The sequence below is a fragment of the Methylocystis sp. genome, assembly GCF_051062815.1.
GTDB lineage: Bacteria > Pseudomonadota > Alphaproteobacteria > Rhizobiales > Beijerinckiaceae > Methylocystis.
Genome location: NZ_JBPFDU010000082.1, coordinates 1 through 100,589, shown reverse-complemented (window position 1 = coordinate 100,589; position 100,589 = coordinate 1). Strand labels below are relative to the sequence as shown.

94 protein-coding genes are annotated in these 100,589 nt (G+C 62.5%); 45 read left to right on the top strand and 49 right to left on the bottom strand.

Features of this window, described 5'->3' with window-relative positions:
• The 3 genes from ACR65W_RS17955 to ACR65W_RS17945 all read right to left on the bottom strand — a co-directional run.
• A partial coding sequence (locus ACR65W_RS17955; RefSeq protein ID WP_434502979.1) for an HPF/RaiA family ribosome-associated protein occupies positions 1 to 527 on the bottom strand: 527 nt, incomplete at its 3' end.
• Positions 528 to 853: 326 nt separating this feature from the next.
• Positions 854 to 2,107, bottom strand: coding sequence for a diguanylate cyclase domain-containing protein (locus ACR65W_RS17950; protein ID WP_434502977.1), 1,254 nt, complete (start codon positions 2,105 to 2,107; stop codon positions 854 to 856).
• A 1,008-nt stretch (positions 2,108 to 3,115) separates the two neighbouring features.
• Positions 3,116 to 5,137: a methyl-accepting chemotaxis protein gene (locus ACR65W_RS17945; RefSeq protein WP_434502975.1), complete on the bottom strand. Its 2,022-nt coding sequence runs from the start codon at positions 5,135 to 5,137 to the stop codon at positions 3,116 to 3,118.
• A gap of 213 nt (positions 5,138 to 5,350) precedes the next feature.
• Between ACR65W_RS17945 and ovoA the strand changes: the two genes are divergently transcribed.
• Together ovoA and ACR65W_RS17935 are read left to right on the top strand one after the other, a co-directional pair.
• Positions 5,351 to 7,450: a 5-histidylcysteine sulfoxide synthase gene (ovoA, locus tag ACR65W_RS17940; RefSeq protein ID WP_434502973.1), complete on the top strand. Its 2,100-nt coding sequence runs from the start codon at positions 5,351 to 5,353 to the stop codon at positions 7,448 to 7,450.
• The gene (locus ACR65W_RS17935; protein ID WP_434502971.1) at positions 7,447 to 8,607 is read left to right on the top strand and encodes a MalY/PatB family protein; all 1,161 of its coding nucleotides are present in this window, start codon (positions 7,447 to 7,449) and stop codon (positions 8,605 to 8,607) included. Before ovoA ends, ACR65W_RS17935 begins: the two co-directional genes overlap by 4 nt.
• A gap of 6 nt (positions 8,608 to 8,613) precedes the next feature.
• Here the strand turns inward: ACR65W_RS17935 and ACR65W_RS17930 are convergent, their stop codons facing one another.
• The 5 genes from ACR65W_RS17930 to ACR65W_RS17910 all read right to left on the bottom strand — a co-directional run bounded on the left by ACR65W_RS17930 (position 8,614) and on the right by ACR65W_RS17910 (position 11,877).
• The gene (locus tag ACR65W_RS17930; protein WP_434502969.1) at positions 8,614 to 9,135 is read right to left on the bottom strand and encodes a peroxiredoxin; all 522 of its coding nucleotides are present in this window, start codon (positions 9,133 to 9,135) and stop codon (positions 8,614 to 8,616) included.
• Positions 9,136 to 9,192: 57 nt separating this feature from the next.
• Positions 9,193 to 9,786 carry a hypothetical protein gene (locus tag ACR65W_RS17925; RefSeq protein ID WP_434502967.1) on the bottom strand — a complete coding sequence of 198 codons (594 nt, stop codon included), beginning with the start codon at positions 9,784 to 9,786 and terminating at the stop codon, positions 9,193 to 9,195.
• Positions 9,787 to 9,882: 96 nt separating this feature from the next.
• Entirely contained in the window at positions 9,883 to 10,281 is a 399-nt protein-coding gene (locus ACR65W_RS17920) for a GFA family protein (RefSeq protein ID WP_434502965.1), read from the bottom strand.
• Positions 10,282 to 10,315: 34 nt separating this feature from the next.
• Positions 10,316 to 10,855 carry a heme NO-binding domain-containing protein gene (locus tag ACR65W_RS17915; RefSeq protein ID WP_434502963.1) on the bottom strand — a complete coding sequence of 180 codons (540 nt, stop codon included), beginning with the start codon at positions 10,853 to 10,855 and terminating at the stop codon, positions 10,316 to 10,318.
• Positions 10,856 to 11,418: 563 nt separating this feature from the next.
• Positions 11,419 to 11,877 carry an SRPBCC family protein gene (locus ACR65W_RS17910; RefSeq protein ID WP_434502961.1) on the bottom strand — a complete coding sequence of 153 codons (459 nt, stop codon included), beginning with the start codon at positions 11,875 to 11,877 and terminating at the stop codon, positions 11,419 to 11,421.
• Positions 11,878 to 12,128: 251 nt separating this feature from the next.
• On the opposite strand from ACR65W_RS17910, the gene ACR65W_RS17905 reads away from it, so the two are divergent.
• From ACR65W_RS17905 to ACR65W_RS17880, 6 genes are all read left to right on the top strand, one after another.
• Positions 12,129 to 13,118: a serine/threonine protein kinase gene (locus ACR65W_RS17905; RefSeq protein ID WP_434502959.1), complete on the top strand. Its 990-nt coding sequence runs from the start codon at positions 12,129 to 12,131 to the stop codon at positions 13,116 to 13,118.
• A gap of 25 nt (positions 13,119 to 13,143) precedes the next feature.
• On the top strand, positions 13,144 to 13,431 hold the full coding sequence (locus ACR65W_RS17900; protein WP_434502957.1) for a helix-hairpin-helix domain-containing protein: 288 nt from the start codon (positions 13,144 to 13,146) through the stop codon (positions 13,429 to 13,431).
• Between the two features lie 26 nt (positions 13,432 to 13,457).
• Positions 13,458 to 13,883, top strand: coding sequence for a GNAT family N-acetyltransferase (locus ACR65W_RS17895; RefSeq protein ID WP_434502955.1), 426 nt, complete (start codon positions 13,458 to 13,460; stop codon positions 13,881 to 13,883).
• The gene (locus ACR65W_RS17890) at positions 13,880 to 14,422 is read left to right on the top strand and encodes a DinB family protein (RefSeq protein ID WP_434502953.1); all 543 of its coding nucleotides are present in this window, start codon (positions 13,880 to 13,882) and stop codon (positions 14,420 to 14,422) included. The genes ACR65W_RS17895 and ACR65W_RS17890 overlap by 4 nt, the downstream gene beginning before the upstream one ends.
• Positions 14,423 to 14,436: 14 nt before the next feature.
• Complete coding sequence (locus tag ACR65W_RS17885) at positions 14,437 to 15,132, top strand: SDR family oxidoreductase (protein WP_434502951.1); 696 nt, start codon at positions 14,437 to 14,439, stop codon at positions 15,130 to 15,132.
• A 359-nt stretch (positions 15,133 to 15,491) separates the two neighbouring features.
• Positions 15,492 to 16,565, top strand: a complete 1,074-nt coding sequence (locus ACR65W_RS17880) for a cytochrome D1 domain-containing protein (RefSeq protein WP_434502949.1) — start codon at positions 15,492 to 15,494, stop codon at positions 16,563 to 16,565.
• Between the two features lie 123 nt (positions 16,566 to 16,688).
• Here ACR65W_RS17880 and ACR65W_RS17875 read toward each other — a convergent pair whose 3' ends face one another.
• Both ACR65W_RS17875 and ACR65W_RS17870 read right to left on the bottom strand, forming a co-directional pair.
• Positions 16,689 to 16,895 carry a DUF6494 family protein gene (locus ACR65W_RS17875; protein WP_434502947.1) on the bottom strand — a complete coding sequence of 69 codons (207 nt, stop codon included), beginning with the start codon at positions 16,893 to 16,895 and terminating at the stop codon, positions 16,689 to 16,691.
• 60 nt (positions 16,896 to 16,955) lie between these two features.
• Positions 16,956 to 17,561, bottom strand: a complete 606-nt coding sequence (locus ACR65W_RS17870; RefSeq protein ID WP_434502945.1) for a Yip1 family protein — start codon at positions 17,559 to 17,561, stop codon at positions 16,956 to 16,958.
• Between the two features lie 200 nt (positions 17,562 to 17,761).
• On the opposite strand from ACR65W_RS17870, the gene ACR65W_RS17865 reads away from it, so the two are divergent.
• The 11 genes from ACR65W_RS17865 to ACR65W_RS17815 all read left to right on the top strand — a co-directional run bounded on the left by ACR65W_RS17865 (position 17,762) and on the right by ACR65W_RS17815 (position 27,182).
• A complete protein-coding gene (locus tag ACR65W_RS17865; protein WP_434502943.1) occupies positions 17,762 to 18,244 on the top strand; it encodes a DUF2244 domain-containing protein in 483 nt (160 codons plus the stop codon).
• Positions 18,245 to 18,256: 12 nt separating this feature from the next.
• On the top strand, positions 18,257 to 19,447 hold the full coding sequence (gene coxB / locus ACR65W_RS17860; protein WP_434502941.1) for a cytochrome c oxidase subunit II: 1,191 nt from the start codon (positions 18,257 to 18,259) through the stop codon (positions 19,445 to 19,447).
• Between the two features lie 11 nt (positions 19,448 to 19,458).
• Positions 19,459 to 21,066, top strand: a complete 1,608-nt coding sequence (gene ctaD / locus ACR65W_RS17855) for a cytochrome c oxidase subunit I (RefSeq protein WP_434502983.1) — start codon at positions 19,459 to 19,461, stop codon at positions 21,064 to 21,066.
• 113 nt (positions 21,067 to 21,179) lie between these two features.
• Entirely contained in the window at positions 21,180 to 22,112 is a 933-nt protein-coding gene (locus ACR65W_RS17850) for a heme o synthase (protein WP_434500655.1), read from the top strand.
• A gap of 24 nt (positions 22,113 to 22,136) precedes the next feature.
• Complete coding sequence (locus ACR65W_RS17845; RefSeq protein WP_434496048.1) at positions 22,137 to 22,334, top strand: CoxF; 198 nt, start codon at positions 22,137 to 22,139, stop codon at positions 22,332 to 22,334.
• A 2-nt stretch (positions 22,335 to 22,336) separates the two neighbouring features.
• Positions 22,337 to 22,930: a cytochrome c oxidase assembly protein gene (locus ACR65W_RS17840; RefSeq protein ID WP_175093564.1), complete on the top strand. Its 594-nt coding sequence runs from the start codon at positions 22,337 to 22,339 to the stop codon at positions 22,928 to 22,930.
• Between the two features lie 58 nt (positions 22,931 to 22,988).
• Positions 22,989 to 23,879 (top strand): cytochrome c oxidase subunit 3, encoded by an 891-nt coding sequence (locus ACR65W_RS17835; protein ID WP_434502939.1) that lies wholly within the window; start codon positions 22,989 to 22,991, stop codon positions 23,877 to 23,879.
• A gap of 71 nt (positions 23,880 to 23,950) precedes the next feature.
• Complete coding sequence (locus ACR65W_RS17830; protein ID WP_434496046.1) at positions 23,951 to 24,328, top strand: DUF983 domain-containing protein; 378 nt, start codon at positions 23,951 to 23,953, stop codon at positions 24,326 to 24,328.
• Positions 24,325 to 25,062, top strand: a complete 738-nt coding sequence (locus ACR65W_RS17825) for an SURF1 family protein (RefSeq protein WP_434498888.1) — start codon at positions 24,325 to 24,327, stop codon at positions 25,060 to 25,062. The genes ACR65W_RS17830 and ACR65W_RS17825 overlap by 4 nt, the downstream gene beginning before the upstream one ends.
• Positions 25,063 to 25,151: 89 nt before the next feature.
• Positions 25,152 to 26,558, top strand: coding sequence for a threonine synthase (gene thrC / locus ACR65W_RS17820; RefSeq protein WP_434498887.1), 1,407 nt, complete (start codon positions 25,152 to 25,154; stop codon positions 26,556 to 26,558).
• 21 nt (positions 26,559 to 26,579) lie between these two features.
• Positions 26,580 to 27,182, top strand: coding sequence for a GNAT family N-acetyltransferase (locus ACR65W_RS17815; RefSeq protein ID WP_434496043.1), 603 nt, complete (start codon positions 26,580 to 26,582; stop codon positions 27,180 to 27,182).
• A gap of 118 nt (positions 27,183 to 27,300) precedes the next feature.
• Here the strand turns inward: ACR65W_RS17815 and rph are convergent, their stop codons facing one another.
• Positions 27,301 to 28,014, bottom strand: a complete 714-nt coding sequence (gene rph, locus ACR65W_RS17810) for a ribonuclease PH (protein ID WP_434498886.1) — start codon at positions 28,012 to 28,014, stop codon at positions 27,301 to 27,303.
• A gap of 158 nt (positions 28,015 to 28,172) precedes the next feature.
• On the opposite strand from rph, the gene ACR65W_RS17805 reads away from it, so the two are divergent.
• A complete protein-coding gene (locus ACR65W_RS17805) occupies positions 28,173 to 30,272 on the top strand; it encodes an elongation factor G (RefSeq protein ID WP_434498885.1) in 2,100 nt (699 codons plus the stop codon).
• A 5-nt stretch (positions 30,273 to 30,277) separates the two neighbouring features.
• Here the strand turns inward: ACR65W_RS17805 and ACR65W_RS17800 are convergent, their stop codons facing one another.
• Entirely contained in the window at positions 30,278 to 31,582 is a 1,305-nt protein-coding gene (locus tag ACR65W_RS17800) for a 4Fe-4S ferredoxin (RefSeq protein WP_434498884.1), read from the bottom strand.
• A 46-nt stretch (positions 31,583 to 31,628) separates the two neighbouring features.
• On the bottom strand, positions 31,629 to 32,081 hold the full coding sequence (locus tag ACR65W_RS17795; protein ID WP_434498883.1) for a MarR family winged helix-turn-helix transcriptional regulator: 453 nt from the start codon (positions 32,079 to 32,081) through the stop codon (positions 31,629 to 31,631).
• 136 nt (positions 32,082 to 32,217) lie between these two features.
• Here ACR65W_RS17795 and ACR65W_RS17790 point away from each other — a divergent pair, with 136 nt between their 5' ends.
• Entirely contained in the window at positions 32,218 to 32,427 is a 210-nt protein-coding gene (locus ACR65W_RS17790; protein ID WP_434498882.1) for a hypothetical protein, read from the top strand.
• A 71-nt stretch (positions 32,428 to 32,498) separates the two neighbouring features.
• The gene (locus tag ACR65W_RS17785; RefSeq protein ID WP_434498881.1) at positions 32,499 to 33,398 is read left to right on the top strand and encodes a pirin family protein; all 900 of its coding nucleotides are present in this window, start codon (positions 32,499 to 32,501) and stop codon (positions 33,396 to 33,398) included.
• 37 nt (positions 33,399 to 33,435) lie between these two features.
• On the opposite strand, the gene ACR65W_RS17780 is transcribed toward ACR65W_RS17785, so the two are convergent.
• From ACR65W_RS17780 to ACR65W_RS17765, 4 genes are all read right to left on the bottom strand, one after another.
• A complete protein-coding gene (locus ACR65W_RS17780; protein WP_434498880.1) occupies positions 33,436 to 34,041 on the bottom strand; it encodes a L,D-transpeptidase in 606 nt (201 codons plus the stop codon).
• A 13-nt stretch (positions 34,042 to 34,054) separates the two neighbouring features.
• Entirely contained in the window at positions 34,055 to 35,200 is a 1,146-nt protein-coding gene (locus ACR65W_RS17775) for a lysylphosphatidylglycerol synthase transmembrane domain-containing protein (RefSeq protein ID WP_434498879.1), read from the bottom strand.
• Positions 35,201 to 35,299: 99 nt separating this feature from the next.
• Positions 35,300 to 36,025, bottom strand: a complete 726-nt coding sequence (gene phbB / locus ACR65W_RS17770; protein WP_434498877.1) for an acetoacetyl-CoA reductase — start codon at positions 36,023 to 36,025, stop codon at positions 35,300 to 35,302.
• A 116-nt stretch (positions 36,026 to 36,141) separates the two neighbouring features.
• Complete coding sequence (locus tag ACR65W_RS17765) at positions 36,142 to 37,314, bottom strand: acetyl-CoA C-acetyltransferase (protein WP_434496034.1); 1,173 nt, start codon at positions 37,312 to 37,314, stop codon at positions 36,142 to 36,144.
• 244 nt (positions 37,315 to 37,558) lie between these two features.
• Between ACR65W_RS17765 and phaR the strand changes: the two genes are divergently transcribed.
• Both phaR and ACR65W_RS17755 read left to right on the top strand, forming a co-directional pair.
• A complete protein-coding gene (gene phaR / locus ACR65W_RS17760; RefSeq protein ID WP_434498876.1) occupies positions 37,559 to 38,191 on the top strand; it encodes a polyhydroxyalkanoate synthesis repressor PhaR in 633 nt (210 codons plus the stop codon).
• A 521-nt stretch (positions 38,192 to 38,712) separates the two neighbouring features.
• Entirely contained in the window at positions 38,713 to 40,335 is a 1,623-nt protein-coding gene (locus ACR65W_RS17755) for a glucan biosynthesis protein (RefSeq protein ID WP_434502937.1), read from the top strand.
• 87 nt (positions 40,336 to 40,422) lie between these two features.
• On the opposite strand, the gene ychF is transcribed toward ACR65W_RS17755, so the two are convergent.
• Together ychF and ACR65W_RS17745 are read right to left on the bottom strand one after the other, a co-directional pair.
• Positions 40,423 to 41,520, bottom strand: coding sequence for a redox-regulated ATPase YchF (ychF, locus tag ACR65W_RS17750; RefSeq protein WP_434498874.1), 1,098 nt, complete (start codon positions 41,518 to 41,520; stop codon positions 40,423 to 40,425).
• A 122-nt stretch (positions 41,521 to 41,642) separates the two neighbouring features.
• Complete coding sequence (locus ACR65W_RS17745; protein ID WP_434498873.1) at positions 41,643 to 43,451, bottom strand: di-heme-cytochrome C peroxidase; 1,809 nt, start codon at positions 43,449 to 43,451, stop codon at positions 41,643 to 41,645.
• Positions 43,452 to 43,566: 115 nt separating this feature from the next.
• On the opposite strand from ACR65W_RS17745, the gene ACR65W_RS17740 reads away from it, so the two are divergent.
• Positions 43,567 to 44,946, top strand: coding sequence for a L,D-transpeptidase family protein (locus tag ACR65W_RS17740; RefSeq protein WP_434498872.1), 1,380 nt, complete (start codon positions 43,567 to 43,569; stop codon positions 44,944 to 44,946).
• Positions 44,947 to 44,953: 7 nt separating this feature from the next.
• Here ACR65W_RS17740 and ACR65W_RS17735 read toward each other — a convergent pair whose 3' ends face one another.
• The 9 genes from ACR65W_RS17735 to ACR65W_RS17695 form a co-directional block, all read right to left on the bottom strand.
• Positions 44,954 to 45,394 (bottom strand): GNAT family N-acetyltransferase, encoded by a 441-nt coding sequence (locus ACR65W_RS17735; protein WP_434498871.1) that lies wholly within the window; start codon positions 45,392 to 45,394, stop codon positions 44,954 to 44,956.
• Complete coding sequence (locus ACR65W_RS17730) at positions 45,391 to 46,188, bottom strand: ABC transporter permease (protein ID WP_434498870.1); 798 nt, start codon at positions 46,186 to 46,188, stop codon at positions 45,391 to 45,393. Before ACR65W_RS17730 ends, ACR65W_RS17735 begins: the two co-directional genes overlap by 4 nt.
• Positions 46,185 to 46,985, bottom strand: coding sequence for an ABC transporter ATP-binding protein (locus ACR65W_RS17725; RefSeq protein WP_434498869.1), 801 nt, complete (start codon positions 46,983 to 46,985; stop codon positions 46,185 to 46,187). The genes ACR65W_RS17730 and ACR65W_RS17725 overlap by 4 nt, the downstream gene beginning before the upstream one ends.
• Complete coding sequence (locus tag ACR65W_RS17720) at positions 46,982 to 47,968, bottom strand: ABC transporter substrate-binding protein (protein ID WP_434498868.1); 987 nt, start codon at positions 47,966 to 47,968, stop codon at positions 46,982 to 46,984. The genes ACR65W_RS17725 and ACR65W_RS17720 overlap by 4 nt, the downstream gene beginning before the upstream one ends.
• Before the next feature lie 50 nt (positions 47,969 to 48,018).
• The gene (locus ACR65W_RS17715) at positions 48,019 to 49,353 is read right to left on the bottom strand and encodes a TldD/PmbA family protein (RefSeq protein WP_434498867.1); all 1,335 of its coding nucleotides are present in this window, start codon (positions 49,351 to 49,353) and stop codon (positions 48,019 to 48,021) included.
• A gap of 3 nt (positions 49,354 to 49,356) precedes the next feature.
• Positions 49,357 to 50,889, bottom strand: coding sequence for a TldD/PmbA family protein (locus ACR65W_RS17710; protein WP_434498866.1), 1,533 nt, complete (start codon positions 50,887 to 50,889; stop codon positions 49,357 to 49,359).
• Positions 50,890 to 50,949: 60 nt separating this feature from the next.
• Entirely contained in the window at positions 50,950 to 51,639 is a 690-nt protein-coding gene (locus tag ACR65W_RS17705; RefSeq protein ID WP_434498865.1) for an RluA family pseudouridine synthase, read from the bottom strand.
• 35 nt (positions 51,640 to 51,674) lie between these two features.
• The gene (locus tag ACR65W_RS17700; protein ID WP_434498864.1) at positions 51,675 to 52,442 is read right to left on the bottom strand and encodes an SGNH/GDSL hydrolase family protein; all 768 of its coding nucleotides are present in this window, start codon (positions 52,440 to 52,442) and stop codon (positions 51,675 to 51,677) included.
• A 93-nt stretch (positions 52,443 to 52,535) separates the two neighbouring features.
• Positions 52,536 to 53,579: an acyltransferase family protein gene (locus tag ACR65W_RS17695; RefSeq protein ID WP_434498863.1), complete on the bottom strand. Its 1,044-nt coding sequence runs from the start codon at positions 53,577 to 53,579 to the stop codon at positions 52,536 to 52,538.
• Between the two features lie 274 nt (positions 53,580 to 53,853).
• Here ACR65W_RS17695 and ACR65W_RS17690 point away from each other — a divergent pair, with 274 nt between their 5' ends.
• Positions 53,854 to 54,654 carry an enoyl-CoA hydratase gene (locus ACR65W_RS17690; RefSeq protein ID WP_434498862.1) on the top strand — a complete coding sequence of 267 codons (801 nt, stop codon included), beginning with the start codon at positions 53,854 to 53,856 and terminating at the stop codon, positions 54,652 to 54,654.
• A gap of 42 nt (positions 54,655 to 54,696) precedes the next feature.
• On the opposite strand, the gene ACR65W_RS17685 is transcribed toward ACR65W_RS17690, so the two are convergent.
• The gene (locus ACR65W_RS17685; protein ID WP_434498861.1) at positions 54,697 to 56,403 is read right to left on the bottom strand and encodes a hypothetical protein; all 1,707 of its coding nucleotides are present in this window, start codon (positions 56,401 to 56,403) and stop codon (positions 54,697 to 54,699) included.
• A gap of 139 nt (positions 56,404 to 56,542) precedes the next feature.
• Between ACR65W_RS17685 and ACR65W_RS17680 the strand changes: the two genes are divergently transcribed.
• Positions 56,543 to 57,079 (top strand): SixA phosphatase family protein, encoded by a 537-nt coding sequence (locus ACR65W_RS17680; protein WP_434498860.1) that lies wholly within the window; start codon positions 56,543 to 56,545, stop codon positions 57,077 to 57,079.
• Positions 57,080 to 57,220: 141 nt separating this feature from the next.
• On the top strand, positions 57,221 to 58,282 hold the full coding sequence (locus ACR65W_RS17675; protein WP_434498859.1) for a hypothetical protein: 1,062 nt from the start codon (positions 57,221 to 57,223) through the stop codon (positions 58,280 to 58,282).
• Positions 58,283 to 58,323: 41 nt separating this feature from the next.
• On the opposite strand, the gene ACR65W_RS17670 is transcribed toward ACR65W_RS17675, so the two are convergent.
• Both ACR65W_RS17670 and ACR65W_RS17665 read right to left on the bottom strand, forming a co-directional pair.
• A complete protein-coding gene (locus ACR65W_RS17670) occupies positions 58,324 to 59,142 on the bottom strand; it encodes a hypothetical protein (RefSeq protein WP_434498858.1) in 819 nt (272 codons plus the stop codon).
• A gap of 73 nt (positions 59,143 to 59,215) precedes the next feature.
• Positions 59,216 to 59,548 (bottom strand): DUF6477 family protein, encoded by a 333-nt coding sequence (locus ACR65W_RS17665; RefSeq protein WP_434498857.1) that lies wholly within the window; start codon positions 59,546 to 59,548, stop codon positions 59,216 to 59,218.
• Positions 59,549 to 60,563: 1,015 nt separating this feature from the next.
• On the opposite strand from ACR65W_RS17665, the gene ACR65W_RS17660 reads away from it, so the two are divergent.
• The 3 genes from ACR65W_RS17660 (at position 60,564) to ACR65W_RS17650 (ending at position 62,941) form a co-directional block, all read left to right on the top strand.
• Entirely contained in the window at positions 60,564 to 61,112 is a 549-nt protein-coding gene (locus tag ACR65W_RS17660) for a type II toxin-antitoxin system PemK/MazF family toxin (RefSeq protein ID WP_434498856.1), read from the top strand.
• Between the two features lie 636 nt (positions 61,113 to 61,748).
• Entirely contained in the window at positions 61,749 to 62,093 is a 345-nt protein-coding gene (locus ACR65W_RS17655; protein ID WP_434498855.1) for a helix-turn-helix domain-containing protein, read from the top strand.
• Positions 62,090 to 62,941, top strand: a complete 852-nt coding sequence (locus ACR65W_RS17650) for a DUF6456 domain-containing protein (RefSeq protein ID WP_434498854.1) — start codon at positions 62,090 to 62,092, stop codon at positions 62,939 to 62,941. Before ACR65W_RS17655 ends, ACR65W_RS17650 begins: the two co-directional genes overlap by 4 nt.
• Positions 62,942 to 63,152: 211 nt before the next feature.
• Here ACR65W_RS17650 and ACR65W_RS17645 read toward each other — a convergent pair whose 3' ends face one another.
• Complete coding sequence (locus ACR65W_RS17645) at positions 63,153 to 63,575, bottom strand: SufE family protein (protein WP_434502935.1); 423 nt, start codon at positions 63,573 to 63,575, stop codon at positions 63,153 to 63,155.
• 136 nt (positions 63,576 to 63,711) lie between these two features.
• Between ACR65W_RS17645 and ACR65W_RS17640 the strand changes: the two genes are divergently transcribed.
• The 9 genes from ACR65W_RS17640 (at position 63,712) to ACR65W_RS17600 (ending at position 74,850) form a co-directional block, all read left to right on the top strand.
• On the top strand, positions 63,712 to 64,308 hold the full coding sequence (locus ACR65W_RS17640; RefSeq protein WP_018407545.1) for a LemA family protein: 597 nt from the start codon (positions 63,712 to 63,714) through the stop codon (positions 64,306 to 64,308).
• Between the two features lie 3 nt (positions 64,309 to 64,311).
• Positions 64,312 to 65,151 (top strand): serine O-acetyltransferase, encoded by an 840-nt coding sequence (gene cysE / locus ACR65W_RS17635; protein ID WP_434502981.1) that lies wholly within the window; start codon positions 64,312 to 64,314, stop codon positions 65,149 to 65,151.
• Positions 65,152 to 65,400: 249 nt separating this feature from the next.
• The gene (gene gshB, locus ACR65W_RS17630) at positions 65,401 to 66,378 is read left to right on the top strand and encodes a glutathione synthase (RefSeq protein ID WP_434500232.1); all 978 of its coding nucleotides are present in this window, start codon (positions 65,401 to 65,403) and stop codon (positions 66,376 to 66,378) included.
• Positions 66,375 to 69,185, top strand: a complete 2,811-nt coding sequence (locus ACR65W_RS17625) for a [protein-PII] uridylyltransferase (RefSeq protein ID WP_434500233.1) — start codon at positions 66,375 to 66,377, stop codon at positions 69,183 to 69,185. Before gshB ends, ACR65W_RS17625 begins: the two co-directional genes overlap by 4 nt.
• Positions 69,186 to 69,243: 58 nt before the next feature.
• Positions 69,244 to 69,840 (top strand): nucleotide exchange factor GrpE, encoded by a 597-nt coding sequence (gene grpE, locus ACR65W_RS17620; protein WP_434500234.1) that lies wholly within the window; start codon positions 69,244 to 69,246, stop codon positions 69,838 to 69,840.
• A gap of 16 nt (positions 69,841 to 69,856) precedes the next feature.
• Positions 69,857 to 70,861 (top strand): magnesium/cobalt transporter CorA, encoded by a 1,005-nt coding sequence (corA, locus tag ACR65W_RS17615; RefSeq protein ID WP_434500235.1) that lies wholly within the window; start codon positions 69,857 to 69,859, stop codon positions 70,859 to 70,861.
• Between the two features lie 216 nt (positions 70,862 to 71,077).
• The gene (locus ACR65W_RS17610) at positions 71,078 to 72,595 is read left to right on the top strand and encodes a Do family serine endopeptidase (RefSeq protein WP_434500236.1); all 1,518 of its coding nucleotides are present in this window, start codon (positions 71,078 to 71,080) and stop codon (positions 72,593 to 72,595) included.
• 175 nt (positions 72,596 to 72,770) lie between these two features.
• The gene (locus ACR65W_RS17605; protein ID WP_014892581.1) at positions 72,771 to 73,454 is read left to right on the top strand and encodes a response regulator transcription factor; all 684 of its coding nucleotides are present in this window, start codon (positions 72,771 to 72,773) and stop codon (positions 73,452 to 73,454) included.
• Positions 73,438 to 74,850 carry a sensor histidine kinase gene (locus ACR65W_RS17600; protein ID WP_434500237.1) on the top strand — a complete coding sequence of 471 codons (1,413 nt, stop codon included), beginning with the start codon at positions 73,438 to 73,440 and terminating at the stop codon, positions 74,848 to 74,850. Before ACR65W_RS17605 ends, ACR65W_RS17600 begins: the two co-directional genes overlap by 17 nt.
• On the opposite strand, the gene ACR65W_RS17595 is transcribed toward ACR65W_RS17600, so the two are convergent.
• From ACR65W_RS17595 to wrbA, 15 genes are all read right to left on the bottom strand, one after another.
• Positions 74,742 to 76,733: a response regulator gene (locus tag ACR65W_RS17595; RefSeq protein WP_434502933.1), complete on the bottom strand. Its 1,992-nt coding sequence runs from the start codon at positions 76,731 to 76,733 to the stop codon at positions 74,742 to 74,744. The genes ACR65W_RS17600 and ACR65W_RS17595 overlap by 109 nt on opposite strands.
• Before the next feature lie 33 nt (positions 76,734 to 76,766).
• Entirely contained in the window at positions 76,767 to 77,867 is a 1,101-nt protein-coding gene (gene cheB / locus ACR65W_RS17590) for a chemotaxis-specific protein-glutamate methyltransferase CheB (protein ID WP_434502931.1), read from the bottom strand.
• Between the two features lie 54 nt (positions 77,868 to 77,921).
• A complete protein-coding gene (locus ACR65W_RS17585) occupies positions 77,922 to 80,102 on the bottom strand; it encodes a hybrid sensor histidine kinase/response regulator (RefSeq protein WP_434502929.1) in 2,181 nt (726 codons plus the stop codon).
• An 8-nt stretch (positions 80,103 to 80,110) separates the two neighbouring features.
• The gene (locus ACR65W_RS17580) at positions 80,111 to 81,748 is read right to left on the bottom strand and encodes a methyl-accepting chemotaxis protein (protein WP_434502926.1); all 1,638 of its coding nucleotides are present in this window, start codon (positions 81,746 to 81,748) and stop codon (positions 80,111 to 80,113) included.
• Between the two features lie 14 nt (positions 81,749 to 81,762).
• The gene (locus tag ACR65W_RS17575; protein WP_434502924.1) at positions 81,763 to 83,631 is read right to left on the bottom strand and encodes a methyl-accepting chemotaxis protein; all 1,869 of its coding nucleotides are present in this window, start codon (positions 83,629 to 83,631) and stop codon (positions 81,763 to 81,765) included.
• A 15-nt stretch (positions 83,632 to 83,646) separates the two neighbouring features.
• Positions 83,647 to 85,095: a methyl-accepting chemotaxis protein gene (locus tag ACR65W_RS17570; RefSeq protein ID WP_434502922.1), complete on the bottom strand. Its 1,449-nt coding sequence runs from the start codon at positions 85,093 to 85,095 to the stop codon at positions 83,647 to 83,649.
• 31 nt (positions 85,096 to 85,126) lie between these two features.
• Complete coding sequence (locus ACR65W_RS17565) at positions 85,127 to 86,896, bottom strand: methyl-accepting chemotaxis protein (RefSeq protein ID WP_434502920.1); 1,770 nt, start codon at positions 86,894 to 86,896, stop codon at positions 85,127 to 85,129.
• Between the two features lie 28 nt (positions 86,897 to 86,924).
• Positions 86,925 to 87,461, bottom strand: a complete 537-nt coding sequence (locus tag ACR65W_RS17560) for a YfiR family protein (protein WP_434502918.1) — start codon at positions 87,459 to 87,461, stop codon at positions 86,925 to 86,927.
• Positions 87,449 to 89,317 carry a TonB-dependent receptor plug domain-containing protein gene (locus ACR65W_RS17555; RefSeq protein ID WP_434502916.1) on the bottom strand — a complete coding sequence of 623 codons (1,869 nt, stop codon included), beginning with the start codon at positions 89,315 to 89,317 and terminating at the stop codon, positions 87,449 to 87,451. The genes ACR65W_RS17560 and ACR65W_RS17555 overlap by 13 nt, the downstream gene beginning before the upstream one ends.
• 149 nt (positions 89,318 to 89,466) lie before the next feature.
• Entirely contained in the window at positions 89,467 to 90,057 is a 591-nt protein-coding gene (locus ACR65W_RS17550) for a chemotaxis protein CheW (RefSeq protein WP_434502914.1), read from the bottom strand.
• Positions 90,054 to 91,424 carry a CheR family methyltransferase gene (locus ACR65W_RS17545; RefSeq protein ID WP_434502912.1) on the bottom strand — a complete coding sequence of 457 codons (1,371 nt, stop codon included), beginning with the start codon at positions 91,422 to 91,424 and terminating at the stop codon, positions 90,054 to 90,056. Before ACR65W_RS17545 ends, ACR65W_RS17550 begins: the two co-directional genes overlap by 4 nt.
• Before the next feature lies 1 nt (position 91,425).
• Positions 91,426 to 91,872 carry a chemotaxis protein CheW gene (locus tag ACR65W_RS17540; RefSeq protein WP_434502910.1) on the bottom strand — a complete coding sequence of 149 codons (447 nt, stop codon included), beginning with the start codon at positions 91,870 to 91,872 and terminating at the stop codon, positions 91,426 to 91,428.
• A gap of 372 nt (positions 91,873 to 92,244) precedes the next feature.
• Entirely contained in the window at positions 92,245 to 92,586 is a 342-nt protein-coding gene (locus ACR65W_RS17535) for a DUF2069 domain-containing protein (protein WP_434502909.1), read from the bottom strand.
• Positions 92,583 to 93,281, bottom strand: a complete 699-nt coding sequence (locus ACR65W_RS17530) for a HugZ family protein (RefSeq protein ID WP_434502907.1) — start codon at positions 93,279 to 93,281, stop codon at positions 92,583 to 92,585. Before ACR65W_RS17530 ends, ACR65W_RS17535 begins: the two co-directional genes overlap by 4 nt.
• A gap of 124 nt (positions 93,282 to 93,405) precedes the next feature.
• Positions 93,406 to 93,999 (bottom strand): NAD(P)H:quinone oxidoreductase, encoded by a 594-nt coding sequence (gene wrbA, locus ACR65W_RS17525; protein ID WP_434502905.1) that lies wholly within the window; start codon positions 93,997 to 93,999, stop codon positions 93,406 to 93,408.
• Positions 94,000 to 94,083: 84 nt separating this feature from the next.
• On the opposite strand from wrbA, the gene ACR65W_RS17520 reads away from it, so the two are divergent.
• Entirely contained in the window at positions 94,084 to 94,392 is a 309-nt protein-coding gene (locus ACR65W_RS17520; RefSeq protein WP_434502903.1) for a hypothetical protein, read from the top strand.
• A 133-nt stretch (positions 94,393 to 94,525) separates the two neighbouring features.
• Here the strand turns inward: ACR65W_RS17520 and sugE are convergent, their stop codons facing one another.
• The gene (gene sugE, locus ACR65W_RS17515; RefSeq protein ID WP_434502901.1) at positions 94,526 to 94,846 is read right to left on the bottom strand and encodes a quaternary ammonium compound efflux SMR transporter SugE; all 321 of its coding nucleotides are present in this window, start codon (positions 94,844 to 94,846) and stop codon (positions 94,526 to 94,528) included.
• A gap of 87 nt (positions 94,847 to 94,933) precedes the next feature.
• Positions 94,934 to 96,304 (bottom strand): adenylosuccinate lyase, encoded by a 1,371-nt coding sequence (purB, locus tag ACR65W_RS17510; protein ID WP_434502899.1) that lies wholly within the window; start codon positions 96,302 to 96,304, stop codon positions 94,934 to 94,936.
• A gap of 129 nt (positions 96,305 to 96,433) precedes the next feature.
• Between purB and ACR65W_RS17505 the strand changes: the two genes are divergently transcribed.
• From ACR65W_RS17505 to ACR65W_RS17490, 4 genes are all read left to right on the top strand, one after another.
• Entirely contained in the window at positions 96,434 to 96,679 is a 246-nt protein-coding gene (locus ACR65W_RS17505; RefSeq protein ID WP_434502897.1) for a hypothetical protein, read from the top strand.
• A 180-nt stretch (positions 96,680 to 96,859) separates the two neighbouring features.
• Positions 96,860 to 99,418, top strand: coding sequence for a bifunctional aconitate hydratase 2/2-methylisocitrate dehydratase (acnB, locus tag ACR65W_RS17500; protein ID WP_434502895.1), 2,559 nt, complete (start codon positions 96,860 to 96,862; stop codon positions 99,416 to 99,418).
• Positions 99,419 to 99,868: 450 nt separating this feature from the next.
• Positions 99,869 to 100,303: a hypothetical protein gene (locus tag ACR65W_RS17495; protein WP_434502893.1), complete on the top strand. Its 435-nt coding sequence runs from the start codon at positions 99,869 to 99,871 to the stop codon at positions 100,301 to 100,303.
• A 2-nt stretch (positions 100,304 to 100,305) separates the two neighbouring features.
• A partial coding sequence (locus ACR65W_RS17490) for a pseudouridine synthase (RefSeq protein WP_434502891.1) occupies positions 100,306 to 100,589 on the top strand: 284 nt, incomplete at its 3' end.

Sequence of the window (100,589 nt, the reverse complement as noted above, 5' to 3'; positions counted from 1 at the left end):
CCGACACTGACGCGCTTGGCCTGCGGCCCTTCGTTGCCGATGTCGTCGACGAATTTGACCTCATCGCCCGCCTTCAGTTTATCGAAGCTGGGACTGGCGACGCTGTCGCTATGAAAGTAACGCTCGTTGCCGTCCGGCCCGGCGATGAAACCGAATCCCTCCTTCTGCGAAATCCGGGTTACATGCCCGACGTGTTCCGGCGAATGCGCCTTGGTCTCGCGCCGCATCCGGCGCACATAATTCTCAAGCTGGCGCTTGGCGGCATCGAATGCGTCGCGCAGCGCCACGTACGGGTCTTCATGATGATCGCGGGTGACGACCAGCTCATTGCCCGGCACACCCATATCGATGCGGACATTGAATTGGTTGCCCTGCTGGCGATGACGGTGCGGCACCTCCACGACCACGCGACACGAAACAAGACGCCCGAAGAAGGCGTCCAGTTTTTGCACTTTTTCGCGAATGTAGGTTTCGAGAGCATGGGAATGGGGCATGTCGCGGACGGTGATTTGTAACGGGATTTGCATATGAGGCCTCCAGAAATAAACGAAGGAACAACACATGTGTGATCAAAAGTTTTCGACAAGGTTCGGCACTGAGGGACAAACAATGCATGCCTGTCCGGGATGTTTTACCTCCGCAAAACTTCTGGCGCATTTGCGCATCTGATAAAACACCCCCTGCAGGCCGCATAGACGATCCCAGCAGGCTTTTTACAAGAAAATCGCAAGGGGAAAAATGTCGCCCATTAGCAACAGTCTCAGCAAGTACATGGCCTGTTGTTAGTGTCGAGAAGTATTAAGAGCCTATTTCACTTGCTGCTGATTTCATGTTCACACGGCAGCAATGCCACTCACCGGAAAAGCCTGTAAGTATTCTTCCCGCTCTTCTTGGCGACATACATCGCCTCGTCGGCCTTCCTCAGCAAGGCTTCGTGGTCGGCGGCGTCATCGGGGTGGACGGCGATGCCAACGCTGCCGCCGATCCGGCAGTCCCGGCCTTTGAGGTTGAATTTTTCGGAGAGCGTATCGATGATTTTCTGCGCGACGGCGGCGGCGTTTTCGTGGCTGCCGATGTCGTTGAGGACGAAGGTGAATTCGTCCCCGCCCATGCGCGCCGCGACGTCCGAGTCTCGAATAACGGTCTTCAGCCGAGCGGCGACTTCCTTCAGCAGTTGGTCGCCGGCCTCGTGCCCGAGGGCGTCGTTGACCTGCTTGAATCCGTCGAGGTCGAGGAACAGGACGGCGGTTTTGTGCTGCCGGCGTTTCGCCAGCCGTATCGCCTGTTCGAGCTGATCGATGAACAGGCTACGGTTGGGCAGCCCGGTGAGGTAGTCATGGTGCGCCATGTGCTTGATCTTGCGCTCGACCAGCTTGCGCTCCGTGACGTCGCGCACGATGGCGACGAAAAAGCGTTGTTCCTTGATTTCCATTTCCGAGGCGGAGAGTTCCATGGGGAATTGCTCGCCGTTCTTGCGGGTGGCGACGACCTCCTGCCCGCGGATGCCGACCGAGCCGCGCTGGCCGGATTGAAGATAGCGCTGTATCTCTTCCCGGTATTGCTTTTGCGTGTCAGAAGACAACAATATTGACACGGGCTTGCCGATCATTTCGTCCTGCGCGTATCCGAAAATTTCCTCGGCGGCGGGGTTGAAGCCCTGGATCTCGCCGGACTCGCTGATGGTGAGGATGCCGTCCATCGCATGGTGAATGATGGCGTTCAACTGGTTCTGGCTGTTTTCCAGCTCGACCTTGATGCGCTTCAGGTTGGTGACGATCTGCCAGAACAGCTTGGCTTCCGGGCCGCTGGTGACTTTCTTGTTGCCGAAGGCGCGGCTGACTTCTTCGGCAATGGCGTCGTCGTGCGTCAGGTTGTAGACGATGAAGTCGGGATACTCCTGACAAAGCGGCACCGCCTGGCTAACGTGGGAATAGACCGGGATGCCCATGCGCTTCGCCAGCAGGATGCCGGGCGCGGCGTCGGAGGGGTCGACAATACCGAGCACTTCGACGTGCTCGTCCTCGATGAACATTTCCAGCAGCGCGGCGCCGCCTCTTCCCGCGCCGAGAATCAGAACCGGATAGCCATGAATTTTTCGTGCCGCCATGCTTTGTACCCTAGCGTAAGTGTGTCAAAGCGAATGCACATCAAGCGCCTGTTTCAGCAAGTTGCATCCATCGCGCCGCAAGACTGCGGGATGTAGACGAAGGCGCAGGCCGCGCGGTGCAGCCATTCTCCACAAGCAGACCGCAGCCGCAATGCGCCCGCACCTTGCGGCCCTCTGCAGCACAGGCGTCGAGCCTTGCTTCCATCTGCGCCCAGGCTCAACGCGGGGGATAAAACCCGCTGAAACAGGTTCTTAGAAGTATAGCGTATCGAAATGATCCCGACCTCGCTCTATAGCACGCGCACGCCGTTTACGACGCGAAAACTGCCTTGCCGTATTTACGACAACCGCCACGCTTAAACATTCACGTTAAAAATCATAAGGCTACAGATATTGCCTGCTGGCGCGCGGCTTGCAGGTGCGAGGCTGACAATTCCATTCGAGCGACCATCATGGCACCCAGCCGTATGCGTGCGAACGGCTGGCCGGATGCCGCGATTACGTGTCAGGAATTTTTACAAAGCAACGGCCTGGAAACCGTTATTAATTCCACAACCATATGTTTATATGGAATATATTTCCACATGGCATAGTCCTTGCACATCACCATTATCCAATGATGATCGTGATCACGAGCAAAACTGCTTCGATTCAACTTTCGCCATGGACTTGGGTTGGAGGACGCGCTGTGGAAATTTTATATTTAGCAGCCGGACTGCTTATCTATCTAATTTTGATGACATTAATTACAAAAATATTTGGACAAGACAATATCAATCCAGATCGAAGAAGTACGGATAGGCGGCAGAACACCGAAGATCGACGAAAACTCCAACGCCATGCCGGGGGCAGATCTCGGCGCGTGAAGGAGAGGCGTTCTTTTTATCACAACATGCCTGCATAAGACCGACTCGGCCGAAAGACCACTCGAGATACCTTGTTGACCCCAACCCAATAAAAACGGCCCGCGGAAGCGGGCCGTTTTTATTGGTTCATCCTCGATCGACGTTACAGCTTGAAGCGCCGCAATTCCTGCTCCAGCCGCTCGGCTTCCATTTTCAGCTGCCTGGCGGCATCGGCCGACATATTCACGGCCGCGGCATTTTCTTCCGCCATCTGGGCGATTCTTTCGACGTTGCGCGCGATTTCGTTGCTGGCGGAGCTCTGCTCGCGTGTCGCGAAAGCGATTTCGCTCACCGTCAGCGTCACATCCTGCGCGCCCTGGTTGATCCGCTCCATCGCCGCCCCCGCACGGTTGGCCAGTTCCACCCCGGTGTTCACCTGCACGCGGCCGCTTTCCATGCCGGCGACGGCCGCCGTGGTTTCGGCGCGGATCTTGTCCACCATTTCGCCGATCTGGATGGTGGCCTGGGTCGTCCGTTCCGCGAGTTTGCGTACTTCGTCGGCCACCACCGCGAAGCCGCGCCCGGTTTCGCCGGCGCGCGCCGCTTCGATAGCGGCATTCAGCGCCAACAGGTTGGTTTGGTCGGCGATCGATTTGATCTCGCCGAGCACCTCGGAAATCTGGGTCGAGCTGTCGCCGAGCGAGCCGACGGTGACCGCGGATTCCTGGACCGACTGAGCGATCTTGCGCATCTCGCTGACCGCGGCCTGGACGACTTCCAGGCCGTCCGCGGACAGGGTGCGCGCAGCTCCCGCGACTTCGTCGGCGTGGCGCGAATTGTCCGCGACCTGGGCAATGCTGACCGTCACCTCCTCCACCGCGGCCGCCATCGAGGCGGCGGCGTTGCTTTGCTCCTGCGAGCCCTTGGCGACTTGTTCGGACGCCACCGACAGGTCCGCCGCCGAGTGCGACATCTTCCGCACCGCCTGCGCGACGTTCTCGATGAGCTGGCCCAGTTGGTCCGCCATGCCGTTGAAGCTTTCGGCCACGTGCACGAGCTCATCCTGGACCTTCAGCTTGACGCGGCCGGTGAGGTCGCCCGCGGCAAAACGCGCGGTGATCGCGCGCAGGTCGCTGATGGCGCCGTGCATGGAAATATAGGTGCCGACGAACAAATAGGCGCCCACCGCCAGCAGCAGCAGGGTCAAGCCGACGATCAGCAGCCGGTGCCGATGCGCTTCTACTGCGCGCTGCTGCAGCAGGCTATCGAATTTAGCCGCCACCGCATCGTACAGTGTCAGGGATGCCGCGAGCGCCTTGGTGGTGGCGGCGAAATTTTCCGCCGGCGCCAGCGTGATCTGCTCCGCCAGGATCAATTCGCGATTGACCATGGCATCGACCTTGCGGATTTCCTGCAAGGTCTCGTCGCCGACCTGCTGCAACGCCTCCCGCAACGCCGGATTGGCATCGAAGCCGCGCTTCAGATTGCTCTCGGTCTCTCGCAGCAGGCTCTGCAGAGTGCCGGAGCGCATCGACAGTTTGACGCGCTCCTCGAGTTCGATGGTCTTGCGCGCGGCGACCAGCGTGCCCATGCCGCGGGTTTGGGCGAGCGTCTCTTCCAGCGGCAACAGGTTGGTCACCAGCAGCGTCTTGAGGTAATAGCTGTCTGCCGCCGGGTCGAGGGTCAGCCCCGATTTATCCGCCACAGTGACCATCAGCGCCATCAGGTCGTTGACCACCGCGGTATGGCCGCCGAAACTCGCGGCGGGCGTCATCCCTTTCCAGCCATCCAGTTGCTGCCATTTTTTCTGTAATTCGCCGAATTCGGCGTCGACATTGAAGCTCGCGCCATGCAGCTTCTGCTGCGCCGCGGCGGCGGCCAGCGCCTTGTTGATTTCGGCTTCACTCGCCTCCAGCTTCGGCGCGAACGACAGATCGCCGCCGAGATAGCCATTCGCCATGCCGCGATGCTGCTGCACATGCTCCACCACCTTGCGCAGCGAAACAATGTATTCCAGGCCGTCCCGCTCGGTTTCCGCCATCCGGATCTCATGATTGATGGTGGTCAGTATCTGCGTCAGCATAAAGCCGATGGGGATCGCAAACACCAGGCCGATCAGTATGAATTTGCCGGGATAATTGAAACGGCTGATCAACGCGGTGGCAGGTGCAAAGAAAGATTTCATAAAACCTCTAATCAACTATGATATTTATCGATCTGGCAAACTAAACATTTTCCGTCCAGTCTTTACTACTGAAATGAAATGCGCCGGCCGCATACTACTCGAGCAGCACAGGTCATACCCGTATTTTAAGCCAGCAGTCGAGAAATATGATCATACTGATTTGTATTTATCATTGACAAACATCAAGCGCGCTCAAATATTTTCCCAGTCCCGATGAACAATACCTTCATGCGCCCCCCTTTGCTGATCGGCAACGATGCCGAACTCAAGCGCCGGGAAATCCGCGCCTATTTCCATGCCACCTGCGACCGCTACGAGTCGCTGTTCGAAACGCTGGCCAGCGACGAAGCCTATTACCGCAAGCCGATCGCGCTGCGGCATCCGCTGATTTTCTACCTCGGGCATACCGCGACCTTCTTCATCAACAAGCTGCTGCTCGCCGGGTTGGTCACGCGGCGCATCCAGCCCGAGTTCGAGTCCATGTTCGCGATCGGCGTCGACGAAATGCGCTGGGACGATCTCGACGAGACAAATTACGCCTGGCCGAGCGTCGCGGCGGTGCGCACCTACCGGGCCGAGATGCGGCGCGTGGTCGATGCCGTCATCGCCAACACGCCGCTGACGTTGCCGATCGGCTGGGAACACCCCTGGTGGACTATCCTGATGGGCATCGAACACGAGCGCATCCATCTCGAGACTTCATCCGTGCTGATCCGCCAGCACGCGCTGCAGTACGTGCAGCCGCACCCGGCGTGGCAACCTTGCCGCACAAGCGGCGAGGCTCCCGGGAACGACCTGGTCGACATCCCGGCCGGTAGCGTCCGGCTCGGCAAAGGCTTGGACGACGCGACCTACGGCTGGGACAACGAATACGGCCGCCATGAAGCGGAAATCCCGCCGTTCCAGGCGAGCCGCTACCTGGTCAGCAACCGGGAATACCTGGAGTTCGTCGCCGCCGGCGGCTACGGCAACGACGACTGCTGGGAAGAAGAAGGCCGCGACTGGAAAAACTACACCCGCGCTGAGCATCCGACCTTCTGGCTGCGCGACGGCGACGCCTGGAAATTCCGCCTGATGACGGAAGAAGTCGCGATGCCGTGGGACTGGCCGGTGGAAGTGAACTATCACGAGGCCAAGGCGTTCTGTAATTGGAAGCAAGCCGCAACCGGCTTGCCGGTCAGGCTGCCCACCGAGGACGAGTGGTACCGCCTGTATGACATGACCGCCCTGGACGAAGTGCCGCACGCCAACCTGCACCTCGACCATTACGCCTCGTCCTGCCCGGTAACCGAATTTCGTCACGGCGATTTGTACGACGTGGTCGGCAATGTCTGGCAATGGACCGAGACGCCGATTTACCCGTTCGACGGCTTTGCCGTACACCCGCTCTACGACGATTTCACCACGCCGACGTTCGACGGCCGCCACAACCTGATGAAGGGCGGCGCGTGGATTTCCTGCGGCAACGAAGCGCTGAAAAGCGCGCGCTACGCTTTCCGCCGCCACTTCTTCCAGCATGCCGGGTTCCGCTACGTGGTTGCCGACACCGCAGTGCCGGCCAGCACGCCGGCTTCGCACTACGAAACCGACAAGCTGCTGTCGGAATACGCGGAATTCCATTACGGCGACACCTATTACGGTGTGCCAAACTTCTCCCGCGCCTTGAGCGAGATCGCCATTGCCGCGATGCGCGACCAACCCGCGCGAACCGCGCTGGACCTCGGTTGCGCCGCCGGACGTGCAACCTTCGAACTGGCACGGCATTTCGAGCACGTCACCGGCATCGATTTCTCCGCCCGCTTCATCGGGTTGGGGGTGCAGATGGTGCAGCAGGGCGTGCTGCGCTACACCCTGGCCGACGAAGGCGAACTGGTGTTCTACAAGGAGCGCTGTCTTGCCAACCTCGGCCTCGACGACGTGCGCGGCAAGGTCGAATTCTTCCAGGGCGACGCCTGCAACCTGAAGCCGCATTTTTCCGGCTACGACCTGATCCTGGCCGCCAACCTGATCGACCGCCTGTACAGCCCGCGCAAATTCCTCGCCACCGTGCACAAACGGCTCAACCCCGGCGGCATGTTGCTGATCGCCTCGCCCTACACCTGGCTGGAAGAGCACACCCCGCGCAAGGAATGGATCGGCGGCTTCAAAGAGGCGGGCGAGAACCTGAGCACGCTGGACGGGCTGAAAGCCATCCTGGGCGAGCATTTCCGGCTGGTGCAGGAGCCGCAGGAAGTGCCGTTCGTGATCCGCGAAACCCGGCGCAAATTCCAGCACACGCTGTCGGAAGTCACGCTCTGGGAAAAAATCCGTTGAGCTTCGATTTCGACCGCGAGATTTCGCGCGCCGGCACGGCATCGCTCAAATACGACGGCCGGGAGGCCTATTTTGGCACCGACGACGTGCTGCCCATGTGGGTGGCCGACATGGACTTCGCTGCGCCGGAGGCCGTCACCCGCGCGCTGCTGGAACGCGCCGCGCACCCGATCTACGGCTACACGCTGCAGCCCGACAGCCTGTACGACGCACTGATCGACTGGATGAAAAAACGCCACCACTGGCCAATCGAGCGCGAATGGATCGTGCTCACGCCCGGCGTGGTGCCTTCGCTCAATGCAGTGGTGATGGCGCTGACCGAGCCGAATGAAGGCGTGCTGGTGCAGCCGCCGGTGTATTTCCCGTTCTTTTCCGCGGCCACCAAGACCGGGCGGCGCCAGGTGCTGAATCCGCTGCAGCTGGACGATGGCCGCTACCGCATCGACTATGATCACCTCGAACAATGCGCCCGCGACGCCCGCCTGCTGCTGCTCTGCTCGCCGCACAACCCGGTCGGCCGCGTGTGGGAGCCGGACGAGCTGGCGCAGGTGCTGGAGATCGCCCGCCGTCATCGCCTCACCATCCTCTCGGACGAAATTCACGCCGACCTGATCTACCCCGAATACCGCCACCAAGCGCTGGCGACGCTGACCGACGACCCGGCCGACATCGTCACCGCGGTCGCCCCCAGCAAGACCTTCAACATCCCCGGCCTCGGCCTTTCCGCGCTGATCGTGCCGGACCCGGAACGCCGCGCCTCGATCCGCAAGGTGCTGGACATGGTCCACATGAGCGCCGCCAACCCGTTCAGCATTACCGCCTTCGAAGCCGCCTATCGCGAAGGCGAGCCCTGGCTGGAAAGCCTGCTGGTTTATCTGCAGCAAACCCGCGACGCAGCGGCAAGCTACATCGACCGCGAGTTGCCGCAAATCAGGCTGATCCAGCCCGAGGGCACCTACCTGCTATGGCTGGATTGCCGCGCACTGGGCATGAACGACGACGCATTGATACATTTCATGACTCATCAGGCCAAGTTGGGCCTGTCGCCCGGCATTGCCTTCGGCAAGAACGGCCAGGGGTTCATGCGGATGAATATCGGGGCGCCGCGGAAAGTGGTCATGGAGGCGCTGGAGCGCCTCAAAAAAGCGCTTCAGTAGCGGGGGTCAACCATGGTGCCGCAACCATGCCAACACCTCCTCCGCGCTCTGGTCCGGCGGGAAGACCGGATAAAACACCTGCTCGATCACGCCATCCTGAATGATCAAGGTCAGCCGCTTGTACAGCTCCATGCCGGCGACGGTGAAGGTCGGCAACCGCAACAGCACCTTGAGCCTTAATGTCGGGTCGCTCAGCAGTTGAAATGGCAAATGCAGCCGATCGCGCGCTTCCAGCTGGTAATCGGTCGGCTGGGCGCTTAACCCAAAGACTTCCGTGTTCAGGGTCTCCAATTCGCCATAGTGGTCCCGAAAACTGCATGACTGCGGCGTGCAGCCACGCGCGCCGGGAATGCCATCCCAGCCGTCCGGCAACGGCACGTCCGGGCGGCCCGTCATCGGATAAATGTAGATCACCCAGCGCCCACGCAGCCCGGCGAGGTTGACGCCGGCCCCATCCGTGCCAGGAAGATCGATATCCGGCAAACGCAAACCCGTGAGATGCGCTGCCGCGCCATCGTCAACGGGCACGGGCAAATCCCCGGGTAGCTGGAAGAGGCTAGTGCTCATGCGCCCCTGGCCGCACTGTCAAGCTGTGGATGTAGAGCATTTGTGCTGAATCATTTTGTGGAAAGCGTAGAACGACGCGTCGCACAGAACAGCCAACGCAAAATAGATGGTCAAACTGTACGCGCCAAGAATCTCGAGACCTAGCGCCAAGTAGAGAAAGACAAAGCCGAGGTCTACGCCCACCTCCAGCTTTTTCAAGCATGTCCATTTTTTTGGGTTGAGCGTGGTCACCTCCGCCAGCTCCCAAACCACGGCACTGAATTTGGTAATCAATAGCCAGAAGACTGGCTGGCTAAGCCACGACCAACCCTCCTTGAACAGAACACCCTCTTCCGCGAGAGCAAGGCGCATTGCAACGTAGAGACAAACAACAATAACCGAATCCGCGAGGAATTTCAGTGGCGTGTATGGTTGCTCTTTTTTAAGGACAATGGTGTAAGTCCAGTCCATCACGTAGTGAAAGATTAGGGCAAGGACAATCAGGCTGGTCGTCAGGTCAAAGAATCCCGGGGTCTTGAACAGCTTCTCCGCGGCGACATAGGACATATTGCCGAGGAACGCCGGATAGAACAGACTGCCAATCACCACCTGCAATTGAGTTGGTGCGCTCATTCGCTTCTCCTTCGTGGTATGTGCAGTGAAGCCTAGCGATAAAGCCAGGGGCGCGCTTTAGCGCGCCCCGCTCGATGGACGGATTGGGCCCGATGCTCATAGGTGGCTAAAGAATGCCGGTGCGCTTTGCCTGTCATGCAGTCCGTCAACATAGGTGATCGGGACTTTTGAAAGCTCCTCGTCGGTGACATCGGTGAGACACCCGAGATTGACGCCATACATTTTGCCGATGGGCGTTTCATTGCCGACGCCAAAGCAGCGCACGCCGCAGTGCTTGCAGAAGTAGTGATGGTTGTTCCTGGTGTTGAACAAATACTGCGTCAGCTCGGACTCGCCAGTAAGCAAACGGAAGTTTTCGGGCTTGGCTACCGCCGGCCAGAAGCGCGTGCGCCGGCAGATGGAGCAGTTGCACCGGAATGAGCTTTGCGTGAGGTCAAGGTCGGCCTCGAACGTGACAGCACCGCAATGACAACTGCCGTGATAGGTTTTCAGCATCCTCGGTTCTCCGCAATATCTGAGAGCGGGCTTTTTAAGTTACGCTAATGTGCAATTGGCATGCCGCGTCTCCCCGCAGCATGCAGGTAGGCTCGGTGATGGTGGCCTGCTCTCCGTAATGCCTGGCGATCCCCTTGATGATCCCCTTCGCCAGGGGACACATCTTCCGGGATGATATGTAGGTTACAACCACCTCGTGCGACCCGGACCAGCGGCACTTCAGCTCCGGCGGATTGGTATTCGTCCCCGCCTGGCGAAGCACCTCATGGATGGCCTCCTCCGTGTTGGCGATCACGTCGAGGGTCTTCCAGCCTGGTCTGATGAGCGTTGAGACCATGTTGATCAGATCCGGCACCATTAATTCGCCCAGGGCCTCCAGGATGACGGGAATGGAATCTCCCGTCCTGGCCGATACGGCGGAGAGGAGCGCCATCACCTCTTGGTCCGGGTAATCAACCACAGGCACATACACCCGGGGCGGAACTTCAGCCAACCGTACGATCTCCGGCCACGCTTGCTTCCCCAGTCCGGTCTCGACGAACTTCCGAATTTCCAAAGGGATGATACCGTTCATGGGGCCTCCGTTACCTTACGACGGTTCTTGTCGTTGCGGATCGTTGCACTAGAGAACCCCTGAACAAGTCCGAAGCCGTCATTCCGGCGAAAGCCGGAATCCAGTATTTCAAGCATCTGGACACCGGCTTTCGCCGGTGTGACGGACTTGTTCAGGGCTTCCTAGCCACCAGTCTTTCCGGCTGCACGAGCAGGCATGGGTCGAGCGAGGTCGTCATTCCGGGCTTGGCTAACGTTGATTCGGAAATACAATATCACGATTATGTTCGGGGCGGCGCCTTGCCAGGACTGGAAACCCTTGGCGCCATGATTTTCGCTCGTGATCGTTTTGAGGAAGCGTTGCTGTGGCGTAACGGATCGAATGCTGGATGCCTTGCGCATCGAGATAGTTAGGAGCTCGCGCGGTTTGGTCGCGAACAATTTGAAATGCAGAGAGAAGTGCCGCCAGTTTGGGTCGGGCGCATGAAAGCCGGATGAGCGAGTGAGGCTTTCTGCACCGCCACAACCCAAACTGGCGCTGCACGCACCGGAGGCTGGGCGCATGGCCCCCGGCGGGTTTTCCGATCAAGACGGACGGCGGATCGTGCCTCGCCAGGCGCCGGTTTCCTCGCCGCGCGATTCGAGAAAATCCTTGAAGCGTTCGAGATCGCCCTCGACGCGCTGGGACAGCAGACCGACCGTATCGCCGGCATTTTCCAGGATGCTTTCCGGGTCGTAATCCATTTGCACCATCACGCGCGTAGCGCCGTCATCCAGCTTGTGGAAACTCACCACACCGGCAGTCGGCGTACCCTCCACGCTACGCCAGGCGATGCGCTGGTCGGGAATCTGTTCGGTGATTTCGGCATCCCATTCCATCTCCTTGCCGCCGATTTCTGCGCACCAGTGCAGGTGCGAATCATCGAGCTGCGTGACCTCCGTGACTCCTTCCATGAAGGCGGGGAAATCTTCAAACTGGGTCCACTGGTTGTATACGGAACTGACGGGGGCGTTGATATCGATCGACTTTTGTACGGTAGACATGATGTTCTCCAATGCAAGGTTCGCGAAAATGAAGGCAACGATAGATCCAATAGCCACCGGACAATTCTAGGTCGCTCGATGTGCGTTTAACGTCGGATTTGTCTGATTTGCCTGTAGGTGCGCGGCGGAATTAACAATGGCTGCGGCATGGAAGAAACCCTCACGTTGGAGATTGCGCCTGACCGACCTGCCCGGGGCGTTATGCCCTGATTAGCAGGAATACCGACACGGTCTGCCTGTAAAATGCGGGCATGACCGACCAACTCACCCCGTTTTCCGCGCTGACGCCCGATTTCATCCTGGATGCGCTGGAAAGCGTAGACGTACGCGGGGATGGCCGCCTGCTGGCGCTCAACAGCTACGAAAACCGCGTTTACCAGATCGGCATCGAAGACCAGCCGCCGCTGATCGCGAAGTTCTATCGCCCGGCGCGCTGGAGCGATGCGGCGATCCTGGAAGAGCACACCTTCGTGCAAACGCTGGCCGAGGCGGAGATTCCTGTGGTGCCGGCCCTGTCGCTGGCCGGCAAGGGGACACTGCATGCCTACGACGGCTTCCGTTTCGCGCTGTTCGAGCGCCATGGCGGCCGCGCGCCGGAGCTGGGCGACCCGGACACGCTGGAATGGATGGGACGCTTCATCGGGCGCATTCATGCGATCGGCGCGCTGGCGGATTTCCGCGCACGGCCGGCGCTGGATATCGCCAGCTTCGGCGAGGAGCCGCGCGATTTCCTGCTGTCGCACGGGTTCATCCCGCCAGATATCGAAGCGGCCTACCGCAGCGTGGTGGAACAGGCGCTGGATGGCGTACGCCGCTGTTTCGACCGCGCCGGCGACGTGCGCCGGCTGCGTCTGCATGGCGACTGCCATCCGGGCAATGTGCTGTGGACGGAAGACGGCCCGCATTTCGTCGATTTCGACGACAGTCGCATGGGGCCGGCGATCCAGGATTTATGGATGCTGCTGTCGGGCGAACGGCGCGAGATGACGCGGCAACTCGCCGACCTGCTGGCCGGTTACGAGGATTTTTACGATTTCGACCCGCGCGAACTGCACCTGGTCGAGGCGCTGCGCACCCTGCGCCTGATCCATTACGCCGGCTGGCTCGCCCGTCGCTGGGACGACCCGGCTTTCCCCAAGGCTTTCCCGTGGTTCAACACCCAGCATTACTGGCAGAACCGCATCCTGGAACTGCGCGAGCAGATTGCATTGATGGACGAGCCGCCGCTGTGGCAGGGATGATGCGGGCCTCGGTATACTATTGCCAATGAATCCGTATAAAGTCGACCGAGCCAACGTCACCCGCCTGGAAGACCTGCCCAACATCGGCCAGGCGATGGCCGCCGATTTGCGCCTGATCGGCATCCAAACACCGGAGCAGCTGGTCGGCCGCGATGCGCTGGACCTGTACGACGCGCTATGCATGGAAACCGGCATGCGGCACGACCCGTGCGTGATTGACGTCTTCATGTCGGTTACCAGTTTCATGAACGGCGGGCCGGCGCTGCCGTGGTGGTCGTTCACCGCGGAACGCAAGCGCCTGTTCCAACCCTGATTCCAACCCCTGCTCCAGGAGACCCCGTGGACATCCGCATCGCCGCCACCGAGGCCGAGATCAAGGCCTGTTATCCCGCCATCCACGAATTGCGGCCGCACCTTGCCGAAGACGACTTCGTCGCGCAGGTGCAGCGCCAGATGCAACGCCACGGCTATGTGCTGGTCTATATGGCGGTGCAGGATCGCGTTGTCGCGGCGGCCGGTTATCGCGTCGCGGAACTCCTCGCCTGGGGCAAGACGTTCTACCTGGACGACCTGGTCACCCTGGGTTCGGCGCGCCAGCACGGCTACGGCGGCAAGCTGCTCGACTGGCTGATCGAAAAGGCGCGGGAGCTCGGCTGCCAGCAGTTCCATCTCGATTCCGGCGTGCAGCGGCACGATGCGCACCGCCTTTACCTGAACAGGAAACTGCAAATCACTTCGCATCATTTTGCCAAGGTATTGTCATGAGCGATTGCAAGCACATTGTGTTGATGGCGTCGTATAACGCCTGGATGAACGACAAGGTGTATGAGGCCGCCGGCCGCTTGAACCATGCAGAAATCACCCGCAACCGCGGGGCGTTTTTCGGTTCCATCCTCGGCACGCTCAATCATATCGCCGTGGCCGACACCATCTGGCTGCGCCGGTTTGCCGCGCATCCGTCTGGATTCGCAGCGCTTACCGGCGTCCGCGATGTGCCAGCGCCGCCATCGCTGGATACGCCGCTGTTCGCGGAACTGGCCGGACTCGCCGCCTACCGGAAAACGCTGGACGGCATTATCCAGGCATGGGCGTCAGAACTCGCGGAAGACGACCTGTCGCGCATCCTGTCCTATACCAGCATGAAAGGCATTGCGGCGCAAAAACGCCTGGCCGGCGTCATCATGCATTTTTTCAATCACCAGACCCATCACCGCGGCCAGGTCACGACATTGCTGCTGCAGGCCGGCGAGGATGTCGGCGTGACCGACCTGATCGCGCTGATCCCGGACGAAGTCCTTATCTGAATTTGGAGCGAACCATGCCTACCCTATTGATCACCGGTGCCAATCGCGGCCTCGGACTCGAATTCGTCAAACAATATGCGGCAGCCGGCTGGCGTGTGCTGGCCTGCTGCCGTATGCCGGCCACCGCCGAAAACTTGCAGGCGCTGAGCGATGCCTCGCAGGGCCGGGTGACGCTGCACGCGCTGGACGTGGCGGACTTGTCCGACATCGACGCGCTGGCGCAGCAACTGCACGGCACGCCCATCGACCTCCTCATCAATAACGCGGGCATCTACCCGGATCGGCACAGCGGCTTCGGCCAGACCGATTACGACGCCTGGGTGCTGGCTTTCCTCGTCAACACCATGGCACCGATGAAAATGGCGGAAGCGTTCGTTGGCAACCTCGACCTCGGCCAGGGCAAAACCATCGCCACCGTCAGCAGCAAGATGGGCAGCCTGGACGACAACACCAGCGGCGACGCCTACCTGTACCGCTCCAGCAAGGCGGCGGTGAATATGGTGGTCAAAAGCCTGTCGCTCGATCTGGCGCCGCGCGGCATCCGTGCGGTGGTACTGCATCCGGGCTGGGTGCAGACCGACATGGGCGGGCCAAATGCGCTGATCTCGGGCGAGACAAGTATCGCCGGCATGCGCAAGGTGCTCGACCGGCTGACCGCCGAGGATTCCGGCCGCTTCATCGGCTTCGACGGAACCGAAATACCCTGGTGACCGATGGCCACTGAACCCGACGATCCATGCAGGACATGCGGCGCCTGCAACAATGTGCGGGCAGGAATAGAGTCTTGAAAATTGCTGCGTCGGGAGTCTGCGGCGTTGCGCCCGACGGTAGCGCAGGCGGGGACGCCTGCGCTACGGGGATGCGCCTCCATCCGCGCCCAACCCAGCGCTGGGATGAAGCTTACTGAAACAGGTGCTTGGCTTGCGCAAGGCTGGTTTCTGGTCCAGAATCCTCCGCGCCCTCGGGAACCTTTATCCTCGTATGTTTCTCAATACCATTACACATGAGGCCGGGACAGGAAGCGCTCATGGTCTGTGGCAAACCCTTCATCAACACGGAGATTATCTGCATGAAACATCCGCACAATAAATACAACTTATCTGCCGCACTGCTGCTCACGCTGGGCCTTGGCACCGCATCCTGCACGCAGGCCGGCAACAAGGGCGTCGCCTATATTTCCAACCAGGATGGCGGCGTCACCGTGATCGACCTCGCCACCATGGAAACCAAGGGCGCCATCGATATCGGCGCCAAGGGGCCGCGCGGCATCGGCGTGACGGCGGACGGCAAGTGGCTGGTGACGGCCAACCGCGACGACGGCAATATCTCCGTGATCGACACCGCCACCGGCAAGGTGGCGAAGCACATTCCCATCGGCAAGAATCCTGAATTCGTGCGCGTGCTGGGCGACAAGGTCTACATCTCCTACGAACCGAGCTCCAAGGGCGGACCGCCGCCGAAGCCGGGTGCCGCTCCGGTAGAGGACGACGACGATGACGAGCCCGAGGTTCCGGCCAAGATTTCCGTGGTCGACCTCAAGCAGGGCAAGGTCGTGCAGGAGATCGTCGGCGGACCGGAAACCGAAGGCATCGAGTTTTCCAAGGACGGCAAGAAGCTGGTGATCACCAACGAGGCGGACAACACCATCACCGTGCACGACATCCAGTCGGGCAAGCTGCTGAAGACGATCCACACCTCCAAATACGGCGACCGTCCGCGCGGCATCAAGGTTTCGCCGGACGGCACGTTCTATGTTTCCACGCTGGAATACGGCAACAAATTCCTCGTGCTGGACAAGGATTTCAATCCGGTGAGAACCGTGAATACCGGCAAAACGCCGTACGGTATTTCGTTCGATCCTGAAGGCAAGCACATCTACGTTGCCGCTTCCAAGGAGAAAACCCTGGAAGTCTATGACGCGAAGTCCTTCAAGAAGGTCAAGAGCGTGACCACCGGCGAGCGGTGCTGGCACTTCACCTTCACGCCCGACAACGCCAACGTGCTGCTCGCCTGCGGCCGCTCGGATGAAGTCCTGGTGATCGACCGGAAAAAGCTGGAAGTCACCAAGCGCATCGGCGACAAGGAAATGCCCTGGGGCATCGTCACCTATCCGAAGTCTGTCGGCTCGCTGGATAAGCCCTGATCGTCAACCCCGGCCTGTTACAAGGCCGGACGTGTAGCGCAGGCGCCTCGCCTGCATTTCCTCCCAAAGCACATGGGCTGATGCAGGCGAGAACGCCTGCGCTACATCCTATTGCCGGAAGCTTCACTCCAAGCTAATTTCTCCATCAAACCCGACCTCCAGGTTGACCTGGCCCATGGTCAGTGTCATTTTCACCGGTATTTTCTCGTTGCCCGTGAGTTGCCCGCTGGATAATGCCTTCGCGACCGCCTGCTCGATTTCATGCTGGGAACGCACGCCCACCATCTTGAGATACTTGCGGATGCTCATGTTGAAATTGTCGTCTATCATTGCGATTCCTTTCCCCCGTCGCCGCGCAACGGAATCCGGACGTTATAACCGCCGCATCGTTCAGCTCAAAAGCGGCATCGCGTACTGCAAATTCTGCACACTGCTCCAAACGACCAGGGTCGACACCATCAGGAACCCCATCGCCACCGTGCCGGCAATCAGGACCGCGCCGAACACCAGGATGGCATGTCCTCTTTCCTTCATCCTGAACACGACCGGAATGCCGTAATAGATCAGTCCTGCCGCCGCCATCAGCGCGAGCGTGACGACCGCGAGGTTGACCAGCACGCTGGGCACGAGCAGAAAGATCGGCGCCAGCCATAACGGAGTAGGCGCCACCGCGGCGAGGATGAAAGCCTCGCGAAAGGACGGATGGACTTCGCCCAGTTCGCCCAACTGCCGGATCAGGACGCCCATGATCGGCACCGCCGCCATCTCGACCAGGAAGAAAATCACCGCAATCAGCAGCAGCTTCGAGGACGCCATCATCGGGAAAAACTGGCCGCCGTATTTGCCTCCGGCAAGGTAGAGCATCAAGGGCGGGATCAGGGAAAAAGGAATGACATGCAACAGGTACAGCTGGGGGATCGATGGTTTGGTGTGGACCAGACGGCTCCAGCCGTGCGCGGGCGCAGCAAACAGCCAGAACAGATTAAGCGGATTCATGGTAACCCTCCTCTCCTCAAGGCTTGACACTCGAGAGTAGTCTACTATTTAAGTAGGGTTTGTACAGGGGTTTTTGTGGCGCTTGCACCCGAATAAATATCATACTAGTATGGTCAAGTATTACGAATTTTGCAGTAAGCACGAAGGGGTGTGACACTCATACTGGCAAGGGTCATTTGCCATAGAAAGTGAGGCACGACATGGTCGATGTCTGCGGTTCGACATCATCGGTGCATTACTCCATCACTGCCAGGCCAAATTGTTCCTTGTCCCCGGCCGGTACCCTGTGTGCCTTTTTCATCATCACCTTCGTCACTCTGACCATCGCCTCCGGTTTTACCCTGCTCGGCGCCTGGCCGGTTCTTCCCTTTGCCGGCATCGAACTCCTCATCCTCTGGCTCTGCTTCCGCCATATCTGGCGTCATGTCCATGACTACGAACGCCTGACCATAGACGACCACAAGGTCATCGTCGAAAAGCACGATCCCAAATGCGACAGCCATATAGAACTGAATGGTTATTGGGCGCAGGTGGTCATGGAATACATGCCGGATGGCGAATGCCGGCGGCTGGCCTTGCGTTCGCACGGCAAGGAAATCGAGTTCGGACGACTACTCAACAGCGAAGAACGACTCAATCTCGGGCGACAACTGCAATCGCGCCTGGGCCACTCCCAGACATGAAAGGATAACGACATGCTCTGCAAAATCCGATCAGCTCTACAAACAATAACGATCAGCCTTTTCGCCACCTCGGCATATGCAGAATTCAATCTCAATCTCCAGCCCCCGGTAACCCCCCTCGCCACGGAAATTTACGATTTGCACACCCTGATACTGCTGGTGTGCCTGGTAATTTTCATTGTGGTATTCGGCGCCATGTTCTATGCGCTGTACAAGCACCGTAAATCGGTCGGACACCAGGCAGCGCAGTTCCATCACAACACTCGGCTGGAAATCGTCTGGACCATCATTCCGTTCTTCATCCTGGTGGGCATGGCCTACCCCACCACCAAAACCGTGCTGCGCATGAAAACCGTCGAAAACACCGACATGAGCATCAAGGTCACCGGCCGGCAGTGGCTGTGGGAATACGAATACATGGACCAGGGCGTGAAATACGTCAGCAATCTGGCCACTCCGCGCGACCAGATCGACAACAAGGCGGCAAAGACCACGCACTACCTGCTGGAAGTCGACCATCCAATGGTCGTGCCCACCGGCAAGAAAGTCCGGCTGCTGCTGACGGCCTCCGACGTGATCCACTCCTGGTGGATCCCGGCATTCGGCGTCAAGCAGGACGCGATTCCCGGCTTCATCCATGAGGCCTGGTTCCAGGTGGACAAACCCGGCACCTATCGCGGCCAGTGCGCCGAGCTGTGCGGCATCGGCCACGGTTTCATGCCGATCGTGGTCGAGGCGATGCCGCAGGAGCAATACGACGCATGGCTCCAGCAGCAGAAAACCAAGCTTGTCGCCGAGGCGGCAGCCGCCACCAAGGACTATGCGCTGGATGATCTGAAAAAGCATGGCGAGGGCGTCTTCAAGGCCCGCTGCGCCGCATGCCACCAGGCCAACGGACAGGGCATTGCGGGCGTATTCCCGCCCTTGGTCGAAGGCGCGACGCTCACCAACCAGGATACCGTCAAACGCCTGGCCGGGCTCGGCTTCGCAAAAGACGGCAAAGTCGTGATGGGGCCGAAGGACAAGCATCTGGACATCGTGATGCACGGCATTCCGGGATCGGCCATGCTAGGACTGGGCGAGCAGATGTCGGACCTGGATGTCGCCGCCGTGATCACCTACGAACGCAACAGTTGGGGCAACAAGGCGGGGGACATGGTGCAGCCCGCGGAAGTCGCCGCCGTGCGCAAAACAAAAGGATAAGGAGAAGACTGATGGCTACGACGACTACGCATGCGCATTACGAGGCACATCCGAGCGGCATGATGCGCTGGCTGACGACCACCAACCACAAGGATATCGGCACCTTGTACCTGTGGTTCAGCTTCATCATGTTCCTGTTTGCCGGTGCGCTGGCGATGCTGATCCGCACCGAGCTTTTCCAGCCCGGGCTGCAATTCTTCCAGCCCAACCTGTTCAACCAGTTCACCACCATGCACGGCCTGATCATGATCTTCGGCGCGATCATGCCGGCCTTCGTCGGCTTCGCCAACTGGCAGATCCCGCTGATGATAGGGGCGCCGGACATGGCCTTCCCGCGCCTCAACAACATTTCATTCTGGCTGCTCTTCGCCTCGCTCGTGCTCGCCGTCATTTCGATGTTCGTCGAAGGCGCGCCGGGCATGAAGGGCTTTGGCGGCGGCTGGACCTTCTATCCGCCGCTGTCGTCGAACACCGGCTCGCCCGGCCCGGCGATGGATTTCGTGATCCTGGCGCTGCATCTTGCCGGCGCGTCGTCGATCCTTGGCGCGATCAACTTCATCACGACGATCTTCAACATGCGGGCGCCCGGCATGACGCTGCACAAGATGCCGCTGTTCGTGTGGTCGATCCTCGTGACCGCCTTCCTGCTGCTGCTCGTGCTGCCGGTGCTCGCGGGCTGCGTGACGATGCTGCTCACCGACCGCAACTTCGGCACGATGTTCTATGATCCGGCGGGCGGCGGCGATCCGCTGCTGTTCCAGCACCTGCTGTGGTTCTTCGGCCATCCGGAAGTCTACATCGTCATTCTTCCCGGCTTCGGCATCATCAGCCAGATCGTGTCGACCTTCTCGAAAAAGCCGGTGTTCGGCTATCTCGGCATGGCCTACGCCATGGTCTCCATCGGCGTGCTCGGCAGCATCGTGTGGGCGCACCACATGTATACGGTCGGCCTGTCGCTCAATGCACAGCGCTACTTCACGCTGGCGACCATGGTGATCGCGGTGCCGACCGGCATCAAGATCTTCTCCTGGATCGCGACGATGTGGGGCGGGTCGATCTCGTTCCGCGCGCCGATGGTCTGGGCGATCGGCTTCATCTTCGTGTTCACGATGGGCGGCATCACCGGCGTCGTGCTCGCCAACGCCAGCGCCGACAAGCAGTTCCACGAGGGCTACTATGTCGTCGCCCACTTCCACTACACGCTGTCGCTCGGCGCGGTCTTCGCGCTCTATGCGGGGTTCTATTACTGGTTCCCCAAAATGACCGGCTACATGTATTCGGAGACTCTGGCCAAGGCGAACTTCTGGCTGCTGTTTATCGGCGTCAACATCGTCTTCTTCCCGCAGCACTTCCTCGGACTGGGCGGGATGCCGCGCCGCTACATCGACTATCCGGACGCTTACGCGCTGTGGAATTTGGTGTCGTCCTCCGGCATGATCTTCGTCACGCTCTCGCTGGTCGTCTGGTTCTACGCGATCATTGAGGCCTTCATGAAGAAGCGGCTGGCCGGCGCCAATCCCTGGGGCGTGGGCGCAACGACGCTGGAATGGACTCTGTCGTCGCCGCCGCCCTTCCACCAGTTCCAGGTTCTGCCGCGGATCACCGGGGCGAGCCGGTAACAAACCAAGCGTCGGCGCGAAGAACGCGCGCCGACGATGCAAGCTGGCGCCGGCGAGCAATGACGCGACTCTTCTGCGCCCGCCTCAGCGGCCAAGGTTCTGAGTGAAACGCCATGAGCGACGCATCTTATCTGCACGACGAACAGGCTCCGCGCATCTCCGTCGCGTCGCCATCCGACTATTTCGCGCTGCTCAAGCCGCGCGTGATGTCGCTCGTGGTGTTCACCGCGCTCGCCGGTCTGTTGCTCGCGCCGACTCCGCCGCATCCGCTGATCGGCTTTGCTTCGCTCCTGGCGATCGCCGTCGGCGCCGGCGCGTCCGGCGCGCTCAACATGTGGTACGACGCCGACGTTGACGCGCTGATGACGCGCACGCGCAAACGCCCGATCCCGGCCGGACGTCTCGATCCCGAGGCGGCGCTCGGCTTTGGTCTCGTGCTGGCGACGCTGTCGGTCTTTACGCTCGGCTATGTCGCGAACTGGTTTGCCGCCGCGCTGCTCGCCTTCACCATCTTCTTCTATGTCGTGATCTATACGATGTTGCTGAAGCGCTGGACGCCGATGAACATCGTCATCGGCGGCGCCGCCGGCGCGCTTCCGCCGATGGTCGGCTATGCCGCCGCGACGGGCGAAATCAGTCTTGCGAGCGTCGTGCTCTTTGCGATCATCTTCATGTGGACGCCGCCGCATTTCTGGTCGCTCGCGTTGCTGAGAAGCGAGGATTACGCCCGCGCCGGCGTGCCGATGCTGCCCAATGTCGCCGGCGAAGACCGCACGCGTCTCGAAATCCTGATCTATGCGCTGGCGCTCGCGCCGCTTGGCGTCGCGCCATGGCTGTTGGGCTTCGCATCGCTCGCCTATGGTCTCGTCTCGATCGGCTGCGGGATCGCGCTCGTCGGCGGCGCTGCGGCGGTGTTCAAGCAGCGTGAAGGCGATACGGCCCGTCGGGCCGCCCGCCGGATGTTTTTGTTCTCCATCCTCTATCTGTTTCTGCTGTTCCTGGTCCTCGTCGTCGAGCAGACGGCGCATATCTTTGCGCTGATCTAGGCGGCCAAGCGGATGGTGAAAGAAATGACCGATGCAGGAGACAAGATGAAAGCGCGCGCGAGCTTATTCGACCGGCCAGGGGTCGTGCTGACCGACGAGCAGGCGCGCAGCCGTCGCGCGCGCAACATCGCGATCGGCGTGACGATCGCGCTCCTCGCCGTGCTGTTCTACGCCGTCACGCTGGTGAAGTTTGGCGCCGCCATCGTCAATCGGACGATCTGACCATGAACGCGCCGGCGCCTCGTTCACGCAAACGCCCGCGGATGATCGCGGCGGCGCTGGTCGTGGGCACGGCGGCGATGCTCGGCCTATCTTTCGCTTCGGTTCCGCTTTACCGGGCCTTTTGCGCCGCGACCGGCTTTGGCGGCACGCCGAGGACCGATGTCGCCGGCGCGCCGTCCCCCGGCGAGCGCGTGCTCACCGTGCGCTTCGACGCCAATGTCGCCCGTGATCTGCCGTGGCGCTTCGAGCCTGAGGTCGCCAAGATCTCCTTGCGCACCGGCGAGACGAAAACCGTCTATTACAAGGTCGCCAATCTCTCTGATCGCGAGACCAGCGGCCAGGCGGCCTACAATGTCACGCCCGGTCAGGCCGGGGCCTTCTTCGTCAAGGTCGCCTGCTTCTGCTTCGAGGAGAAGCGGCTCGGCCCCCATGAGGCCGAGGAATGGCCGGTGGTTTTCTATCTCGATCCCGCGCTTGAGCGCGAAGAAGGCATGCGCGGCGTTCGTGAGATCACGCTTTCCTACACGTTCTTCGCCATCAAGGATTCCACTGCGGCGAAGACGAGCGAGACGGCGACCGCAAAGCCGAAGGGTTGACCGCGCGGCAAACTAGGGGACTGGCCGGTACCGCCGGCCGATGACAAGGAAGAGCAAGATGGCGGACGGACACGCGAAACCCGAACACGACTATCATCTGGTCGATCCGAGTCCGTGGCCGATCGTGGGCGCGCTCGCCGCGCTCATCACGGCGATCGGCGCGGTCATGTGGATGGCGCAGCACAAGGGCGCGCCGATCGGCGGCATGACCTTCGGCGGCGCCATGTTCTTTGTCGGCATGGGCGGCATTCTGCTGGTCATGTACGCGTGGTGGAGCGACATCATCCACGAAGCGAGCGTCGGCGGATTCCACTCGCCGGTCGTGCGGCTGCATCATCGCTACGGCATGATCCTATTCATCTTCTCGGAGGTGATGTTCTTCGTCGCCTGGTTCTGGGCATTCTTCAATTCGGCGCTCTTCCCCGCCGATGCGGCGCAGGTCCTGCGCACCGAATTGTTCCAGGGCGTTTGGCCGCCCAAGGGCATGGAAGTGCTGAGCCCTTGGAAACTGCCGCTCCTCAACACGCTCATTCTGCTCAGCTCAGGCGCGACTCTGACCTGGGCCCATCACGGCCTTCTGGAAAACAAGCGCGACGTGTTGAAGAAGGGCTTGATCGCGACGATCGCGCTCGGCCTGCTGTTCACGACGATCCAGGCCTATGAATATCTCCACGCGCCCTTCGCCTTCGCCTTCGACCCGGCGAAGCCGGCGGCGACGAATTACGGCTCGACCTTTTTTATGGCGACCGGCTTCCATGGCTTCCACGTGATCGTCGGCACGATCTTCCTGATCGTGTGCCTGCTGCGCGTCTTCAGGGGCGCCTTCACGCCGGACCAGCATTTGGGCTTCGAATTCGCCGCCTGGTACTGGCACTTCGTCGACGTCGTCTGGCTGTTTCTGTTCGCCTGCATTTACGTGTGGGGGAACTGGGGCGGGACAATGGAATAGGCGCGCCGGCGCCAGTTTGACCATTGGACGGTCACGGGCGCGCCCGTGACCGTTTTCGTTGGAGGACCAACATGTCACAAGAGCACGTCTATCCGCCCGTATCGCTCTATGTCGACGGAATCCTCGGCAGATGTCCGCGCTGCGGCAAGGGCCACATGATCCGCGGCCTGCTGACCGTCGCGCCGACCTGCGAGGTTTGCGGGCTCGATTTCTCCTTCGCCGACGCGGGCGACGGTCCGGCGATCATGGTCATGACCGTCGTCGGCTTCGTCGCGATCGCGGTGCTGTGGTACGTCGAGGTGAACTATCAGCCGTCCTATTGGGTGCACGCCGCCATCCTCGTGCCGCTATCAGCCATTCTCTGCGTGGGGCTGCTGCGGCCGATGAAGGGCCTGCTGATCGCCCTGCAATATTTCAACAAGGCTGAAGAAAGCCGCCATCAGTCGTGAGTTCCGCCGTCCGCGCGCTTCTGGGGCCGGCGGTTGCGACGACGCTGCTCTTTGCGCTGCTGGTCAGTCTGGGGTTTTGGCAGGTGCGGCGGCTCGGCGAGAAAGAGGCGCTGATCGCGCGCGTCGAGCAGCGCTCCACGCAGGCGCCGCAGCCAATTCCACCGCCTGAGCGATGGGCGACGCTTCGCACTGAGGATTACGACTTCATGCATGTGCGGGCGACGGGTCGTTTTGTCGGCGGCCGCGACGCGCTCGTCTTCGCCGCGCCGCCGGAGGGTGCGAGCCGCGAGCCGGGCTATTGGCTGCTCACGCCTTTCGCGCTGACGGGCGGCGGCGTCGTGCTTGTCGACCGCGGATTTCTTCCGGCGTCAAAAGCCGACGACGCCGACGTGCGCGCCGCCCCCTCCGGCGAAGTGACGCTCGTCGGATTGCTGCGCGCGCCGGAGCGCCGCAACCCGTTCACGCCCGCCGATCAGCCCGAAAAGAACGTCTTCTACGCGCGCGATCCCGCGGCGATCGCCGGCGCCCTGGGTGTAGCCGACGCCGCGCCTTTCGCGCTCGTCCTCGACGCGGTTCCCGCAGCGGGGCCGGATTGGCCGCGCCCGGTGGGAGGCGTTCCAACGATCGTCAATAATCATTTCTCCTACGCCGTGACGTGGTTCGGCCTGTCGCTCGCGCTTCTCGTCGTTTTTGGGATTTACGCACGCGGCGTTCTTGCGCATGAGCGCATCTAGCGACCTCGGGCTTGCAGCGCTGTCGAATATGCTATGAAAAGCGCACTGACACGCGCGCGCGGCGCGCTCTTCCATCCATGGATTGACGGTTGCGCTATCTCTCAACCCGCGGCGAGGCCGCGCAGCTCGGCTTCGACGACGTTCTGCTCGCCGGTCTTGCGACTGACGGCGGGCTCTACGCGCCGCTCGCCTATCCGCGTCTCGCGCCTTCCGAGATCGCCGCGCTCGCGGGCCGGCCATATGCCGAAGCGACGGCCAAAGTAATCGCGCCTTATCTCAGCGAGACGTTTGCGCGTGAGATTTTGCGGGCGCAGACAGAGAGCGCCTATAGCGGGTTTCGTCACCGCGCGATCGCGCCGCTGACGCAGATCGCCGACAATCTCTTCGTTCTCGAACTTTTTCACGGGCCGACGCTCGCCTTCAAGGATCTGGCGATGCAGCTCCTTGGGCGCATGATGAATCATGTGCTCGAAGAGCGAAATCTGCGCGCCACCATCGTTGGCGCGACGTCCGGCGATACGGGCGCCGCGGCGATCGAGGCGTTCAAGGGTCTGGACCGCGTCGACGTCTTCATCCTGTTTCCGCACGGCCGGGTTTCCGACGTGCAGCGCAAGCAAATGACCACGGTCGCTGACGACAATGTTCATACGATCGCGCTGCAGGGCTCGTTTGACGATGCGCAGGCGATTTTGAAACGGCTGTTTCGCGCCGCCGACTTTCGTGCGCGCGTCGGACTCGCCGGCGTCAATTCCATCAACTGGGCGCGCGTCGTCGCGCAGACAGTCTATTATTTCACGAGCGCCGTCGCCCTCGGCGCGCCGCATCGGCATATTTCCTTCGCCGTGCCGACGGGCAATTTCGGCGACGTGCTGGCCGGCTATGTCGCCAAGCGGATGGGTCTGCCGATCGACAGACTGGTCGTCGCGACCAACGCCAACGACATTCTAGCGCGCGCGCTTGCGAGCGGCCGTTACGAGCCGCGGGGCGTCACGCCGACTCAGTCGCCGTCGATGGACATTCAGGTTTCATCCAATTTCGAGCGCCTATTGTTTGATGCGACGGGGCGCGATCCGGCGGTGATCCGCGCCGCTTTCGCCTCGCTCGATCAATCCGGCGCCTTCGATATTCCGCCTGCGGCGCTCGCCGCCATTCGCGCCGAATTCGATGCGCAGTCCGTCGGCGAGACCGAGACGACGGAGGAGATTCGCCGCACCTGGCGCGAGACCGGCTATGTGCTCGATCCGCATACCGCGACCGGCGTCACTGCGGCGCGTGCGCGGCTTGCGAAAGATCCCGCGACGCCCGTCATCGCGCTTTCGACGGCGCATCCGGCAAAGTTTCCGGACGCTATTGAGCGCGCCATCGGACTGCGTCCGCAGCCGCCTGAAAATATTGCGGCGCGACTTGACGCGCCGGAACGATTCACGATTCTTGAAAATGATGGCGCGCGAGTCGCCGAATTTATCTCGTCGCACGCGCGGGCGGCGAAGAGCTGATAAGGTCTGGCAAGGAGCACGATGGCGATCTTCAGCGTAATCGGGCGGCGCGACCTGCCGATTAGAGGCGACGGTCTTTATCTGCGCGCGTCCGAAATGCGCGACTACATCGAGTGGGCCGAACTGCGCGAAAAAAGCCGCTCCTTCCTGACGCCCTGGGAGCCGCTCTGGCCGATCGATGATCTCACACGGGCGAGCTTTCGCTATCGCGTGCGCCGCCACGCCGAGGAAATGGCCCGCGACGAGGCCTATTCCTTCTTCATCTTCCGTGAGGAGGACGACGCGCTGATGGGCGGCCTCTCCTTCGGCCATGTCCGGCGGGGCGTGTCGCAGGCGGCGACGCTTGGCTATTGGATGGGCGAACCCTATGCAGGCAAGGGCCACATGACCCGCGCCGTTCGCGCCGCTTGCGCCTATGCTTTTGAGAAGCGCGGCTTCCATCGCATCGAGGCGGCTTGCCTGCCGACGAACGAGCCCTCGAAGCGCTTGCTGGAGCGCGTCGGCTTCAAGCAGGAGGGTTATGCGCGCTCCTATCTCAACATCAACGGCCAGTGGCGCGACCATTTGCTCTATGCGTTGTTGGAAACCGATCCTCTGCCGATCAATCCGCCATCGGCGGCGTAAGCGGTGCTGAAAGAAAACGCGCCCGGCGATCGATGCAGGGCGCGCGGCGCGGGACGAGCTTCCCGTGCGGCTTGAGCCGCGCCGTCTCTTCAAATCGGATTGACGTGGACGAGATCGCTTACGCGAGCGCCGCTTTCTGCAGAGCGACGAGGTCCGCGACTCCCTGCTGGGCGAGCGCCAGCATGGCCGACAACTCATCTTGGGAAAAAACCGCGACTTCGGCCGTCGCCTGAATTTCAACGAGGCCGCCCGATCCGGTGAGGACGAAATTGGCGTCGGTCGCCGCGGTTGAATCCTCGGCGTAATCGAGGTCGATCACCGGGGTTGCGTTGAAGATGCCGCAGGACACCGCGGCGACATGATCGCGCAGCGGGCTTTCCTTGACGATGGAGCGCGAACGCATCCAATTAAGGCAATCATGCAGCGCCAGCCAGGCGCCGGTGATCGACGCCGTGCGCGTGCCGCCGTCCGCCTGTATGACGTCGCAGTCGACGACGATCTGCCGCTCGCCAAGCGCGGGCAGATTGGTGACGGCGCGCAGCGAGCGGCCGATGAGGCGCTGGATTTCCTGCGTGCGTCCCGAGAGCCTTCCGGCGGCGGCCTCGCGCCGCGTGCGCGTGTGGGTGGCGCGTGGCAGCATGGAATATTCCGCCGTCACCCAGCCTCGGCCCTGGCCGCGCAGCCACGGCGGCGGCTTGTCCTCGAGCGACGCCGCGCAGAGCACTTGCGTATTGCCGAATTTTACGAGGCAGGAGCCCTCGGCGTAGCGGGCGACGCCTCGCTCGAAACTCACCTGGCGCATCTCGTCGGGCGCGCGTTTACTAGGGCGCATAATAGCTCCGTTGTCGTATGGGTTGCGCCTTCTATCGCGCTTTCCGCGAGCGTGGAAGCGCCGGGCGAGGGACGGCGTCTTGCGCTGGCGGCCGCATGGTGAAACCATGAGCTAACGGGGCCGGACGAAACCAGGCTCCGATAGATAAGGAGGGAGTGATGGGTCAAACATTGTCCCCAGCGTCGTCCCAAGGAGCGCATTCTCACGAGGCGAGAGCACAGGGCCCGCGGCTGATTGCGCTGGCGGGCCCGTTCCAATGCGGCAAGACCACTCTTCTCGAGGCTATTCTGGCCCACGCCGGCGCGATCCCGCGGCAGGGCCCCGTCGCTGCAGGCGCCAGCGTCGGCGACTCCAGTCCGGAAGCCCGCGCCCATCAGATGAGCGTCGAGTCCAATGTCGCGACGGTCGATTATATGGGCGACGGCTACACATTCGTCGATCTGCCAGGCTCCGTCGAATTCGCCCATGACTCGCGCAATATCCTGCCGACGGTCGACGCCGCCGTCGTCGTCTGCGAGGCCGACCCCCGCAAGATACCGGCGTTGCAGCTCATTTTGCGCCAGCTCGAAGAACTCGGCGTGCCGCATTTCATTTTCCTGAACAAGATCGACGCCGCGACCATCGATGTGCGCGAGGCGCTCACCATTCTGCAGCAGGCCTCGCGCACGCCGTTGCTGCTGCGCCAGGTTCCGATCTGGAACAATGGCGTCGCGGTCGGCTTCATCGATCTCGCGCTGGAGCGCGCCTATGTCTATCGCGAACATGCGCCGTCGGAAGTCGTCGACATTTCCGGGGGCGACGTCGCGACCGAGAAGGAAGCCCGCTATTCGATGCTCGAACGGCTCGCCGACTACGACGACGCGCTGATGGAGGAGCTGATTTCCGACATCGAACCGCCGCGCGATCAGGTTTTCGACGACCTCACCAAGGAATTGCGCGCCGGACTGGTCGTGCCTTTGTTCATCGGCTCGGCCGAACGGGGCGCTGGGGTGACGCGGCTGTTGAAAGCGATGCGTCACGAGGCGCCGGGAGTCGAAGCGACCCGGGTGCGGCTTGGCGTCGGCGAGGGCGGCCCCGCGCTGGCGCGCATCATTCGTACGATCCACACGCCGCACGGCGGAAAAATGTCGGTCGCGCGCGTGCTGCGCGGCTCCCTTGCGGACGGGCAGACCGTCGCTTCGCCGCAGGGAGAGGATCGCATTTCGGGCATATCGCATTTGATGGGCGCGGCGACGAGCAAGACGACGGAGGCGAAGACCGGAGACGTCGTCGCTCTCGGGCGTCTCGATCATGCGCAGACCGGCGACACGATCGTCGCCGACGCGCGCTCGGGCGCGGCGGATCTGCGGAAGACGCGCGCGGAAGCTCCCGATCCGGTGCACGCCCTCGCGCTCAATGTGAAGGACCGCAAGGACGAGATGCGCCTCGCCGCGGCGATGACGAAGCTCATCGAAGAGGATCCTTCGCTCGTTTTTGTCCATGACCAGGAACTGTCGCAGATCAAGCTTTTCGGCCAGGGAGAGATGCATTTGCGCGTCGCGCTCGAACGCCTCGCCTCGCGTTTCAACGTCGCGGTCGACTGCTCAAAGCCGACGGTCGCCTATCGCGAAACGATCCGCCATAAGGTCACCGTCCGCGGCCGTCACAAGAAGCAGTCGGGCGGACATGGCCAGTTCGGCGACGTGGTGATGGAGATCGCGCCACGCGGCCGCGGCGAAGGATTCGCCTTCAGCGAGCGCGTGCACGGCGGCTCCGTGCCCAGGCAATATTTCTCGTCCGTCGAGGCCGGCTGTCAGGACGCCTTGCTGCACGGCCCGTTAGGCTTTCCGGTGGTCGACGTCGAGGCGGTGCTGACCGACGGCTCGTACCATTCCGTCGATTCTTCCGACATGGCGTTCCGCACCGCGGCGCGCATCGGCATGAGCGAAGCCTTGGAAAAGGCCGAGCCGATCCTGCTGGAGCCGGTGCTCGCGGTCGATATTTTCGTGCCCAGCGACGCCATGTCGCGCGCAACCGGCATCGTCTCGGCGCGGCGCGGCCAGATCATGGGCTTCGGCCCGCGTGAGGGGTGGGAAGGCTGGGACAAGTTAGAAACTCTGATTCCCGAGGCGGAGATGGACAATCTCATCGTCGAACTGCGCTCCGCGACGGCGGGCGCGGGCTTTTACCAGGCGCGTTTCGACCATCTCGCGGAAGTCGTCGGCAAGCAGGCGCGCGACATCGTCGCCGCGCATACGGCGAAGGCGAACGGGGGGTAGTCGGGTCAGCCTGGAAAGCATCGCCCAAAGGCCAGTAGCAGGCGCGGATCGCCGCGCAGCCGGATCTTGCCGCGCAGCAGCGCCCAGACGAGGCTCGTCTCCTTGCGCACGAAGCGCAGCCAAGTTTCGGAGTCGGCGGTCACGAGCAGTCGCGAGTCGCCGACAAGCCCGTCGTCGACGCTGAGCATTTTGTTGGCGATGACGATGGTGGCGCTGCGATGGTCCGCGCCGGTGAAGACGAAGTGGTAGACCGCGTCGAGACCGGTCGACTTGCCGCGCTGGAAGAATAGCCGCAAGCCGGAGAGGAAGCCCTCGATCGTCACGGGACGTGGCGTCGAGCCCACGCGTTTTGGCGTCTTGGCCGGAAACCGGCGCGCCACATAAGCTTCGGCGTCGGAGTCAGCGACGACGTAGACCGTCTCGGCTTTCTTCTGCAGCGGATCGACGATCTCCTGAAGATAACGCTTCTTGTCCGCCTGATAGGCGCCGATCACATCCGCGCCCGCCGGGCAGACGGCCATGCAATAGGCCGCCTTGTAGTTCGGACCGAAGGCGAGGCTCTGCCACATTGAGACGGTCTCGGCGTCGCTGACTTTCGCGCGATAGGCGCGCGCGCTTTTTGCATCCGCGATCGTCTCCACCCACTCGCCGAAACCGCCCATGAACTCGCGATAATTATGCGCGTAGCAGGCGCCGAAGTCGAAATGTCCGTCCGGCGCAATCGCGCCCGTCGGACAGGCGGCGACGCAGAGTTTGCATTCAAAGCATGGATTGAAGTCGAGCGGCTTGGCGCGCGCCTCAAGGTCGAGATCGACGGCGACCGTGCCGAGCAGAATGAAATTGCCGAACTTCGGGTGAATGACGTTGCGATGGATTCCCATGCGTCCAAGCCCCGCCGCCACGGCGACCGGCTTATGCGAGATGAGCCACATCTTGTCGGGCCATCGCGACGCTTCCATCGGGAATCCCATTGACGGATAGGCGGCGCGCACGCCGCGCGCTTCGAGGGAGCGGGCGATCGCGCGCGCGATATCGTCACAATCGTCGGCTGCATGGTGGAATTCGAGATTGGCGGCGGATCGCGCCGGGCTGCGGATGTTTTCGCGATTCATCCTGACGACGAAAGAAACGAGCGTGCGCGCGAAGGGAAAGGCCGCGAGGATGTCGCCCCGCTGATCGTCAAGCGCCGGATCGTCGAGCGAGACAAGGCCGACGTCATCGGCGCCGGCCTCAAGAGCAATGTCGCGGAGGGCGTTCGCATTGATGTCTTTGGCGTCAGCTGCGAAGGAGAGGCTGCGATCTACCATCATTGCATATACCCCTTTCAGCGCGGCGATCGTCTCGGCGCCGTTCAGCTTAGACTGGCGAGGTCGCTTCCGTCAGGACGCGCAGTTCGGAGAGAAGCTTTTGGAGGCGTTCGGCGCCGAATTTCGACTCCACTGCATTCTGCGCCTCGCGCCAGTGCGGCAGCGCGTTGGCGATCGTCGCCTCGCCGAACGGCGTCAGCGCAATCTTGCGCGTACGGCGATCGTCGCCGCGCTTCACCTTCACAAGCCCGCGCTTCTCCAAAACCGCGAGGTTTCGAGCAAGCGCGCTGCGATCAAGCGCGAAATATTCGGCCAGTTTGCTGACCGTCGCGCCTCCGGTGAGAGAGCAGGCGACGAGCAGCGAATATTGCGTCGGCTCCAGACCGGTCGCCGCCATAAACTGCCCGTAGAGCCGCGTGATGGCGCGGCTGGCGCGGCGAATATTCGCGGCCGCGCAGCTTTGCGCGCAGAGCCTGACGTCGGACGGATCTAACGAAGTCATGATATGTGCATATGCCCATTTTCTCGCGCCGTCAAGCGCGGCCGGCGCTCGCTTGTGCGCGAGAGCACAGTAAACCAACGCGCTTCGGATGAGGGTCGTGAACTGCTTTTTCACATTATCAAAAGGGAGTGATGAGATGCGAATGTTCATATTCCTGGTGGCCGCCGCCCTCGCCATGTCCTTCAGTCTCTATTCGAGCGCGGGCGGCTTGAAGCGCGCGTCGATCTCTGCGCCGCAGGCGACGAGTCTCGACGCCAATCCGCCGCCGCGTTGCGCCAATAGCAAGAGGGTGCGACAGGCGGCGAACGTCGGATGCCTCATGAAGGGCAAGCGCCGCAGCGCGTAATTGGGCGCTTGATCCGTCGACGGGCGGCGTTAGCTACTCGCGCAACCCTCACGCGCGAGAAGAGGTTCAGCATGTCCACACCCGGCGGCGCCGAGACGGCGGCGAAGACGATCGAATTGCGAATTGCGCCGCGCGCGCGCGATCTCGGCGGCTTCAGCGTCAGGCGCGCGTTGCCAGACGACAGGCGCCAGATGGTCGGGCCGTTCGTCTTCTATGATCATTTCGGCCCGGTCCAATTCGGGCCGGGGCAGGGGATAGACGTGCGTCCGCATCCCCATATCGGTCTTGCGACCGTCACCTATCTTTTCGACGGGCGCATTCTGCATCGCGACAGTTTGGCCAACGTGCAGGAGATCGCGCCTGGCGCGATGAATTTGATGACAGCCGGGCGCGGCATCGTGCATTCCGAGCGCACGCCGCCGGGGCCGCGCGCGGCGGGGCAGCAGATGCTCGGCGTGCAAAGCTGGCTGGCCTTGCCGCTGGCGCATGAAGAAACCGAGCCGAGCTTCCAGCATTTTAGCGCCGACGTTCTTCCCATCGTTGAGGATCGAGGCGTGTTCGCGCGTGTCATCGCTGGCGCCGCGTTCGGAGCCAAGTCGCCGGTGGAGACGCTATCGGATTGGTTCTATGTCGAGCTGCGTCTCGCCGCTGGCGCCTCGGCGCCGCTCGACGCCGACTATGAGCAGCGCGCGCTTTATCTCGTCGAGGGCGCCATCGAGATCGCCGGCGAACGTTTCGACGAGCCGCAACTGCTGATCTTCAGCCCCGGCGCCGCGATCACGATCCGCGCACTTTCCGATGCGCGGATGATGCTGCTTGGCGGCGCGCCGGTCGACGGGCGCCGCTTCGTCTGGTGGAATCTCGTCTCTTCCAGCAGGGAGCGGATTGAGCAGGCCAAGCGCGACTGGCGGGAAGGCCGATTCCCTTCAGTGCCGGGCGACGCGGAGTTCATTCCACTGCCGGAAGAGTAGCGACGGTCAGCCGCCGACCGTTCGGCGTGAGGCGGGCTTACGGAGTCACCACCACGGTCGCGCCCACGGCGACGCGATCATAGAGGTCGACGACGTCCTCGTTCAGCATGCGGATGCAGCCATAGGAGGCGGCCGAGCCGATCGACTTGCGCATCTTCTGCGTCGTGCCGTGGATCGCGACCTGACCTTCGCTGAGCGTCATGGCGCGGGCGCCCATCGGATTGTTCGGCGCGCCGCCGGGGATCACCTCGGGAAGCTCGGGATGATCGTGCTTCACATCTTCCGGCGGCGTCCAATCGGGCTCGACGAATTTGGCGTTGATCTGCACGACGCCGCTCCATTCCTTGCCCGCCTTCGGGACCGCCACCTTGTAGGCGATGGCGTCGTCCTGATCGACGATGAGATAGAGCTTGCGCTCGTGCTCGCTGACGACGATGGAGCCGGGATCGAGTTCGGAGTGATAATGAACGAATTCGCGGGCGGCGGCGGCCTGGGGCGCCGAGGCGGCGCCGATGAGGGCGGCGGCGAAAGCGAATTGGGCGATCCTGGAAGTGCGGCGGTTCATTGTCTTGCGCTCGATGTTCGATGTCTCGATGAGCGCGTTGTAGAAGAGCCGCGGCCCGCATTCCGTGCGCCGGCGCACGCGGGAAATTCCGTCAGGTGAGCGTCGAAGCGGAGTCTTGCGCCTGCGCGGGACTCGGCGCAGCGCCCTCAGGCGTCGAGCGCTCTCTCAAAAACCGGAAGAGCGCCACGCCCAGAAAGCCGACGATGATCAGCGTGTGGGGCGCGGTGATCGAGAAATGATACGCCAAGGCCGCGGAAATGGCGCGTTCCTTCTGAACGCCATAGCCGTTGACGAGATAGGCGACGATGCCGGCCTCAAACAGTCCCAAGCCAGCGGGGCTCGCCGGAACCGCGATCGCCAGCGCGCCGATCATCAATAATGTCATCGCGTGGATGAGGGTGAAATCGATTTCGGGGAGCAGCGTTCGAAAGGCGACGTAGACCAGGCAGACATTTGTCGTCCATATCGAGGCCGTGAAGAACGCGGTTCTCGCGGCGCGGTGATTAGCGACCAATCCGCCTGCCTGTTTGAAAAATGCGTCCAGACGCAAGGCGTCCAGGATGCGCCAATCCGGAAGGCGCCAGACAACGGCTTTCCGCCGGAAGACGAACATGCCGCAAAAAACAATTGAAAGGGTCGCAGCGGCTGCGATCAACAGGCGTGGATCGACAATGCGCGAATCTGAGCTCGCAAGGATGAGCAACGACAAAATGACGATTGCTGTAACGTCGTAGAGTTTTTCCAGCAGGACGGCGGCGCTGATGCCGCCAATCGCATAGTTAAAATATGAATGTCCAAAATAGATTTTCACGCCTTCGCCAGCCCTGAACGGCGCTAAACTGTTGAAGGTGAATCCCATCGTGGCGATCAGAAAACCGGAAAAGAGTCCGCCGCCCAGCAGCGTCGACAGGCGTGACCCATAGAATAGCAAGACGAACACATTCATCGTCATTGCGATCAGAATCGCGCTTAAGGGGAGCTGCTTGAGCTCCTGCGACAGATCGGCGAATTCGATGTTCTGATAGAGCCAGTAGGATATGTAGGCAAAAAAAGCGGCGTTCAAAATCAGCGCGACATATCCGCTACGCTGAGAGATGTATTTTATTGAGCTCGTCGCTCGCTGCGGCCCGGAGTTCGCGGGCAAAGGCCGAAGGCCGCCGACCGGCGAGACAATCTCGCTCAATCGCAGCTCGGGCGTGAGACGCGTCGGTCGAAGTCGATCGTCCTCTACGCTCATGGCCATCTCGCTATGCGCGGAATAGCGCCTCGCCTCATAGGCCAGAAAAATGGCCGGCGCGAAGACCGGCCTTTTCTCTGGCCCGCACAGGCCATCCGCTTAGTGCAGATACTGGCCGCCGTTGATCGTCAGCGTCGAGCCGGTGATGAAGCCGGCGTCATCGGCGGCGAGGAATACGACGGCGCGCGCGATCTCTTCGGGCTCGCCGAGGCGGCCGACCGCGATATAGGGAATGATGTGCTTGTCGAGCACGTCCTGCGGAACCGCCTTCACCATTTCGGTGGCGATATAGCCCGGCGCGATGGCGTTGACGGTGATGCCCTTAGACGCGCTCTCCTGAGCCAGCGCCTTGACGAAGCCGATGTCGCCGGCCTTGGAGGCGGAATAGTTGGTCTGGCCGGCCTGGCCCTTCTGGCCGTTGATCGACGAGATGACGATGATGCGGCCGAAACCGCGATCGCGCATGCCGTTGATGACCGGGCGCGTGACGTTGAACAGCGAGTTCAGATTGGTGTTGATCACCGCCTGCCACTGGGCAAGATCCATCTTGTGGAACAGACGGTCCTTGGTGATGCCGGCGTTGTTGACGAGAATGTCGACCGGGCCGATCTCTTTCTCGATCTGCGCGATTCCGGCGGCGCAGGCGTCGTAATCGGAAACGTCGAACTTGAAGACCGGAATGCCCGTCTCAGCCTTGAACTTATTGGCGGCTTCGTCATTGCCGGCGTAGGTGGCCGCGACAGTGTAGCCCGCCGCCTTCAGCGCTTTGGAAATCGCTTCGCCGATGCCGCGCGTGCCGCCTGTCACAACTGCAGTTCTTGCCATTTAAAGAGTCTCCTCCAGAATTGTTGATCGTTTGAAACGGCAGTCGGCAGTCGTGAGCAGGCAGTCGGAGATCGTCATAATCCGACTGCCTATCGCCTATTGCCGACTGCCCCGGATTACCGTTCCACCGTCAGCGCGATGCCCATGCCGCCGCCGATGCAGAGCGTCGCGAGGCCCTTCTTGGAGCCGCGACGCGCCATCTCGTGCAGGAGCGTGGTGAGCACGCGCGCGCCGGAGGCGCCGATCGGATGGCCGATGGCGATCGCGCCGCCATTGACGTTCACGATCGCGGGATCCCAGCCCATGTCCTTGTTGACCGCGAGCGCCTGCGCCGCGAAGGCTTCGTTCGCCTCGATGAGATCAAGGTCGGCGACCTTCCAGCCGGCCTTCTCCAGCGCTCTGCGCGACGCGGGGATCGGGCCGGAGCCCATCAGCGACGGATCGACGCCGGCGGTCGCCCAGGAGGCGATGCGCGCCAGCGGCGTCAGGCCGCGCTTCTTGGCCTCTTCGGCGCTCATGACGATGAGCGCCGCGGCGCCGTCGTTGAGGCCCGAGGCGTTCGCCGCCGTCACCGTGCCGTCCTTGGCGAAGGCCGGGCGCAGCTTGCCAACGCCCTCCATGGTCACGCCATGCTTGATGTATTCGTCGGCGTCGACGACGATGTCGCCCTTCTTGGTCGAGATCGTATAGGGGATGATTTCGTCCTTGAACTTGCCGGCCTTCTGCGCCGCCTCGGCCTTGTTCTGCGACTTGACCGCGAATTCGTCCTGCTGCTCGCGGGTGATCTGCCACTGCCGGGCGACGTTCTCGGCGGTCACGCCCATGTGGTAATTGTTGAAGGCGTCGGTGAGCCCGTCGACGATCATGGTGTCGACGAATTTGACGTCGCCCATTTTCGTGCCCGTACGCAGCTGCGACGCATGCGGCGCGAGCGACATCGACTCCTGACCGCCGGCGACGATGATGCTGGCGTCGCCCGCTTGGATCTGCTGGGCGGCGAGCGCCACGGCGCGTAGGCCGGAGCCGCAGACCTGATTGATTCCGAAGGCGGTGGCGCTGTCCGGAACGCCGGCCTTAATCGCCGCCTGACGCGCCGGATTCTGGCCCTGCGCGGAGTCGAGCACCTGCCCGAGAATGACCTCGTTCACTTCATTGGGCTGGACTTTGGCGCGCTCGAGAGCGGCCTTGATGGCGACAGCGCCGAGCTCGTGGGCCGGAACCGCTCCAAAGGCTCCGTTGAACGATCCGACGGCGGTGCGCGCCGCGGAAACGATCACGATATCGGTCATCTGTCGATCTCCTTAAAAAATAGTCCAACCGCCCGACCGCCTTGGCCGGTCAGGGGGCGAAGTGTTGGTCCTTTCGCGCTTGCGGTGGGCAAGCCGCGGCCCGTTTTGCACGGAATCGAGCGGTAGCGAAAGGCTTTCGGCATGAAAATATTGCCGCAGGCGCCAATTTGCGCGTATCGTCCAACGCTAGACGACTGTTTTTAGGCGGGCGGCGGCCGTGCGGCGAGGGGAGCGTGTCAGGCGTATGGCGACTGAGAAAAAACCCACCACGATCAAGAAATACGCCAATCGTCGGCTCTATGACACGGGAACGAGCACCTATGTGACGCTTGAGGACCTTGCCGGGATGGTGAAGCGCGGCGAGGATTTCGTCGTGTGCGATGCAAAAAGCGGCGATGACATCACCCGTCCGGTGCTGGCCCAAATCATCTTCGAGCAGGAGGGCAAAGAAGGCCAAAGCCTGCTGCCGATCGCCTTCCTGCGCCAGCTCATCCGCTTCTACGGCGACTCGATGCAGATGCTGGTGCCGAGCTATCTCGAATTCTCGATCGACAAGCTGACGAAAGAACAGCAAAGATTCCGGGATCAATTCACCTCGGCGCTCGGCGTCGGGGGCGCTCCGTTCGCCGAGCCGACTCGGGCGGCGTTCCAGTCGCTCGAAGAGCAGGCGCGCAAGAACATGGCCGTCTTCCGTCAGGCGCTGACCATGTTCAATCCCTTCGGCGTGCCGACGGAAGGCATGATGACCACGGCGCCGACGCTCGACGAGCAAGAAGGCGCCGGCGGCGCGCGCAAGGAGGGCGGCGACGTCGCCGACCTGAAGCGCCAGCTCGACGAGCTGAACAAGCGGATCGATAATCTATCGAAGCAGGGGTAGGCGTTCAGCGTTACGCCGGGCCATCTTTCTCCCGCTGCGGGAGAAGGCGTCGTCACGAAGTGACGACGGATGAGGGTCGACGCCGTTCAGAAAATCGCAGCGCCCTCAACCGACCCGGCTAAAGACCGTCGCTTGCGACGGGCCTCCTTACAGACGCCTTTTGGCTGAGCCGCCCTCTCCCGCAAGTGGGAGAGGAAGAGACGCTCCGTGGATTTACGTATTAAACCTGAAATGCATCACGTCGTCGTCGGCCTCGACGTGATCCTTGCGTTCCGGACTCAGCCGTCCGGCGTCGCGCGGGCAGCGGTCTCCGCCAAATAGGCGTTGGCCGGAAGCGGTTGAGGCTTCTTCCGCATCATCGGCGTTAGGCGCATTTTCCACGTCGGGCCGCAAGCGTCAACGGCGTCGCGTTTCCGCGACAATCCTGCCGAGATGCGCATCATCGCCAGCTGAATTTGCATCATGTGAAAATGCATCGCCAGCCTTGCCGCGAATCGCGAAAAACGCCTAGTAATAGGTTCATGACGATGAATGTTTCGATGAGCCGGCGATTGTTCCTAGCGCTCATCCACAGTCTGCCAGCCTGCGCCGCTCATCCTTCGGTTGCGTTCGCCGGCGCCAAGTCGAAATCAATACGCCCGCTGGAATTCGGTCCCGCGACGGCGTTTTCCTTCTCGAAAGTGAAGAAGCAAGCGCGCAAACGGGCGAGTCTCCCTTACGCGCCTCGGCCTACGCCCGCGCCGCGCATCGTCAATCAAATCGACTATGACGCGCATAATCGAATTTTTCAGCCGATCGAGAGGGGTCTCTTTCCCGCGCCGGATGGCGACGGCGCCGTCACGCTTCTTCATCTTGCCCGCTTGTTTCCGCATCCGGCTCGCATCCACCTTCTTGACGACGGCGTTGCGCGCGAAATTCGTTATCGCAAGCACGACTTCCGATATCCGAAGGAAAGCCCCGCCGCCAATATGCCCGACGATGCCGGTTTCTCGGGATTTCGCGTGCATCGGCATGGCGATCCGAAGGGTCTGGAGAGAGGACTCGCGCCAGACTGGATGTCGTTTCTCGGGGCTTCGTATTTTCGCTCTTCTGGAGACCTCGACCAATATGGCGTTTCGGCGCGCGGCTTGGCGATCGATACGGCGGTCGCCGGGAAGGAGGAGGAGTTTCCCGCCTTCACCGAATTCTGGATCGAAAAAAGTGGATCGGACTATCATGTGTACGCCTTGCTCGAAGGCAAGAGCGTCACTGGAGCGTATTTCTTTGAAATCAAGAGGTTTCCGAATGTCGTCACAACTGTGGAAGCGACTGTTTTTCCTAGGCGCGACGACATTGCCTGTCTCGGCTTCGCGCCATTGACCTCTATGTATTGGTATTCCGAAACAAACCGTTGGGCCGGTCGCGACTGGCGTCTGGAGGTGCATGATTCGGACGGACTGCTAATGCACAACGGCGCGGGAGAATGGCTGTGGCGTCCGCTGAACAATCCCGCGCGGCTTTCCGTCTCGACGTTTCTCGACGAGAGCCCGCGCGGCTTTGGACTTTTGCAACGCGACCGCTCATCCGCGAGCTATATTGATCGCGTCGCTTACGAACGCCGTCCCAATCTTTGGGTGGAGCCGCTGGGCAAATGGCCGGAAGGCGCGATCCATCTTGTTGAGATACCGACCGAGTCGGAATATTCCGACAATATCGTCGCCTTTTTCAAACCCGCCGAAAAATCGCGCGTCAATACGCCTATCCAAATATCATATCGCCTGCATTGGAACGCGGAAGAAATATTGCCGCCGCATATTGCGCCGGCAGTCGCGATCCGAATGACGAAGCCATGGACGCGCACGCTCCAGGTCGCCGAGTCCGTGCCGGCCACAGGCGTTTGGTCGCATGCGCGCAAGGTCATGATCGAGTTCAGGGGCGAGAGCCTTGGCCGGTTTGGCCTGGCGCGCTTGCGACCTGTCGTCGAAGGCGCGATGCCTGGAGAAGAAATCCCTCTCGTTCAGGATCCGGACGGCGATCCGAATCATCTGCGCGTGATTTTCAATGTCCCCGGACAGGAAGAAGACCCGACGGAGGTCCGAGCATTCCTTCTCGGACCCGATGGACCCGTAACCGCCACAGTATTGGTCCAGGTTTGGATGACGTAAAGCGCTTTTGCGCCCATTGGCTTTCGATCCTGGAGCACGGATATTGATGAACGGTCTTCGCCTGCGCGAATTCAAGCTTCGCCGAATTTACGTGTTGAATCTAAAATGCATCACGTCGCCGTCGGCGACGACGTATTCCTTGCCTTCCAGCCTTAAGCGCCCGGCGTCGCGCGCGCCGGCTTCGCCCTTGTTTGAAATGTAATCGCCATAGGCGATCGTCTCGGCGCGGATGAAGCCCTTCTCGAAGTCCGTATGGATCACGCCTGCCGCCGCCGGCGCGCGCACGCCCTTTTCGATGGTCCAGGCGCGCGCCTCTTTCGGCCCGACGGTGAAATAGGTGATGAGATGCAGGAGGTCGTAGCCGGCGCGGATGACGCGATTGAGCCCGGGCTCCGTGAGGCCGACCGCCTCCAAATAATCCTTCTGCTCGGCGGCCGGCAGCACCGCGATCTCACTTTCGATCTTCGCCGAAACGACCACCGCGGCCGCGCCTTCCTCGGCGGCGCGCACGGCGACTTTCGCTGATTGGGCGTTGCCTTCGGACGCCGACGCTTCTTCGACGTTGCAGACATAAAGCACGGGCTTCGACGAGAGGAGCCCCAGACCCGCGAAGACGACGCGCTCCTCCGCGCTCACCTTGGCGAGACGCGCGGGCTTGCCCTCGCGCAGCAGGACAAGGCAGCGATTCATCAAATCGGCGAGTTCCTTCGCCTCCTTGTCGCCGCCCTTGGCTTTCTTCTCCATGGCGACGACGCGCTTTTCGAGGCTGTCGAGATCGGCGAGCATCAGCTCCGTCTCGATCGTCTCGACGTCGCGGATCGGATCGACGCCGCCTTCGACATGCGTCACGTCGCCGTCCTCGAAACAGCGCACGACATGAGCGATGGCGTCGCATTCGCGGATATTGGCGAGAAACTGGTTGCCGAGCCCTTCGCCCTTGGAGGCGCCGCGCACGAGCCCGGCGATGTCGACGAAGGTCAGGCGCGTCGGAATGATCTCTTTGGAGCCGGCGATCCTGGCCAGTTCCTCAAGCCTCGGATCGGGAACGGCGACTTCGCCGACATTGGGCTCGATCGTGCAGAAGGGATAGTTCGCGGCCTGCGCCGCGGCGGTCTGCGTGAGCGCGTTGAAGAGGGTCGACTTGCCGACATTGGGCAAGCCGACGATGCCACATTTGAACCCCATATCCGTCCCGGTTTTTGGATTGCGCGTTGCGGCGCGGTATGCGGGGCGGCGCGAGAAAAGGCAAGGGGGAGGCGCGTCCCCCTCGTCTTCATGCTGCGATTGTCGCGCGCGCGGCCTTCGCGCTAGAGGCTCTTCAAATATTCGAGAAGCGCTTTCTTGTCGGGATCTGAAAGCGAAGTCCCGAAGTCGTGGCCGCAGCGGCTGTTGCCGGAATCGCGTTTCGAGCAATCGTCGGCGTTGTAGGTCGAGCTGAAGGCGCCCTGCTCCTTCGCCAAGCCGACGTTCTCAATGTCATAGGCCGGGCCGACCTTGAAGGAGGCCGGGCGGTCGGCGGGCTTCTTCAAGAGATCGGCGAGCGTCGGCACAGAGCCATTGTGCAGATAGGGCGCCGCCGCCCAGATGCCGCGCATCACCCGCGCTTCGAAGACCGCGGCTGGTTGCGTGCTGGGCTTCTTATAGAGATTTTGCAGGTCCGCCGAGAACTTGGCGGTAATGAGGCTGGCGGCCGTCTCCGTCCTGGCTTGCCGAGACTCGGGGATGCATTCTTCAACGATCGGCTTGAACACGTCGAGACCAAAATGGAGCGGCGCTTCGATGATCGATCCAATTACCGAGAGGCCGAGAATGCTGATGATCTTGTCTTTAGGCTTCAGCGGCGTGTCGATCCCGGGGACAAAGGGGATCGCTGCGCCGTTGAGCACGCCGGTATCCGCCTCGCGTCCGAGCACGTTGTATTCACGTATGTCCGTTCCGACATCCTGAAGCGGCGTTTTCCATGTGTTTAGGTTACAAAGCCGAGGCGTTCCCTTCGCGACTTCGTGACAACCTGTCGCGCAGCCGCCCTGCTTGGGATCGCGATTGAAAATTTCTTCGCCTTGCGCGACGAGTTTTGGATCGAGACTCCATGGCCATTTCGGCGGGCCGATCTGCTGGATCAAGTTCTCAAGACGCATGAGGCCCGGATAATTGAGCGAGGAGTCATTGAGGAAGTTGATGAGTTTGGGGAGTCGGGAAGAATTGAATTTGACGAGTTGCGGCAATGCGAGCGTGAGAGGCGTCGGTCTGTAGATCCCGAAGACCCCATAGACCTCGCCCACGTTTCTCGCCAGACCAAGAATGTCGTCGCCGTTGCGGGCGAATCCCGGCCATTGCGTCATATCTTGTATCGCCGCGTTCCAAAGGAACGGATAACGCACCGGCGCGTCGGCCAGTGCGATGTTCTGCTCGATGATCCGCGACGATGTCGTTCCGATGTCCAGCCCGGCGACTCGGTTGAAGATCATCGATACGGCGTCGGCGCGCGCCACGCCCCAGCCAGGCTTGGGGAGCGATTTGCGCATCAGAACGTCGTAGGGCTGGAACCAGACCTCGACCTCCTTGCGCAGTTTCCTGAGCGCGCGTTCGTTGGGGTCGCCGCCAAGCGCTTCTTTGGCGAATTCGTCGAAGGCGGCCTGGTCGGCAAGAATTTTTTGGAACGCCGTGTCGATGTCGGCGAGCAGGCTTTGAAAGTCGCTGAGCGCCGGCCCCCCATCGATCCGCCACGAGACGCCGTTGACGTCGATCTGACGCGTATGGCAGGCGGAACATGTCATGCTGAAGAATTGTGCGCCGTGTTCGGAGGCGGCGAGAAAGCCCACCGGCAGTCCGGGAGTCGGGCTGTTCGGATTCGGCAGATAGCCGTAGCGCGTCAGCCCATCATCGAGGAAATGTTTGCCGTCAGGATGTCTCAGAGCCTTAAACCAGTTGAGCGGCATGATTCGCGCGCCCTGGTCGAGGCTGTAGAAATCGTCGCGGTCCGCCGGCGCCCAATGGGCTCCCTGATCGACGTATTTCACTTCGGCTGACGCAGGATGAGTTGCGGCGAGTGCGAGCAGCGCGGCGGCGGCAATGTGCGCCCGCAATAGCGTGCGCAGCGCTTTGTTTGCAATCATGGCTCCCCCAAAACAATAGAATATGCGATGAAATTAGAGCATAGGCGCGCGTGATTCACAACGGGCGGCGGCGCGCCGCCGCTGTATGCGCCGCGCGCGCCGACATGGCATGAAAATGAAGAAAACTCCTTCCGCTTCTCGTCTTCGCCTCCTGATCGGGGCGCTGCTGACGATGCTCGCGACATGCGCGCCGCTTCGCGCTGAAACATCGACGCCCGAATCGGCGCCTGAGCCCGCGCAGTCGGCGCCGACGCCCATAGCGCCGTCGTCGCCCGCGGCGCCGTCCGAACCTGCGCCTGTGATATCTGCGCCGCCTGTCAGCGCCGCGCCGCAAGCGACAAATCCAGCGCCCGCTCAGGCCGCCGCGAAAAAGCCAAAGCCAAAGCCAAAACCCGCACCCCCGCGCGAGACGGCGCTTTCCGACGATCCGACGCCCGCATTGCAGCCCCAGACATTTTTCACCACCTCGAAGGCGGCGGATCGCTATCGGCAGATCGTCGATCTCGGCGGATGGCCGAGAGTGGGCGTCTCGCTTCGGCCTGGCGCGAAGGGACCTGGGGTCTCGGCGCTGCGCCGGCGCCTTGCCGCCGAAGACGACAGCATCATCGACACGGCGAAGGAGAAGTGGGACGCCGATCTCACGGCGGCGGTGAAGCGCTTTCAGTATCGCCTGGGGCTAAAACAGACGGGCGTCGTCGCCGGCGCAACGCTACGCGAACTCGACGTGCCGGCGGAGACCCGCTTCCATCAGCTCGAATCCACCGCACAGCGGCTCACTGCGTTCGATTTCGCCTTTGGTCCGCGCTACATCGTCGTCAACATTCCGTCGACGGCGGTTGATGCGGTGGAGGACGATCGCGTCGTGCGCCGCTACGCCGCGATCGTCGGCGATCCCGAGCACCATTCGCCGGAGCTGCATGCAAAGGTCGTCGCGGTCAACATCAATCCGACATGGACGGTTCCGGTCTCGATCATCAAAAACGAGATCGCGCCAAAGATGCTGAAGGATCCGTCTTACCTGCAGCGCTCGCATATTCGCGTGCTGAATGCGCAACGCGAGGAGGTCGATCCGCGCTCGATCAACTGGGCGAGCGAGCGCGCCGCCCAATACACGCTGCGGCAGGATTCCGGCGCGAACAATTCGCTGGGCTCGATCCGCATTTCGATGCCCAATTCCCATTCCGTCTACATGCATGACACGCCGTCGCGGAATCTCTTCGCCAATGACTATCGCTTCCTGTCGCATGGCTGCGTGCGCGTGCAGGGCGTCGTCGATCTCGCGGCCTGGCTGCTTGACGGCGAATCCGGCCCGCAGATGAGCAAGGATGAGATCAACGCAAAAATCGCGTCGGGCGAACGCGAGGAGGCGAGGCTGACGCAGCATGTGCCGGTGGCGTGGGTCTATATGACCGGCTGGGCGTCGGCGGACGGCCTCGTGCATTTTCGCGACGACGTCTATCATCTGGACGAGGTGAGCGGAGTCGCCGAGCAGTGAACGAGCGCTACAGCGTCACGCGGTAGCGAACGAAAGTGTCGGCTTCTACGAATGAATCATAGAGGCGCCGCGCGCGTTCATTGTCCGCTTGCGTGTGCCAATAGAGGCGCGCCCATCCGCGCGCGCGTCCAAGATCGATGAGGTCTTGAACGAGCGCGCGTCCCAGGCCCGCGCCCCGAACATTTGGATCGACGAAAAGGTCTTCGAGGTAACAGGAAGGGGAGGACGTCCAACTGCTTTCATGCAGCACGGAGACGGAAAAGCCGGCGATGCATCCCTCCCTTTCAGCAATCCGGCCGATCATGGCCGAGGTCGGGTCGAGAAGGCGGCGCCAGGTCAATTCCGTCACGTCTATCGGCACAGCCGTTGCGTAAAATTCGTTATAGCTTGCCCATAGCCTGCGCCACGCCGTGGCGTCCGACTCGCGCATGTCCCGGATGAGCGTCATTCGTCTTGCGCTCTTACGCTCTCGTGCCAGCCGCGCAGCAGAACATAGGTCAGCGCCGCGAGCGCGCCGTAGATCGCCAGCCCGCTCAGCGAGATGAGCGCCAGCGCCGCGAACATGCGCGGAATGTCGAGACGGAATCCCGCTTCGACGATGCGATAGGCGAGGCCGGTTCCCTGACCCGATGCGCCCGCGGCGAGCTCCGCGACGATGGCGCCGATGAGCGCCAATCCGCCGCCGATGCGCAAGCCAGCGAGGAATTGCGGCAGCGCCGACGGCAGGCGCAGATAGATCAACTTCTGCCATGGCGAGGCGCGATAAAGGTCGAAAAGATCGCGCAAGCCGAAGTCGACGGAGGCGAGTCCGAGCGACGTATTCGAAAGAATCGGAAAGAAGGCGACGAGAAAAGCGCAGACCAGCACCGCATTGCCGGGCTGCAGATAAACCAGCAGCAGCGGCGCGATGGCGATGATCGGCGTCACCTGCAAAGTGATGGCGAAGGGCAGCAGCGCGCGCTCCAGCCATTTCGACTGGGCGATAAGCAGCGCCAGCGCCACACCGCAAACCGTGGCGACGATAAGCGCCTCGATGGTGACGCCGAGCGTCACCAATAGCGACGAGAACAAAAGTTCACGGTCCTCGATCAGCTTGGCGAGGATGACGCTCGGCGCCGGGAGAATATAGGGCGGGATGTTTTTCCACCGCACGAGACCTTCCCACAGCGCGAGCGCTGCGAAAAGCACGGCGAGCGGCACGCCGATGTCGCGCCAGGGGATCGCGCGTCGGTTGGGGTTCACGGCGTCGCCTCTTCGATTGAGACGCGGAGCGCCTGCGACGCCCGGCGGCACACGTCGGCGAAATTCTTGCTCGACCGATAGTCGTCGTCGCGCGGGATCGCCGGGTCGATCTCGATCTCGTCGATGATTCTGCCGGCGCGCCGCGACATCACCACGATGCGCGTCGAGAGATAGGCGGCTTCGAACACCGAATGGGTGACGAAGACGATCGTCGCGCCGAACCGGCGTTTGAGCGCGAGCAGGTCGTCATTGAGCTTGAAGCGCGTCACCTCGTCGAGCGCGGCGAAAGGTTCGTCCATCATTATCAGCGTGGGCCGCGTCACCAGGGCGCGGGCGATAGCGCAGCGCATGCGCATCCCGCCGGAGAGTTCTCGCGGCAGCGCGCGCGAGAAATCCAGGAGCCCGACATGCGCGAGCGCCTCTTCGATGCGCGGCGACGCAGCTTCGCGCGGAACGCCCTTAAGCCGTAGCGGCAGGAAGGCATTGTCGAAGACACTCGCCCATGGAAGCAGCGTCGCGTCCTGGAACACGACGCCGATGTTGTTCTTAATTTGAGGCGCGCGCCAGTCGATCGCGCCGGCGGTCGGATTCGCGAGCCCTGCGATGAGCCGCAGCACCGTCGACTTGCCGCAGCCCGAAGGCCCGAGCAGCGTCAGGATCTCGCCTTCGCGCACGTCGAGATCATAGTCGGCGAGGGCGACGAGCCCGCTTGGAAAAATCTTGCCGACCTCGCGTAATGAAACAAGCGCGGGCGCAGTGATTTGCGTCTTTCTGACTGCCGAAGCGCCCAGCGTCATTTGGGCCGCAGCTCCATGCCGACCTTCTTGCCGATGAAACGCAGCGTGTAGCCGCGCCTGTAATCAATGTCGGCGGGAACCACGCCGGCCTTCGCCATTTTGTCGAAAAAGCTCTTCATCCGCGCGTCGGTGATCACGCCGACGCCATAAGTCAACGCGTCGCCGGAATCGACAATTCCGCGCTCCTTCATTTTGGCGAGGGAATAGGCGATCTGGCCGTCGGTCATCTCCGGATTGTCGCGCTGGATCATCGCGTTCGCCTGAGCGTTATCGCCATAGAGGTAGTTGTACCAACCGACGATCGAGGCGTCGACGAAGCGCTGCACGAGGTCGGGACTCTTGGCGATCGTGTCGGCGCGCGTCTCGATCGTCGTCGAATAGCTGTCATAGCCGTGGTCGTGCAAAAGAAAGACGTTAGCCGTAAAGCCGCCTTGGCGTTCGATGGCGTAGGGCTCCGAGGTGAGAATCCCCTCCTGAATCGACGTCTTGTCGGCAAGGAAAGGCGCCGAGTTGAAATTATAGGGCTTGGCGTTTTGGTCCTTGAACCCATAGGCCTGCTTCAGCCATTGCCAGACGGAAGCGCGCATGTCGCTGGCGATGAAGGCCGTCGCCTTCGGCAGATCTTCGAAATGATCGAGGCCGACGCCGGGATGCGACATGAAAATCACCGGGTCGACCTGGAACATGCTGGCGACGGTGACGACCGGCACGTTCTGCTGCACCGATTCGAACATCTGAATGGTGTTTGCGCCCATCGCGAAGTCGACCCGGCCTGCGGCGAGCAGCAGCCGCGCGTTGAGCTGCGGGCCGCCTTGCAGAATGGTCACGTCGAGTCCGTAGCGTGCGTACGTGCCGTCGGCGACGGCCTGATAGAAGCCGCCGTGTTCGGCCTGCGCCCGCCAATCGGTGGCGAAACGCACCTTGTCGAGCGCGAGGGCGGGCGCCGCGATGAGAAGAGCGATGAGCAAGGCGAAAAGGCGCATGGTGCGGCTCCAGCTGCGAGGCGCGCATCATACATGAACGCGCGCGGGCTCTATATCCCGCTCGACTTCGACGAGAAGTTGAAGCCTTCGACGAGCATCGCCGGCGCCGCCGGCGCGCCGCCTTCGCCCGCCGCGCGCCAGGTCCGACGCGTTGGACCGAGCGCTTTGATGTTGCTGAACAGCTCGCCGAGCCGCTGATTGAAGCGCATGTTGCGCATGGGCGCGATGATCCGGCCGTTTTCGATGAGAAAATTGCCGTCGCGCGTGAGGCCGGTCAGCAGCAGGCTCTTCCGGTCGACGATATTGGTGTACCAAAGTCTCGTCACCAGAACGCCGCGCCGCACCGAGCGGATCATGTCGTCCAGCGAAACGTCGCCGCCGGACATTACGAAATTCTTCGCAAAGGGGATTGGTTCGGATTCGGTCTTTTGCGCCCAGGCGCGCGACCGATAGAGCGTCGTCACAACGCCGTTCTCAACGAAGGCGCGGGCGCGATACGGCACGCCCTCGAAACCGAAGGCCGCTTCCGGCGCTAGCGGGTCGGCGGGATCGACGCGGATCGTGAGCTGTTCGTCAAAGAGCTTCTCGCCCAAAAGCGCTCCGCCGCCAGGACGCGCGAAGAAGCTTCTCCCTTCGTCGGCGGCGCGCGCCTCCATCGTTCTGATGAGCCAAAAGGCAAGCTCTGCCGTCGCCTCCGGCTCGAGAACGACGGTATAGGCGCCGGGTTCGAGATCGACGGGCGTCGCATCATGCGCGCCTTTGGCGCAGGCGACGCGCGCGATCGCCTCCGCGTCGAGACGGTCCGCGAAGAACTGATGCGCGCCGGCCCAGCCCGACCAAGAGTCGGCGCGGTTTCGCGCCGTGGCGGAGAGATCGATTTCGCTGCGCCGCTCATAGGCGAAGAGGCCGGCGCTCGTCGCATATGCGTTGAATCGCCTTGCTGTCGTCGCGCAGCCGAAGGTGTCGACGCCGATGCGCGCGCCTTCCTCGATAACGCGCGCCGCCGCGTCGGCGAGGGCGTCGAGGCGCAGATTGGCGGTCGCCTCGTCATAGCGGTCGGAGAAGCCGTAATTCTGCGGGCCGAGCGGCGCGACATAATCGGGATCGACGGGCAACATCCGCGCGATCTCTTCCGAGCGTGCGACGGCGGCGGCCAACGCCGCGTCGTCGAAACGCGAGATGCTGCAGGAGCCGATGCGCCCGCCAATATGCGACGAGATGCGCAGATTGGCTTCCGCGCTCGCAAGATTGGTCGTGGCGCCGCCGCGCGCGAAGCGCAGACTCTGATCCAGGCCGCCGTGAATCTGCACGGCGCAGGCGTCGGCCTTGGAGCGCGCGAGAACATTGTCGGCGATCGACTTTGCGTCGTCTGAAGAAAGGAACATGCGCTATGCGTCGTCGCTCGTGTTCAGCACGCGCACATTGCGAAAGAGCGCCGGAGGGCTGCCGTGCGAGACCGGCGCCACCTGCACCGGCTCGGCCTTGCCGCAGGTGAAGGTGCCGTCGAGATGATAGGCGCTCGCATCGCATAGCCCTGCGAGAGAGTTCCAAAATTGCGTGGTGCGGCCCTGATAGGCGCCGTCGCGCAGCAGATCGCCGATCTTGCCGTTCTTGATCTCATAGAACAGCTGTCCGCCGAACTGGAAGTTATCGCGCTGCTGATCGATGCTCCAGCTGCCCGCGCCGACGACATAAATGCCGTTCTCGACATCGTTGATGAGATCGTCGAAGGAGCATTTCTGAGGATTGGGCTTGAGCGAAATATTCGGCATGCGTTGAATGGGAAAGGTCGTCGGGCTGTCCGCATAGGCGCAGCCGTTCGAATGCGACAGGCCGATGAGATGCGCCTGTCCAAGCGCCATCTGGAAATTCCTGAACACGCCCTTTTCGACGATGGCGAAGTCGGCGGCTTCCGCGGGGGCGCCGTCGTCGTCGTAGCCGATCGTGGCGAGCGCGCCGGGTTGCGCGCGATCGGCGACGATCGTCATCAATTCGGAGCCGAACTGCAGTTCGTTGAGCATATGCGGTTTGACGAAGCTCGTTCCGGCGAAATTCGCCTCCCAGCCCAGCACGCGGTCGAGTTCGGTCGAATGGCCGACCGTCTCGTGAATGGTCAGCCACAGATTCGTCGGGTCGATCACGACGTCGCAATCGCCTGGCGTTACGGGTTTCGCATCGAGTTTCGCGCGCGCCTCCTCGCCGGCCTGCGCGGCCTCCTCGATCAGGCCGGCGCCGACGACGTAATCCCAGCCGGCGCCGCGTGCTGGCGCCAGGCAGTCGCGCGTCGCGAAACGGCCGCTGGCGCGGTCGATGGCGGTCGCCTGAAAGTTCGGCGCGACACGCGTGCGCGTCTGATGAATGCGGCTGCCAAGACTATTGGCGAAGAATCGCTCTTCGCAGGTCACCGAAAGCGAGGCTGAACAAAAATCCGCGCCATGATCGCGCGCGCTGGCGATGATCGAAAGCAGCAGGTCGGCCTTCTCGCCGGCGGACACTTCAAGGGGATCGATGCCCATGGGCATGATCCATTCGGCTTCATGCGATGGCAGCCGCTCGAGCGCGATCGGCTGGAATTGTATCCGTTTCACCGCGCGGGCGTTCTCCAGCGCGCGCTCGACGCCATCGCGCAGGCTCTGCGGATCGAGCCGCCGCGCGCCATAAAATCCCCAGCAGCCGTCGAGCAGCACGCGCATGCCGAAGCCTTGCGAGGCGCGCTCGTCGAAATTCTCCAAGCGGTCGTCCTTGGCGAAGGCGTATTCGCGGCGAGTTTCGCCGATCCTGACGTCGGCGTAGCTGGCGCCGTTTCGCCTCGCGGCGGTCAGCGCGATATCGGCGAGATCGTAAAGCAGCGCGCGGTCCAACGCGAAGGCGTTGCCGCCCCTGGGGCGTGAGGCTTCGGTCGTCGAAGGCGTGGCCGCCATTGGTCGCTCCAAAATTCCCTCATATGGTGGTCGTTTCGGCGGTGATTTGCAATCGCCGTGTTACGGTTGCGCTTCGCCGTTCCATCCGCATGCGGCGAGCGCCTCGCCCATATGCGCGGGCGGCGCAGCGACAGCTTGCACGGGCGGCTTGCCGTCCTGCATCGGCACGCTCACCGCGCGCGCATGAAGATGCAGAGGGGCCGAGTCCTCGCGGCGACCTGAGCCATAGATCGGATCGCCGAGAATGGGCCACCCCATCGCCTGCGCATGCACGCGGATCTGATGCGTGCGGCCGGTGTGCGGCGTGAATTCGATGAACGTCAGCGCGTTGTCCGGACTTCCGCCAAGCACGCGCCATGAGGTTCGGGCGGGCAGACCCAGAGGGTCCGGCCGCATCCACCAGCCGCGCGTCGCATCGAGCCGTCCGAGCGGGAGGTCAATTTCGCCTTCCTCGCCCGCCGGGGCGCCTTCCACCACCGCCCAATAGGTCTTGCCGATGCGGCCGGACTTGAACAGCCTGCCGAGCCGCTCGAGAGCCTTACGGTGGCGCCCAAGAACGAGGCAGCCGGACGTGTCCTTATCGAGTCGGTGGGCCAGCGCCGGCGGCCGGGGCAGGCCAAAGCGCAGCTGGTCGAAGCCGTCTTCAAGGCTTGCGCCGCCCTTCGGTCCGCGATGGACGGCGACGCCGGCGGGCTTGTCGATGATCAGCATCAGCCCGTCGCGGTGGAGCAGGCGAGAGAGGAGGTCCATCAGCGGATTATAGCAGCGAGGCGGGCAAGACGGCGCTATTTCACGGCCGGCGCGGCCTTTCCGAGCGAAACCGCGCCGCCGATGAACTCTCCATATTTGTGGAAATATTCGTCAGTCAGATGAACGCCGTCCGTCGTGTAACACCGCTCGTGTCCTTCGTAGCGATCGATGAAGGCGTCATATTCGAGAGTGTTGAGTTCGGGATGGTCGCGCCAAAGCGCGACACGATAGAGGTCATTCACCTGTCGCTCGCAGTCATCATAGAAACAGCTCAATATCGAGCGCTTGAGGGCGCTGTAGAAATTCGGCGGTCTGAAATTCCGCTCGTTGACCCGCGGTATGGAGATAAGTTCGACGTCGTCGACGTCGGCAAAATACTCGACGAGCTTTTTCGTATATTCGACATAGGCCGATGCGCCGACGTGCTGAATCGCGTCGTTGACGCCGTTCATCAGGACGACCTTGTCCGGCTTCTTGTCCTCAAACATGCGGTAGAGTTTGTATTTGGGGAATTTCTCGCGCAGTTCGGCGTAGAGCAACCGTGAGTTGCGGCCGGCAAAGCCGAGACTGCACGCCCGGACGCCGCGGCCTTCAAGTCTTTTTGACACGGCGCGCGGCAGTTCGGGGAGGACCTTGCCGTCCGAGGCCCAGGATTCGCCGATGACAAGGATTCTATAGTCGTCCCCGCCGCCGTTCACATTGGCGCAGTAGAGTGTCGGCTCATCCGACCGCTTCAGGCTGAGAAGCGTCAGCCCGCAGACGACGGCCAGAACAAACGCCAGTTTGTGCGCCCCCGGGAACATGGCGAACCCATATCCCGGCGACTGGACTCAAGCAAATTTCTGGATGTGCTTGTCCCTGCGCGATCGATCCGACGTTGGACCAGGGAAACCATCCTAGCCGAATGCGGGCGCGGCGCGAGCCGGCGTCGCCGAGGGGATCGCGCCCGGCGCGGCCATAAGCCGGCCATGCACCCAGGCGGCGCGCAATCTATTGATCGGCCGATCGAACAGCCGCCAGATCAGGTAGGAGGCGACGAAGATGATGACCAGCGCCTCGGAGCAGAGCAGGAAGCGATCGAGATAGGAGCCTTCGCCCGTCTTCAGGGCGCCAATCACCGACCAGTGCAGCAGATAGAAGATGTAGGAAAGCTCGCCGAGCATTCGGTCCTTGGCGCCGCTCGCCTGCTGCGTCGTATAGAGCGCCCAGGGCGTCATCATCACCGCGATGACGAGATTCATCTTGTCGCTGAAGGCGAGCAGATCCGGCTTTTCGCCGAGCATCATGTCCTTGGCGAAGATCAGCGTGCAGAGGAACAGCGTCGCGAGCGTCGTGAACAACGCGCGATAGGCGAAGGCGCGATCGGGCTTCAAATCGTGGCTCGCCGCCGCGACGCCGATTCCAAAAAACAAAAGGAAGGGCGCGACCGTGGCGGAGCCGCCGAGCCAGGGCGCGCCGGCCGAAACGACAAGGCAAATCAGCAAGAGAGAGATGTTTTTCGAAATGAGAAAAATGATCGCCGGCGCGATAAGATAGAATTGCAATTCCACGTCCAGCGACCAGCCGGGAATGTTCGCCTGGAACGGCAGCGCGCTGTAGCCGAGGATCATGATGTTGGAGAAGAGCTGATGTACCAGCCCGCCGAAGGCGACGGGCGCGTCGCCGCGCCAGAGCAGCAGCGCCCAAGCGATCGCCGAGCAGAGAGCGAAAACCGGCGCGATGCGCCACACGCGCGAAACGAGATAGGTGAAATAGGCCGACGTCGTTTTCGAATAGGTGTTCTTCCACATCGCCGCGACCCAGTAGCCGCTGAGCACGAAGAAGACCAGCACGGCGGACATGCCGAGGTTGAAACTGGTCGTGTGGTGGAGGAAAACCGCAAAGGCTAAGGTTAGCCGCAGCGCGCCAGGCGACGCGAATATGTCCGGTCTCATCGCCATCGCTGCTCCACGGCTGGCAGGAGATTTCCTTTAAATATGCGGCATTGATCTTAATCTTGATCAGCGCGTGGAATGCTGTGGCATGAGGTCGCGACGAGGGGCTTATGGCGCGACATGGCGTCGCGATTGCAGCGCTTGCCCGGCGGTTGGCGCCTGGTTCGTCGGTTTGCGTGTGTGTCGGCTTAGAGTGGTCGGCGAATGTGGTCCAAAACACGCCGACATGCGCGCCTAGCGAGCGGTCCGGCGGCGTTGAAACTTTGCTGTACGAGGAACAATGGCGATCATATCTCCGACTCCGAAACTTCGCGTCATAATCGAATTCGGCGTGGCGCGCCTCTACATCGAAAATCCCGCCAAGCGGAACGCGTTCGACTTTGAGATGTGGCGCGCGCTGCCGTCGCTGCTGCGCGCCGTCGACGCGGCGGAGGGCGCGCGCGTCCTCGTCATCAGCGGGGCGCCGGGTCTGCCGTTCTGTTCCGGCGCCGACATCAGCGAATTCTCCAACCTGCGCGCGACAAGCGAAGGCGGGCGCATCTATGAGAACGCCAATGTCGAGGCCTTCGACTCGATTTCGAATCTTTCCAAGCCGACGATCGCGGCCGTGTCGGGCTTTTGCATGGGCGGCGGATTCGGAATCGCCGCGGCCTGCGACCTGCGCATCGCCGATGGGCAAGCGACGTTCGCGATTCCGGCGGCGAAGCTCGGCGTCGGCTATCCGCCGGCGGCGATGGCCTATGTCGTCGCCGCGGTCGGCCCGCAACTCGCGTTCGACCTCTTTTACACGGCGCGCCGCCTGACTGCTGATGAAGCCAAGGAGCGCGGCTTCGTCAGCCGACTTTTCGCCAGCGAGAGTTTCGAAGGCGCCGTGCATGCGCTGGCCGAAACCATCGCCGGCGGCGCGCCTCTGACCTTGCGCGCCGCCAAGGCGGCGATCCGCGCCGCCGCCGGCCTGCCCGGCGCGTCGTCGCATGAGCAGTGTGAAGCGCTGACGAGCGCCTGCTTCGACAGCGCCGATTACATGGAAGGGCGCGCCGCGTTCCTCGAGAAGCGGGAGCCGAATTTTTCCGGGCGCTGACGGCGCGTGGATGGCGCGCGCGGCGGCATCTCCGCGCGATCGTCACCTGTCGGCGCTCGCTTCCACTTCGAGGCTTTCCAAGATTTCGCTCGGCTTTCGGGCAAGCGCGTCGATAGCGTTGACGCCCTTTGGCGCGGCAAAACGCAGATGCAGGCGCTTCGGCTTTTCGATATAGGCCGAGACCGCGTCGGCGATTCGCTTGGCGTTGGCACCGGGGCCGCCGAGCGCCGTAATCGCGGTCGCGGCGGCCTTGGCGTAATCGGCGCGCGCCTTGTCGACGGATGTCTTCTGCTCCTTGGCTTCCAGAGCGAGCACGCGATCGACGAGGCCGTCGCCTTCGAGCGTCAGATCGATCGATTTGATCGACGTCGTGAGCATGGCGGCGCGCGAAATGAGGGGCGAGGAAGAGAAGGCCGCGCTCGAGACATTGCCGAAGAGCGCCGTAAGATGCGCGACGCCCATGTTCTTCGCGTCGATCGCGACCGGCTCCAGCGCCGCTTCCGACGTTTTCTCGCGCCACTCTCCAGCGGCGACGCCGGAGAGCGCGAGGTCGCGATAGCCGAGCGCCAGGAAATGCGATGTCGTCTGGGTTTCGCCGCGCGCGGCGAGATCGACGCGGAAATTGTCGACGCGGCCGGAGAATTTCGTCGGCGTCGAGCCAAGAAAATTATCGAACGTCGCGCTGGCGTTCTCGACGCTGAATGTCATGCGCGACGTTTCGTTGGTTTTGGAGTCGGGAATATCGGCGGCGACGCCGCGCGCCTCGAAGCGCGCGAGCTTAGGATAGGCGGCGCCCTCTAAAATCGGAGCCAGCTGCACTTCGTTCAGCGCAAATCGCTTGACCGACAGATGGCCGCCGTCCGACGCGGCGAGCGAAAAATCGTCGAAAAATATCTCGCCGGCGCCGGCGCCCGCCACTTTGCGCAGGCCGGCGCGCGCGATCTTCGCCGTAAATGGCTTCTCTTCGGATTCGCCCTTGCCGGTGGCGACGACAGCGTCAACGTTGATCGATGCGGCTTCGAAGGAACGAAGCGCATCGAGGAGATCGCGCATCAACGCAGGGTCCTGCTCGGGTTTCGCCGGGTCGTGCTTCTCGAACCGCTCGATGAGCTTGCCGCCGGGAGTCCGCAGCGCCCGCCCGCGCACGCCCTCGATCTTCAGGCGGCCCGTCGTCAGAACGAGATTGGCGCTTGCGTCTTCGAGGCGCGACGATTCGACGAGTTCCTCGTCGATCAATGGCTTCAGCGGCGCATTGGCCTCGCCGCGCGTGGAGAGCGCCAGACGCGCGAGTTCGGCAAGATCGACGCCCTTGGCGATAGAGGCGCCCCAGTAAACGCGCTGAACGCCGCCCTTCGCGGATTCGATCGTTTCCTCGCCGCCGTCGCCGCGCATGGTCGCGGCGCGTCCGGAAACAACATTCTCGAAGAGCAGCTTGCGATATGCGGCGCGTTCAATGTTCGACTCATTGCGGCTTTCGCTCGACATCGCCGGCACGGCGATTCGCCGCGCCGAAATGCGCGCAAGACGCGCCGCGACATTGGCGTCGCCGCTCAAAAACAGCGTGGCCAATTCCGCCGGCGGCAGACTCGCGCCTTCGATTTCGATGTGCGGGATACGATAGGTCGTCGCGCCGAGCGTGATGACGAGATTGTCGAGCGTGAGCGGCTTTTCGCCGGCGCCCGGCGAAGGCGCGGCGAAACTCATGAGCGAAAGCGACGTCACGACGCCGATGGCGAGCAATTTGCGCATTAGGAAACCTTGCGAAGACGAAGGGGGAGAGCTTGCACGCCGCGCCTTTCGGGGTAAAGAGGCGCGTAGTTTCGTCGCAGCCGGCGTTTAGCGAGGGGCGGCGCGTGGCGGCGCGGCGGCGCCGTGATAGAGAGGCCGCATGCGTCGACTCCTGCTCCTGCGCCATGGCAAGGCCGACCGGCATTCGGCCGGCGGCGACCGCCAACGTCCGCTCACCCGTCGAGGGATGGAGGATGCGCGGCGCATGGGCGAGTATCTGCGAGACGCCGACATTATGCCGGGCCTCGCCGTCGCTTCCGATGCGCGTCGCGCCAAGCAGACCCTCGACCAGGTGCTTGACGCTTTTCCAGGCCATGTCACGCATCTGATCGAGAATACGATTTATCTTGCGACCGTCGACCATCTGGTCGAAATTTTGCGGCAGACGCCTGACAAGGTCGCGACGCTGCTCGCCGTTGGCCATAATCCCGGCTTTGCCGAACTCGCCTCATGGCTCGCCGGCTCGGGCGAGGCCGATGACTTGGCGCTGATGCGCTCTAAATTCCCAACGGCGGCGCTGGCGATGCTTGACTTTGAGAGCGATCATTGGGCGGACGTCGGCAGGGGCGGGGCGCGACTTGCGCGCTTCGTCACGCCGGGCATTCTACGGGGCGAGGCGACGGAAGACCCCGACTAGAGCGCGCTGCGAAAAAGTGGGAACCGGTTTTTCGCGTTGAGCGCGCTCTAAACTTTTGGAATCGATCACGTTATCTGCATTGAGCGATTCCGCCCAAATGCAGCGTGATCTAGCGCAGTCGCAAACCCGCAAAGAGCGGCCATGCTGATCGAAGCGCTCCTGACGATGCTGGCCGTAGCCGCGCCGCAAAAAGCGCCGGCGGCGCTCGTCGCGCCCTCGTCGGCTTTCGACGCGACGCCGAGCCCCGCCTATCAGCCGCAAGCGCGCGCCGTGGACAATTGGCGCTTCGAAAGCGCGCTCGCGCTGGAGATGGCGCCTGTCGCCGCGATCCGCCGGGCGTTCGGCGCCGAGGCGGGCGAACCGGCCCGCTGCGTCAAGCTCAACAATTACTGGTGCATCAAGAGCGCGGGGGGGTGGAACGGCGAGATCGCCGCCGACGCCGATGGCCATGTCGCCTTCGCATCGGCGGAGGAGGGCGCCGCGGTCGCCGCGCTGCTGCTGCGCCGATACTACGTCGACTATGGAAGGCGCACCGCGCGCGCCATCGTCGAGCGCTGGGCGCCGGCGCAATGTTCGCTCATCCTCGCCGCGCCCGCCGCGCCTCGGCGGCCGGCGGCCGCGCCCAGGCTGCCGGCGTCGCGCGGCGGCATGGCGCGCATGGCGCCGCAGCGCGTCGCGCCCACGGCGATCGCGCCGCGCGGCATTCAAAACACGCTTCGCGCGCGCTGGCTGGCGGCGCATGGGCGCGGCGGGGTCAATCTGAAGACGGAGCGGCGACCGCTCGCAAAGCCCGTCGATCTCATGCCGGCGCCCTCGATCATGGCCGGCGTCTCCGAGCTTCCCGCGCGGCGCGAAAAGCTCGCCGAGCTGATCCGACCGGCGCCCCGGACGAGTGTCGTCGACCTGCCGCCGTCGCCAGCGCCGCGGCCGCCGCCGTTTAGCGTTTCGAATTGCTCGGGGGAGCTGGCGCGGATCGCCACTTACGCAGCCAACGTGGCCCAGGGCGTCGTCGGCGGCGCTAACGAGGATCTGGCGCTGTTCACCGCCGCCGGCCTGCCGACCGAAAACCTGGCCAAGGTGATGGCCAATATGGCGGCGGTCGAGATCGGGCCGGCGCGGCCGCGCGACGCGCTGATCCGGATCGCCGTCGCGCAACTGCGCCAGATGCTGGAGGCGCCCGCGAAGTCGCATGCGGGACCATGACGCGCCAAGCGCTTCTCTACTCTAAGAGCGCGCCATCAATTCTAAGAGCGCGCCATCAATTCCAGCGCCAGCCCATAGACCTTCGTGCGGGCGGGTTCGGGCAGGGTTTTCAGCACTTCGAAATAGGTCTGCCCGGCGCCGCACATGCGGGCGTCTTCGAGCGGCGGCGTGGGCATTTTGCCGTCGAGCAGCGCGTCGATCTCGACCTTGCTCAGACCCCGCGCGGCGAGCGCGGTCTCCAACACCCGGAAGTCCGCCTCCGTCGGCGCGGTCCGATCGATCTTTTTGGCTTGTCCGCTGACGATCGCCTCTAATCCCGCAAGCGCCATGTCCGAGACGATCTGGCGGCGGGAGGCGGCGAATCGCTGGAAGTCGAGATTGGTCGCGCCGTAGAGGAAGGCGACGCACATGCGCTTATCCTCCCGCGCCACCGCCTGCAGCACTTCCAGCTGCTTTTCGAAGACGCGGGCGATCGGCTCTGGCTCGGCCTTCGCCGCCAGGGCGCCGCGCGAGGTGCGGATGCGGCGCACCGCCTCGGACAGATAATAGTCGACGCTCTGCTCTTCCTTCGTCTGCGCGAGGCGGGTGGCGAAATCATTGATCGCCGCTTCGTAATCGGCCGTGAAGGTCTCGCGGAGCCGGGCGAAATAGCGCGCATAATCCGGCGTCGAGGCGATCAGGGCCTCGATCTGCTGCCGCGCGCTTCCCTTGTCGACTTGCGCGTTGGCGGGCGCCGCGATCCCCGATCCCGCATCGGCCACGCGCGGCGCGGGGTTAAGGGCCAGCCAGGTCAGGCCGATGCCGGCTCCGACCGCGACGAGCGTCGCAGCCAACAGCGCCAGAATTTTCTCCAGATACATCGCCGACCTTTGCGTCTCTGATCGAAAGCGTGAAGCTTAAAGCATTGCGCGGGAGGGCGGAAGCGCGGCCGCGCTAGCCGCCATTCAACAGGCGATGAAGCCGCGCGGTCTCGGCACGATGGGCGACGAGCAGGCTGATGTGCCGGTTGAGATCATAGCTCCAATGGCCCCGCCGGGCGCGTTCACCGCGCATCGCGCGCTCGATTTCCTTGAGCGCGGCGCGCGCCGCGTCGGGCGATTCGCTGGCGATCGTCTGAGGCGACAGGCGATGGAAACGCGCCAATGCGCTCGTGCGATCATAGGCGTTGAGACCCGCGACGAGAGCGGCGTCGAGCGCCGCGCCAGCTTCTGCGGCGAAGCGGGCGGGGCGGTCGTCTTGCCGGGCGTGAACTGGCCTGTGCGTCATGGATCATCCTCCGTGACGCTCAGAATGCTTTCCCTCGAACGGATGAGGATAAGTATTTTATCCTTTAATAGGATTATTTTCACAATAAGGCGCGCAAGCGTGGTATCTTAATGCCTGACAGGCGGCGCGGTTGAGTAGGAGGCAGGAGCCAATCCAAATTTTTTGGGTTGGCGGGGTTGCGAAAGCTCCCCTTTCAGGGGACAAAATGTCCATATGCGAATACGCATAAATGATTCTGCGGAACGCAGCAGAATGGTGATGGGTTAAAATCAAGTCCAAAAAAATTGGACTTTTAGGAGGGTGTTCGTCGCTTGAAAAAATAGGCGCCGACGGCGCGCCTAGATGGCCCCGTAGCGGGGACCGCCAGTTCCTGGCCTGAGAAGACGAGCGAGTCGATCTTGGAAGGGTGATTCGCCCCCGTCGAAGGAACAGGACAGGATTGTGAGATTCGAGGGCTCGCGTCAACAATGGCGAGAGTGCTTCGTGCGGTTTCTCGTCCTCGATGACGAGAAAAAAGAGGGCGGCCGAAGCCGCCCCTAAGTTGCTTGGTTACTCGCCGCGTCCCTGTCGGATCAGGATGGGTTCGCGGAACTTCTACTGTCGTCGCCTGCACGCCTACCGGCGTGGCCGGCGGCGGCAGTGACTACACACGGACTCTACTCTACCGTCGCGCCCGCGCGTATACGCGCGGACGCTGACGGGCATATGCAGGGGACAAGCCATTGCTTGGTCCTTTCGCTTAATGCGCGGGAAGGTCCCCCGCCGCCCCAAGGGGAGCGAAGTGCCACCCCAAGCTCTTTAAGGGGGCGCGCAAAAGGACCGCGCGAATTCGAATCGCCCGGCGCGGAGAAAGTATCAGGAACGGCGAAGCTATTGGAGTCGTCTATGGCTCAACGGGATGAGTCAGATGTGGATATGCGTCCCATGAATGAGACGCTCCGCAGGCTGCATAAAATGCCGCCTAAGCCTCATAATAAAACCGATGCTAAGGTGAAGCCCGAATCAGGGGCTTCTGATGCCAAAGACAATACAGGTCATCGTCCACGACGACCAAGATGAGCGCCACATTCAAACTTTGGCCGCGTGCCTGCGGGCTAACGACAAATTCTCACTGCAAATCAGAGACTTTGCTGACACCGTAGCAAATGACCAACACCCCCAAGGAATCTCATTTCAACCTAAGCCAGGGCAAATTTTGATTTGTCATTTTGGCTTGGCGTTCAGACAGCCGGAGATAAATAAAACTAGGCCAGTTTTGGTAATATCCGCGCATCAAAGATCGTGGACAAGAGTGTGCACTGTAATGCCAATAAGCTCAAAGGCGCCGCACACGGTAGAACCCTATCATTATCGTTTGCCGGATGGCTTGCTACCAAAAAGCAAATACCCTGAGTCTTGGCTAAAGGGTGATCTGATCGTTAGTGTTGCTGACCATAGACTAGACAGAATGAAAACTGGCTTTCGTAAATACGAGACGCCGACTGTCTCTCCCGAAGTCCTAAAGGAGGCGCGACGATGCGCCCTCCACCGCCTAGGGATGCACTCATTGACAATTCACTGGTAGCGGCTATCTCTTGTCAGTCACCGCGCAAGCGGGCTTGCAAGACCTCTTCGCGAGAGGAGGCAGGTTGCAGCGAGGGCGATAACAAGTCTGCTGTAACCTCAAGAAGGCCCCGCCTTAATTGGTGGGGCCTTTGCCTTGCGCCATCGCAAAAACTTTGGCGTCCGCTGCTTAAGCGTTCGCGGGTTCGTCAGGTCTGCGATAGTAGAGCCGCCGGCCTCTGATGCCCGCAAGCGCCTTGTCGGCGCGCATGGCGTGGTCAAAGCCAAGTTTGACGCCGTGTTGTAGCGGTGGTCGAACTCGACCAGATTGCGGTGCAGACGCTTCTCTGAGCAGTGCTGAGCCCCCATCGGCGCGGTGAATAGTCCTCTGCGGCTTTTTTGGATTGCGCAACGGAAGCTGCCTCCGCGCTTCCTGGCGGGCGGCGCTGGTCTCGCCGCAATGATGCAAACCCTACCGTTCGGAAAACGGAGCTTTTCCAAACTCGCGAGCAATGAAATGCCACGGGATGGAAGCGTTCGTGGCTCAAGTCCTTCCTTGCGCGAGACGCTAACGCTCGGCTTGTGGTGTTATGCATTTTATCCTTGAATAGGATTATTTTCCAGCTTACGGTTGCCCGCCACCCAGCTGGAGACCTCGATGTTTCTCGATCCGACGCCTATTCCGGGGCTTAGCGCCGCCGCGGCCGCCGCCGCCCAGGGCGCGCCCTTCGCCGATCTCTTTTCGCCCCGCCGCTCCCGCGCCTCGGTCGCGCGGGCGCGTCAGCTCGCCGTCTATCTCCACCATGTCGCGCTCGGCGCCAGCGTTTCCGCCTGCGCCAAAGCTTTCGCGCGCGACCGCGCCACTGTCCGTCACGCCTGCGCGACGATCGAAGACTTGCGCGACGATCCGTTGTTCGACGCCGGTGCCCGCCGGCTCGAAACCGCGCTGGCCGCCCAGCGCGACATGATCTGCGCCCTCCTTGCGCAAGGGAGCGCGCAATGAAGAAAAGATCTGGGACCCGGGAGGAAACCGGCCGCGCCATGCGCCGGCTGCTGCAGGCGCTTGCCGAGCCGGGCGCGCGCGGCGCGCTCAGCCCGCTCGAGGCCTCGACGCTCGTCGTGCTCGCCGCGCGTAAAGGCGTCACCGTGGCGCGCGCGCGATTTGCGGCGGCCGCTTCCGACGCCGCGCTCGCCGAAGGACTCGTGCGATGGGAGCAGGACGGCGGCGAGCGTCGGTTGGCGCTCACCGACGCCGGCCGCGCGCATCTGCGCCGCTTGTCCGCTCCCAACGTCGATCAGGCGGAGCCCTTTCGCGCCCAGCACGCATCCTATGCGCTGCACCAGCTCGAAAAGGCCGCGCGCCCGACGCTCGTCAATGACGCGGAAAGTCCGCTCGCCTGGCTCGCGCGGCGAAAGGACCGCGAGGGGCGAACCTTTCTCGACGCCGCGCAGCTCGAAGCCGGCGAACGCTTCCGCCGCGACATCGAGCAGGCGCAGCTCCTGCAGCGCGTGACCGCGAATTGGGAGGCGTCGATCAACGCCGCGCGCCGCGGCGCCGACGTCGGCGCCGTCTCCGAGGTTGCGATCGACGCGCGCCGGCGCCTTGCGCGCGCTTTCGACGCGGTGGGGCCGGAACTCGCGGGCCTCTTGACCGACGTCTGCGGCTATCTGAAAGGCATGGAGATTGTCGAAAGCGAACGCGGCTGGCCGCCCCGCTCGGCGAAAGTCGTGCTCAAAATCGCGCTTGATCGATTGGCGCGCCATTACGGGCTCGCGGTCGAAGCGCGTGGCCGCGACCGCGCCGAAGCGCTGCTGCATTGGGGAGCGGAGGACTACCGGCCGAGAGTGTGAGGAACAACCCCCTCCCTGTCCCTCCCCCGCTTCGCAAACCGGGTGTTCCCGGTTTGCGCATCGACGCCGAAGTCGGCAACAGCCGACTTCGGATGGGAGAGGGGACCCTCACGAGCGGCGCCGCGCAGCGTTGATCGCAATACCCCAGCATCGACGAAGCGCAGCGTCTCACTCCCTCTCCCGCGAAGCGGGGGAGGGCTGGGGCGGGGGCCTACGCCGCCATCGCCTCGCGCGCTTCCCTCTTAATTCGCTCGACCATCGAGCGCAGGCCGTTGGCGCGTTGCGGCGTCAGATGTTCGGCAAGGCCAAGCTCCTTAAAGAGCGGCGCGGCGTCGGTGTCGACGATCTCCTGCGCCGGCCGCCCCGAGTAAAGCGCGAGCACGAGCGCGACGAGGCCGCGCACGATATGGGCGTCGCTGTCGCCGCGAAACGAGAGCGCGGTACGTCCGTCGGCGTCGCGCGTCGGCGTCGTTTCGAGCCACACCTGGCTGGCGCAGCCGCGCACTTTGTTGGCGTCGGTATAGGCGTCTTTCGGCAACGGCTCGAGCGTGCGGCCAAGCTCGATGAGATAGCGGTAGCGATCCTCCCACTCATCGAGCAGTTCGAAATTGCCGATGATCTCGTCGATCTGCATTTTGTTCGCATCCTTCCGGCGAAGGCGCATTCTACCTCATTTCGGCGCTAAGCCGCGCCCTTTCCTTGGCGAGGGCCACGCCTTACATTCCGCGCGACAATCGCTGGCGCGCCGCGCCGCTCTTTAGGAGTTTTATATGAGCGACTTTTCCCGCTGGCGCGCCGTCGCCGCCGCGATTTTTCTTAGCCTGGGTCTTGCCGGCTGCGGCTACAACACGATTCCGACGCTCGAAGAAAACGCCAAGGCGAAATGGTCGGACGTGCAGTCGCAATATCAGCGCCGCGCCGATCTCATTCCAAATCTCGTGGAGACGGTGAAGGGCTACGCCAGGCAGGAGAAGGACGTGCTCACCTCCGTCGTCGAGGCCCGCGCCAAGGCGACGTCCGTCAAGGTCGATGCGGGTTCGCTGACCGATCCCGAAAAGATGAAACAGTTCCAGGAGGCGCAAAATCAGCTGACCGGCGCGCTCGGCCGGCTGATCGCCGTGAGCGAAGCCTATCCGGACTTAAAATCCAACCAGAACTTCCTCGCCCTTCAGTCGCAGCTCGAAGGCACCGAGAACCGCATCAATGTCGCGCGGCGCGACTACATCGACGCGGTGCGGGAATTCAACACGTCGCTGCGCACCTTCCCGACGCTCCTCTGGGCGAAGACTTTCTTCGCCGGCACGAAGCCGATGGCCGAATTCTCCGCGGCCGGCGCGGCGCAATCGCCGCCCGAGGTGAAGTTTTAAATGATGAGCGCCGACGCGCCGACGGAAGAGCTGATCGCGCGGGAGGCGATGTGGGCGCATATGCGCCGCGAAGCCGAGGAGGCGCTGCGTCTCGACCCGTCGCTGACGCCGCTGATGCTCGGCGCGATTCTCAATCGCGCATCGCTCGAAGAGGCGGTGGTCCATCGCATCGCCGCAAGACTCGGCGCGTCAGCCGTGGACGCCGAGACGATCGCCGACGCCTTCCTGCAGGCGGTGCGCGACGACGCGGCGATCGCTACGGCCTTCCGCGCCGATCTCGCCGCCTATGTCGAGCGTGATCCGGCCTGCGGGCGGATGATCGAACCGCTGCTCTATTTCAAGGGCTTTCACGCCATCCAGTCGGCGCGGCTGGCGCATGCGCTGTGGCGCGCGCGGCGCCACGACTTCGCTTTCTATATCCAGAGCCGCGCCTCTGACGCGCTCGCGGCGGACATTCATCCGGCCGCGCGCTTCGGCAAAGGCCTGTTCCTCGATCATGGCGCCGGTTTCGTCGTCGGCGAGACGGCGGTCGTCGACGACGACGTCTCGATTCTGCATAACGTGACGCTGGGCGGCACGGGCAAGGTCGCGGGCGACCGTCATCCGAAGGTCAGGCGCGGCGTGATGATCGGCGCGGGCGCCAAAATTCTCGGCAATATCGAGATCGGCGCCTGTTCGCGGATCGCCGCGGGCTCGGTGGTGCTGCAGTCGGTTCCGCCGAATTCGATCGTCGCCGGCGTACCGGCGAAGGTGGTCGGGACCGAATCGCGTATGGAGCCGGCGCGCGACATGGACCAGATCCTTCGCGGCCTCGCCTATGATTCTTTCGATTACGTCATCTGACCCGCGTCTCCGCGTCCGCTAAGCGGGCCAGGGGAATCGGGTGAGGAAAAATACGCGAAAACGGGCTTTCTCGCCCTTCGAGACGCGTGCTGCGCACGCCCCGCAGGATGAGGAAGCCCACCCGATGGCCCCGGCGCGGGGGCGATTGAGGGTTGCGCAGGGCCACGGTTCGCCTGCTATGTGTCGCCGGGCGGCGGCGCCGTTCCCAAGGGCCGGCGCAGGGCGGCGGCGGCCGGGGCAGGGGGATCAATGCTCGAGATTGCGGTCCAGATGGACCCCTTGGAACGCATTAATTTTGCTGGGGATTCGACCTTTGCGCTGATGCTGGAGGCGAAGCGCAGGGGCCATCGCCTATGGTTCTACACGCCGGACCAACTGTCGCTTGAGGGCGACCGGCTGACGGCGCGCGCGCATCGTATCGACGTTTTCGACGATCCTTCCCGCTATTACGCGCTCGGCGAGGCGACGGACCTTGCGCTCGGCGCGATGGACGTCGTGCTGCTGCGTCAGGATCCGCCGTTCGATCTCGCCTATATTACCTCCACGCATTTTCTGGAGCGGCTCGCGCCGAGGACTCTCGTCGTCAACGACCCCGCGCATGTGCGCAACGCGCCAGAAAAAATCTTCGTGATGGAGTTCGCAGACCTGATGCCGCCGACGCTGATCACGCGCGACCGCGCGGCGATGGAGCGCTTCCGCGCCAAGCATGGCGAGATCGTCATGAAGCCGCTCTACGGCCATGGCGGCGCCGCGGTGTTCAAGGTCGCGCCACGCGATCCGAATTTCGGTTCGCTGTTCGACATGTTCGCGACGACTTTCCGCGAACCTTGGGTCGTGCAGCGGTTCCTGCCGGAGATCGTGAAGGGCGACAAGCGTATTCTTCTCATTGACGGCGAGGCGATGGGCGCGATCAACCGCATTCCCGCCGATGACGACATCCGCTCGAACCTGGTTCGCGGCGGGGCGCCGGCGGCTTCCGAACTCAATGCGCGTGAAAGAGACATCTGCGCGCGGCTCGGGCCGGAGCTGAAACGGCGCGGATTGGTTTTCGTCGGCATCGACGTGATCGATGGCTGGCTCACCGAGATTAACGTGACCTCGCCGACGGGGCTCCGCGCGCTAAAACGCGTCGGCGGGCCGGATCTCGCGCCGCCGCTCTTCGACGCCATCGAGGCGCGTCTGGGCGCCCTGCGCGCATCGGGCCGATCGCCGGAATTGACTCCATGAACGAAGTGGCGCCGCTCAGCGTTTTCGCCGGCCTTGATCCCAACGAGCAGTTTCGCGGTCTGCGGCAGGCGCTCGCGCCGGCGATCGCGTCGATCTGCAAGAGGGAGCGTGGCCATGCGCGACGCACGGCGATTGTCGAATTGTTTCGCTCGGCTTTGGCGGAAGGACGCGAGATCGCGCGCGTGCGGCTTGAGGCGCGCGGCTCGGGACTGGCGTGCGCGAGATTGATCTCGGCGCTCGAAGACGAGCTGATCGGCGCCATCTACGACTATGTCGTGCGCTATGTTTACGTCGTCGACAATCCGACGTTTGCTGAGCGTCTCGCGATTGTCGCCGTCGGCGGATATGGGCGCGGGACGCTCGCGCCGGGCTCCGACATCGATCTGCTGTTTCTCGTCCCTTACAAACAGACTCCGTGGGGCGAAAGCGTCATCGAGGCGATCCTGTATATTCTTTGGGATCTGCGTCAGAAGGTCGGCCATGCGACGCGCTCCGTCGCCGAGTGCATGCGTCAGGCCCGCGCCGACATGACCATTCGAACGACGCTTCTCGAAGCGCGTTTTATTCTTGGCAACGCCGAGCTGTTCAGCGAGTTCCGCGAGAGCTTCGATCGCGAGATCGCCCGTTCGGATACGCGCGAATTCGTCTCCGCCAAGCTCGCCGAACGCGACGCGCGCGTGATGCGCGCCGGCGCCTCGCGCTATCTGGTCGAACCCAATGTGAAGGAAGGCAAAGGCGGCCTGCGCGATCTCAACACGCTGTTCTGGATCGCCAAATATGTCTATCGCGTGCGTGAGGCGAAGGAACTCGTCGCCGCCGGCCTCTTCACCGCGGCGGAGCTCAGTCTGTTCGAGCGCTGCGAGGAGTTTTTGTGGCGCGTGCGCTGTCATCTGCATTTCGCGACGGGACGCGCCGAGGAGCGGCTCGCATTCGACGTGCAAACGACGATCGCCAGGCGTCTCGGCTATCACGACCGCAGCGGGCTATCGCCGGTCGAGCGCTTTATGAAGCATTATTTTCTCGTCGCCAAGGAAGTCGGCGATCTCACCGCGATCGTTTGCGCGGCGCTTGAAGAAAAGCAGGCCAAGCCGCGCGCCATCTTCGAGCGATTCCTGCAGCCGTTTCGGCGCCGGCGCAGTCGCGCCCCGCAAGGCGACTTCATCGTCGATCACGACCGCATCAGCATCGTCGACGCCGATGTGTTCAAGCGCGATCCCGTCAACATCATCCGGCTGTTCTGGATGGCCGATCATCACGGCCTGCCGCTGCATCCCGACGCTCTGCGCGCGGTGACTCTGTCGCTGCGTCTGATCGACGCCAATCTGCGCGCGAACAAGGAAGCCAATCGGCTGTTTCTCGAAATCCTGCTCTCGCGCAACATGACCGAAATTACGCTGCGCCGGATGAACGAGACCGGCGTGCTTGGGCGTTTCATTCCGGATTTCGGCAAAGTCGTCGCGATGATGCAATTCAATATGTATCATCACTACACCGTCGACGAGCATCTGCTCCGCGCGGTCGGCGGACTGTCCGATCTCGAAGCCGGGCGCATGCCGGAGCATCAGCAGCTCGTTGACGAAATCCTGCCGACGATTGTCAACCGCAAGGTGCTTTATCTGGGCCTGTTCCTGCATGACATCGCCAAGGGCCGAAAGGAGGATCACTCCCGCGCCGGCATGGAGGTGGCGCGCAGCCTGTGTCCGCGTCTGGGCTTCACCCCCGGCGAGACCGAGTCCGTGGCCTGGCTCGTCGAGCACCATCTCACCATGTCGAGCTTCGCGCAGAGCCGCGATCTCTCCGACCGCGTCACGATCGAAAATTTCGCCGCCATCGTTCAAACGATGGAGCGGCTGAAGATGCTGTTCGTTCTCACTGTCTGCGACATCAACGCGGTCGGGCCCGGCGTGCTCGACGCCTGGAAGGCGCAGCTGCTGCGCGTGCTCTATTGGGAGACTGAGGTCGTGCTCGGCGGCGGCCATTCGGCGGTCGATCGCAAGAGTCGCGTCGCGGCCGCGAAAGCCGAGCTGCGCGCGGCGCTTCCGGAGTGGAGCGACGAGGCGTTCGACGCCTACGCCAAGCGCCACTATCCGGCCTATTGGCTCAAGGTCGACGTCGCCCGCAAGCTGCGTCACGCGGAACTGCTTCGCCAGATGAACGGCGCATCGGCGCCGCTGGCGACCGCAGTCGAACTCGACAGGACGCGCGGCGCCGTGGAGCTGACCGTCGTCGCGCCCGACAATCCGCGTCTGCTGTCGATCATCGCCGGCGGCTGCGCGGCAGGCGGCGCCAATATCGTCGACGCGCATATTTTCACCACTGCCGATGGTCTCGCGCTCGACACGATCTTCTTCTCGCGCGCCTTTGATTTTGACGAAGACGAAATGCGTCGCGCCGGGCGAATCGCCGGCCTCATCGCCAGGGCGCTGCGCGGTGAGGTCGTCGTGTCTGAAGAGCTGCGGGCGCGCGCCAAAGCGCATCTGCCGACCGACGCCTTCTCGGTCGCGCCTGAGGTCGTCGTCGATAACAGCCTGTCGAACGTCTATACGGTCATCGAGGTCTCGGGACTCGACCGCGAGGGGCTGCTGTTCGAGCTCACCAACGCGATTTCGCGGCTCAATCTCAATATCGCCTCGGCGCATATCGTGACCTTTGGCGAACGCGCCGTCGACGCCTTCTATGTCACGGATCTGACGGGGGCGAAGATCGCTTCCCCGCAGCGACAGGCGGCGATCAAGCGCCAGCTTTTGGATGTGTTTCGCGGCGTGGGCGTGCGCGGGGCCAGGACGCCCGCCGCCGCGGCGACTTGATTTTGACGTTTCGCACGCAGATATCGGGCCCTTTAAAAAAGACGATGGTGGTGACAGCATGAGCGATCCAACGAAGGCGGACAAGAAGGCTGACGCAAAGGAGAATGGGGCGGCTGCAGAGCCCTCGTCCCTTTCTCAGCCGTCGGCGGAATCCGACATTGCGCAGCCGGAGCCGTTCACCGAGCTCGAAAATCTTTATGCCGAAAACGCAGGCTTAAAGGACAAGCTCCTGCGCTCGCTCGCCGAAGTCGAGAATGTTCGCCGTCGCGCCGAGCGCGAGATCGCCGACGCGAAAACTTATGGCGTGGCGAATTTCGCGCGGGAGATGCTGTCCTTCGCCGATAATCTACGCCGCGCCATCGAGAGCGTGCCCGAGGAGGCGCGCGCCGAGCCGGCGGTCGCGTCGCTGCTTGAGGGGGTCGACGTGATGGAGCGTGATTTTCTTGCGCGGCTCGCGCGCTTCGGCGTCAGGAAGATCGACGCCAAAGGCGCGCGCTTTGATCCTAATCAGCATGAAGCGCTGTTCGAAATTCCCGACGAGACGCAACCCGCGGGCACGGTGGCTCAGGTCGTTGAGCAAGGCTACATGATCGGCGAACGCGTGTTGCGCCCCGCAAAAGTCGGCGTGGCGCGCGGCGGATCAAAGCCGTCCTGACCGGTCGAGGATGCGCATGGACGAGCGAGCGACCACGACAAAGCCTACGGAAGCCGGGGTCGTCGCAGCGGCGGTCTATCACGGGGGACGTAAAATCGCCGATATCGAGATCGATGAGGCCGGAGAGTGGACCAAGCGCGAAGGCTATGTCGTCTGGATCGGACTCCACGAGCCGTCACAAGAGCTGCTGGAGCGCGTCGGCGAACAGTTCGCGTTGCATCATCTCGCGATCGAGGACGCATTCAAGGCGCATCAGTTTCCCAAGCTCGAAGAATATGAAGACAGCGTTTTCATCGTCGCGCGCACCGCGCAGATGGTTGACGGCCGCATCGCTTTCGGCGAGACGCATATTTTTATTGGCGCCGGCTATGTCGTGAGCGTGCGCCATGGCGCATCGAGTTCGTATGCGCATGTGCGAGAACGCTGCGAGGCGCGCGCGGAACGCCTCTCGGAGGGCGAAGACTTCATCGTCTACGCCATTCTCGATTTCATCGTGGACAACTACTTTCCGGTGCTCGACGCGATCAACGGTCAGGTCGAGGACATCGAGGATCATGTTCTCGCGACGACGATGGGCACGCCGGAAATCGAGCAGCTCTATAGTTTGCGGCGCGACCTCTTGCATCTGCGCAACGCCGTGACGCCGCTTGCGGACGTCTGCCGTCGCTTGGAGCGCAGCGACGTCGTCGCCATCGACCGGGAGATGCGGCCGCATTTTCGCGACGTTCGCGACCATCTGCGCCGCGTCCAGGAACGCATCGACACGATGCGGGAGACGCTCGCCTTCGCTTTCGAGTCGAGCCTGATGAACGCGCAGATCCAGCAAACTGACATTGCGCGCCGACTCGCCGCCTGGGCCGCGATCTTGGCGGTGCCCACCGCCGTCGCCGGCATCTACGGGATGAACTTCCAGCACATGCCGGAACTCCAGTGGGAGTATGGCTATTACGTCGTCCTCGGCGTGACGGCGTCGATCTGCGGCTATCTGTATTATCGGCTGCGTCGCGCCGGCTGGCTGTGAACGCCGCCCGCCATCACCGCCGAGGCGCGTCGCCAAGGCTCTCACGCCGCGCGTGTCTCGGGCGCAGTCGCCTGCGACCGTTTCCTTGGGCCTAGCGCCTTACGAAAGTTTCATCCCGCCGCCATTGGCCGGCAAAGCGGCAATCTCCATCTTTCATCTTGCGGCGACGTTGCGCTTCTCCTCCACGCGGCGTCGTTCAAGATGGAGATTTCGAGAATGCCTATCGCAAACAATCCTCGCGCCCGCGCCATTGAAGCGCCGCGCCGCGCGTCCCGTCTGGCGCTGATGGGCGCTGCGGCGGCGTTCGCGCTGAGCGCCGCGATCGGTCCGGCGCCGCTGACGCCGGCTTACGCCGAAGCGCCGCTTTCAGGATCTATCACCGCCGCCGGACCCGCCTCCTTTGCGGACGTCGTCGAGCGCGTCAAGCCCGCCGTCGTCGCCATCAAGGTCAAGGCTGTCGACGATCAGCACGGCGGCGGCATCTTCGAGATGCCGGACGTGTCGCCCGACGACCCGATGTATCGCTTTTTCAAGCGCTTCGGCGAAGGTCAGGGGGGGCGTCAACAAAAACACATGACAATGTCTCAGGGCTCTGGCTTCATCATCAGCCCGGACGGCTATGTCGTCACCAATAACCACGTTGTGGATCACGCCAGCGAAGTCGACGTTGCGCTCGACGACGGAAGAACGCTGCCCGCCAAGGTTGTCGGCACGGATAAGCGCACCGATCTGGCGCTGCTCAAGATCAGCGACGGCGCCAAGCTGCCCTATGTCGACTGGGGCTCCGCGGCGCCGCGTGTCGGCGACTGGGTGATCGCGGTCGGAAACCCGTTCGGTCTCGGAGGCTCAGTCACCGCCGGCATCGTTTCGGCGCGCGGGCGCGACATCGGCGCCGGCCCTTATGACGACTTCCTGCAGATCGACGCGCCGGTCAATCGCGGCAATTCCGGCGGTCCGGCGTTCGATTCGCGCGGCAATGTGATCGGCGTCAATACGGCGATCTATTCGCCTTCGGGCGGTTCGATCGGCATCGGCTTCGCCATTCCGGCCGAGGTGGCCAAGGACGTGGTCGCGGCGCTCAAGGAAAAAGGCTCCGTGTCGCGTGGCTGGATCGGCGTCAAGATTCAGAATGTGACGCCGGAAATCGCCGACAGCATGGGGCTGAAGTCCGCGAAAGGCGCGCTGATCGCGCAGCCGCAGCGGGGCGCTCCGGCGGAAGAGGCCGGCCTGAGGTCCGGCGACGTCATCATCGCCGTCAACGGCGACAAGATCGACACGTCGCGCGATCTCGCGCGCCGCATCGCGACCCTTGGCCCGGGCAAGACGGCGGACATCACTTTTCTGCGCTCGGGCGCCGAAAAGACGGTGAAGCTGAAACTCGGCGTCCTTCCCGACGAACGGGAAGCGCGCGCGGACGATGAAGGCTTTTCGGAGCGGGGACCTGAACTGTCCGGCCTTGGGCTTGAGGTCGCCCCGGCGGCCGAGGTCCGCGGCGCAGGTCGGGAAGGGCTGTTCGTGACGGATCTCGATCCCTCCGGCGCCGCCGCGCAAAAGGGATTGCGCAGGGGCGACGTGATTATCGAGGCCGCCGGGCAGCCGGTGAGTTCCCGTCGCGACCTCGCCTCGGCGCTCGAGGCGGCTCGCAAGGAGGGACGGCGTTCGGTGCTGCTGCGTGTGAAATCCGCGGACGGCGCGAAGTTCATCGCCGTTCCGCTGAAAGGCGGAGCCGGCTAAGGCGGCTTAAGGAACTTCTTGCGTTGAGGCCGTCGTCACTGCACCCGCCCGCAGCCGGTCTCCGCAACGAAGAGCGTCGGGCAGAGCCAGTCCCCTCCTGGCGCCTGAACGCGGGGCAGGCTGGCGCGCAATGCGCCGGCCTGCCGTTTTTTTGCAATCTCAGCTATAGTGAAACATGCGCATTCTGATCATTGAAGACGACAGCGAAGCGAGCGAATACCTCGTCAAGGCGTTCCGCGAACAAGGCCATGTCGCCGAACACGCCGCCGATGGGCTCGCCGGCTATGGACGCGCCAGCGAAGGCGGTTACGACGTGCTGATCGTCGATAGGATGCTGCCCAAGATGGACGGGCTGTCGCTGATCTCGGGCTTGCGCGAGCAGGGCGTTCAGACGCCGGCGCTCATTCTCTCCGCGCTCGGCCAGGTCGACGATCGCGTGAAGGGTCTGCGCGCCGGCGGCGACGACTATCTGCCAAAGCCCTACGCCTTTTCGGAGCTGCTGGCGCGGGTCGAGGCGCTGGCGCGCCGCCGCGTCGGGCCAAAGGGCGAAGAAACCCAATATCGCGTCGGCGATCTGGAGCTCGATCGGTTGTCGCACAAGGTGACGGTCGGCAGCCAGGAGGTGGTGCTTCAGCCGCGCGAGTTCCGGCTGCTGGAATATCTGATGAAACATGCCGGCCAGGTGGTGACCCGCACCATGCTGCTCGAAAACGTCTGGGACTATCATTTTGATCCGCAGACCAATGTCATCGACGTGCATATTTCTCGTTTACGCTCCAAGATCGACAAAGGCCGCGAGAACCCGCTTCTGCACACCATCCGCGGGGCTGGGTATATGATCCGTGACGGCGCTCGGTAAGCTTTTCCGCACGACGGCGTTCAAACTGTCGATCGCCTATCTCGTGCTGTTCTCGATTGGCGCGGGCCTCGTGCTCGCGCGCGTCGGCGCACGCGTCAAGGAAGTTCTCGACGAACAGATCGAGCAGACCGTCGACGCCGAAATACGGGCGCTGTCCGAACAATATGCGCAGGGCGGCCTGCGCCAGCTCGCCAATGCGGTGGAGCGCCGCGTGCGCGCCCCCGGAGGTTCGCTCTATCTGCTCTCGAGTCATTCCGGCGACGTCATCGTCGGCAATATCGAGCCGCCGAATTTCACGCCGTCGGGCGGCACGGAACTCGTCGAGACGACCTATGAGCGACGCGGCGAGCCGGGCGTCAAGCATCCGGCCTTGCTGCGGCTGTTCCTTCTTCCCGGCGGCTTTCGCCTGCTTATCGGCCATGACATCGAAGATCATGAAGTGCTTCGCGGCATATTGCGCCGCGCGCTCGGCGTGTCGCTATTCTGGCTCGCGCTCGTCGGCGCGCTTGGAGGTTTGTTCGTGTCGTATCGCATGCTGGAGCGCGTCGACGTGATGTCGGGCTCCGCGCGCCGCATCATGGCGGGCGATATGCACGAGCGACTCGCCATCTCGGGCGCCGGCGATGAACTTGACCGGCTGGCGGAAAACTTCAACGCCATGCTCGAGCGCATCAGCGAGCTGATGGCCGGCTTGCGCGAAGTTTCCGATAATATCGCGCATGACCTCAAGACGCCGTTGACCCGTTTGCGCAACCGCGCCGAGGCGGCGTTGCGGGCGGGCTCAAACGACAGCGAGCATCGCGCGGCGCTGGCCGCCGTGATCGAAGAATCCGACAACCTGATCCGCGTGTTCAACGCGCTGTTGATGATCGCGCGAGCCGAGGCCGGCTATTCGAGCGACAACACGGCGAGCTTCGACGCTGATGCTGTCGTGCGCGACATCGCCGAGATGTACGAGCCCGTCGCCGAAGAGCAGGGCGTGCGTCTGGACGTTACGACGCAGGACGGACTGACGATCATGGGCAGCCGCGAGCTGCTCGGACAGGCGCTCGTGAATCTCGTCGACAACGCGCTGAAATATGGCGGGACAGGCGATGAGCCGCGCATCGCCATCGAGGCGCGGCGCGTCGGCGATCGCGTGGAAATCGTCGTCGCGGATCGCGGACCCGGCATTGCGCCATCGGATCGCGAGCGCGTGGTGGGACGTTTCGTGCGGCTTGAGAATTCCCGTTCGCGGCCGGGTTCAGGTCTCGGCTTGTCGCTGGCGGCGGCGGTTGCGCGGATGCATCACGGCGCGTTGCGGATAGAAGACAATGCGCCTGGATTGCGCGTGGCGCTGTCGCTGCCTGCGATGCGTACGACCGTCGGTCCAGCGGCGCGGATGGAGCGCGCATAAGGCGCAATTTTCGCGGTCCCGCCCGCTTCGACGGCGCGCGCCTTCAATGGTGTCACCGTCGCCGAGGCCGCCGGCAAGCGCATCATGACGACCGTGCCTTCTCCAAGACGGGAGCGGACGCGCAGCGCGCCGCCATGCAGCTCGATGAGGGCGCGGGCGATGGCGAGGCCGAGCCCGGATCCGCGCATGCCGTTTTCCATCAGATCGGCGCATTGTTCGAACGGCTTGCCGAGCTTGGGGATGGCGCGCGGGTCGATGCCGCGTCCCGAATCCTCGACATAGACGTCGATCGCGCCGCCGTGGGCTCGCGCGCGCACCCGCACGAAGCGTCCGAATTCGCTGAATTTGACGGCATTCGACAGAAAGATGCTGAGCGTCTTGACGATCGCCGCTTCGTCTCCGACGCAACGCAGGTTCTCGCGGGCGTCGGCGACAAGCTCGATATTCTTTGCTTCGGCGCGCCCGCGCCAGGCTCCGACGGCTTTGCGCAGCGCCTCCGCGACGTTGATCTCCCGTTCGGCGAGGCGGATGAGGCCCGCTTCGAGACGCGACATGTCGAGAATGTCGGACAGCACTTCGTTGAGGTAATTGCCGCCCTGGCGTATGCCGCAGCAATATTCGAGATATTTTGGCGAACCGAGCGCGCCGAAAGGCTCCGCCTCCATCATTTCGGAAAAGCCGATGATGGCGTTGAGCGGCGTGCGCAGCTCGTGCGACATGTTGGCGAGAAATTCCGATTTCATGCGGCTGGCTTCCAGCAGTTGCAGGTTTTGCCGGCTGATTTCCTCGCTGCGCAAGCGCAACTGGCCGGCGAGCAGCTTGAGGTCGTCATACTGCTGCACGTTGTGCAGCGCCACGCCGAGCTGGGCGGCGGTGCGCTCGAGAAAGGTCTGGTCGCGGTCGCCCAGCGGACGGCTGGAGACGACGACGACGATGGCCAGCAACTTGTCGAGATGAATGGCCGGGCACAGGACGATGCATGCGGGATTAAAGGGCAGGGGGGCCATCTCCTCGTCCACATACGCTGCGTGTTCGCGGTAGTCTTGCAATACGGTAATCCGCGAACTGCGCGCCACGTTGCGTATCGTTTCGTCGCTCAGCCTAAGCTCTATCGGCGCGCCTGGGCCGGCATTGTGGCTGGCTTCCTGGCGGTAGATGCCGTGCCATTCGTCGAATCCGTAGACCGCCGCAGCCGGATAGCCATGATTCTTGCCGAGAATCTCGAGCATGCCTTCCAGCATCCGTCTGCGCTCCAGGGTCGAATTGAACAGCCGCAACACTTCGCCGTGCGTGCGTTCGTAAAGCGCTGCATGTATCAGCTCCTGCTGCCGTACCTCCAGGTCCTCCTTGATCCGCACCGCTTCCTCGAAGGTCGAGATCAGCAGGTCGAGTATCTGCTGCCGCTCGGCGTTGATGTAATGCTTCTGGCCGGAGAAGTAAATCTCCATGCCCATCTGCATTTTATGGTTCTGCCGCATCTCGCGATTCATCAACAGATAGTCGATGCGTGCCAGCAGGTATTTTTCGTCGTAGGGCTTGCGGATGAAGTTGTCGGCGCCGCACTCCAGGCCTTTCAGCACGTCCTGCACATCGGACAGCGAGGTCACCAGGATCAGGGGCAGGCTGATATGGCGCGGGTTCTGCCGGATGGCGTGACAGAGTTCGTACCCGCTCATTTCCGGCATCACGATGTCGCTGATCACGAGCTGCGGATCGATTTCGTCGAGCAATTCCAGCGCCTGCTTGCCGTTGAACGCCACCGCCACCTTGAAGTTATTGCGTTCGAGGAGATACTTGAGATGCTCCGCCTGCGTTGGGCTGTCTTCGGCGATCAGGATGCGCACGCCTTGGGTAATGGTTTCCTGCTTGCGTTTTTCAGGCATCGGATGCTCCTTACATAACCCTAATGCATAACCCTAGGAAGGCTTCGTCAAGCCGGTCAGCACCGACACGATCCTGTCCGGCTCCAGCACATGGGTGGCCGCGCCCAGCGCGATGGCCTCGCCCGGCATGCCGTGCACCACCGAGCTTTCCTTGTCCTGGGCGATGGTGAGCGCCCCGCGGCCGCGCATCAGCCCCAGCTCCGCCGCCCCATCCTTGCCCATGCCGGTCAGCAGGATGCCGACGGCATAGGCGCCGTAGGCGTTTGCCACGGAGCGGAACAGCGCGGAAACCGAGGGGCAGTGTCCGTTTTCCGCCGCGTCTTTTTTAAGCGTGATGCGGGCATAGGCATCGACGCTGGCCTGGACGCCGCTGGGCACGACGTAGGCATGCGACGGCATCATCACGATGCCGTCGGCGGCCAGCGAAACCGCAAACCCGCTGGATTCGGCCAGCCATTGCACGAAGCCCTCCGCAAATCCCTGCGCAATGTGCTGCACAATGATGATGGGCAAGGGGAAATTCCTGGGCAGGTGCGACAGTATTCGCTGCAGTACGAGCGGCCCGCCGGTGGAGGAACCGATGGCAACCAGCCGGAAGTGCTTGCGGGCCGCCGGCGCCACGGGCGGCGGTTCGGCCTGGCCCGCGTCGAAGGCGGGTATCACGGGTGTTTTTTGTTTCGCCCAGCGCTTGACGACCTTGATCTCGGACATCAGCTTGACCGTCTGTATCAATTCGCGTGCGGTAGCCGCGTGATCGGGATGCCCGATGCCCATCGGCCGCTTCATCACCACCAGCGCGCCGGCTTCCAGCGCGGAAAGGGTGGTGGATATGTCTTCCGGGGCCGAGCTGCCGGTGACCACCACGATGGGCGTCGGGTAGTTTTCCATGATGGCGCGGGTCGCCGTATAGCCGTCCATCCTGGGCATATGCAGGTCCATGGTGATCACGTCCGGTTTTCTGCTCCTGACCGCCTCCAGTGCCTCCTCGCCATTGCCGGCGGTGGCAATGACCTGGAGATCCTGGTCCGAGGCGAACAGGTACAGCAGGAATTCGCGCACCGAAGGCGAGTCCTCGACCACCAGCAGGCGGATCGGCGGGCGCTTATCCGATACTGTTTTCGCACTACCGGGCATGATGGTCCGCCTGTGCGGAAAGTGGCTGGAATCGCTTGGGCATGGTCATGTCTCCTATACCAGCCGCCCCATCACTTCGAGCAGGTTGCTCTGCTCGAAGCTGCGTTTGACGATATAGGCATCGGCGCCGACATCGATGCCGCGCTCGCGGTCTTCGCGCGACTCCAGCCCCGTCACCAATACCACCGGCAGCTCGGCCAGCTTCTTGTCGCCGCGTATCTTGGCGGTGAGATCGAAACCGTCCATGCGCGGCATTTCCACGTCCGACACCACGATGTCGAACTCGCCGTTGCGCAGTAGCGTATAGCCATCCACGCCGTCTACCGCCGTGCTGACCCGGTAGCCCGCCAATTCGAGTATGCCCTTGATCAGGCTGCGCGCGGTGATGGAATCCTCCACCACCAGCACGTGTTTTTGCCGGGCGGGGCTCTCTTGTGGTTGGGCGGTCATGCGCGCCGTTGCGGCGGCCGGCGCCAGCATCGCCGATTTCATCAGATCGGAGACGTTGAGGATGGGCACCGCCTTGCCGTTGCCGAGTATGGTGGCGGCGGCGATATTGCGCACGCGCGCAAGCTGCCGGCCTAGGCGCTTGACCAGCACCTCCTGCTCGTTGAGCACTTCGTCCACGACGAAAGCGATATGCTTGCCGCTCGCCGTCAGCAGGGCCATCTGGATAAACGGATCGGCCGCGTCCTCGGCGTGGGGGATACCCAGCACGTCGCCCATGCGCACCAACGCAAACGTCGTGCCGTTGATGCGTACCGTTGCGCGGTTCTCCGCCGTGCGGATGTCGGTCTTCAGCACGCGCGAAGTCTGTTCGACATGGCTGGTAGGCAGCACGAGAATCTGCTCGCCGACCCGTATCGTGATGCCGCGATAGGTGGCGAGCGTCAACGGCAGCAGGATGCGAAAACTGGTGCCGTTGCCGGGATGCGTCGTCACGTTGACCGAACCGCCCAGCTTGTCGATTTTTTCGCGCACGATGGCGAGACCTAGCCCCCGCCCGGAAATCTCGGTGATGATGGGGCTGGTGGATACGCCGGAGTGATAAATCAGTTCCATCGCCCCGTTCTCGTCCATGCTCAATGCTTCCTCCCGGCTCAGCAGGCCGAGCCGTTCGGCATGCGTCTTGACCTTGTCGGTATCGATGCCGCCGCCGTCGTCGGAGATGGCGACCTCTACGCGATTTCCGCTGTACGGCTGTACGGTGATGACAATTTTTCCGCGTTCCGGCTTGTGATGCCGCACCCGCGCCTCGGGCGCTTCGATGCCGTGGTCGACGGCGTTTCTGACGATGTGGGTCAGCGGGTCCTTGATCGCCTCCAGTATCCGCCGGTCGGCTTCGAGCTCTTCGCCGTGCATCGCCAGATCGATGTCCTTGCCATGCTGTTTTGCCAGGTCGCGTACCAGTCGCGGAAACGCTTCCAGCACCGTCGAGAATGGCAGCATCAGGGCCTTTTTCATGCCTTCCAGCAGCTCGTCCACCATGCGGCCTATCATGCGCTGGTCCTGTTCGGTGGACTTGGCGATGGCGTTGAGCTGATGGTTCAGGCTCTTGATGAAGGCGGCGTTCTGCTCCAGCAGCTCCTGCAATTGCGGCTGCTGCGCCAGCGTGTGCTGCACATCGGGATACTGGCTGCTGAAATTCGACCATTCCTTGTGCATCGCGGCGGCCAGATTCTGCATGGAGGCAAGCTCCTGCCGCCGCTGCTGTATCAGCAGCTTGGCCGCGAGCATTTCTTCTGCCTGCAGGAAAATGGCATCCAGCTGGTCGGTGGCGATGCGCACCGTGGTGCCCAGCACGGTGCTCTCGCCAGCCGTCTTGTGGGGTAAGGCGGATGCCGGTGCGGGGGCCGCCTGCGCTGCGTGGGGCGGGGAGGGGGCTGCCGCATACTCCTCGGTCAGCAGCGCGCTCAATTGGTTCAGCGTCAGCTGCAGGTTGTCGAACAATGCAGACGAGCTTTCCAGCTCGCCGCGCTTCATCGACGAGAAGGTGCTTTCCAGCGACTGGCAGATGCCTTCGATGGCGCTCTGGTTCACCGAACGCGCCGCGCCTTTCAGGCTGTGCGCTTCGCGGAAAACCCGTTCTACCAGCGCGGCGATGCTGGCTGCTTCCGGCTGGCTCTCCATCTCGGCGATGCCGGCATAGAGCGCGTCGATATGCTCCCGCGCTTCCAGCCGGAAGGTGGTCAGCAGGCGCTTGAGGAATTCGTCGTTGTTGTCCGGCGTCGCCATGGCGATTGCTAGTTCCGCTCCATCAATTGTTTCAGTTTCTGCCCGACCATGTGGAGGTTTTCCGCCGCCGCCTTGGCCTGCCCGGCGCTATCCACATTCAACCGTGCGGCCTGGCTGATGCCCTTGATCGCCAGCACCGCCTGATCCATGCCGACCAGTTGTTGCTGTGCCGATACCGCAATCTGGGTCGCCGCGCGCGCGGCTTCTTCTATGCTTTCCGCCAGCGCATTGATCGATTGCCCGACTTCGCCGGAAAGCCGTACGCCGGATTCCACCGCCTTGCTGCCTTGCTCGGTTGCCGTCACCGCGGCGTTGGTGGCCTTCTGGATTTCGCCCAGAATCGCGCGCACCTGGGTGGTCGCCTGCTTGGATTGACCGGCCAGGCTTTTCACTTCCAGCGCCACCACGGCGAAGCCCTTGCCTTGCTCGCCGGCCTTGGCCGCCTCGATGGCGGCGTTCACCGCCAGCAGGTTGGATTGTTCGGCGAGGTCGTTGACGGTGGCGATGATTTCGCCGATGGCCTGGCTCTGCTCGGACAGGCGGATGATGCTTTCCGCCACCGATTCCATCTGCCCCTGGATGTGGCGCATGGCGCCGACGGATTCCTCGACCGATTTCTTGCCGTGCTGCGAGATTTCGGCGGTTCTCTGGGCGGTTTCCGAAACATGGCGCGCCTTGTCCGCAGCCATCAGCGCGGTCTGCTTGACTTCTTCCACCGTGGAGGTGGTCTGGCCGACGGCCGTGGCCGTGCTGGTGGATCCCGAGGCGACCTGGCTGGCGGCATCGAGAATGTCGCTGGTGGAGGCGGCGAGCACGGTGACGGTTTCCTGCATTTCCTGCATCAGGCGGCTCATCCCGGCTTCGGCGCGCTTGCGCTCGGTGATGTCGATTACGCTGGTCAGCACCAGGTTGCCTTCGTCGCTCTGGATCGGATTGAGGCCGATTTCCACCGGAAATTCGCGGCCGTCCTTGCGCAGCCCGAAGAGATCGCGTCCCGCGCCCATCGCCCGTACGCTGGGGTTGGCGAAGAATGACGAGCGATAGCCGCCGTGCATGCCGCGAAAGCGCTCCGGCACCAGCTTGTCGACCGACATGCCGATCAGCTCTTCGCGCGTGTAACCGAATAGTTTTTCTGCTTGCGCGTTGACCAGCGTGATGTCGCCGTCTTCTCTCACCAGAATGATGGCGTTAGGTGCAGATTCGACCACGCGCCGGAAACGCTCTTCGGCCCGTTTGCGTTCGGTGATGTCGATAATGCTGGCCAGCACCAGGTCGCGCCCGCCGCCATGGATGGGGTTGAGACCGATTTCCACGGGGATTTCCTGGCCGTCCTTGCGCAGTCCGTACAAATCGCGCCCGGCGCCCATGGAGCGGACGCTGGGATGGAAAAAGAAACTGTCGCGGTAACCGGGGTGCGCGGCGCGAAAACGCTTGGGGACCAGCGTTTCAATCGGCTGCCCGATCAGTTCGCTGCGCGCATAGCCGAAGAGTTTTTCGGTCTGGGTGTTGACCAGCACGATCTTGCCGGAGCTCGCCACCAGCACGATGGCGTTGGGTGCCGCTTCGACGATATGACGGAAGATGCCCGAGCCTGGGCCCGACCCGATCAAACTAAGACTCCAAGGTATTTTCATCAGACTCAGCATATGATCTCCAATCCCTATGGTTCAGCCATTTCCGGCTGATAGGCCGCTGCCAGTTGTTGCAGTTTCAGGCCCAGTTCGTGCAGTTTCCTGGCAGTCTCCTCGGCCTGTTGCGTGCTGATCACGTTTTCTGCGCTTGCCTGCCCGATGTTATGCATCGCCAGCGCCACCTGATACATGCCCGCCCATTGCTGTTGCGCCGCTACGGCAATCTGCGTCGCCGCCTGTGCTGCGCCTTCGAAGCTATCCGTCAGCATGCGGATCGCTTCGTCCGCCTGCGCGGAGCGCTCCATGCCCGATGCCACCGCCTGGCTGCCCTGCTCGGCGGTGGATACGGCGGTGCCGGTGGCCTTGCGGATGTCGTTCAGTATCGTCCTGACCTGTGCGGAGGCCTGTTTGGACTGTTCTGCCAGCCGCTTGATTTCCTGCGCCACCACCGCGAAGCCCTTGCCCTGGTCGCCGGCTTTTGCCGCCTCGATGGCCGCGTTGACGGCCAGCAGCTTGGATTGCTCCGCCAGGTCGATCACCGAGGCCATGATTTCGCCGATTGCGTGGTTATGTTCGGACAGGAGCACGATGCTTTCGGCGGATGATTCCATTTGGCGCTGGATGTGGTGCATGGCATCGGCCGATTCCTGCACCGACTTTCTGCCGAGTTGCGAGACCTGGGCGGTGTTTTGCGCCGTCTCCGCGACATACTGCGCTTTCTCGGTCGCGAGCTTTGCCGTCTGCTTTACTTCCTCCACAGTCGCGGTGGCCTGAATCACCGCCGCTGCCGTTTCGGCGGAGCTGGAGCCCAGCCGCATGGCGGCCTCCAGAATTTCCGTCGCCGACGCGTTAAGCACATTGACCGTTGCCCGCATCTCCTGCATGAGCTGGTGCAGCTTTGTCTCGGCGCGCGTGCGTTCGACGATTTCCTGTTGCGCGGCTTCGGTGCTTTTTACCAATTCTGCCGTGCGTTCCTGCACGCGCTGTTCAAGATCGTCGCGCGCTTCGCGCACGGCGGCTTCGGCGTGCTGGCGGTTGATGTCTGTTTCTTCGAGCGAGCGGCAGTAGCGCCAGATCAGGCCGGCGAAGACGAAAATGTTCAGCATGACGACGAGCGATAGGCGGAACTCGGTGCCGTAGAACCCGCTGCGCGATCCACCCCAGCACAGCCAGCCGATCAGGATAGGAATGGCGACGGCGGCGGGCAGCAGCCGGCGCGCCAGTTCGCCGCCGGCGCCGCTGCCGGTGATGGTGGCCATCACGCCGTGGCCGGCGCGCGCGGCGAGTATGCCCAGGGACAGTACCAGGAACGTGGTTACCGTATGCACGGCCATTTTCGGATAGGCCGCGAAACCATAAAGCGACTGGATGTCGTAGGCGTAGCCGAGCAGCGCCAGCAGCGACACGATCAACATGGCCAGCGCCAGATACTGTGCCGGTCGCCGCCTGCCACCGATCTCGATATCCAGGAAACGCAGCGCCAGCCCTGCCAGCAGGAAATTGGACGCCGTATTGGGGGACATCCTTCCCGGCATCGAAGCCGGCACGTCCTGTTGCGTTTCCATGAACAGCAGCTGGTCGATGCCGAAATCCATGTCCAGCAGGTATTCGCCCAGCGTCAGCAGCCCGATCAGCGCGACGGCGGTCGCACTCCAGCGCGCGGTTCTCGTGGCGGGGCGGTGCGGCGCCTGTCGCAGCGCCAGGCCGATCAATAAAAAGGCCGCTGCCGTATTCGCCTTCATCGACGGCAGGCTGGGATGTATGCTTTTAAGCGTCGGAATATCCAGCCCCCAGCCTATCAGCACGGCTATGCCGACCGCCATGACCAGCGTTCCGGCGCCTTTCGACCATGATTCGAATTGTTCGACCTGGCTGATGTTGAGGTTTTTTTCAAACATGCGTTTCAATGCTCCCTACCGCTCAACCAGCTGTTTCAGCCGGAGGCCCATCTCATGCAGATTCTGCGCGGCGACCTCGGTCTGCTTGGTGCCTGCCATGTTTTGCGCGCTGGCCTGCTTGATGTTTTCCATCGCCAGCGCTACCTGATCCATGCCCACCAACTGTTGCTGGCTGGATGCCGCAATCTGCAATGCCGCCTGCGCCGCGTTTATGATGTTTTCCGAAAGGGTCTGGATGGTGATGCCCGCGGTGCCGGATTGCCGGGCGCCGTCTTCCACCGCCTTGCCGTTGAGGTCGGTCGCCATGACGGCCAGCCCGGTCGCCTTCTGTATGTCGTTGAGTATCGTCCGTACCTGCGCCGTCGCCTGGCGGGATTGTTCCGCCAGGGTTCTCACCTCTAGCGCCACCACGGCAAAGCCTTTGCCTTGTTCGCCGGCCTTGGCCGCTTCGATGGCGGCATTTACCGCCAGCAGGTTGGATTGCTCGGCGAGATCGTTGACGGTGGCGATGATTTCGCCGATGGCCTGGCTCTGCTCGCCCAGCCGGGCGATGCTGTCCGCGGTCGAGACCGTCTGCGAGCGGATGCGGTTGATGCCGTCGATCAGCGCCTCCACCGCCTGCTGGCCCGATACCGACACCTGGGCGGTTTCCTGCGCGATGTCGGAGACCAGCTTCGCTTTCTGGCTGCTGATCAGCACGGTCTGCTTCACTTCCTCCACGGTGGTCGTGGTCTGGCTGACCGCAGTTGCTGTTTCGGCGGCGGCACCGGCGACTTGCGTGGTCATGGCAAGGATTTCGGCGGAGGAGGAGGTCAGCTGCGCAATCGTTGCGCGCAGCTGGCGGTTGATGGAGCGTGTCAGGAAGATACTCAGCAGCAGGCAGAGCACGAAGCCGGCCGCCGATGTCAGGGCGATAGCGAAAGCGACGCGATCCGCGGTGTCGCCGAGTTGCTCGCGCCGGTCGCTCAGCAAAGCCAGTTGATCGCTGCGGAACTGCTCGGTCTTGTCGGTCAGGAGGCGCGCACGCGGCAGCATTTCGCGCTCGCTCATCGCGATGGCCTCTGCGGTATTTCCGCGCTGCACCAGCGCGATGGCGGCTTGCAGGTGGCGTTCGAGTTCCGCCTGCATGGAGGCGATCTCGTTCAGTTCGGTATATTCCTGCCTGGAAACCGCATCGTGGATTTTCGCCATCGCGGCGGCAAAGCGCTGGGAGTCGTGTTCCAGTTCGCGAATATAGTATTGCCGCTGCTGCGGGAAGAGGAACATTCCGCGGTAGTGCTGGATCTGCGAGCTGACGGCGATCCTGAGTTCGCCGGTGCCCCCGGCCAATGTTTCACGCGCGTCGAGGAAGCGGTTGTACTGTTGCCGCTCGAAATCGCGTGCGTAGTAAGCCCCCGTCGCGACCAGCAGGAAGAGCAGAAGTACGACGGTGAACCCGCCGATGATTTTTGTGCCGATAGTCATCTAACACCTCGTCTGTTCTTGAATGGTTGCTTCATACCTTGTAGCGCTCCACCAGTTGCTTCAGGCGGATGCCCAGCGCATGCAGGCTATGGGCGGCGACTTCCGCCTGGCGCGTGCTTTCCATGTTCTGCGAGGTGGTTTCCCGGATGTTGGCCGTCGCCAGCGCCAACTGATCCATGCCGACCATCTGCTGCTGTGCCGACACCGCGATCTGGTTGGCCGCTGCCGCGTTTTCACCGATGCTTTCCGCCAGCTGCAGGATGGCCTCGCCGGCTTCGCGCGATTGCTGCACGCCGTTTGCCACCGCTTTTGCGCCTTGCTCGGTCGCCAGCACCGCGATGTTGGTACCTTTCTGGATATCGCCCAGCAGGCTGCGAATCTGGGCGGTGGCTCTCTTCGATTGCTCGGCGAGGTTCCTCACCTCCTGCGCCACCACGGAAAAGCCCCGCCCGTGTTCGCCGGCCTTGTTGGCCTCGATGGCGGCGTTGACGGCGAGCAGGTTGGATTGCTCGGCCAGATCCTTCACCGTGGCGACGATCTCGCCGATGGCCTGGCTTTGTTCGCTCAGGCGCACGATGCTCTGGGCGATGGACTCCATCTGCTGCTGGATGAGACTCATGCCGTCGATCACGTCCTCGACCGATTTGCGGCCGGTCTGGGAAATAGCCACCGCTTTCTGCGCGGTATCCGACACGTGCCTGGCCTTCTGGCTGGATAGCTGCACGGTCTGCTTCATTTCATCCACCGTGGAAACGGTCTGCGCCACGATGGTCGCGGTTTCGGTCGCGCCGGCGGCGATTTGCGACGTGCCGGTCATGATCGCGCTGGTCGAGGCCGCCAGCACGCCGACGCCTTCGGCCAGTTCGCGGTTGATCGCGCGCAGGTTTTCCACCATGGAAGCGAATGCCTGCCCCAGCACGTCGTGCCCGCTGGGCGCGGCAATCTGCACGGTCAGGTCGCCGGCAGCGATTTTTCCGGCGACTTCCGCCTTGGCGCGCAAGCTGTCCACCATCGCCACGAAGGTGTTGCCCAGCGCATCCCGGTCCGATTGCGGCGTGATTTTCAGGTTCAGGTCGCCCTGCGCTATTTGCCGGCCGATGGTGGCTTTTTCATGCAGCGAAGCCGCCATTTCGCGGAATTTGTCTTCCAGAAAGCCGATTTCGTCATGGCGCGGCTGTTTGATCGGTCGCACCACGATTTCGCCGGCGGCGATCTGCCGGGCATCCTCCGTCATGTCCCGCAGCGGCTCGACGATGACCGCATGCAGCCGCCTGGATACGGGGAGGGTGATCGCCAGCGAACCCAGCATCACCAGCAGGATGATGCTGCCGTAGCGCACGACGCGGTTGATAAGCGGCTCGGTTTGCACGCGCATGTAAACCATGCCTACCTGGTGCATTTTTTCCATGATCGGCCAGAAGATCGTCAGCTCGTTGTTGCGGAACAGCGTGCCTTGCGGCAGCGCCCGCGGCGGCGGAGGCGTGGAGGTGTCCGCACTCAGGTATTGGGTAAAGAGCTCGCCTTGGTCGGTGTACACGGCCGCGGCCTTAATGTCCGGGTTGGAGCGCAGCGCCTGCAAATACTCCTGTGCCGCCTTGGGGTCGCCGAACACCAGCGCTGCCGAGACGTTCGACGCAACGATGTTGGCGCGCACCGCGACATCCTGCCTTTGCTGGGTGCGGTATGCCACGCTGTCGTATGCGACGATGATGACGCCCGCCAACAACAGGGCGATGGCGCTCGCCAACACGGTAATCAGCGTGAGCTTGCGTCCGATGGGAATGTTGAGCAGCCTGTTCATGGGGCAATCTCCCGGTTGATCGTGCCCGTCATGGTTGCTGCCTTGGCTTGACATTGAGTGCCAGCCCCAGCAGCTTGGAGCTGAGTACCAGATTGTTCTGCTCGGCCGCGGTTTCATCGATCTCGAAACGGACGCGGTTGTCCTTGATCACGAAATTGACGATGGCTCCGCTGTCGCGGGCATCGCTGACCGTGAGTATCGGGCTGCCGCGCAGGCTGTCGATGACTTGCGGCGTGGCGGGATCGGCGCCGCCGATAAACAGAATGTTGCAGCCGGATTCGGGGGTGGCGGTCTTCAAGCGCTTGACGGCGATTGGCCGGTTGCCCGGCTGCTGGCTGGCGGCGGCCGAATCCAGCGCCTTGCCGAAAGGGTCCTCGCCGGCGACGCAGAGATTGAGCGGGCTACCCGGAGAGGCGTCCGGCCACTCGACATAAATGCCGAACTTGGTGAGATAGGCCGCCTTGACCGCATATTCCAGCGGCTCGGCGGCCGGCGCGGCGGCGGACGCCAGCACCAGGGCGCAGGCGATCCGCAGCATATGGACAGAGCGGATCAGAATTGCCATGACATCTCCATATACACGCTGCGCCGCAACTCGCTGGGTATTGCGGTGGAGGTCGCTGCAAATTCCGGATGTTCTCTATCCAGCAGGTTGTATCCGCTCACGGACAGTGCGACGCCCCTGGCGATAGCCCAGCCGAGTCGGGCATCGAGCGCGGTGTAGGAGGGAATATCGCCGGCGGAAATTCCTCCGATCGACCGCAAAGCAACATCGAACTCCACGTTGTGCGCCAGGTTCATCGACGAGCGCAGCGAGAACTGGTAGCGCGGATCGGTTTCCGAACCATTCAGGCTGGTGGTGTCGCCACTGTCGGACGCCAACTCCAGGTCTTTCTTGAAGTAGTTGTAGCCGGCGCTCAACCGCCACCAGTCGTTGACGCGGTAAGTGCCCCACATTTCCACGCCATAGGTATTGCCGCGCATCTTGTTGCCGAACACGAAGGGGAGGCCGCCGCCGGGCGACAATTCGATGCTGCGCAGCTTGTCGTAGACGTTGTAAAAAGTGGAAACCGAGAACGACAGCTTGGCCGTCGGGTCCGCCCGGTAGCCGATCTCATAGGCGGTCAGCTCTTCCGAGTCGAAATCGTCGTTGCCGATCAGCAAAAAGGGCGCGTTGCCGGGGACGAAGAATTCCCCGTCGATGCGCGACGGCGTGCGCACCGCCCGCGCCACCGACGACCAGAGCAGCGACTTGTCATCCAGTTTCCAGGCGAGCCGCGCGCTGGGCTGGGTTTCCGTGCCGGTATAGCTGTTGTGTTCGAGCTTGACCCCTAGGGTCAGTTTCAGTTGTTCGCTGAGCGCGATACTGTCCTGCACGAAGAGGTTGGCCAGCTTCAGGCTGCGCCGAGTGGGCAGGAAGGCCAGCGCGGCCGAGTTCTCGACCTGGTCCTCCATCACCCGATAGCCGCCGCCCCAGACGATGTCGTGACTCTGACGCCAGCGGAAACGGTGCTGGATATCGAGATCGTAGGTATCGAGCCGCTCGCGGAAGGTGCCGGGATAATTGCGGCGTATGCGGTCGAAGTAGGCCTGCACCTGCAGGCTGTCGTCGCCGCCCAGCGCGTGGTTCCAACGGCTGAGCAGATTGACGCCGGAGAGGGTCTTGTCGCTGCCGACTAGTTGGTCGGATTCGCCGTCGTAGAGGTCGCCCTGCAGGGTGAACTTGTCGCCCTCGATGCCGGAATCCACGCGGAACCCCGCCTGCTGCTTGTGCCAGCGGTCGTGCACGTTGGTGCCGTCGGCGCGTTCCGTCCCGTCGCGCTCGAAGCCCTTGGCATAGACGCGGAAGGCGGTGTTGTCGTTCAGCTTTCCGCCGTAGCGCGCCGCGCCGCCGCGCTCTTCGGTGCCGGCGCCGGCGTTGAGCAGCGCGCCTTGGGTGGCATGGGCGGAACGGGTGATGATGTTGATGACGCCGTTGACCGCATTCGAGCCCCACAGCGCGCCGCCGGGGCCGCTGATCACCTCGATGCGCTCGACGTCCTGCAGCAGCACGTCCTGCACGTCCCAAAACACGCCGGAGAACAGCGGGGTGTACACGGTGCGGCCGTCGATCAGCACCAGCAGCTTGTTGGCGGCAGTGCCGTTGAAACCGCGCGCGGTGATCGCATACTGGCTGGCGTCGACGCGCGCCACCTGCAGATTGGGCGCCAGGCGCAGCGCTTCCGGCACGCTGGTGTAGCCCGAGCGGCGGATGTCTTCCTGGGTGATCACGAACACCGCGGCTGCGGCGTCGCTTAAGGATTCCTTTTTCTTGGAGACCGAGGAAATCTCGATGTTGGCGAGCTCGTCGATGCTCATGTGCGAGAAATCGACAGCTTCGTTATCGGCGGCGCCGAATGCCAGGCCGGGGATCAGCAGCATGCCCCCCGCCAAGCGCCGAGCGGTTTTGACGAACGAAATACCGAAAGCATGGTGTGCCGAGTCTCTCACGTTGCCTCCCCGGGCTGAGCGCCGACCCGTCCGGCGTCCTCCCTTGCGGTTGCAAATGCAGCGCTGCTGCGCTTATTGCTTCATGTCACTTCCTCGTGTATCACTATGTTTTCATTATGCAAAAGCCGTGCCGCGTCCAGCACCACCAGCCCTTCGGCGGTGATGCCCTGAAGATAGTCTTCGCGCACGCCGGTCAGCGTGGGCAGCCCCGGCTGGATTTCATGCAGCGGAATGTTCCGCACGCCGAGGATGGCGTCTGCCAGGATGCCGAACTCCATCGCTCCGTCCGAGACGATGACGATCTTGTTGAGATCGGTCAGGCCTTTTGGCGGCAGTTCGAACAGGTGCTTGAGGTCGATCACCGACATCACCTGGCCGCGCACGTTGACAATGCCGGCCACGAACGCCGGAGTGCAAGGCAGCGGCGTCAGCTCCTTCAGCGGATAGACTTCGCGTACATAAGCCGTTTCGATGGCGTAAGTCTCGTAGGCCAGCAGCAGCGTCACCACCTCGATGGCGGGCGCGGCGGTTTCCGCATCCGGCGGTTGCGCCAGCAGGCGCGCCCGTGCCCGCAGCAGATCGTTGCCGGCATTGATCGCCGCCATGTCCCGCGCAGCGGTTTTTCTGGCCCGTGCGCGTGTTGGTTTTTGCGGGGGTGTTGCGGGCTTCATGCCGCTTTATCCTCTTTGCGCGTCCCGCTGCGGATGATTTCCATCAAGCGACCGCTGGTCAGCCCGTCGGATTCCGGCAGCAGGTCGTCTTCCCGCTGTTTTTCCAGGATCAGCAGCGCGTTATCGAAATGCTTCGCTGCGACATGCGGCTGGTGCTGGTCGCGATAAATGTTGCCGAGAGCGAAGTGGGCGAGCACGAATTCCGGGTCGAGATAGAGCGTGCGTTTATGCGCAAGCGCGGCTTCCGCACTGCGCCCCAGTTCCTGCAGGATCGCCCCCAGCAGATAGTGGCCGAGCGGATTGAGCCGATCCGTTGCCACCGCCCGTTGGCATAACTCCTGCGCCGCCGGCAGTTCGCCGCGATTGGCGTGGGTTCTTGCCGTCAGCAGCAGCGCCGCTACGTCGATCTTTTGCGCGGTTGCGACAGCCGTGGGCCGTATTGTTTTGGGCAGCTTGGGCCGGATCGCCTCGACGACCTTGGCGGATATCGTGACGGCGGGTTGTTCCGGTTTTGGCGGGGGGCTGCTTTTCTGGTGCAGGATGGCGCCCGGCAGGTAGGCCGGAACGAAGCGTGCGAACGAGGTTTGCGAAATCTCCGATGGGCTGACCGCCAGCCAGCCGTTTTTCACCAGGGCCCGATAGTGTTTTTCGACCACCCGCGCCGCCATCTCCGGCTCGAAATACATCAGCACATTGCGGCAGAACACGATATCCATCGCACCGGTGTTGCCGGCCGGCGAAGGATATGTGTCGTCCGCCAGATTGAGATAGGCGAACATGACCATGTTGCGGACGGCGGGAATGATTTCGTAAAGGTTTTTGCCGGCATGCCTGAAATAGCGCTCGCGCAGCCACGGCGGTGCGCCGCGGAAAGACCATTCGCCATAAATCCCGGCAGCGGCTTTCTCCAGCGCCTGCGGGTTGATGTCCGTGCCCAGTACGGTGATGTTCCACTCGGCGATGTCGGGAATCATGCGATGCAGCAGGATGGCGAGGGAATAAGCCTCCTCGCCGGTCGAGCAGCCGGCGCTCCACAGCCGCAACTGCCGCGTGGACTGCCGTCGTTCCTCGATGAGTGCGGGCAGGACGTGGCACTGGAGCGCTTCGAATACCTGCGGTTCGCGGAAGAAATAGGTTTCGCCTATGGTCAGGTGGCGCGCGAGTATTTCGATCTGCTGCCTGGTTAATGGCTGCGACAGCAGTTGGGCGAAGTAGTCCGGCAGAGTGCTGAAATGCAACTCGCGCGCCATGCCTTGCAGCCCGCGCAGTAGCTCCGGCCAGCGCTCCGGCGGGAAGTGGAGACCGATCTGCCGGGCGAGAACGTCGCTCAGTGCAGGCAGCAGCGGCAGGTCGCGGGAGTTTTCCATCTCATGTCTCCAGCGCCTGATCCAGCAGGGTTTCTTCTTCCAGCGAAAGAAAGCGGTCGAGATCATGGATCAACACCATGCCGTCCGGCATGCGGACGATGCCGGAAACATATGCCATGTCCGGCAGTATGGTTGCCGCATCGGCGATCTCCGCGAGGGCGTAGTCGAACACGCCTTCCACGCTATCCACGACCAGCGCCACGCTCCGCCGCCAGGTGCGGCCGATGATGAGGTGGTCGGCGGGGGACAGCGGACGCGTCGGCAAGCCGAAGCAATGCCTGAAGTCGATGACCGGATGCACGACGCCATGCACGTTGACGATGCCCATGACTTTTTCCGGCGCCCCGGGCAGTGGCGTGACTGCCACCGCACGGTAGCTGCGCTCCACCGCTGCCAGCGGCAGCGCGCATTTCCAATCGTCCAGCCTGAACACCAGCAACGAAGTCATAGGCGCACCTTTGCCGAACGGCCGGACGAAGCGGGTTTAAATCGAGGATATAAGGAGGAAAAACCGGAAAGAACTGCCAAATCGAGGTATGCAGCGACCCGCAAACCAGATGTTTGACTGGTTGGGTTCGCCCCGGGCTTGCGGGCGTGCGGTTTCTCGCCTATGAACGTGCCATACATGCTCATTTAAGATTCTTCTTGGTTTTTATGTTAACAAGATGAACTTAACGCGCCTATCCAGCAGTGGCGCCGCTCTTGTCTGCGGCGATCACGAAATCAGCATAGCATTTTTTTATAAAAAATTTACATTTTTAAACATATGGTTATGCGTAATGGGTAAGGCGGGGAGGCAATGGTTCCGTAATGTGAAAAATTACGCGGTTTTTGCAGAGAATCGGGCGTAATAGATGGCGCTGACAAAGAAAACGAACGTCAGCAGGACTTCGATTCCAGCCAGTCCGGCAGACAGTCCGGAGTCGGCGTAGGCACGCACCGTGCCCTCGGTGAACCAGAGCAGGATGAACATCGACGACCATTGGTAGGTGTAGCGTTTACCGCGCAGTATGCCGAACAAGGGCAGCAATAACGGAGCCGCCTTGAGGATGAGCAGCGAGCCGCCCGGACGCAGCGGTGCCAGCCAGCCTTCCCACGCCAGGCACAGCAGAATGAGGGCGATCAGGCTGATGCTTGCCGCGAGGCGCAGGGCGGCGATCATGCGCGGCACGCCTGCGCCAGAGCCACCAGCGCAACGCGTGCCTCTTGCGCATCGGTCACCGGCGTGTCGAACGAAAAGCGCAGCAGGCGCCCGTCTGCCGTCACATCGAATCCATCGGTGTCTATGCCTGTCATTGCGGCGCTCTCCGTGTCCTTGCCGTGTACGTGCCGGCAGTAGGCGCGCAGATTTTCGGCGTGATCGGCATTCATGTGGTCAAGTATCGCCGCCTCCTGTTGCGCCAGGCGATTGGCCGGCGGGCGCAATTCCAGTCCGGGAATCCAGTGGATCTTGCCGAAGCCGCCGATATAGCGCGCCTGCTGCACCGCAATGCGGTAAAACTGGAAGTCGTGCATGTCGAAATAGCTTGCGGCCTGCGGCAAATAACGCAGGTAGCGGGCGCGCAGCGCGTCGTCCTTGGGTGCAATTGCGGCATCGCCCACCAGCGTCAGCCGCGCGCCGGCCTGCATGTCCGGGCTGGCCGGGTCGAACGCGATCAACGAGACGCGCGGGTCGGCCTGGATGTTTTTGGTGTGCTCCGCAATCGTCGAAATCAGTATCAGCGGGTTGCCGGCGTGATCCAGCACGAAAGGTGCAATCGAACCGAACGGATAGCCTTTCAGCCGGGCCGAGATCGTGGAAAGTACGCCGCTATGCGTCGCGTAAAGAAATTTGCGGGCGTCCGCTGCATGCGTCATGGCGAACCCGTAGCGCAGGCGTCCTCGCCTGCATTAAAACTCCCTCTCCCCTTGCGGGAGAGGGTTGGGGTGAGGGGTATGCAGGCGAGGACGCCTGCGCTACAAGGCGGCTGTTCGATCCTCCTCATGCGTTTAGCTTCAGCGCCGTTTCCGCCAGCCGCTTGCCCAGTACGATGCACAGCTTGCGCTCGGCGTCGGTAATCGGCTTGTCGTCCAGCGCGCCCGCCACATGGCTGGCGCCGTAAGGGGTTCCGCCGGCGGTGGTGGTTGTCAGTTCGGCTTCGGAATACGGCAAGCCCAGGATCAGCATGCCGTGATGCATCAGCGGCAGCATCATGGAAATCAGCGTCGTTTCCTGCCCGCCGTGCATCGAGCCGGTCGAGGTGAAGAGTGCTGCCGGCTTGCCGATCAGCGCACCGTTCACCCACAGATTGGTCGTACCGTCGAGGAAGTATTTGAGCGGTGCCGCCATGTTGCCGAAGCGGGTGGGACTGCCCAGCGCCAGGCCGGCACATTCCTCCAGGTCCTTCAATTCGGCATAAGGCGCGCCGCTGTCGGGAACCTCCGGTTCGGTGGCTTCGCAGACGGTAGAAACGCGCGGTACGGTGCGTATACGCGCTTTCGCGCCGGGGACGCTTTCGATGCCGCGCGCAATCAGTTGGGCCATGTCGCGCACCGCGCCGCCGTGCGAGTAATAGAGTACGAGAATGTCGGTCATGGTTGTATTTTACTGGAATCGTGCATACGCAGCCGCCGGGATTGACGATAGAATTTCGAATCTTTCATTTTTCGAGAACTCGCCATGACTTTCGCCAGAATGTTCCCTTACGTTTTCGTCATGACGATGTTCGCGTTGCCGGTGTTTGCCGCCGACGCCCCAGGCGAAAAGATGGAGGCGACGACCGCGGCCGGGGATAAGGTCATCCTGCATCCGAATGGCCGCTGGGAGTTCGTGGATACGCAAAAAGCCAAGGCTGCGCAGGAAGTCGCCAAGCAGTATCCCGAAAACCAGGTCTGCCCGCCCGGCTGGCGCGGCGGCGTTTTTGGCTTCGGACGCTGCATTCCTCCCGGCGACAAGGATTTCAATCGCGGCTCGATGATCGGCAAGTAGAACCCATCTCAAGAGCAATCGCGTGATGAGTTGCTGACTGTCAGTGGTGAACTAACTTGTTTCTCGCGGCAAGATACGCAAAAGTACGTTGGCAGGATGCTTACGCAGTAGTCGTAGGCCGGGCAGAAGTGGCTCAGCCTTCGGCGAATAACCGCAGGCCGATAATGCCGGCAATGATCAGCGTCACACAGAACAAACGCGCTACCGTCGCCGGCTCGTTGAACAGCAGGATTCCCAATATCACCGTGCCGATCGAACCGATGCCGGTCCACACCGCATAAGCGGTGCCGACCGGCAGGGTCTTCATTGCGGCTGCCAGCAGCAGGATGCTGACGATCATCGCCGCCACCGTCGTCAGCGACGGCCACCAGCGCGTGAAGCCTTCGGTATATTTGAGTCCGATCGCCCACGCGATCTCGAACAGTCCCGCCAGGGTCAGGATGAGCCAAGCCATTGAAGTACTCCTTTGGTTTGGGGCCGTCCCCGGTCGGTCTGCGGACAAGGTCGTCCCTGTCCGGGCGGCGCGACCAGGGCCTCCGCCCTAGATGCGCCTTGCCAGATTTTCTGCTTTGCCGATATAGCTGGCCGGGGTCATTTCCAGCAAACCCTGTTTTGCCTCTTCCGGGATCGCGAGCCCGCCGATGAATTCGTGCAGCGCTTCCTTGGTGATGCCGCCTTTGCCGCGTGTGAGCGCCTTTAGCTGCTCGTAAGGATTTTCGACGCCGTAGCGGCGCATTACGGTCTGGATCGGCTCGGCCAGCACTTCCCAGGAATCATCAAGGTCTTCGGCCAGCTTGGCGCGGTTCGCTTCCAGCTTGCCCAGGCCTTTCAGGCAGGAGTCGTAGCCCAGCAGCGAATAGCCGAACGCCACGCCCATGTTGCGCAGCACCGTGGAGTCGGTGAGGTCGCGCTGCCAGCGCGAGATCGGCAGTTTTTCGGCGAGATGGCGCAGCACCGCGTTGGCCATGCCGAGATTGCCCTCGGAGTTCTCGAAGTCGATCGGGTTGACCTTGTGCGGCATGGTCGAGGAGCCGACTTCGCCTTCTTTGACCTTCTGTTTGAAGTAGCCCATCGAAATATAGCCCCAAATGTCGCGGTCGAGGTCGATCAGGATGGTGTTGATGCGGCTGACGGCATCGTACAGTTCGGCCATGTAGTCGTGCGGCTCGATCTGGATGGTGTAGGGGTTGTAGGCGAGGCCCAGTCCTTCCACGAATTCCTGCGCGAAGGCTTCCCAGTCGAATTCCGGGTAGGCGGACAGGTGCGCGTTGAAGTTGCCGACGGCGCCGTTGATCTTGCCGAGGATTTCCACGCCGGCGATCTGCTTTTTCTGGCGGCGCAGGCGGTAGACCACGTTGGCGAGTTCCTTGCCCAGCGTGGTGGGAGAGGCCGGCTGGCCGTGGGTGTGCGCCAGCATCGCGGCATCGGCCAAGTCGTGCGCCTGGGCGACGAGGTTGGCTATCAGTTGGTCCAGCATCGGCAGCAGCACGCTGTCGCGCGCGGATTTCAGCATCAGCGCGTGCGACAGGTTGTTGATGTCTTCCGAGGTGCAGGCGAAATGGATGAACTCGCTTGCCTTGCGGATTTCCGGATTGCTGTAGAAGCGTTCCTTCAACCAGTATTCGAGCGCCTTCACGTCGTGGTTGGTGCGCGATTCGATGGCCTTGACTTCCGCTGCCTCGATTTCTCCGAACCCGGCAATCGCGTCGTCAAGCTCCTTGAGGGTGGGCGCCGAGAATTCGGCGACTTCCGCGATGGCCGGATCGGCAGCCAGTGCCTTCAGCCATTCGACTTCGACCAGTGCGCGATGGCGGATAAGAGCATATTCGCTGAAGTATGGGCGCAGTGCATCGAGTTTGGATTGATAACGGCCGTCGAGCGGGGAAAGAGCGTTCAGTGCGGTGAGGTCCATGAGGAAAATCTGGGATGTTTGAAGTAATTCATTATTTTACCTTTTAGAGCAAGCTTTTGTCTTGGGGAATGCGACACTGGCATTATCAGAACTTGCTTATATAATGGAGTCATGCCTGCCAGATATCTCTTGCTGCTGATCGCGCTGGTTTCGTCCCCCGCTGGGGCGGAGGAGTCGTTTGCGCCGGCGGCGAGCGTCGAGGACAACATCCGCAACATGGATAAGGACCACGACGGCATGGTCTCCATCAGCGAAGTCCGCGCTTACCTCGAGGCGCAGAACGGCAAGGGCTACCGCAGCGAACTGCTGGACGAAATGAGCGCCAAGGCCGACGCCAGGAGTTGCGCGTCGCCATTCAGTCGATCTTTTTATTGAAGCCGGTTACTGAAGCCGGTAGCGCAGGCGTCCTCGCCTGCATCCCCCATACGCATGGTTTGTTACAGGCGAAACGCCAGCGCTACGAGCGCCGACTTCGTTTCAGTACTTAATCGCCGTTTCGCGCCTGCGGCGCGGCCTGTATAATTTCCCGATTCCCTTTTCACTAGTGAACTTGCCATGTTGAACGCCTACCGTGACCACGTGGCCGAGCGCGCCGCGCTGGGCCTGCCGCCGCTTCCCCTGACCGCCGAGCAGACCGCCGAACTGGTCGCCCTGCTCAAGCATCCGCCGGTTGGCGAAGAAGCGACGCTGATCGAGCTGTTGGAAAATCGCATTCCCGCCGGTGTGGACCAGGCGGCCTATGTGAAGGCCGCTTTCCTGTCCGATATCGCGCTGGGCAACGCCGCATCGCCGCTGGTCACCCCGGTCAAGGCCGTGCAACTGCTGGGCACCATGCTCGGCGGCTACAACGTGCAGGCGCTGGTGGCGCTGCTGGATGCGCCGCTGGATGAAGAAGCCGCCAACGCGCTGAAGCACACCACGCTGATGTTCGATGCCTTCCACGATGTGCAGGAAAAAATGAAGGCCGGCAATGCCCAGGCGAAGCGCCTGATCGAATCCTGGGCCGAAGCCGAGTGGTTCACCGCACGCAAGGCGCTGCCGCAGGAAATCCGCACGGTGGTGTTCAAGGTGCCGGGCGAAACCAATACCGACGATCTCTCGCCGGCGCAGGAAGCCTGGTCGCGCCCGGACATTCCGCTGCACGCCAAGGCGATGCTGGTGTCCAAGATGCCGGACGGCCTCGATACCATCCAGAAACTGAAAGAAAAGGGGCTGCCGCTGGCCTACGTCGGCGACGTGGTCGGCACCGGCTCCTCGCGCAAATCCGCGATCAATTCTGTGCAATGGCATATGGGCGAGGACATCCCTTACATCCCCAACAAGCGCACCGGCGGCATCGTGCTGGGCGGCAAGATCGCGCCGATTTTCTTCAACACCGCCGAGGATTCCGGCGCGCTGCCGATCCAGTGCGACGTGAGCCAGATGAACACCGGCGACGTGATCGTGATTCATCCGTTCACCGGCAAGATCACCAACGAAGCGGGCGAGACCATCAGCACCTTCGAGTTGGCACCCTTGACGATGCCGGACGAAGTGCGCGCCGGCGGTCGCATTCCGCTGATCATCGGCCGCGGCCTCACCACTAAGGCGCGCGAAGCGCTGGGTCTGCCGTCGTCCGAACTGTTCATCAAGCCGATTGCGCCCAAGGACACCGGCAAGGGCTACACGCTGGCGCAGAAGATGGTGGGCCATGCCTGCGGCGTGGAAGGCATCCGCCCCGGCACCTATTGCGAACCCAAGATCACCACCGTCGGCTCGCAAGACACCACCGGCGCGATGACGCGCGACGAATTGAAGGAACTGGCCTGTCTCGGCTTCTCCGCCGACCTGGTGATGCAGAGTTTCTGCCACACCGCGGCCTATCCCAAGCCGGTCGATATCAAGCTGCAGCACTCGCTGCCGGAGTTCATGTCCAGTCGCGGCGGTGTCAGCTTGCGCCCCGGCGACGGCGTGATCCACTCCTGGCTCAACCGCATGATCCTGCCGGATACCGTGGGCACCGGCGGCGACTCGCACACTCGCTTCCCGATTGGCATCTCCTTCCCGGCCGGTTCCGGCCTGGTGGCGTTTGCCGCGGCGATGGGCGCGATGCCGCTCGACATGCCGGAATCGGTGCTGGTGCGCTTCAAGGGCGACATGCAGCCCGGCATCACGCTACGCGATCTGGTCAATGCGATTCCCTATGCGGCAATCCAGAAGGGCGAGCTGACGGTCGGCAAGCAGGGCAAGAAGAACGTCTTCAACGGCCGCATCCTGGAAATCGAGGGCCTGCCGGACTTAAAGGTGGAACAGGCGTTCGAGTTCGCCGACGCCTCCGCCGAGCGTTCCGCCAACGGCTGCGCGGTGCGCCTCAACAAGGAACCCATCATCGAGTTCCTCAATTCCAACATCGTGCTGATGGAAAACATGATCGCCAACGGCTACGAGGACGCGCGTACGCTGCGCCGCCGCATCGAGGCGATGGAAGCCTGGCTGGCCAAGCCGGAACTGCTGCAACCGGATGCCGACGCGGAGTATGCCTACGTGCTGGAAATCGACCTCAACCAGATCAAGGAACCGCTGGTGGCCTGCCCCAACGATCCAGACGACATCAAGCCGCTGTCCGCGGTAGTCGGCGACAAGATCGACGAAGTGTTCATCGGTAGTTGTATGACGAATATCGGTCACTACCGCGCTGCCGCCAAGGTGCTGGAAGACGCCGGCATCATCCCGACGCGTTTGTGGATCGCGCCGCCGACGCGCATGGACGAAGCCGAACTGCGCGAAGAGGGCGCCTATTCGGTGTTCGGCCGCGCTGGTGCGCGCACCGAAGTGCCGGGCTGTTCGCTGTGCATGGGCAACCAGGCGCGCGTGGCGGACCGCGCGACGGTGTTCTCCACCAGCACGCGCAACTTCGACAACCGCATGGGCAAGGACGCTCGCGTCTATCTCGGTTCGGCCGAGCTGGCGGCGGTGTGCGCGCGTATGGGCAAGATGCCGACGCCGGAAGAGTATCTGGCGGTGATCGGCGATAAGTTGTCGAAGGATGCGGGGAATATTTACCGCTATCTGAACTTCGACAAGATGCCGGAGTATGTGAAGAAGATTATTCCGATCTCCGAGGTGCCGGTGTAAGCCGAGCATCTCGGTTCCCTCTCCCCTTGCGGGAGAGGGCTAGGGTGAGGGGCTGTTCCCTCCTCGGAATGTTTTGGCCTTAGCCGGCCCGCAGGGTGGGCAACTCGTTGCCCACGCGGTGATTGAAGCTTGGGTAGGTCGGGTCTCGCCCCGACAGGCGAGGTTCTTTCTTTTGCTTGTCCAAAAGAAAGAACCCAAAGAAAACGACACCCCACACCACGGCCTTCGGCTCCCTTGCGCTGCTCGACAAGCCGGGCGGCGGCCTGAACTCGCTACGCTCAAACAGACGGCCGCCGACTGCCCCCGGCTTGCCTGCGCTGCTCAGCGTGGCGTCAGGGGAAAGGAAAAGCCCGGAATGTCACTATCGTAGACTTGAGGTGACTTCTCGAGACGTCATTCCGGCGAAAGCCGGAATCCCGCTTTTTAACGTAACGACCGGAGAAGAAAAACATGGCAAGCCGTAAGCCTGAGAAAACTGAAATTCCCGTAAAGCCTTTTACCGAAGCCTCGCTTTTCCCCCACGCCGCGCTGAAAAGCTGGAAGGTCATGCTGCCATTGCTGGCGGTGTTGGTCTTTCTCGTCTGGCTGGGTTTCCGCCTTAACGTCGACGACCGCGTGATCGTGGGCGGGGCGGTGCTGTTCGGTGTGCTGTCCAGTCTTTTCGCCTGGGTGATCGGGGTTCTCGGGCTGATCCCTTTCATCGGGCCGCTGATCGTCAAGGTGCTGGCCATCCCGATTATCTGGCTGCTGAATGCGCTGGGTTATCTGGTTTCCTTTATTGCGATCAAGCGCGGTTATTCCAAGGACGTGCTGACCTATCGCGGGCTGACCATCGCGCTCATTGTCGGGATCATTATCGGCTTCATCCTTGGCCATTTGATCTGACCTTGGAGCATTTGCCCGTTCTCTACCGCGATGACTATCTCATCGCGGTGCACAAGCCTTCCGGTCTGCTGGTGCATCGCACGGATATCGACCGGCACGAAACTCGCTTTGCGGTGCAGATCGTGCGCGACCAGATCGGTTGCAAGGTTTACGCCGTCCATCGGCTCGATAAGGGCACGTCCGGCGTGCTGCTGTTCGCGTTGCAGCCGGAGGCTGGCAAGGCGCTGACGGCGCAATTCGAGGCGCAGCAGGTCGCCAAGACTTATCTGGCCGTCGTGCGCGGGCA

Bases quoted from the DNA above. Each gene is read 5' to 3' on its own strand.
- ACR65W_RS17495 (WP_434502893.1), top strand. From the start codon at position 99,869: ATGGCAAGCCGTAAGCCTGAGAAAACTGAAATTCCCGTAAAGCCTTTT.
- ACR65W_RS17870 (WP_434502945.1), bottom strand. From the start codon at position 17,561: ATGAATCCGCTTAATCTGTTCTGGCTGTTTGCTGCGCCCGCGCACGGC.
- ACR65W_RS17540 (WP_434502910.1), bottom strand. From the start codon at position 91,872: ATGACTTCGTTGCTGGTGTTCAGGCTGGACGATTGGAAATGCGCGCTG.
- ACR65W_RS17910 (WP_434502961.1), bottom strand. From the start codon at position 11,877: ATGTCTACCGTACAAAAGTCGATCGATATCAACGCCCCCGTCAGTTCC.
- ACR65W_RS17680 (WP_434498860.1), top strand. From the start codon at position 56,543: ATGCGTCGACTCCTGCTCCTGCGCCATGGCAAGGCCGACCGGCATTCG.
- ACR65W_RS17755 (WP_434502937.1), top strand. From the start codon at position 38,713: ATGACGATGAATGTTTCGATGAGCCGGCGATTGTTCCTAGCGCTCATC.
- ACR65W_RS17705 (WP_434498865.1), bottom strand. From the start codon at position 51,639: ATGGACCTCCTCTCTCGCCTGCTCCACCGCGACGGGCTGATGCTGATC.
- ACR65W_RS17645 (WP_434502935.1), bottom strand. From the start codon at position 63,575: ATGCAGATCGACGAGATCATCGGCAATTTCGAACTGCTCGATGAGTGG.
- ACR65W_RS17795 (WP_434498883.1), bottom strand. From the start codon at position 32,081: ATGACTTCGTTAGATCCGTCCGACGTCAGGCTCTGCGCGCAAAGCTGC.
- ACR65W_RS17650 (WP_434498854.1), top strand. From the start codon at position 62,090: ATGAAGAAAAGATCTGGGACCCGGGAGGAAACCGGCCGCGCCATGCGC.
- ACR65W_RS17530 (WP_434502907.1), bottom strand. From the start codon at position 93,281: ATGACGCATGCAGCGGACGCCCGCAAATTTCTTTACGCGACGCATAGC.
- ACR65W_RS17660 (WP_434498856.1), top strand. From the start codon at position 60,564: ATGCCAAAGACAATACAGGTCATCGTCCACGACGACCAAGATGAGCGC.
- ACR65W_RS17720 (WP_434498868.1), bottom strand. From the start codon at position 47,968: ATGCGCCTTTTCGCCTTGCTCATCGCTCTTCTCATCGCGGCGCCCGCC.
- ACR65W_RS17610 (WP_434500236.1), top strand. From the start codon at position 71,078: ATGCCTATCGCAAACAATCCTCGCGCCCGCGCCATTGAAGCGCCGCGC.
- ACR65W_RS17950 (WP_434502977.1), bottom strand. From the start codon at position 2,107: ATGGCGGCACGAAAAATTCATGGCTATCCGGTTCTGATTCTCGGCGCG.
- ACR65W_RS17850 (WP_434500655.1), top strand. From the start codon at position 21,180: ATGAGCGACGCATCTTATCTGCACGACGAACAGGCTCCGCGCATCTCC.
- ACR65W_RS17685 (WP_434498861.1), bottom strand. From the start codon at position 56,403: ATGCGCAAATTGCTCGCCATCGGCGTCGTGACGTCGCTTTCGCTCATG.
- ACR65W_RS17535 (WP_434502909.1), bottom strand. From the start codon at position 92,586: ATGATCGCCGCCCTGCGCCTCGCGGCAAGCATCAGCCTGATCGCCCTC.
- ACR65W_RS17830 (WP_434496046.1), top strand. From the start codon at position 23,951: ATGTCACAAGAGCACGTCTATCCGCCCGTATCGCTCTATGTCGACGGA.
- ACR65W_RS17555 (WP_434502916.1), bottom strand. From the start codon at position 89,317: ATGCTGCTGATCCCCGGCCTGGCATTCGGCGCCGCCGATAACGAAGCT.
- ACR65W_RS17945 (WP_434502975.1), bottom strand. From the start codon at position 5,137: ATGAAATCTTTCTTTGCACCTGCCACCGCGTTGATCAGCCGTTTCAAT.
- ACR65W_RS17735 (WP_434498871.1), bottom strand. From the start codon at position 45,394: ATGACGCTCATCCGGGACATGCGCGAGTCGGACGCCACGGCGTGGCGC.
- phaR (WP_434498876.1), top strand. From the start codon at position 37,559: ATGGCGACTGAGAAAAAACCCACCACGATCAAGAAATACGCCAATCGT.
- ovoA (WP_434502973.1), top strand. From the start codon at position 5,351: ATGAACAATACCTTCATGCGCCCCCCTTTGCTGATCGGCAACGATGCC.
- ACR65W_RS17800 (WP_434498884.1), bottom strand. From the start codon at position 31,582: ATGATGGTAGATCGCAGCCTCTCCTTCGCAGCTGACGCCAAAGACATC.
- ACR65W_RS17805 (WP_434498885.1), top strand. From the start codon at position 28,173: ATGGGTCAAACATTGTCCCCAGCGTCGTCCCAAGGAGCGCATTCTCAC.
- ACR65W_RS17665 (WP_434498857.1), bottom strand. From the start codon at position 59,548: ATGACGCACAGGCCAGTTCACGCCCGGCAAGACGACCGCCCCGCCCGC.
- phbB (WP_434498877.1), bottom strand. From the start codon at position 36,025: ATGGCAAGAACTGCAGTTGTGACAGGCGGCACGCGCGGCATCGGCGAA.
- purB (WP_434502899.1), bottom strand. From the start codon at position 96,304: ATGGACCTCACCGCACTGAACGCTCTTTCCCCGCTCGACGGCCGTTAT.
- ACR65W_RS17815 (WP_434496043.1), top strand. From the start codon at position 26,580: ATGGCGATCTTCAGCGTAATCGGGCGGCGCGACCTGCCGATTAGAGGC.
- ACR65W_RS17560 (WP_434502918.1), bottom strand. From the start codon at position 87,461: ATGGCAATTCTGATCCGCTCTGTCCATATGCTGCGGATCGCCTGCGCC.
- ACR65W_RS17690 (WP_434498862.1), top strand. From the start codon at position 53,854: ATGGCGATCATATCTCCGACTCCGAAACTTCGCGTCATAATCGAATTC.
- ACR65W_RS17900 (WP_434502957.1), top strand. From the start codon at position 13,144: ATGAATCCGTATAAAGTCGACCGAGCCAACGTCACCCGCCTGGAAGAC.
- ACR65W_RS17715 (WP_434498867.1), bottom strand. From the start codon at position 49,353: ATGTTCCTTTCTTCAGACGACGCAAAGTCGATCGCCGACAATGTTCTC.
- ACR65W_RS17550 (WP_434502914.1), bottom strand. From the start codon at position 90,057: ATGAAGCCCGCAACACCCCCGCAAAAACCAACACGCGCACGGGCCAGA.
- ACR65W_RS17835 (WP_434502939.1), top strand. From the start codon at position 22,989: ATGGCGGACGGACACGCGAAACCCGAACACGACTATCATCTGGTCGAT.
- corA (WP_434500235.1), top strand. From the start codon at position 69,857: ATGGACGAGCGAGCGACCACGACAAAGCCTACGGAAGCCGGGGTCGTC.
- ACR65W_RS17565 (WP_434502920.1), bottom strand. From the start codon at position 86,896: ATGAACAGGCTGCTCAACATTCCCATCGGACGCAAGCTCACGCTGATT.
- ACR65W_RS17920 (WP_434502965.1), bottom strand. From the start codon at position 10,281: ATGCTGAAAACCTATCACGGCAGTTGTCATTGCGGTGCTGTCACGTTC.
- ACR65W_RS17880 (WP_434502949.1), top strand. From the start codon at position 15,492: ATGAAACATCCGCACAATAAATACAACTTATCTGCCGCACTGCTGCTC.
- rph (WP_434498886.1), bottom strand. From the start codon at position 28,014: ATGCGCCCTAGTAAACGCGCGCCCGACGAGATGCGCCAGGTGAGTTTC.
- ACR65W_RS17740 (WP_434498872.1), top strand. From the start codon at position 43,567: ATGAAGAAAACTCCTTCCGCTTCTCGTCTTCGCCTCCTGATCGGGGCG.
- ACR65W_RS17765 (WP_434496034.1), bottom strand. From the start codon at position 37,314: ATGACCGATATCGTGATCGTTTCCGCGGCGCGCACCGCCGTCGGATCG.
- ACR65W_RS17885 (WP_434502951.1), top strand. From the start codon at position 14,437: ATGCCTACCCTATTGATCACCGGTGCCAATCGCGGCCTCGGACTCGAA.
- ACR65W_RS17725 (WP_434498869.1), bottom strand. From the start codon at position 46,985: ATGACGCTGGGCGCTTCGGCAGTCAGAAAGACGCAAATCACTGCGCCC.
- ACR65W_RS17865 (WP_434502943.1), top strand. From the start codon at position 17,762: ATGGTCGATGTCTGCGGTTCGACATCATCGGTGCATTACTCCATCACT.
- acnB (WP_434502895.1), top strand. From the start codon at position 96,860: ATGTTGAACGCCTACCGTGACCACGTGGCCGAGCGCGCCGCGCTGGGC.
- gshB (WP_434500232.1), top strand. From the start codon at position 65,401: ATGCTCGAGATTGCGGTCCAGATGGACCCCTTGGAACGCATTAATTTT.
- ctaD (WP_434502983.1), top strand. From the start codon at position 19,459: ATGGCTACGACGACTACGCATGCGCATTACGAGGCACATCCGAGCGGC.
- ACR65W_RS17790 (WP_434498882.1), top strand. From the start codon at position 32,218: ATGCGAATGTTCATATTCCTGGTGGCCGCCGCCCTCGCCATGTCCTTC.
- ACR65W_RS17785 (WP_434498881.1), top strand. From the start codon at position 32,499: ATGTCCACACCCGGCGGCGCCGAGACGGCGGCGAAGACGATCGAATTG.
- ACR65W_RS17570 (WP_434502922.1), bottom strand. From the start codon at position 85,095: ATGACTATCGGCACAAAAATCATCGGCGGGTTCACCGTCGTACTTCTG.
- ACR65W_RS17520 (WP_434502903.1), top strand. From the start codon at position 94,084: ATGACTTTCGCCAGAATGTTCCCTTACGTTTTCGTCATGACGATGTTC.
- ACR65W_RS17890 (WP_434502953.1), top strand. From the start codon at position 13,880: ATGAGCGATTGCAAGCACATTGTGTTGATGGCGTCGTATAACGCCTGG.
- ACR65W_RS17695 (WP_434498863.1), bottom strand. From the start codon at position 53,579: ATGGCGATGAGACCGGACATATTCGCGTCGCCTGGCGCGCTGCGGCTA.
- ACR65W_RS17605 (WP_014892581.1), top strand. From the start codon at position 72,771: ATGCGCATTCTGATCATTGAAGACGACAGCGAAGCGAGCGAATACCTC.
- ACR65W_RS17545 (WP_434502912.1), bottom strand. From the start codon at position 91,424: ATGGAAAACTCCCGCGACCTGCCGCTGCTGCCTGCACTGAGCGACGTT.
- ACR65W_RS17575 (WP_434502924.1), bottom strand. From the start codon at position 83,631: ATGTTTGAAAAAAACCTCAACATCAGCCAGGTCGAACAATTCGAATCA.
- coxB (WP_434502941.1), top strand. From the start codon at position 18,257: ATGCTCTGCAAAATCCGATCAGCTCTACAAACAATAACGATCAGCCTT.
- sugE (WP_434502901.1), bottom strand. From the start codon at position 94,846: ATGGCTTGGCTCATCCTGACCCTGGCGGGACTGTTCGAGATCGCGTGG.
- wrbA (WP_434502905.1), bottom strand. From the start codon at position 93,999: ATGACCGACATTCTCGTACTCTATTACTCGCACGGCGGCGCGGTGCGC.
- ACR65W_RS17905 (WP_434502959.1), top strand. From the start codon at position 12,129: ATGACCGACCAACTCACCCCGTTTTCCGCGCTGACGCCCGATTTCATC.
- ACR65W_RS17625 (WP_434500233.1), top strand. From the start codon at position 66,375: ATGAACGAAGTGGCGCCGCTCAGCGTTTTCGCCGGCCTTGATCCCAAC.
- ACR65W_RS17595 (WP_434502933.1), bottom strand. From the start codon at position 76,733: ATGCCTGAAAAACGCAAGCAGGAAACCATTACCCAAGGCGTGCGCATC.
- ACR65W_RS17700 (WP_434498864.1), bottom strand. From the start codon at position 52,442: ATGTTCCCGGGGGCGCACAAACTGGCGTTTGTTCTGGCCGTCGTCTGC.
- cysE (WP_434502981.1), top strand. From the start codon at position 64,312: ATGAGCGCCGACGCGCCGACGGAAGAGCTGATCGCGCGGGAGGCGATG.
- grpE (WP_434500234.1), top strand. From the start codon at position 69,244: ATGAGCGATCCAACGAAGGCGGACAAGAAGGCTGACGCAAAGGAGAAT.
- ACR65W_RS17640 (WP_018407545.1), top strand. From the start codon at position 63,712: ATGAGCGACTTTTCCCGCTGGCGCGCCGTCGCCGCCGCGATTTTTCTT.
- ACR65W_RS17875 (WP_434502947.1), bottom strand. From the start codon at position 16,895: ATGATAGACGACAATTTCAACATGAGCATCCGCAAGTATCTCAAGATG.
- ACR65W_RS17745 (WP_434498873.1), bottom strand. From the start codon at position 43,451: ATGATTGCAAACAAAGCGCTGCGCACGCTATTGCGGGCGCACATTGCC.
- ACR65W_RS17670 (WP_434498858.1), bottom strand. From the start codon at position 59,142: ATGTATCTGGAGAAAATTCTGGCGCTGTTGGCTGCGACGCTCGTCGCG.
- cheB (WP_434502931.1), bottom strand. From the start codon at position 77,867: ATGCCCGGTAGTGCGAAAACAGTATCGGATAAGCGCCCGCCGATCCGC.
- ACR65W_RS17710 (WP_434498866.1), bottom strand. From the start codon at position 50,889: ATGGCGGCCACGCCTTCGACGACCGAAGCCTCACGCCCCAGGGGCGGC.
- ACR65W_RS17655 (WP_434498855.1), top strand. From the start codon at position 61,749: ATGTTTCTCGATCCGACGCCTATTCCGGGGCTTAGCGCCGCCGCGGCC.
- ACR65W_RS17585 (WP_434502929.1), bottom strand. From the start codon at position 80,102: ATGGCGACGCCGGACAACAACGACGAATTCCTCAAGCGCCTGCTGACC.
- ACR65W_RS17775 (WP_434498879.1), bottom strand. From the start codon at position 35,200: ATGAGCGTAGAGGACGATCGACTTCGACCGACGCGTCTCACGCCCGAG.
- ychF (WP_434498874.1), bottom strand. From the start codon at position 41,520: ATGGGGTTCAAATGTGGCATCGTCGGCTTGCCCAATGTCGGCAAGTCG.
- ACR65W_RS17925 (WP_434502967.1), bottom strand. From the start codon at position 9,786: ATGAGCGCACCAACTCAATTGCAGGTGGTGATTGGCAGTCTGTTCTAT.
- ACR65W_RS17580 (WP_434502926.1), bottom strand. From the start codon at position 81,748: ATGCTGAGTCTGATGAAAATACCTTGGAGTCTTAGTTTGATCGGGTCG.
- ACR65W_RS17840 (WP_175093564.1), top strand. From the start codon at position 22,337: ATGAACGCGCCGGCGCCTCGTTCACGCAAACGCCCGCGGATGATCGCG.
- ACR65W_RS17675 (WP_434498859.1), top strand. From the start codon at position 57,221: ATGCTGATCGAAGCGCTCCTGACGATGCTGGCCGTAGCCGCGCCGCAA.
- ACR65W_RS17915 (WP_434502963.1), bottom strand. From the start codon at position 10,855: ATGAACGGTATCATCCCTTTGGAAATTCGGAAGTTCGTCGAGACCGGA.
- ACR65W_RS17845 (WP_434496048.1), top strand. From the start codon at position 22,137: ATGACCGATGCAGGAGACAAGATGAAAGCGCGCGCGAGCTTATTCGAC.